This window comes from Synechococcus sp. WH 8101 (genome assembly GCF_004209775.1).
In the GTDB taxonomy this organism is placed as follows: domain Bacteria; phylum Cyanobacteriota; class Cyanobacteriia; order PCC-6307; family Cyanobiaceae; genus Synechococcus_C.
Window position 1 is genome coordinate 770,695 of the sequence record NZ_CP035914.1, and the last position, 109,085, is coordinate 879,779.

The 109,085-nt window shown below is 62.3% G+C and carries 114 protein-coding genes and 2 pseudogenes (2 of these 116 only partly in view); 49 read left to right on the forward strand and 67 right to left on the reverse strand.

What is annotated here, in order from left to right; genetic code table 11:
• Together SynWH8101_RS03865 and SynWH8101_RS03870 are read right to left on the reverse strand one after the other, a co-directional pair.
• Nucleotides 1-136 carry the 5' portion of a hypothetical protein gene (locus tag SynWH8101_RS03865; RefSeq protein ID WP_130128638.1) on the reverse strand. Its footprint begins 233 nt before the window's first position, so the window shows 136 of its 369 coding nt (coding positions 1-136); it begins with the start codon at nt 134-136; the stop codon falls past the left edge of the window.
• Complete coding sequence (locus tag SynWH8101_RS03870) at nt 133-537, reverse strand: hypothetical protein (protein ID WP_130128639.1); 405 nt, start codon at nt 535-537, stop codon at nt 133-135. Before SynWH8101_RS03870 ends, SynWH8101_RS03865 begins: the two co-directional genes overlap by 4 nt.
• A 283-nt stretch (nt 538-820) precedes the next feature.
• Here SynWH8101_RS03870 and SynWH8101_RS14000 point away from each other — a divergent pair, with 283 nt between their 5' ends.
• Complete coding sequence (locus tag SynWH8101_RS14000) at nt 821-961, forward strand: hypothetical protein (RefSeq protein WP_165380913.1); 141 nt, start codon at nt 821-823, stop codon at nt 959-961.
• Nucleotides 962-1,015: 54 nt separating this feature from the next.
• On the opposite strand, the gene SynWH8101_RS14585 is transcribed toward SynWH8101_RS14000, so the two are convergent.
• Nucleotides 1,016-1,216 carry a hypothetical protein gene (locus SynWH8101_RS14585; RefSeq protein ID WP_130128640.1) on the reverse strand — a complete coding sequence of 67 codons (201 nt, stop codon included), beginning with the start codon at nt 1,214-1,216 and terminating at the stop codon, nt 1,016-1,018.
• A gap of 457 nt (nt 1,217-1,673) precedes the next feature.
• Between SynWH8101_RS14585 and SynWH8101_RS03880 the strand changes: the two genes are divergently transcribed.
• The gene (locus SynWH8101_RS03880) at nt 1,674-2,360 is read left to right on the forward strand and encodes a response regulator transcription factor (protein WP_130128641.1); all 687 of its coding nucleotides are present in this window, start codon (nt 1,674-1,676) and stop codon (nt 2,358-2,360) included.
• Nucleotides 2,341-3,654 (forward strand): HAMP domain-containing sensor histidine kinase, encoded by a 1,314-nt coding sequence (locus tag SynWH8101_RS03885; protein WP_130128642.1) that lies wholly within the window; start codon nt 2,341-2,343, stop codon nt 3,652-3,654. The genes SynWH8101_RS03880 and SynWH8101_RS03885 overlap by 20 nt, the downstream gene beginning before the upstream one ends.
• Nucleotides 3,655-3,665: 11 nt before the next feature.
• On the opposite strand, the gene SynWH8101_RS03890 is transcribed toward SynWH8101_RS03885, so the two are convergent.
• Nucleotides 3,666-3,926 (reverse strand): hypothetical protein, encoded by a 261-nt coding sequence (locus tag SynWH8101_RS03890; RefSeq protein WP_130128643.1) that lies wholly within the window; start codon nt 3,924-3,926, stop codon nt 3,666-3,668.
• 145 nt (nt 3,927-4,071) lie between these two features.
• Here SynWH8101_RS03890 and SynWH8101_RS03895 point away from each other — a divergent pair, with 145 nt between their 5' ends.
• Both SynWH8101_RS03895 and SynWH8101_RS03900 read left to right on the forward strand, forming a co-directional pair.
• The gene (locus tag SynWH8101_RS03895; protein ID WP_130128644.1) at nt 4,072-4,929 is read left to right on the forward strand and encodes a hypothetical protein; all 858 of its coding nucleotides are present in this window, start codon (nt 4,072-4,074) and stop codon (nt 4,927-4,929) included.
• Between the two features lie 399 nt (nt 4,930-5,328).
• Nucleotides 5,329-8,055 (forward strand): S8 family serine peptidase, encoded by a 2,727-nt coding sequence (locus tag SynWH8101_RS03900; protein ID WP_130128645.1) that lies wholly within the window; start codon nt 5,329-5,331, stop codon nt 8,053-8,055.
• Between the two features lie 131 nt (nt 8,056-8,186).
• Here the strand turns inward: SynWH8101_RS03900 and SynWH8101_RS03905 are convergent.
• The 10 genes and pseudogenes from SynWH8101_RS03905 to SynWH8101_RS03945 form a co-directional block, all read right to left on the reverse strand.
• Nucleotides 8,187-8,645 (reverse strand): annotated as a pseudogene (locus tag SynWH8101_RS03905) (secondary thiamine-phosphate synthase enzyme YjbQ); the annotation flags it as partial.
• Nucleotides 8,646-8,665: 20 nt separating this feature from the next.
• On the reverse strand, nt 8,666-9,430 hold the full coding sequence (locus tag SynWH8101_RS03910; protein ID WP_130128647.1) for an MBL fold metallo-hydrolase: 765 nt from the start codon (nt 9,428-9,430) through the stop codon (nt 8,666-8,668).
• Entirely contained in the window at nt 9,427-9,555 is a 129-nt protein-coding gene (locus SynWH8101_RS14495; RefSeq protein WP_255423176.1) for a hypothetical protein, read from the reverse strand. The genes SynWH8101_RS03910 and SynWH8101_RS14495 overlap by 4 nt, the downstream gene beginning before the upstream one ends.
• Nucleotides 9,556-9,588: 33 nt before the next feature.
• Nucleotides 9,589-10,461 carry an EamA family transporter gene (locus SynWH8101_RS03915; RefSeq protein WP_130128648.1) on the reverse strand — a complete coding sequence of 291 codons (873 nt, stop codon included), beginning with the start codon at nt 10,459-10,461 and terminating at the stop codon, nt 9,589-9,591.
• Nucleotides 10,461-11,657 carry a chloride channel protein gene (locus SynWH8101_RS03920; protein ID WP_130128649.1) on the reverse strand — a complete coding sequence of 399 codons (1,197 nt, stop codon included), beginning with the start codon at nt 11,655-11,657 and terminating at the stop codon, nt 10,461-10,463. The genes SynWH8101_RS03915 and SynWH8101_RS03920 overlap by 1 nt, the downstream gene beginning before the upstream one ends.
• Complete coding sequence (locus tag SynWH8101_RS03925; RefSeq protein ID WP_130128650.1) at nt 11,654-11,893, reverse strand: 2Fe-2S iron-sulfur cluster-binding protein; 240 nt, start codon at nt 11,891-11,893, stop codon at nt 11,654-11,656. The genes SynWH8101_RS03920 and SynWH8101_RS03925 overlap by 4 nt, the downstream gene beginning before the upstream one ends.
• Nucleotides 11,890-13,395: a cobyric acid synthase gene (locus SynWH8101_RS03930; RefSeq protein WP_130128651.1), complete on the reverse strand. Its 1,506-nt coding sequence runs from the start codon at nt 13,393-13,395 to the stop codon at nt 11,890-11,892. Before SynWH8101_RS03930 ends, SynWH8101_RS03925 begins: the two co-directional genes overlap by 4 nt.
• The gene (locus SynWH8101_RS03935) at nt 13,392-13,793 is read right to left on the reverse strand and encodes a type II toxin-antitoxin system death-on-curing family toxin (protein WP_130128652.1); all 402 of its coding nucleotides are present in this window, start codon (nt 13,791-13,793) and stop codon (nt 13,392-13,394) included. Before SynWH8101_RS03935 ends, SynWH8101_RS03930 begins: the two co-directional genes overlap by 4 nt.
• Nucleotides 13,790-14,017, reverse strand: a complete 228-nt coding sequence (locus SynWH8101_RS03940) for an AbrB/MazE/SpoVT family DNA-binding domain-containing protein (protein ID WP_130128653.1) — start codon at nt 14,015-14,017, stop codon at nt 13,790-13,792. Before SynWH8101_RS03940 ends, SynWH8101_RS03935 begins: the two co-directional genes overlap by 4 nt.
• A gap of 39 nt (nt 14,018-14,056) precedes the next feature.
• Nucleotides 14,057-14,437 (reverse strand): Npun_F0494 family protein, encoded by a 381-nt coding sequence (locus SynWH8101_RS03945; protein WP_130128654.1) that lies wholly within the window; start codon nt 14,435-14,437, stop codon nt 14,057-14,059.
• A 97-nt stretch (nt 14,438-14,534) separates the two neighbouring features.
• Between SynWH8101_RS03945 and SynWH8101_RS03950 the strand changes: the two genes are divergently transcribed.
• Nucleotides 14,535-15,113, forward strand: coding sequence for a nucleoside triphosphate pyrophosphatase (locus tag SynWH8101_RS03950; protein ID WP_130128655.1), 579 nt, complete (start codon nt 14,535-14,537; stop codon nt 15,111-15,113).
• Nucleotides 15,114-15,222: 109 nt separating this feature from the next.
• Here SynWH8101_RS03950 and SynWH8101_RS14590 read toward each other — a convergent pair whose 3' ends face one another.
• Together SynWH8101_RS14590 and SynWH8101_RS03960 are read right to left on the reverse strand one after the other, a co-directional pair.
• Nucleotides 15,223-15,438: a DUF5615 family PIN-like protein gene (locus SynWH8101_RS14590; RefSeq protein ID WP_165380914.1), complete on the reverse strand. Its 216-nt coding sequence runs from the start codon at nt 15,436-15,438 to the stop codon at nt 15,223-15,225.
• Nucleotides 15,439-15,446: 8 nt separating this feature from the next.
• A complete protein-coding gene (locus SynWH8101_RS03960) occupies nt 15,447-15,677 on the reverse strand; it encodes a DUF433 domain-containing protein (protein WP_130128657.1) in 231 nt (76 codons plus the stop codon).
• A gap of 619 nt (nt 15,678-16,296) precedes the next feature.
• On the opposite strand from SynWH8101_RS03960, the gene SynWH8101_RS03970 reads away from it, so the two are divergent.
• Nucleotides 16,297-16,506 (forward strand): hypothetical protein, encoded by a 210-nt coding sequence (locus SynWH8101_RS03970; RefSeq protein WP_130128658.1) that lies wholly within the window; start codon nt 16,297-16,299, stop codon nt 16,504-16,506.
• 74 nt (nt 16,507-16,580) lie between these two features.
• Entirely contained in the window at nt 16,581-18,320 is a 1,740-nt protein-coding gene (locus SynWH8101_RS03975; protein ID WP_130128659.1) for a mechanosensitive ion channel family protein, read from the forward strand.
• On the opposite strand, the gene SynWH8101_RS03980 is transcribed toward SynWH8101_RS03975, so the two are convergent.
• The 4 genes from SynWH8101_RS03980 to SynWH8101_RS03995 are packed head-to-tail and all read right to left on the reverse strand — an operon-like array spanning nt 18,313 to nt 32,861.
• Nucleotides 18,313-19,062, reverse strand: coding sequence for a YcgJ family protein (locus SynWH8101_RS03980; RefSeq protein WP_130128660.1), 750 nt, complete (start codon nt 19,060-19,062; stop codon nt 18,313-18,315). The genes SynWH8101_RS03975 and SynWH8101_RS03980 overlap by 8 nt on opposite strands.
• A gap of 26 nt (nt 19,063-19,088) precedes the next feature.
• Complete coding sequence (locus SynWH8101_RS03985; protein ID WP_130128661.1) at nt 19,089-19,958, reverse strand: MlaD family protein; 870 nt, start codon at nt 19,956-19,958, stop codon at nt 19,089-19,091.
• Between the two features lie 9 nt (nt 19,959-19,967).
• Nucleotides 19,968-20,594 carry a hypothetical protein gene (locus tag SynWH8101_RS03990; protein WP_254428039.1) on the reverse strand — a complete coding sequence of 209 codons (627 nt, stop codon included), beginning with the start codon at nt 20,592-20,594 and terminating at the stop codon, nt 19,968-19,970.
• A gap of 15 nt (nt 20,595-20,609) precedes the next feature.
• The gene (locus SynWH8101_RS03995) at nt 20,610-32,861 is read right to left on the reverse strand and encodes a VCBS domain-containing protein (RefSeq protein ID WP_130128662.1); all 12,252 of its coding nucleotides are present in this window, start codon (nt 32,859-32,861) and stop codon (nt 20,610-20,612) included.
• A gap of 130 nt (nt 32,862-32,991) precedes the next feature.
• On the opposite strand from SynWH8101_RS03995, the gene SynWH8101_RS04000 reads away from it, so the two are divergent.
• The 4 genes from SynWH8101_RS04000 to SynWH8101_RS14595 all read left to right on the forward strand — a co-directional run bounded on the left by SynWH8101_RS04000 (nt 32,992) and on the right by SynWH8101_RS14595 (nt 38,583).
• On the forward strand, nt 32,992-34,623 hold the full coding sequence (locus SynWH8101_RS04000) for an ABC transporter transmembrane domain-containing protein (RefSeq protein WP_165380915.1): 1,632 nt from the start codon (nt 32,992-32,994) through the stop codon (nt 34,621-34,623).
• Complete coding sequence (locus tag SynWH8101_RS04005; protein ID WP_130128664.1) at nt 34,620-36,752, forward strand: ATP-binding cassette domain-containing protein; 2,133 nt, start codon at nt 34,620-34,622, stop codon at nt 36,750-36,752. The genes SynWH8101_RS04000 and SynWH8101_RS04005 overlap by 4 nt, the downstream gene beginning before the upstream one ends.
• 36 nt (nt 36,753-36,788) lie before the next feature.
• Nucleotides 36,789-38,177: an HlyD family type I secretion periplasmic adaptor subunit gene (locus tag SynWH8101_RS04010; protein ID WP_130128665.1), complete on the forward strand. Its 1,389-nt coding sequence runs from the start codon at nt 36,789-36,791 to the stop codon at nt 38,175-38,177.
• 193 nt (nt 38,178-38,370) lie between these two features.
• On the forward strand, nt 38,371-38,583 hold the full coding sequence (locus tag SynWH8101_RS14595) for a DUF3955 domain-containing protein (protein ID WP_130128666.1): 213 nt from the start codon (nt 38,371-38,373) through the stop codon (nt 38,581-38,583).
• Between the two features lie 47 nt (nt 38,584-38,630).
• Here SynWH8101_RS14595 and SynWH8101_RS04020 read toward each other — a convergent pair whose 3' ends face one another.
• From SynWH8101_RS04020 to psbD, 5 genes are all read right to left on the reverse strand, one after another.
• Complete coding sequence (locus SynWH8101_RS04020; RefSeq protein ID WP_130128667.1) at nt 38,631-39,752, reverse strand: AAA family ATPase; 1,122 nt, start codon at nt 39,750-39,752, stop codon at nt 38,631-38,633.
• 39 nt (nt 39,753-39,791) lie between these two features.
• Complete coding sequence (locus SynWH8101_RS04025) at nt 39,792-40,196, reverse strand: HEPN domain-containing protein (RefSeq protein ID WP_130130330.1); 405 nt, start codon at nt 40,194-40,196, stop codon at nt 39,792-39,794.
• Nucleotides 40,193-40,552 carry a nucleotidyltransferase domain-containing protein gene (locus SynWH8101_RS04030; RefSeq protein WP_130128668.1) on the reverse strand — a complete coding sequence of 120 codons (360 nt, stop codon included), beginning with the start codon at nt 40,550-40,552 and terminating at the stop codon, nt 40,193-40,195. The genes SynWH8101_RS04025 and SynWH8101_RS04030 overlap by 4 nt, the downstream gene beginning before the upstream one ends.
• Nucleotides 40,553-40,648: 96 nt before the next feature.
• Nucleotides 40,649-42,037 carry a photosystem II reaction center protein CP43 gene (gene psbC / locus SynWH8101_RS04035; protein ID WP_007100315.1) on the reverse strand — a complete coding sequence of 463 codons (1,389 nt, stop codon included), beginning with the start codon at nt 42,035-42,037 and terminating at the stop codon, nt 40,649-40,651.
• Nucleotides 42,021-43,076: a photosystem II D2 protein (photosystem q(a) protein) gene (gene psbD, locus SynWH8101_RS04040; protein ID WP_007100314.1), complete on the reverse strand. Its 1,056-nt coding sequence runs from the start codon at nt 43,074-43,076 to the stop codon at nt 42,021-42,023. The genes psbC and psbD overlap by 17 nt, the downstream gene beginning before the upstream one ends.
• 160 nt (nt 43,077-43,236) lie before the next feature.
• On the opposite strand from psbD, the gene SynWH8101_RS04045 reads away from it, so the two are divergent.
• Nucleotides 43,237-43,773, forward strand: a complete 537-nt coding sequence (locus SynWH8101_RS04045; RefSeq protein ID WP_130128669.1) for a photosystem I assembly protein Ycf4 — start codon at nt 43,237-43,239, stop codon at nt 43,771-43,773.
• Between the two features lie 3 nt (nt 43,774-43,776).
• Nucleotides 43,777-44,463 carry a peptidylprolyl isomerase gene (locus tag SynWH8101_RS04050; RefSeq protein ID WP_130128670.1) on the forward strand — a complete coding sequence of 229 codons (687 nt, stop codon included), beginning with the start codon at nt 43,777-43,779 and terminating at the stop codon, nt 44,461-44,463.
• 18 nt (nt 44,464-44,481) lie between these two features.
• On the opposite strand, the gene ilvN is transcribed toward SynWH8101_RS04050, so the two are convergent.
• Both ilvN and SynWH8101_RS04060 read right to left on the reverse strand, forming a co-directional pair.
• Complete coding sequence (gene ilvN / locus SynWH8101_RS04055) at nt 44,482-45,012, reverse strand: acetolactate synthase small subunit (protein ID WP_130128671.1); 531 nt, start codon at nt 45,010-45,012, stop codon at nt 44,482-44,484.
• A complete protein-coding gene (locus SynWH8101_RS04060) occupies nt 45,009-46,028 on the reverse strand; it encodes an alpha/beta fold hydrolase (protein WP_130128672.1) in 1,020 nt (339 codons plus the stop codon). Before SynWH8101_RS04060 ends, ilvN begins: the two co-directional genes overlap by 4 nt.
• Here SynWH8101_RS04060 and SynWH8101_RS04065 point away from each other — a divergent pair.
• The 5 genes from SynWH8101_RS04065 (at nt 46,019) to SynWH8101_RS04085 (ending at nt 49,487) form a co-directional block, all read left to right on the forward strand.
• A complete protein-coding gene (locus SynWH8101_RS04065; protein ID WP_254428041.1) occupies nt 46,019-47,221 on the forward strand; it encodes a N2,N2-dimethylguanosine tRNA methyltransferase in 1,203 nt (400 codons plus the stop codon). The two genes, SynWH8101_RS04060 and SynWH8101_RS04065, sit on opposite strands and share 10 nt — an antisense overlap.
• A 26-nt stretch (nt 47,222-47,247) precedes the next feature.
• Entirely contained in the window at nt 47,248-47,346 is a 99-nt protein-coding gene (gene petM / locus SynWH8101_RS04070) for a cytochrome b6-f complex subunit PetM (RefSeq protein ID WP_007100308.1), read from the forward strand.
• 55 nt (nt 47,347-47,401) lie between these two features.
• Nucleotides 47,402-48,364 (forward strand): NAD(P)H-binding protein, encoded by a 963-nt coding sequence (locus SynWH8101_RS04075; protein WP_130128673.1) that lies wholly within the window; start codon nt 47,402-47,404, stop codon nt 48,362-48,364.
• 92 nt (nt 48,365-48,456) lie between these two features.
• Nucleotides 48,457-48,672 carry a hypothetical protein gene (locus tag SynWH8101_RS04080; RefSeq protein WP_007100306.1) on the forward strand — a complete coding sequence of 72 codons (216 nt, stop codon included), beginning with the start codon at nt 48,457-48,459 and terminating at the stop codon, nt 48,670-48,672.
• Nucleotides 48,673-48,683: 11 nt separating this feature from the next.
• Complete coding sequence (locus tag SynWH8101_RS04085) at nt 48,684-49,487, forward strand: methyltransferase domain-containing protein (RefSeq protein ID WP_370587012.1); 804 nt, start codon at nt 48,684-48,686, stop codon at nt 49,485-49,487.
• Here SynWH8101_RS04085 and SynWH8101_RS04090 read toward each other — a convergent pair.
• A complete protein-coding gene (locus SynWH8101_RS04090) occupies nt 49,456-50,094 on the reverse strand; it encodes a pseudouridine synthase (RefSeq protein ID WP_130128674.1) in 639 nt (212 codons plus the stop codon). The genes SynWH8101_RS04085 and SynWH8101_RS04090 overlap by 32 nt on opposite strands.
• Nucleotides 50,081-50,329, reverse strand: coding sequence for a Nif11-like leader peptide family natural product precursor (locus tag SynWH8101_RS04095; RefSeq protein WP_130128675.1), 249 nt, complete (start codon nt 50,327-50,329; stop codon nt 50,081-50,083). The genes SynWH8101_RS04090 and SynWH8101_RS04095 overlap by 14 nt, the downstream gene beginning before the upstream one ends.
• 220 nt (nt 50,330-50,549) lie before the next feature.
• Between SynWH8101_RS04095 and infA the strand changes: the two genes are divergently transcribed.
• Nucleotides 50,550-50,819 carry a translation initiation factor IF-1 gene (gene infA, locus SynWH8101_RS04100; RefSeq protein WP_006041809.1) on the forward strand — a complete coding sequence of 90 codons (270 nt, stop codon included), beginning with the start codon at nt 50,550-50,552 and terminating at the stop codon, nt 50,817-50,819.
• An 8-nt stretch (nt 50,820-50,827) separates the two neighbouring features.
• On the opposite strand, the gene trxB is transcribed toward infA, so the two are convergent.
• From trxB to SynWH8101_RS04115, 3 genes are all read right to left on the reverse strand, one after another.
• Entirely contained in the window at nt 50,828-52,231 is a 1,404-nt protein-coding gene (gene trxB / locus SynWH8101_RS04105) for a thioredoxin-disulfide reductase (RefSeq protein ID WP_130128676.1), read from the reverse strand.
• Nucleotides 52,232-52,356: 125 nt separating this feature from the next.
• Nucleotides 52,357-52,599 (reverse strand): hypothetical protein, encoded by a 243-nt coding sequence (locus tag SynWH8101_RS04110; RefSeq protein WP_130128677.1) that lies wholly within the window; start codon nt 52,597-52,599, stop codon nt 52,357-52,359.
• A gap of 96 nt (nt 52,600-52,695) precedes the next feature.
• The gene (locus tag SynWH8101_RS04115) at nt 52,696-54,162 is read right to left on the reverse strand and encodes a DEAD/DEAH box helicase (protein ID WP_254428042.1); all 1,467 of its coding nucleotides are present in this window, start codon (nt 54,160-54,162) and stop codon (nt 52,696-52,698) included.
• Nucleotides 54,163-54,220: 58 nt separating this feature from the next.
• On the opposite strand from SynWH8101_RS04115, the gene SynWH8101_RS14010 reads away from it, so the two are divergent.
• Nucleotides 54,221-54,397, forward strand: coding sequence for a hypothetical protein (locus SynWH8101_RS14010; RefSeq protein ID WP_165380916.1), 177 nt, complete (start codon nt 54,221-54,223; stop codon nt 54,395-54,397).
• Between the two features lie 15 nt (nt 54,398-54,412).
• Here the strand turns inward: SynWH8101_RS14010 and SynWH8101_RS04120 are convergent, their stop codons facing one another.
• Entirely contained in the window at nt 54,413-54,991 is a 579-nt protein-coding gene (locus tag SynWH8101_RS04120) for an EF-1 guanine nucleotide exchange domain-containing protein (protein ID WP_130128678.1), read from the reverse strand.
• Nucleotides 54,992-55,109: 118 nt separating this feature from the next.
• Between SynWH8101_RS04120 and SynWH8101_RS04125 the strand changes: the two genes are divergently transcribed.
• The 4 genes from SynWH8101_RS04125 to SynWH8101_RS04140 are packed head-to-tail and all read left to right on the forward strand — an operon-like array spanning nt 55,110 to nt 59,180.
• Nucleotides 55,110-56,258: a Re/Si-specific NAD(P)(+) transhydrogenase subunit alpha gene (locus tag SynWH8101_RS04125; RefSeq protein ID WP_130128679.1), complete on the forward strand. Its 1,149-nt coding sequence runs from the start codon at nt 55,110-55,112 to the stop codon at nt 56,256-56,258.
• Entirely contained in the window at nt 56,258-56,566 is a 309-nt protein-coding gene (locus SynWH8101_RS04130) for an NAD(P) transhydrogenase subunit alpha (RefSeq protein WP_007100295.1), read from the forward strand. Before SynWH8101_RS04125 ends, SynWH8101_RS04130 begins: the two co-directional genes overlap by 1 nt.
• Entirely contained in the window at nt 56,566-58,038 is a 1,473-nt protein-coding gene (locus SynWH8101_RS04135; protein ID WP_130128680.1) for an NAD(P)(+) transhydrogenase (Re/Si-specific) subunit beta, read from the forward strand. The genes SynWH8101_RS04130 and SynWH8101_RS04135 overlap by 1 nt, the downstream gene beginning before the upstream one ends.
• Complete coding sequence (locus tag SynWH8101_RS04140) at nt 58,035-59,180, forward strand: alpha/beta fold hydrolase (protein ID WP_130128681.1); 1,146 nt, start codon at nt 58,035-58,037, stop codon at nt 59,178-59,180. The genes SynWH8101_RS04135 and SynWH8101_RS04140 overlap by 4 nt, the downstream gene beginning before the upstream one ends.
• Here the strand turns inward: SynWH8101_RS04140 and SynWH8101_RS04145 are convergent.
• Together SynWH8101_RS04145 and SynWH8101_RS04150 are read right to left on the reverse strand one after the other, a co-directional pair.
• A complete protein-coding gene (locus SynWH8101_RS04145; protein ID WP_130128682.1) occupies nt 59,149-59,481 on the reverse strand; it encodes a ferredoxin in 333 nt (110 codons plus the stop codon). The two genes, SynWH8101_RS04140 and SynWH8101_RS04145, sit on opposite strands and share 32 nt — an antisense overlap.
• Nucleotides 59,478-60,731, reverse strand: coding sequence for a 1-deoxy-D-xylulose-5-phosphate reductoisomerase (locus SynWH8101_RS04150; RefSeq protein ID WP_130128683.1), 1,254 nt, complete (start codon nt 60,729-60,731; stop codon nt 59,478-59,480). Before SynWH8101_RS04150 ends, SynWH8101_RS04145 begins: the two co-directional genes overlap by 4 nt.
• Before the next feature lie 79 nt (nt 60,732-60,810).
• On the opposite strand from SynWH8101_RS04150, the gene SynWH8101_RS04155 reads away from it, so the two are divergent.
• The gene (locus SynWH8101_RS04155; protein WP_130130334.1) at nt 60,811-62,151 is read left to right on the forward strand and encodes a sodium-dependent transporter; all 1,341 of its coding nucleotides are present in this window, start codon (nt 60,811-60,813) and stop codon (nt 62,149-62,151) included.
• A gap of 10 nt (nt 62,152-62,161) precedes the next feature.
• Here the strand turns inward: SynWH8101_RS04155 and SynWH8101_RS04160 are convergent, their stop codons facing one another.
• Nucleotides 62,162-62,575: a DUF2721 domain-containing protein gene (locus SynWH8101_RS04160; RefSeq protein WP_130128684.1), complete on the reverse strand. Its 414-nt coding sequence runs from the start codon at nt 62,573-62,575 to the stop codon at nt 62,162-62,164.
• Between the two features lie 45 nt (nt 62,576-62,620).
• Here SynWH8101_RS04160 and SynWH8101_RS04165 point away from each other — a divergent pair, with 45 nt between their 5' ends.
• Nucleotides 62,621-62,860: a hypothetical protein gene (locus SynWH8101_RS04165; protein ID WP_130128685.1), complete on the forward strand. Its 240-nt coding sequence runs from the start codon at nt 62,621-62,623 to the stop codon at nt 62,858-62,860.
• 25 nt (nt 62,861-62,885) lie between these two features.
• Here SynWH8101_RS04165 and cysS read toward each other — a convergent pair whose 3' ends face one another.
• Genes cysS through SynWH8101_RS04180 form a run of 3 tightly spaced genes read right to left on the reverse strand, consistent with a single transcriptional unit; the run spans nt 62,886 to nt 68,590 of the window.
• A complete protein-coding gene (gene cysS / locus SynWH8101_RS04170) occupies nt 62,886-64,406 on the reverse strand; it encodes a cysteine--tRNA ligase (protein ID WP_130128686.1) in 1,521 nt (506 codons plus the stop codon).
• Between the two features lie 42 nt (nt 64,407-64,448).
• On the reverse strand, nt 64,449-67,376 hold the full coding sequence (gene polA / locus SynWH8101_RS04175; RefSeq protein ID WP_130128687.1) for a DNA polymerase I: 2,928 nt from the start codon (nt 67,374-67,376) through the stop codon (nt 64,449-64,451).
• A 38-nt stretch (nt 67,377-67,414) separates the two neighbouring features.
• Nucleotides 67,415-68,590, reverse strand: coding sequence for an efflux RND transporter periplasmic adaptor subunit (locus SynWH8101_RS04180; RefSeq protein ID WP_130128688.1), 1,176 nt, complete (start codon nt 68,588-68,590; stop codon nt 67,415-67,417).
• Nucleotides 68,591-68,659: 69 nt separating this feature from the next.
• On the opposite strand from SynWH8101_RS04180, the gene ychF reads away from it, so the two are divergent.
• Entirely contained in the window at nt 68,660-69,751 is a 1,092-nt protein-coding gene (gene ychF, locus SynWH8101_RS04185) for a redox-regulated ATPase YchF (protein ID WP_130128689.1), read from the forward strand.
• 4 nt (nt 69,752-69,755) lie between these two features.
• On the opposite strand, the gene SynWH8101_RS04190 is transcribed toward ychF, so the two are convergent.
• Nucleotides 69,756-70,433 carry a Coq4 family protein gene (locus SynWH8101_RS04190; protein ID WP_174719495.1) on the reverse strand — a complete coding sequence of 226 codons (678 nt, stop codon included), beginning with the start codon at nt 70,431-70,433 and terminating at the stop codon, nt 69,756-69,758.
• 68 nt (nt 70,434-70,501) lie between these two features.
• Between SynWH8101_RS04190 and SynWH8101_RS14015 the strand changes: the two genes are divergently transcribed.
• From SynWH8101_RS14015 to SynWH8101_RS04200, 3 genes are all read left to right on the forward strand, one after another.
• On the forward strand, nt 70,502-70,645 hold the full coding sequence (locus SynWH8101_RS14015; protein WP_165380917.1) for a hypothetical protein: 144 nt from the start codon (nt 70,502-70,504) through the stop codon (nt 70,643-70,645).
• Between the two features lie 69 nt (nt 70,646-70,714).
• Nucleotides 70,715-71,143 (forward strand): nucleotidyltransferase substrate binding protein, encoded by a 429-nt coding sequence (locus tag SynWH8101_RS04195; protein WP_130128690.1) that lies wholly within the window; start codon nt 70,715-70,717, stop codon nt 71,141-71,143.
• Between the two features lie 2 nt (nt 71,144-71,145).
• A complete protein-coding gene (locus SynWH8101_RS04200) occupies nt 71,146-71,460 on the forward strand; it encodes a nucleotidyltransferase domain-containing protein (RefSeq protein ID WP_130128691.1) in 315 nt (104 codons plus the stop codon).
• Nucleotides 71,461-71,508: 48 nt separating this feature from the next.
• Here SynWH8101_RS04200 and SynWH8101_RS04205 read toward each other — a convergent pair whose 3' ends face one another.
• Nucleotides 71,509-72,663: an MFS transporter gene (locus tag SynWH8101_RS04205; protein WP_254428105.1), complete on the reverse strand. Its 1,155-nt coding sequence runs from the start codon at nt 72,661-72,663 to the stop codon at nt 71,509-71,511.
• Between the two features lie 149 nt (nt 72,664-72,812).
• On the opposite strand from SynWH8101_RS04205, the gene SynWH8101_RS04210 reads away from it, so the two are divergent.
• Entirely contained in the window at nt 72,813-74,411 is a 1,599-nt protein-coding gene (locus SynWH8101_RS04210; protein WP_130128692.1) for an alpha/beta hydrolase, read from the forward strand.
• Between the two features lie 12 nt (nt 74,412-74,423).
• Here SynWH8101_RS04210 and SynWH8101_RS04215 read toward each other — a convergent pair whose 3' ends face one another.
• The 15 genes from SynWH8101_RS04215 to SynWH8101_RS04285 form a co-directional block, all read right to left on the reverse strand.
• The gene (locus tag SynWH8101_RS04215) at nt 74,424-75,443 is read right to left on the reverse strand and encodes an ABC transporter permease (RefSeq protein WP_130128693.1); all 1,020 of its coding nucleotides are present in this window, start codon (nt 75,441-75,443) and stop codon (nt 74,424-74,426) included.
• Nucleotides 75,443-77,017: an ABC transporter substrate-binding protein gene (locus SynWH8101_RS04220; RefSeq protein ID WP_130128694.1), complete on the reverse strand. Its 1,575-nt coding sequence runs from the start codon at nt 77,015-77,017 to the stop codon at nt 75,443-75,445. The genes SynWH8101_RS04215 and SynWH8101_RS04220 overlap by 1 nt, the downstream gene beginning before the upstream one ends.
• Nucleotides 77,018-77,287 (reverse strand): hypothetical protein, encoded by a 270-nt coding sequence (locus tag SynWH8101_RS04225; protein WP_130128695.1) that lies wholly within the window; start codon nt 77,285-77,287, stop codon nt 77,018-77,020. It lies immediately after the preceding gene.
• A gap of 114 nt (nt 77,288-77,401) precedes the next feature.
• Complete coding sequence (locus tag SynWH8101_RS04230; RefSeq protein ID WP_130128696.1) at nt 77,402-78,724, reverse strand: homoserine dehydrogenase; 1,323 nt, start codon at nt 78,722-78,724, stop codon at nt 77,402-77,404.
• 36 nt (nt 78,725-78,760) lie between these two features.
• Nucleotides 78,761-79,222 carry a SufE family protein gene (locus SynWH8101_RS04235; protein ID WP_130128697.1) on the reverse strand — a complete coding sequence of 154 codons (462 nt, stop codon included), beginning with the start codon at nt 79,220-79,222 and terminating at the stop codon, nt 78,761-78,763.
• Nucleotides 79,223-79,228: 6 nt separating this feature from the next.
• Nucleotides 79,229-79,711, reverse strand: a complete 483-nt coding sequence (locus SynWH8101_RS04240; protein WP_254428043.1) for a hypothetical protein — start codon at nt 79,709-79,711, stop codon at nt 79,229-79,231.
• 78 nt (nt 79,712-79,789) lie between these two features.
• Nucleotides 79,790-79,996, reverse strand: coding sequence for a hypothetical protein (locus SynWH8101_RS04245; RefSeq protein WP_130128699.1), 207 nt, complete (start codon nt 79,994-79,996; stop codon nt 79,790-79,792).
• A 67-nt stretch (nt 79,997-80,063) separates the two neighbouring features.
• Nucleotides 80,064-80,648, reverse strand: a complete 585-nt coding sequence (locus tag SynWH8101_RS04250) for a 5-formyltetrahydrofolate cyclo-ligase (protein WP_130128700.1) — start codon at nt 80,646-80,648, stop codon at nt 80,064-80,066.
• The gene (locus tag SynWH8101_RS04255; RefSeq protein WP_130128701.1) at nt 80,645-81,403 is read right to left on the reverse strand and encodes a class I SAM-dependent methyltransferase; all 759 of its coding nucleotides are present in this window, start codon (nt 81,401-81,403) and stop codon (nt 80,645-80,647) included. The genes SynWH8101_RS04250 and SynWH8101_RS04255 overlap by 4 nt, the downstream gene beginning before the upstream one ends.
• Nucleotides 81,400-81,882 (reverse strand): crossover junction endodeoxyribonuclease RuvC, encoded by a 483-nt coding sequence (gene ruvC, locus SynWH8101_RS04260; protein WP_130128702.1) that lies wholly within the window; start codon nt 81,880-81,882, stop codon nt 81,400-81,402. Before ruvC ends, SynWH8101_RS04255 begins: the two co-directional genes overlap by 4 nt.
• 23 nt (nt 81,883-81,905) lie before the next feature.
• Entirely contained in the window at nt 81,906-82,994 is a 1,089-nt protein-coding gene (bchI, locus tag SynWH8101_RS04265) for a magnesium chelatase ATPase subunit I (protein WP_130128703.1), read from the reverse strand.
• The gene (locus SynWH8101_RS04270) at nt 82,991-84,403 is read right to left on the reverse strand and encodes a DUF3370 domain-containing protein (RefSeq protein ID WP_130128704.1); all 1,413 of its coding nucleotides are present in this window, start codon (nt 84,401-84,403) and stop codon (nt 82,991-82,993) included. Before SynWH8101_RS04270 ends, bchI begins: the two co-directional genes overlap by 4 nt.
• Complete coding sequence (locus tag SynWH8101_RS04275) at nt 84,400-85,557, reverse strand: serine hydrolase (protein ID WP_130128705.1); 1,158 nt, start codon at nt 85,555-85,557, stop codon at nt 84,400-84,402. The genes SynWH8101_RS04270 and SynWH8101_RS04275 overlap by 4 nt, the downstream gene beginning before the upstream one ends.
• A gap of 27 nt (nt 85,558-85,584) precedes the next feature.
• The gene (locus tag SynWH8101_RS04280) at nt 85,585-86,358 is read right to left on the reverse strand and encodes an RNA methyltransferase (RefSeq protein WP_130128706.1); all 774 of its coding nucleotides are present in this window, start codon (nt 86,356-86,358) and stop codon (nt 85,585-85,587) included.
• Entirely contained in the window at nt 86,355-86,741 is a 387-nt protein-coding gene (locus SynWH8101_RS04285; protein WP_130128707.1) for a cytochrome c, read from the reverse strand. Before SynWH8101_RS04285 ends, SynWH8101_RS04280 begins: the two co-directional genes overlap by 4 nt.
• A 59-nt stretch (nt 86,742-86,800) precedes the next feature.
• Here SynWH8101_RS04285 and petG point away from each other — a divergent pair, with 59 nt between their 5' ends.
• Entirely contained in the window at nt 86,801-86,914 is a 114-nt protein-coding gene (petG, locus tag SynWH8101_RS14380; RefSeq protein ID WP_006041770.1) for a cytochrome b6-f complex subunit V, read from the forward strand.
• 22 nt (nt 86,915-86,936) lie between these two features.
• Here petG and SynWH8101_RS14385 read toward each other — a convergent pair.
• The 5 genes and pseudogenes from SynWH8101_RS14385 to SynWH8101_RS04315 form a co-directional block, all read right to left on the reverse strand.
• A pseudogene (locus SynWH8101_RS14385) lies at nt 86,937-87,482 on the reverse strand (RsmD family RNA methyltransferase); the annotation flags it as partial.
• A gap of 4 nt (nt 87,483-87,486) precedes the next feature.
• Nucleotides 87,487-88,131, reverse strand: a complete 645-nt coding sequence (hisH, locus tag SynWH8101_RS04300; RefSeq protein ID WP_130128709.1) for an imidazole glycerol phosphate synthase subunit HisH — start codon at nt 88,129-88,131, stop codon at nt 87,487-87,489.
• A 14-nt stretch (nt 88,132-88,145) separates the two neighbouring features.
• A complete protein-coding gene (trxA, locus tag SynWH8101_RS04305) occupies nt 88,146-88,469 on the reverse strand; it encodes a thioredoxin (RefSeq protein WP_007098263.1) in 324 nt (107 codons plus the stop codon).
• Nucleotides 88,470-88,702: 233 nt separating this feature from the next.
• Nucleotides 88,703-89,866 (reverse strand): GuaB3 family IMP dehydrogenase-related protein, encoded by a 1,164-nt coding sequence (locus SynWH8101_RS04310; RefSeq protein WP_130128710.1) that lies wholly within the window; start codon nt 89,864-89,866, stop codon nt 88,703-88,705.
• A 70-nt stretch (nt 89,867-89,936) separates the two neighbouring features.
• Nucleotides 89,937-90,455 carry a CAAD domain-containing protein gene (locus tag SynWH8101_RS04315; RefSeq protein WP_130128711.1) on the reverse strand — a complete coding sequence of 173 codons (519 nt, stop codon included), beginning with the start codon at nt 90,453-90,455 and terminating at the stop codon, nt 89,937-89,939.
• 97 nt (nt 90,456-90,552) lie between these two features.
• Here SynWH8101_RS04315 and gyrA point away from each other — a divergent pair, with 97 nt between their 5' ends.
• Together gyrA and crtL are read left to right on the forward strand one after the other, a co-directional pair.
• On the forward strand, nt 90,553-93,165 hold the full coding sequence (gene gyrA, locus SynWH8101_RS04320) for a DNA gyrase subunit A (protein ID WP_130128712.1): 2,613 nt from the start codon (nt 90,553-90,555) through the stop codon (nt 93,163-93,165).
• Between the two features lie 5 nt (nt 93,166-93,170).
• Nucleotides 93,171-94,439 (forward strand): lycopene beta cyclase, encoded by a 1,269-nt coding sequence (crtL, locus tag SynWH8101_RS04325; RefSeq protein ID WP_254428044.1) that lies wholly within the window; start codon nt 93,171-93,173, stop codon nt 94,437-94,439.
• Here crtL and SynWH8101_RS04330 read toward each other — a convergent pair.
• Nucleotides 94,406-95,974, reverse strand: coding sequence for a glycoside hydrolase family 57 protein (locus SynWH8101_RS04330; protein ID WP_130128713.1), 1,569 nt, complete (start codon nt 95,972-95,974; stop codon nt 94,406-94,408). The two genes, crtL and SynWH8101_RS04330, sit on opposite strands and share 34 nt — an antisense overlap.
• Nucleotides 95,975-96,084: 110 nt before the next feature.
• On the opposite strand from SynWH8101_RS04330, the gene SynWH8101_RS04335 reads away from it, so the two are divergent.
• Both SynWH8101_RS04335 and SynWH8101_RS04340 read left to right on the forward strand, forming a co-directional pair.
• Nucleotides 96,085-97,707: a 2-isopropylmalate synthase gene (locus SynWH8101_RS04335; RefSeq protein WP_130128714.1), complete on the forward strand. Its 1,623-nt coding sequence runs from the start codon at nt 96,085-96,087 to the stop codon at nt 97,705-97,707.
• Between the two features lie 5 nt (nt 97,708-97,712).
• Nucleotides 97,713-98,549, forward strand: a complete 837-nt coding sequence (locus SynWH8101_RS04340; RefSeq protein WP_130128715.1) for a carbohydrate ABC transporter permease — start codon at nt 97,713-97,715, stop codon at nt 98,547-98,549.
• Here SynWH8101_RS04340 and SynWH8101_RS04345 read toward each other — a convergent pair.
• Nucleotides 98,546-98,920 carry a signal protein gene (locus SynWH8101_RS04345; protein WP_130128716.1) on the reverse strand — a complete coding sequence of 125 codons (375 nt, stop codon included), beginning with the start codon at nt 98,918-98,920 and terminating at the stop codon, nt 98,546-98,548. The two genes, SynWH8101_RS04340 and SynWH8101_RS04345, sit on opposite strands and share 4 nt — an antisense overlap.
• A 16-nt stretch (nt 98,921-98,936) precedes the next feature.
• Entirely contained in the window at nt 98,937-99,470 is a 534-nt protein-coding gene (locus tag SynWH8101_RS04350; RefSeq protein WP_130128717.1) for a hypothetical protein, read from the reverse strand.
• Nucleotides 99,471-99,503: 33 nt separating this feature from the next.
• On the opposite strand from SynWH8101_RS04350, the gene SynWH8101_RS04355 reads away from it, so the two are divergent.
• Both SynWH8101_RS04355 and SynWH8101_RS04360 read left to right on the forward strand, forming a co-directional pair.
• Nucleotides 99,504-99,749, forward strand: coding sequence for a Nif11 family protein (locus SynWH8101_RS04355; RefSeq protein ID WP_130128718.1), 246 nt, complete (start codon nt 99,504-99,506; stop codon nt 99,747-99,749).
• A 401-nt stretch (nt 99,750-100,150) separates the two neighbouring features.
• Nucleotides 100,151-100,432, forward strand: a complete 282-nt coding sequence (locus tag SynWH8101_RS04360) for a 2Fe-2S iron-sulfur cluster-binding protein (RefSeq protein ID WP_007100237.1) — start codon at nt 100,151-100,153, stop codon at nt 100,430-100,432.
• 2 nt (nt 100,433-100,434) lie between these two features.
• Here the strand turns inward: SynWH8101_RS04360 and SynWH8101_RS04365 are convergent, their stop codons facing one another.
• Together SynWH8101_RS04365 and SynWH8101_RS04370 are read right to left on the reverse strand one after the other, a co-directional pair.
• Entirely contained in the window at nt 100,435-100,662 is a 228-nt protein-coding gene (locus SynWH8101_RS04365) for a hypothetical protein (RefSeq protein ID WP_130128719.1), read from the reverse strand.
• Between the two features lie 115 nt (nt 100,663-100,777).
• Nucleotides 100,778-101,209, reverse strand: coding sequence for a hypothetical protein (locus tag SynWH8101_RS04370; protein ID WP_130128720.1), 432 nt, complete (start codon nt 101,207-101,209; stop codon nt 100,778-100,780).
• Between the two features lie 51 nt (nt 101,210-101,260).
• Here SynWH8101_RS04370 and SynWH8101_RS04375 point away from each other — a divergent pair, with 51 nt between their 5' ends.
• From SynWH8101_RS04375 to SynWH8101_RS04400, 6 genes are all read left to right on the forward strand, one after another.
• A complete protein-coding gene (locus SynWH8101_RS04375) occupies nt 101,261-101,518 on the forward strand; it encodes a hypothetical protein (protein WP_130128721.1) in 258 nt (85 codons plus the stop codon).
• Nucleotides 101,519-101,522: 4 nt separating this feature from the next.
• The gene (locus SynWH8101_RS04380; protein ID WP_130130338.1) at nt 101,523-101,828 is read left to right on the forward strand and encodes an MTH1187 family thiamine-binding protein; all 306 of its coding nucleotides are present in this window, start codon (nt 101,523-101,525) and stop codon (nt 101,826-101,828) included.
• 81 nt (nt 101,829-101,909) lie between these two features.
• Nucleotides 101,910-102,407, forward strand: coding sequence for a hypothetical protein (locus SynWH8101_RS04385; protein ID WP_130128722.1), 498 nt, complete (start codon nt 101,910-101,912; stop codon nt 102,405-102,407).
• 49 nt (nt 102,408-102,456) lie between these two features.
• On the forward strand, nt 102,457-102,795 hold the full coding sequence (locus tag SynWH8101_RS04390; RefSeq protein ID WP_130128723.1) for a hypothetical protein: 339 nt from the start codon (nt 102,457-102,459) through the stop codon (nt 102,793-102,795).
• Between the two features lie 44 nt (nt 102,796-102,839).
• Nucleotides 102,840-103,256: a hypothetical protein gene (locus SynWH8101_RS04395; RefSeq protein ID WP_165380918.1), complete on the forward strand. Its 417-nt coding sequence runs from the start codon at nt 102,840-102,842 to the stop codon at nt 103,254-103,256.
• 5 nt (nt 103,257-103,261) lie between these two features.
• Nucleotides 103,262-103,909, forward strand: a complete 648-nt coding sequence (locus SynWH8101_RS04400; protein ID WP_130128724.1) for an RluA family pseudouridine synthase — start codon at nt 103,262-103,264, stop codon at nt 103,907-103,909.
• 18 nt (nt 103,910-103,927) lie between these two features.
• Here the strand turns inward: SynWH8101_RS04400 and SynWH8101_RS04405 are convergent, their stop codons facing one another.
• On the reverse strand, nt 103,928-106,045 hold the full coding sequence (locus tag SynWH8101_RS04405; RefSeq protein WP_174719496.1) for an HDIG domain-containing metalloprotein: 2,118 nt from the start codon (nt 106,043-106,045) through the stop codon (nt 103,928-103,930).
• A 57-nt stretch (nt 106,046-106,102) separates the two neighbouring features.
• On the opposite strand from SynWH8101_RS04405, the gene folD reads away from it, so the two are divergent.
• The 4 genes from folD to SynWH8101_RS04425 form a co-directional block, all read left to right on the forward strand.
• Nucleotides 106,103-107,011 (forward strand): bifunctional methylenetetrahydrofolate dehydrogenase/methenyltetrahydrofolate cyclohydrolase FolD, encoded by a 909-nt coding sequence (folD, locus tag SynWH8101_RS04410; protein WP_130128725.1) that lies wholly within the window; start codon nt 106,103-106,105, stop codon nt 107,009-107,011.
• Between the two features lie 104 nt (nt 107,012-107,115).
• Nucleotides 107,116-108,063 carry a geranylgeranyl diphosphate synthase CrtE gene (gene crtE / locus SynWH8101_RS04415; RefSeq protein WP_130128726.1) on the forward strand — a complete coding sequence of 316 codons (948 nt, stop codon included), beginning with the start codon at nt 107,116-107,118 and terminating at the stop codon, nt 108,061-108,063.
• Nucleotides 108,060-108,569, forward strand: a complete 510-nt coding sequence (locus SynWH8101_RS04420; protein WP_130128727.1) for a divergent PAP2 family protein — start codon at nt 108,060-108,062, stop codon at nt 108,567-108,569. Before crtE ends, SynWH8101_RS04420 begins: the two co-directional genes overlap by 4 nt.
• Nucleotides 108,566-109,085, forward strand: the 5' end (the start) of a protein-coding gene (locus tag SynWH8101_RS04425) for an AAA family ATPase (protein WP_130128728.1). The gene runs 959 nt beyond the window's last position; 520 of the gene's 1,479 nt are visible here — the first part of the coding sequence; its start codon is at nt 108,566-108,568; the stop codon falls past the right edge of the window. Before SynWH8101_RS04420 ends, SynWH8101_RS04425 begins: the two co-directional genes overlap by 4 nt.

Sequence of the window (109,085 nt, forward strand, 5' to 3'; positions counted from 1 at the left end):
CAGGCGCTGGGCCTGAGTTTTCTGGGTTGTCTTCGCGGTCGCGTTCTTCGATGAGTTTGTCGAGCGTGACTTGATAGTCGCGCCCTTCAAGTTTCAGCCAACCGAGCAATGGATGAGAACGGGTGAGGCGCCTCATGACCCAAGCCTCCGACCGTTGACGGGATTGACACCAGCGATGGCGTAACGCTCGCGTTGCTGTTGCGCTGCTGCGTTCTGTTGCTGCAAGCGTTCAACGCGGAGCCGCATGGCTTCGGCTGCCATTTTGCGTGCCTCTGCACGTTCCTCTGCAATGCGAGCACTGCCTGAGTTGATGCCTAAGTAACTCGCCAGAGGTTCATCGTAGGAATTGACCAACCCCCGAGCGGTAAGGTTCCCTTTGATCGCTTCTATGTTGACCGGGCGGCCGTAGTTGCGATTCGGCAGAAGCCGCTCCATACCTGGGATCCTGCGGAGTCTGGCTTCTAGCTTTTTAGCTTCCATCTCGACCGCTTCTAGATCGTGATGAGCCTGAGCAATCTGTTGATCTAGGTCAGGCATGATGGGCAGCGCGACGGGCTTGTGGACTAGAAAGTGGGCACTCGGGGGGGTGGGGCAAGTCGTCATCAATGGAACGACGTTCAGCAGCAGCCTCAGCCTTGAGTTGCTGGAGAATTGCGTGCCCTGCGAGTGTTGTGGGTAATGCAGGAAGGGCCAAAGGGTGGCAGCGGTTACCCAAATTATGGCGAGTTTTTTATTGACAACCACCCCTGACGTGGTATCATGAATCCGTTGGAAGCGATGCGCTTAGCGCACCACCAACTCAAAAGCAATTAAAGCACCAATGACCAACGCCGACCGCTTGGAGGTGCTGTGGCAGTTGTATCAACAGCTCGACGCAGTTATCACCTCCGAAGAAATGGAAGCCTACCCATTTATGACTCACCTCGCAGATCTCATCAGCGACCTTGAGGACGAGGAATAAAAAAGCGGGGTCTCCCCCGCCTTGATTCACAATGTCTGAGTTTTCATTCTAAAGCTATTCAATCAGTGAGCGTTCCAAAAGGAACGCCAGCAATCCCGATAGCGAGCGTCCTTCTTCATCAGCACGACGCTGCAACTTATCTTTCACTGTCCAAGGCACAGTGCAAGTGATGCGTTCAGGTGTGCGCTGCAAAACTGTTGCAGCCGCAGTCAATGTGGGTGACGGCAGGGCGCGCCGTGGATAGACAGAAGTCATCAGTTCAATTCCGGTTGGACTGGTCGCGGGTCAGGCGGTTGCCGCCGCGCTGGCCCACCAAAAGCTTATGACGCAAAAGGGGTGCACCCTGCAGCATGCAGCAGATCTGCTCCACTGGGCCCTGGCCCAGCTAAGCCAGCCCCAACCCTGCGGGCAGAAGCATCCATGGCCAGAACCCAGTTAGGCCAGGCGGTTTTGAATTTGGCGCATGGTTTGGCGCAAAACAAACTGACACAAATTCCCTAAGCAGTTGTGTCGCAATGGATCTCGGTTGATATCTCTTCTACATGGCATGCAGGGGGTCAGGAGTTCGAGTCTCCTTGGCTCCATTCAATTCAAAATAGACCACGTTGTGTGGTCAGATCTCCGAGTCGTTCACGCTTTCTTTACGACCAAGGGTTGATGCTCTGGTCAGAAGGCGATGGCGATTGGGCGATCGTCGGACGTTGCGTGTTCTATGAAGCTTCTTGTCGTCGAAGATGACCCTGTGATCAGGGGTGCGATCTGCGATCTCATTCGCCATTGGGGTCATGCGGCCGATGATGCAGCCGACGGGGCGATGGGGTGGTCGATGCTTCAAGACGCCGTTTACGACTTGGTGATCCTCGATCTCAACCTGCCTCGGATGGATGGACTTGAGGTTTGTCGTCGCTTGCGTCAATCCTCCTTGCATCAGCCTTTGGTGCTGATGCTCACGGCACGGGATACCAGTGCCGACACGGTGGCGGGTCTCGATCATGGAGCTGATGATTACATCGTCAAGCCTTTTGATCCCGAGTTGCTGAGGGCCAGGGTCACAGCGCTATTGCGGAGGGCGAGTCGACCCCTGACCCAGGAGTTGGCCTGGGGCGCCTTGCTGCTCGATCGCGACCAACGCACGGCTTGGTATGCCGGCGCTGATCTTCAACTCACTCCCAAGGAGCACCTGTTGTTGGAGGCGTTGCTTCAGGCGCAAGGCAAAACCTGTTCCAAAGAGCAGTTGTTGAATGCGGCATGGGGCTGGTCGGACACGCCCGGTGAAGAAAGTGTGAAAACCCATGTCAAGAACATTCGCAGCAAGCTTGCTGCGCGAGGAGCCCCGAGCGATTTTGTGGAGACTGTCTATGGCGTGGGCTTTCGCATGAATGGCCTCCATTCAGCCTGATCTGACCCTGATCCGATGGCGTCTCACAGGACGCTTTGGTGTGATTGTGGGCATTGTGCTGCTGGTCTTCGGTGGCGTTGTGTATGCACAAGTCGCTGATGCACGTCGGGGTTTATTGCGCGAACAGCTCAATCAGCTGGCCTCTGCGGCGACCTCACAGATGCCCTTGATCCTCCATGAAACGGAGGAATACACCTCGATGCCGCAACTCCATCATGAATGGGCCAGTCAGGGTGTTCTTGATACGGAGGGGCTCAATCTGCAGCACAAGCGGATTGAGTGGTTGGATGTTGATCTGCAGCCATTAGATACGTATGGCCGTTTTCAACCCAAAGGAGCTGCACTGATTCCCCGCCGTGATCGTCGCCAACAACGCGTGATCCAGCTTGAGAATGGCCTTGCCCTTTGGCAGCCGGTTTTCCTCCGTGTTGGCCAAGACGCCGGTGTGAAACTGCGTGGTTATGTCAGCGTGGCCCTGTCCTCCGCGAGCTCTGATGACGAATTGGCGCGTTTACGTGGTGGTTTGTTGATTGGTGCTCTCGCTGCGGCAGTGATCTCCGCTTTGGCGTCGCAATGGATGGTCGCCACATCGTTGCGCCCGATTCGCGATCAGATTCAACGGCTCACGCAATTCACGGCTGATGCTTCCCACGAATTGCGTCATCCCCTCACCGCAATTCGTGCCACGATCGGCAGTTTGGTTCAAGGTGCTGAATTGCAGGGATGTGCTCCTGTCGTGCAGGAGCGGATTCACACCATTGATCAGGCGACTGAGAGGATGAGTCACCTGGTGCAAGACCTGTTGCTGCTGGCACGGCTGGATCGTGCTGTGCAGAACCGTCACGATTGGCGGGTCTTTGATCTTGCTGATCTACTGGATGACCTTGTGCAGTTGTATGCATCCACTGCGGAACAGGCTGGTCTCACATTGCAGTTGCGTGCAACGTCTCTAAAGATTTTCGGTCAACCGGATCGACTCCACCAGCTGTTCACCAATTTGATCGTCAATGCTCTCCGCTTCACCCCTGAAGGCGGATATGTGGTGCTGTCGATGCAACGCTCTGGCCGTTTGGGGCAAGTGAGCGTGGAGGATTCGGGGCCAGGTATTGCACCAGAGTATCGAGCCCTGGTGTTTGAGCGCTTCTGGCAGGCTGATCCCTCACGAGCCGAGAGTGGCACTGGGCTTGGCTTGGCGATCAGTCTGGGAATCGCTGAAGCCCATGGCGGCACGCTCCGCGCTTGTGCGTCAACGCTTGGGGGGTGTCGGATGGTTGTCGAGCTGCCTCTGGCCTGAGCGTCGTGGCATCAGTCGTCCGTCCAGGTCTGCACAATGCTGCAGTTGGCAGGGTTGACCAAGAGCTTCACCTCCCGCCCATTGCGGTAGGCCTCCACCAGCACTTGTTGGCCCCCCATACCGTCGAGCTCCGCATGGTGATACCCCTGCTGGCTCAGGGTGCCACTGCAGGGTGCGGCACGGTGGGGGGAAGCGATCGCTGCTGGGAGCCCCGCGGTGATCAGAAGAAGGGCAGAGACCAAAGGCGCCGCCAGCACAGGGATTTGGGTCATGATTGAGTGGATGCTTGGACGTCATATCGAATGCTTCTTCTCTAACGAGCTGGTCGTGTGGAAGTCGTGAAGAGTGGCCTGGCGGTCCCTCACGAGTTCTTCACGTTGCTCTGGATAGTTTGAGTGTGTTGATTAAGGAGGCTTCATGTCTCGCAAGGATCGCTACAAATTTCGTCACTCCAAAGGTGTAGTAACGAGGCTATGGGAGTGGGATGATGGCAGATGGGAGCGAGAGTCTATTGATCGGGATGAGAGTTGGACGTATAAAAATGGAAAACTGATCAAGAAAGAAAGAGAGCATGGACGCGTTGAAGTTGAGATTTATTCTGATCCTAACAAGGATGGGGTTTTTGCTTTTGTAAGTAAACGTTTTGAGGGGTCAAGGACTTCGGGCGCGTCTAGAAAATTAGCTGGTTCTCGGCGCCGAGATGATATCGATGGTAGCGATCGAGATGATTCGATTCATGGTTATGATCATGATGATTACCTTTATGGTCGTAGAGGTGATGACATTATTAACGGTGGGCGTGGACGCGATACTGCTCGGTTCTCTGGCAGAAACAATCGAATTAATCTTAATACTACTAAGTGGCAGAATACTGGTGATGGTAGAGACAGGCTGATTTCGATTGAAAATGTTGATGCTGGATCTGGTCGGGACGTCGTCACGGGTAATCGTTTGGCTAATACTTTAAACGGTCAGGCCGGAAACGATCGTCTCTACGGCGGTAGTGGAAATGATGTGCTTATAGGTGGCGGCGGCAAGGACAGGGTTTGGGGGCAAGGTGGTCGAGATACTTTCCGGATTGTTCGAGGTATTGGGTATACTATTATTGAAGACTTTCAAGATGGTAAAGACCGAATTGAACTTGGCTCAGGTGCATCAGGACTCAGGATGCAGAACCGAGGTGATGACGTCTTCCTCTACCAACGTGGTGATCTCATGGCTATTGTTGAAGACGCAGCTGGTGAACTTCAGCGCAGCGGTAACTACCTCGCTTAAATCAAACCACGAAGCAACTGCAAAAGTCTTTTATCAACAATCAATTTTACCCGTTTAGCGCCAATTAAGCATCGGTAAAAATGCTGATATCGGCAAAATGAACTCTTAGGAATTCTGCATCAGGCTTGCTGGTGCAGCTCAGAGCCAACTGCTGAATCGAGTCGAAGGTAGAATTTTTCAATAAAGAAGCGTGAAAAGCTGTTCCCTGTTAGGTATCCCCAGAGTCCTTCGCGGTGAAGGAATGGCGAAGGCTCGCTCTTCAGGGCTATGCTGAATACAGAACAGTGAGGTTTCTCGTCAAGGTCCTCAAGGCCCTTGACCAAGGAGTATAATAATAACGTCAACACGTGATCAGTGTAAATACCTAGTCCGTGTTGATATCGTTGCCGGAGGAGTCTAATGCAAAACCTTCTCGAGTTCCTCAACCAACACGTGCAACGGCACAAAAAACTGCACTTGCTTGATCGGCATCGACCATCAACACCAGAGATTGAACTCAGCCAGCACACAACAAGCGAAGCACCCCAAGCGCATTACGTTTTCTTTGAAGGCCCATCATCCAGCACCAGTCTGACTAGCCGCTCGGCTTCAGCGCTTCAAGCAGCAGGAATAGACGTCTCCCCTTCGGCCTTCTATGGTGCCATCAATGGGTTCAGCATCCGGCTCACCCCACAGCAGGCCGATGCATTAAGGCTAATCCCAGGCATCAGCAGCGTTGAGGTTGACCAACCATTCCCACTAAGCCCACCAGTCGATACAAGGCCTGTTGATCCATTCACACATGTCGAAGCAATCGAGCCGAATCAAGCCATCGGACTCGATCACTTTTGGGTAAACCGCCACATCAACCAACCTGGTCAAAGAATCCGAGGGCTATACGGCATTGTGCTGAGTGCATTGCCCAGCTATGGCGACGGCAAGGCCAGCAGCGGCGAAGTACTGCCCTATGGCGTAAAAGCGGTCTGGGGAGGTGTGGATGTTTCCGCCAAGGGCAACATCGGTACCGGTACCTACGCCTTTGTAATCGATTCTGGTGTGCTCAACACCACCGGTGATCTGAACATCAACGCCGCATGGTCAAAAAGCTGGATCAGCGGTGAAAGCGCACTAACCGATGGCAACGGCCACGGCACTCATGTGGCCGGCACGATTGCGGCGCTGGCGAATGGCAACGGCGTGGTCGGGGTAGCGCCAGGCGCGGAAGTGATCTCCCTGAAAGTCTTCGACAGCAGTGGCGGTGGGGCCAGCTATAGCACGATTATCGATGCTATTAACTACGCAACCCAAGTTATTAACAGCAACGGCTTGGATAAGTCGAAGGTGGTGATCAACATGAGCCTTGGAGGTGGCTACAGCGCTGGCCTCGATAAAGCTGTTAAGAATGCCGCCGACCAGGGCATTAGATTCGCAATCGCGGCTGGCAATAGTGGTGACGATGCAGATTTTTATTCACCGGCAAGCGCTGGGGATCACGCGAACGTTTATACGGTTTCGGCCGTCGACAACGTCTACCAGATGCCCTGGTGGTCGAACTGGGACGACAGCAGCGGTGGCGATGATGTGGATGTGGCCGCGCCCGGAGTAGGGGTCTATTCCTATTACCAAGGTGGCCAAATGGCCTACCTAAGTGGCACCTCAATGGCTGCTCCCCATGTCGCGGGCCTGCTGCTGATGGGATCCGTCGAATATGGAGGCATGGTCAAGGCAGCGAATGGTGGCGTTGCCGATCCATTTGCTCTGATTCAAAGCGATAGCGAGGCACCAACAGAGCCAGATCCCACTCCCGATCCTGAACCCACACCACCTCCAAACGTCGACGGCCATCTCTATCTCGGCGCGGCAACTGGCGGAAGCACGATCAACATCTCCAACCAGTCCGGCTCTATTGAGCAAAGCAGCCTCGAAGCCCAACTCGGGCTGAAAGCAGGTGTACTTGACACCAATCTCAAAGGCACGCAAAAAGCGGTCGATGCCACAGAGGGATCAGCATTTCAGGCCAGCGGAACCGGCAAAGCAGGTGACACCATCACCTTTACCTTTGACTTCAACACAACAGATGCACTGCCGTACGCAGACTATGCCTTTTATGCGATTAATCAAAATGTTTACAGCCTTGCATCCTTAGGTATCGACACGACAGACGGAGGCGGCAAAAAAGGCGGCTTCACTTACACGCTGAGCGGGAAGGATTTTGGCGGAAAAACATCAGGATCCTTCAAGTTCTCTCTTGGTGTTGTCGATGCGGTCGACAATGCGTTCGACTCTCTACTCAGGATCGGAGCATTCGCGATCAACAGCTCAGCGGACAGTAGCAAAGGTCAATCAATCTTTGGAAATGCTGGAAGCGATTTGATGCTCGGCGGCGATCTCGATGACACCTTCTATGGATATTCGGGTAACGACACCATCAACGGCGGCTCAGGGCGCGACACCGCTCAGTTCTCCTCGCGTTCCAATCGCATCAACCTCAACACCACCCGCTGGCAAAACACCGGTGATGGCAGAGATCGACTCATCTCCATCGAGAACGTCAACGCTGGTTCTGGCAATGATGTGATCACTGGCAGTCGTACTCATAACACCCTCAATGGTCAAAGCGGAAACGACTGGCTTTACGGCAACCTCGGTAACGACATCATCAACGGCGGCTCAGGGCGCGACACCGCTCAGTTCTCCTCGCTTTCCAATCGTATCAACCTCAACACCAACCGCTGGCAAAACACCGGTGATGGCAGAGATCGACTCATCTCCATCGAGAATGTCAATGCTGGTTCTGGCAATGATGTGATTACTGGCAACAGAGCCAGAAACACCCTCAATGGTGATGCGGGCAATGACCGCCTCTACGGAGGAGGTGGTAACGATCTCCTCATCGGTGGCGGCGGCAAAGACAGGGTTTGGGGGCAAGGTGGTCGAGATACTTTCCGGATTGTTCGAGGTGTTGGATACACTATTATTGAAGACTTTCAAGACGGGAAAGACCGTATTCAGTTAGGGTCTGGGAGTGCCGGTCTAAGGCTTGCCAATCGTGGAGATGATGTGTTGCTTTATCAACGTAATGACCTAATGGCTGTCGTAGAAGATGCTGCCGGTGATCTGCGGTTGAGGGGCGGTTATCTTGTCTAGTGATAAGGCTTTTGGATTGTGTGGTTCGACTCCTAGGTTGTGCTGCTTGTGCTTTATTTCAGCCTTGGAAGATTAGTTTTTTGCGGTCAATTGCTTCATGCTTTGGGGAGCTGACAGACTCCAGTGGTCTGTCGCTGTTCACCCACAAAATGGCAGGCAATCCGTCGGCGATGGGGCATGGCGCGGTGTTCCCATAGATACACCGCCTGCCAGGTGCCCAGCAGCAGTCGGCCTCCACTCACGCTCAGGCTCATGGCCTGAGTCGTCAGCGCGGTGCGGATGTGGGCCGGCATGTCGTCGTTGCCTTCGTCGTCATGCCGGTAGCGATGGCGCTGGCCGTTCGCTGTCGTTGGGCCATGGCCGTCCTGAGGAACCACGGCCTCCATCCAGGCTGCTAGGTCTTCGAGTACCCGCGGGTCGGCGTTTTCATTGATCGTGAGGCTGCAGCTGGTATGAAGGCAGGTGAGGTGGAGAACGCCGGTGTCGATGCCAGTGGTCGCCAGCCACTGATTCAGTTGTGGATCGAGGCGCGTGAAACCCTGGCCATGGGTCTCAAACGAGAGCTGCTCGAGCACCTGTTGCATGGCCATGGCGGGGGCTTCGTTTCTTTTTACCCCGCCGCTGATGCTTTCGTCGCCGAGTGCGTCAGCGGGATTGCGATGCCTGGATTCGGCACCACCACTTGGCATCCCTCCAACCATGTCGGCATGGCGTCGGTCTTTTCACTCCCTTGCAACAGACCGCTAATCAGGCCACTGAAGCGCACATCGCCGCCGGTGGTGCTGGCGAGTACACGCTGCGGCTGGAATCGCTGCATCAGTGCGGGCAGTACTTTGGCGCCGGTGATGAAGTCACCCAGCAGGGGCAGGCCCAGATCCACCACCGGCGTGATCACCGTGTCGACCGCCCGCTTCGGCAGCGTGGGATCGAGCACGCCATGGGGCTCGAGGTAGAGCGACCCCTGAGGCCAATCGAGCAAGTAGCCGTTTTCCACCATTGGCACCGCAGCACCGGCCGTGGCCTGGATCGAGAGCTCTCCCACGCAGGTGTGCTCGCCCGAGCGCAGGCTGGTGATGGAGCTGAAGCCGAGACGCTGGGCCACCCGCGCTGCCGCTGGTGATGCCACGACAGGGAGGGTCTTCGGCAGCAGCTTCAGCGTGTCGGGATGGGCATGATCTGCCAGGCCCTGGGTGAGTAGCAGCAGATTGAGTGCCTCGGGGATCGGCCGTTCCTGAGGTAGCTCTCCTTTGAGCAGCCAGGGGCCTGGCGGAAACACCAGATCACCGCGCAGCCAGGGATCCACCAGCACCCGCAGGCCGCCGATTTCCAGCAACCAGCCGTTGGCTCCGAAATAGGTTGCTTGATCTGTCGTCACGACTGTTGTTGCGCTGGAGGTTGGAGGGATTCATCGATCCCTAGATCAATTTCGCCGATCCAGGCCACCATCGCGATCAAGGCGCCGATCGCACCGATCAGCAACAGCCAGCGGCGGGCGTTCATGAATGACTCGACGATGGACTGACCGTAAAGGGTTCAGCTGAGAACGGCGAGGGCAACCCCAGAGACAGCCAGCAGGGAGGCGAGCACACCGCCCAGCCTGGGGTGGTCGCCCTCGGCCCCTGCCACCAGCAGGGCCATCACCGGAGCAGTGCTCAAGAGGGTCACCCCAAGGCCCAGCGGCAGCCGTTGCAGCACCACCTGTTGCAGCAGGATGCCTAAGTTGGTGCCCAGCAGCGTCGCCAGCAGCACCCTGGGCCAGCGGGCGCGGCGGGGGCGTGGCCTGGCGAAGGGGGTGTTGAAGCGCAGCCAGGGCAGCAGCAGCACCAATCCACCCAACAGGCGGGTCGCAGCACTCTGCAATGGGGTCAGATCGCTCTGGGTCAGCACGCTGCGTGAGAGGGCGGCGCCGCTGACGCCGCAGAGCACCGCCAGCACAGCGCAGATCAAGCCCAGGCGCTGGCTCGTCGCCGATTGATCGCGCGGCACCGTCGCATCAGGTGGGCCCTGACGCGCCACCACCAGCACTGACACCGTCACCAGGGCGGCGCCGATCCAGGCCTGATGGGGCAGTTGCTCACCCAGGCCCACCACCCCGCCGATGGCGGCAGCGATCGGTGCCAGGGATTCCACCGTGAGGGTGCGGCGGGTGCCGAGACGGCGCAGGGCAGCGAGGTAGAAGCTGTCGCCGAGGGCGATGCCCACCCCGCCGCTAAGCAGCAGCAACACCAAGCCTGCGGGCTGCTGCATCCAGGGCAGGGTCAGCAGCACGGGCAGCAGCAGCAGGCAGGCGATGCCGTTTTTGAGTCCATTCAGCTGCAGGGCGGTGAGGGAGGTGGCCAGGCCGCGCCACAGACTGCTGGCCAAGGTCCAGGCCAGGGCGGCGATCAGCCCCGCGAGCCACCCCATCAGCGCTTGGTCTGCAGCATCGTTCCCACCAGCAGACCGATCACCAGAGCGCCGGCGCCATGACCCTGCAGCAGCGTGAGCCCCAGGATCAATCCCAACAGGGGTGAGGCGAGCAGGCTGCCCAGGCTGCCCCCCACGGCGCCGGAACACCAGCTCTCCAGGCCGCCGATTGCAGGCAGCAGCTGGTGCAGGCCCATGCCGATCGCACTGCTGGCCAGGATCACCGGAAAGAACTGGCCGCCACGCCAACCGGTTTCCAGGCAGCCTCCCACCAGCAGCAGTTTCACCAGGCCGGAGGCCACCAGCAGCGAGGGGCCGAGTTGCCAGTGGCCCAGCACCAGCGGTCGAAGTTGTTCCTCCCCGGAGAAGGGGGCGAGAGGCAGGGCCCACAGACAGACCCCCAGCACCAGCCCGGTGATCACAGGACACCACCAGCAGCGCTCCACAAGATTGAGCCGCTGCAACCAACCGCGCCAGCGCTTCAGGAGCAGGCCGCAGACGCCACCCACCAGCCCGGCGAGCAGCGCGGCGGCCAGGGCGCTGAGCCGTTGCTCCTGATCGGTCGGCCAGTCGTAGGGCACGCCGTGCAGCCCACCGCCCAGATCGCTGAGGCCATCAAACACCACAAAGCCGGCCATCCCGCCGAGGGTGGCGGGAAGCCAGCGCCAGAGCAGCTGCCAGCGGCGCCCGGCCAGGGCGGCCCCACCCAGCAACGGTGAGCGAAACAAGCCAAGACTGCCGGCCATGGCGGCAGCGATCAGATCCCGATCGGCGCCGCGCCAGATGCTATGGCTGGCGACAGCCACGAGACGCGTCATCAACGCCTCCGGTCCGAGGCTGCCACCACCGATCAGGGCGAGGGCGCCGCCAAGCAATTGCCTGCTGCCATGGCGGGTCTGCAGGCCTTCGGGATGGCGCAGTTCGCTGAGAGTTTCATGCATCTCCGGCAGACGGCTACCGGCCCGTCGTCGTTGCAGGAGGGCGATCAGCAGACCGATGCCCCCGCCCCAGAGCAGACACCAGCTCAGGCCCTGCGCACTCGGCAATCCCTGCAAGACGGCACGGCCCCAGATCCAGCCCTGAAGTTGCAGGGTGACCATCACCACCAGGGCCGCGAGGGCGCCGCCGGCGGCCCCGGCGCCCAGGGCGCGCAGGCTGCCCAGCAGCAGGGAATGGGTGGTGGAGGTCTGCGTCACCAGTAGGGATCGGTGGCCAGCTCCACCGTGAGGCGACCTGATGCTGACGCAGGAACGGTGGCGATGCAGGCGCGGATGGTGGTGCCATTCACGTCGAGTTCGCAGGCGCCGCAGCTACCGCCCAGACAGCCCGTGGGGATCGAGACGCCGGCCTCGCGAGCCGCCTGCAGCCAATCCGTTCCGGGCCTGCAGCGGCTCTGCTGCCCATTGGGCCACTGGATCAACACCTCGTTCATGGCTTCAGCAACGGCTCCAGGTTCACGTGTTGCTCGAAGGCATCGGCGAGGCGATCAAGCAGGGCTTCGCGCTGACGGCTGTGGTGGGGTTGCTGTTCGCTCAGCCATGGCAACCCTTTGCGCGTCCGCAGCTGGTTGAGCCAACGCCGGCGCCAGGGGCCGCTCTCAAATACACCGTGCAGATAGGTGCCTGCCACTGAGCCCCGCACCCAGCCCAGCTCCGCTTCAGCGCACAGCGTTTGGCAGGGTTCCAGGGCGGTGGTGCTGCCGCGGTGCAGCTCGAAGCCTTCCAGTTGGATGCCCTCGGCAGCTGAGGTGGTGTCGCTGTGCGTGGGCCAGAGCGCCGTGCTGCTGCGCTGGCGCAGTGCTTTGCTGCCGCCAAACACGGTGCGCAGGGGCAGCAGGTTGAGTCCTGGCGCGCTGCCCGCCCCGTTGTTGCCACCCTCCAGCCCCTGCGGATCGAGGAGCTCCCGGCCGAGCAGCTGCATGCCTCCGCAGATCCCAAACACCGCACCTCCTGCTGCCGCGTAGGTGTGCACATGCTTGCCCAAGCCGCTGCTCCGCAGGGCTTCCAAGTCGCGCAGGGTCTGCTTGCTGCCAGGCACCACCACGGCATCGGGGTTCCCCAGCTCCTCGCCGGGGGCTACCCAGCGCAACTGCACGCTTGGTTCGGCTTCGAGCGGATCGAGATCGGAGAAGTTGCTGAGGGAGGGCAGCTTGAGCACCGCGATCTCCAGTTCGGCGCCGCGTTTGCGGCCCCGGCGCTCCAACAGATCAAGCGAGTCTTCTGGCGGGAACAGCTCATCGAGCCAGGGCATCACCCCCAGCACCGGAATGCCGGTGTTGGCTTCCAGCCAGCGGCGACCTTCATCGAAGAGTTCGCGCCGGCCGCGGAAGCGATTGATCAAAAGGCCCCGGATCAGCGGACGCTCCACCGGCCGCAGCAGCGCCAGGGTGCCCACCAGCTGGGCGAACACACCGCCGCGTTCAATGTCGGCCACCAGGATGCAGCGGGCGCGTAGGTATTGGGCCAGGCGCAGGTTGGTGAGGTCGCGCGGTTGCAGGTTCACCTCAACCGGGCTGCCGGCCCCCTCCAGCACCAGTCGCCCGCCAGGGTGCGCCGCCTGCAGCTCGCTTAAGCCGCTGCGGATCGCCGCCCAGCCGGGACGGAACCAGTCGCGGTAGTAGTGCTCGGCGCGGCAGCTGCCCACCGATTGGCCCAGGTGGATCACCTCGCTGGTGCTGTCGCCCTGGGGCTTGAGCAGCACCGGGTTCATGGCGCACTGGGGTTCCAGCCCCGCCGCCCAGGCCTGCAGGGCCTGGGAGTAGGCCATCTCGCCGCCGGCCTGATCCACCCAGGCGTTGTTGCTCATGTTCTGCCCCTTGAAGGGCAGGGGCGTTTCACCACGGCGCCGCAGCACCCGGCAGAGCGCGGTCGTCATCAACGACTTGCCGGCACCGCTGCTGGTGCCCAGAACCATCAGGGGGGGAGGGACAGTCATGGTGCGACCACGCTGTTGCCTGCAAACCACGCCTCAAGCTCTTCCCAGGGCAGCTCACCAGCTGCCAATCGCTGAATCATCAACACCACGCTCTCATTGCTGGCCTGAAAGCTGAACCCGTTCAGACCGAGAAACACCACGGCGACGAGGAAGCCGCTGCGTTTGTTCCCGTCACTGAACGGGTGTGCCCGCACGATCGCCTCCGCGTAGGCCGCTGCCAGTTGCGGGATGGTGTGCAGTTCCCTGTCGCTCCAGCGCTGCTGCGGTCTGGCGAGTGCGGAATCCAGGGCGGTCTGGTTTCTGAGACCCTGGAGCCCTCCGTGCTCGAGGGTTTGTTGCCGGTGGATGGCCTCAACGGCAACGCTGGGGACCCAGCGAGGTTCCGCTGTGTTGCTCAACGGGCCAGCTCTCGTAGGGCGGGCTGGAATTGTCGTGCTGCTGCGCTGGCGAGTGCTAGGGCCTCCTCCACGGCGGGATCGAAGGGCGACAGCAAAATTCCTTGTTCCGTTTCGATCGCCTGAATCCGGTCACCGGGAGACAGATGAAAGCGGCGCGCCATCTCCGCTGGGATCGTGGCACTTAACGATCCGCCGGCCTGCCGCAAGGTGACTTCTGTTCCCATCACTCTCGACTAGTAGCATAAAGATGCTACTCGCCATCATCACAGCCTCGGTCGATAGCGCCTCAGCCAGTGATGCAGCCGTTGCGGTAGCGACGCCCTGGGGATGGCCCCGGTCCAGCAACTCAGGCACTCGCGCCCCATCGGTGTGAGCCGAACCCGTTCGGTGAGCCCCTGGCCATCCACTTCCCGGCGCAGCACCCCCAGCTGGATCAACCAGATGAAATCGTCCTCGATGCGGCTGGCTGCTAAGGGCTGGCAGCAGAGTTCCCCCCAGTCCGGCCGGGCCACCAGCCCTGTGCTGCTGAGTGCCTCCTCTTCGAGGACCTGATAAAACTCCCGTGTGAAGGGCAAACAGGCCATCGCTTGCCGAGCCCGTTGCAGCGCGCGCTGGCTGAGCAGGGAGGAGGAGGTGGTGATCACGGCCAGGAGTCGCTGAAATCCATTCTCGGATCCCGAGCTCTCTGCAGCGGTCCCGTCAGACTGCCCTCAATCAACGCTTCTCAATCCACGCTGGCCCGTGCTCCTGCTTGCCTCCGCGTCTCCAGCCCGCCGGCGTCTGCTTGAGCAGGCGGCGATCCCCCATCGGGTGCAGGTGAGTGGCGTCGATGAAGACGCGATCCATCACGCCGATCCAGCCCAGCTGGTGCAGTTGCTGGCGAAAGCCAAGGCTGAGGCGGTGCGCGATGCCTGCACCGACGCTTCGATCACGGCGGTGTTGGGCTGTGATTCGGTGCTCGCCTTTGAGGGGGAGGTGTTTGGGAAGCCTGCCGATGCCGACGAGGCGATGGCCCGTTGGCAGCGCATGCGTGGCCGCTGGGGCGACCTCCATACTGGCCATTGCCTGATGGGTGTCTCGCTGGCTGATCAGCTCTCCTGTGTCACCACCCGGGTCTTGTTCGCCAACCTCAGCGATCAGGAGATCGCTGCCTACGTCGCCACCGGTGAACCGCTGCAATGCGCGGGCGGCTTTGCCTTGGAGGGCCGTGGAGGTGCCGTCGTGGAGCGGATCGATGGGTGTTACTCCAACGTGATTGGTCTGAGCCTGCCGTTGCTGCGGTGTTGGCTCCTTGCCATGGTCACGGCTTGCGGTGTGTGAGCAGAGAGGTGACGGGGTCGCTGACGAAGGCTTCGATCGCGGTGGCATGAGCAAGCAGGATCCGCAGGATCTCTGCGGTGCTTGTGTTTCCAACCACCAGCCAGATCACCTAGGGAGGCGCATCCCGCAGCAGGCTCATCCCACGAAAGTCATCGTCTTTGGTAACGATTGTGTAGCCCTTGTTGGCCGCAAACAACCAGATCTGCTGATCGCTCTTGCCCTTCAGCTGTACATCCCGAACATGCACGCTGCCAGGGAATACATCCTCCAGGGCAGAGGCAAGTCGCGGGCTCAGATTTTCATCCAGCAAGAAGCGACTCTTCACAGCATCGCTTAAGCCACGGTGAGCTCGCTGAGATGCTTCTCCCGCTCGGCGGCGTAGCGCAGCACAGCCTGAATGTGCTCCGGTTGCAGATCGGGAAAGTCTGCCAAGATATCCTCCTGGCTCATGCCGCTGGCGAGATACTCGAGTACATCAGAAACGGTGATCCGCGTTTCGGCTATACAGGCTTTTCCGCTGCGCACCCCTGGCGTACAGGTGATCAGTGGAGGGGGAGAGCTCATGGCAGCAGGATTGGGGTGGACGGGGTGATCTGAATGCTATGCAGCTTTGCGGGGCATGGCTTGATCAATGCGGTGTTGAGCTGTGATGCGGTGCTTGCCTGTGCGGGGGGAGTGTCCAGCTCTGGATATCCATGGATATCCGCCGGCGGAACGCCTCGCCACCATCACCACCCGCGTCCAGTTCGCACCGCTCAGCCCCTCCGAGATTGAGCGATTTGTTTCGAATGTGATCGGGATTAGCCTGCCCCTGCTGCAGCGCTGGTTGGTTGGGATCTCTCCGTCATGAGCCAACCTGCGTTGAGTGCCTTTTGTCCCGTCGTTCAAAGCTCCAACTTCGAGCACTGGCGTGACTGTTTGCAGCAGGTGATGGGCGATTGCCGGGTGAGCTGCTCTGGGCACGACCGGCAGCTGTTTCAAGCCAGCATTCAGGTGGCATCGTTGGGGCCTCTCACAGCGGTGCAGGATCGGCAGGTGTGGACGGCCTTACGACGCCAATCTGCGGCATCAACCTTGCCATTTTTTTCTGGCCGTGGCTAATCCGGAGGTAGGCCCTCCTCACACCCTGGCCATGATCCGTTTCTCTCTTGTTTTTGTTGGCGCATCCCTTCTGCTTGCTGCCGTGGCCCCCCAGGCTTTTGCCATGGAGCCGGTAGTGCTCACCGCCAGCAGTGAAGTGTCTCTCGACCCCAGCATCGAAGCGGAGCAGGCCTACTTCAGCAACAGTCGTGCCCATCTGGGCAGCGGTGTCGTCTCTCCCGCTGATCCCGGCCTGCAGCAGGGGCAACCTCGCGCCCCACGTGGCTACAGCGTGCTCGACCTGAGCTTCTGAATTGAGACCCAGCGTTCATGGGCTGACGCTCGAGGCGATTGCCAGCAAAGTGCGATCGTCTCCCTTTGTCTGCGGTGTCGCTGTTGCTGAGAAGACTGCTGCTCCTCCTGGCTGCGGTTGCTCTGGTCATCCTCACCTCACCGCATCGCGCGAGGGCTAACACCGGCTTCCCCTTGATCGATGCCGGCCGCATCACTGAACCGGCTGCGGCGTCGCCTCGCTCCCGCTCCGAAGTGCTGGAAGCGGGCAGCTACGAATTGGCCAAGGTGCGCATCTTGGGCGTGCCCGCCCTCACGGTCGCCAGCCCGGTGTTGCGGGATGGTGACGCCCTTGGTGCCAAGCGGCGCGCCTCGGTGATTGAAGGCAACCTTCGCCTGCTATACGACCCCAATCGCCTCTGCAGCCAGAGCGAGCGGCTGAGCGAATGGATGCTGGAGAGCCTGCTGGGGCAGCAGGCCAAGGTCTGCACGTCAGGGCCTGGGGATGGTGTGACGCTCAGCCATGACCCGCTCACGATCAGCATTCAGACCGATGCCGCTGGCAATCAGATCCTCGAGGCCCAGCTTCCTGATCGACAGCGCCAGATTCCCCTGATGACGGTGACCCGGGCCGATGCCGAAATCAACGGCGTCAGCAGCGAGGAACTGGCCCGGCGCTGGAAAATCCTGTTGGAACGACGGATCAACCATGCCCGTCGCATCCTCACGCCGGAACGTCTCCTGCAGCGTTGGCGTCTCACCCTGGTGGTGGAGCTGCTCCTGTTTGGCGTTCTGGCCGGGCTGATCTGGTGCTGGGCCTGGATCCGGCGGCGCCGTTGTCTGCTCCAGCATCAGCGTCAGCAGGGGGTTCGCAATCGCCGGCTCGAACTGCGCCTGCATCTGCTGCACACGATCACCCGGGTGCTGATGGTGCTGGTGCTCTTTCTCCTGGTGGTGATGGTGGGCTTAGGCGTGATGGCGCTGCCCGGGCGCGTGCCCCTGGGAATCGAGCTGCTGCTGCAGCCCAGCTTCGCGATCCTCAAGGTGGGCGTGGTGACGGTGTTGGGCCTGCTCGGCCGGGCGCTCTGCACCTTCCTGCTGCACCAATGGGCCGACAATGTCGACGTGATGGAGCAGGAGCGGGCCCGGCGCGACCAGCGCTACCGCAGCCTGCTGCGGGTGAGCCATCGCCTGGTGGATGTGGCCTGTGTGTTGGTGGTGGGGGTCTGGGTCGTGGTCGACATTCCTGGTGTGCGCTCCGCCTCCACCTCGATCCTGGTGGCTGGGGGCGCTCTGCTCGGTGCCCTGGCCTTTGTGTTTCAGAGCCTGCTGCGCGATTTCGTCGCCGGCATGTTGGTGTTGCTGGAGGATCGCTACGCCATCGGCGACTGGGTGGAGATCGATGGCGTGGAGGGGGAGGTGATCGACGTGGGTTTGTTCAGCACCGACATGCGCTGCCTCGATCAGCGGGTTGACACTCTGGAGAACAGCGCCATCCGCCAATTGCGGAACCACACCAAACTGCGGTCTGGCAGCTTGATCAAGCTGTTGATCTCCCATCGCCAGAGTTCGATCGATCAGGCGATCGGCCTGATCGGCAACGAGATCGAGCGTTTTGTCGCTGATCCAAACTGGGGAGAGCGCTTGCTCTCCCAGCCGATCCTGCGCGGTGTGCGCCGGATCACCCCGCTCGGCACCCAGCTGGAGGTGTTGTTGATCACCCGTGCGGGTGAACAGTGGGTGACCGAACGGGAATTTCAGCTGCGCGTGCTGCGCAGTTTTGAGCAGCACGGCGTGGTGATGGCCGATGGCCTGGAGCTCAACGCACTTACTTGAACAGGTTGTTGAGCAGGTTGTTCACGGCTGCCCCCAGGGCTTCGTTGCTGTTGCTGCTGCTGGGTTCGCTGGTGTTGCCGCTCTGGGTGGCGATCAGTTTGTAATCGGCGAAACGGAACACTCCTTTGGGGCCGTGGTCCTCAAAGCGCACCGGCCATGACCCACCAAAAGAATCGCTGATCGTGTAGTTGTTGCCATCGCTGCTGCGGAACACATACTTGTTGCCATTGCCCAGCGTGATCACGAAACGGTTGCGCTCACCACGGCTCACCTGCTTGAGGTCACAGCTGCCGTCGTAGAGGGTTTTGTTGCCCTGCTTGAGCTTGCACTGGCCGTCATCGGTGCTCACCTGGCGGGAGTTGTTGTTGCTGTTGCTTGTCCCGAAGAGTTGCTTGGTGAGACCTCGCGCCACATTCTTTTCGCTCCAGCCGTCATCCCAGCAGGTGCGCTTTTGGATGCTGCAGGCTTGCCCTGAGCTGAGGCGGAAGTCGTTGTTGGTGGAACCACGGCGGTTCTGTCTGAGACGATCCGCCGCGAACTGACCGAAGTAAATCTTGGTGATCGCGATTGATGGGCCGTCACTGTCGTAGCAGGTTTGACCCACCTGGTCGCACACCACCCCGGCTTTGGGATACGTGATGCCCTTGTTCTGGGCGGAGACCGGGAGGCCTGCCAGGGTTGTGCTGATCACTGCCGTGGCGGCGAGCAGGCCGGTGCTGGTGCGAGGCAAGAAGCTGCGCATTCACAAAGGATCGTCTCCATTTGATCCTAGGGATGCTGAGCGTTGCTGTCTGCTGCGGGGGTGGCGCTGTTGCGACCGTCGGCGGGTTCCAGCCACGGACCAAGCACCCCCAGCACGCTGTTGAGCAGTTGGCGGCTGGTTTTGGCCAACTCACGCACGTCATTGAGGGTGCTGTTGATCAGGGGGCGCGACTCTTTCAGCAATCTCTGAGCTTCCTTTTCTGCCACACGCGCCTCCTGGCTCACCTGGCTGATCTCGGTGCTCACGTTGTCGAGGGAGTCACGCACCACCGGTGCAGTGGCAGCAGCCTCACGTTCGATCGTGGCGGTGAGTGTGTTGGTGTTTTTCAGGGTGTTGCGCAGATCAGCGAGCGTGGTGTTGATATCGCCGTTCTTGGCAGTCAGCGATGTGGTGTTGCGCAAGGTGGCCTGGAGTTGCTGCTGCGTGACCGCGAGGTCTTCGAGGGCATCGGTGAGGTTGAGGGGCTCGGTGTAGGCGATGGTTTTGCCATCAAGAGCCTGCGCATCGATAACGCGTTGAGGATCGGGGCTGATGTCGATGAAGCGATCTCCAACGAGGCCCTCTTGGGCGAGCCTTGCGTTGCTGTTGGGGCCGATCAGTCGGGCTTTGCTCTGCTCAATCCGTAATTGCACCCGCACGCGCGCATCAGGCTTGAGCTCTAATCCACCCACTTGACCCACGGGAAAACCGGAGATGCGCACCTCTTCACCGGAGTGCAGACCACTGATGTCGCTCGCCAGGAGATAGACGTTGACGAAACGGGTGCCCCAGCGCTGCTCACGGGCGAGCCCGAAGATCACGGCAACCAGTAACAAGGCACCGGATCCCAGAAACAGCCAGCGTTCGCGGGGGTGGGAGGGTTCGATCGAGTTCATCCTCAAGCGTCATTGGGCCAGGGTGTTGAACACCAACACCCAAACCAGTTTGAGAGCGAGGGCCAGCATCAGCCCTTCCACCAGGAGATTGCTGACAATCAGTGCCTCGCTGCGACCGCTTCTGAGCGCGGTCAACGCCCGCCACTGACACCAGGCGCAGATGCAGCTCAGGAATACACCGCTGCGCACCAGGGTGCGCAGCAGATCACGAAACCTGATCCCAGAGAGTAACTCCGTTGTCTCGCGGAGCAGATCAGCTCGCGGTGTGACGAGCACGCCGCCAACGATGGCAGCCACGAAAAACAGCAGCATCAGCAAGAGTCCCACCAACCCTGCTGCTGGCACGGATTGACGCCAGGCCTTCTGCCCCTGCTGAACCACGCGCTCCAGCCAGCGGGGCAGCAACAGGGCCATGGCCAGCACGCTCACAAGAATGGGCCCGATCAGCTGAAAAACCAGAAGAACCAGCAACTCCAAACTGAAGCGGCTGGTTTGGCTGAGCACATTGGTGGAGAGTTCGATCACCCCAAAGCCCACCACAAACCCGGCCATCAGCACCGGACCGGCGCAGCGTTCACCATCCCGCTCGGTGATGAGCAGGATGGCCTGAGCTGAAAGACTGAAGGAAGCAAGCATCAACTTTGCATTCGATCAAGAGCCCAGCAGGCTGTGATCGAGCACTGGATCATGATGCTCCGGAGTGGGGATCAGCGAATCTCCTGCGCTGCCATCCTCTGCAGATGGAGGGGAGAGGGGGGCGTCTCCTTGACCATCGTGATCCTTGCCCTCCATGTCGAGGGGGTCATGGTGATCAGATGCTGTGGATGGTCCGTGGCTGTTGCCATTGGCATGGCTGTTGCCATTCTCCTGGGGATCGAGGAAGACATCGACTGCTTCCACAACAGGCACCTCTTGCGGATCCCCAGAAGAGGAATGGTCTGGGTTGGCGCCGTGCAGAGGCTCGATGCCTTGATCAGGATCGCCGATCGCTCCACTCTGAAATGCCATGACAGCAGCGTAAAGATCGTCACCGCTTACAGGCTCGTCATGCAGAACGCTGCCCGGCACTGGTGGCGCCGGAGGAGGTGCTGGATTGCCAGTTGATAAAGCACTCGATGTCAGGTTGACCCCTGTCACATCCAGTGGAATGAATCCTCCTTGGCTGCCATCGTGATCCTCAAAACCCAGTTGAATCTGGGGTGGGTGTTGTGGGTCATAGGCAGGACCTTCCTGGAAAGACCAGCTGCCCTTTCCAGTCTGGGGATCGATCGAGGCTTCCAGGGTGCCCCATGGGGTGGATTCCTGGAATTGATCAAGGAGTCCATCCCCATTGGTGTCAGTTCCGATGAAGGCGTTGTGTTGGGCGTGGCCGTCGATCGAGAGCAGCAAGGAACCGCCCATCACATCAGCGCCGTCCACTTCGAAGGCTCCTTGATGCATTCCCGGTGCCGGATTGGCCTGTCCGGCAAAGAGCGGAACGCCTGTGATGCTGGCAGTTCCATCGGCAACGTTGAATCCGAACGTCGTGGCAACCTGATGGCCTTGACCATCACCGGCCTGAACTTCAAACCCTTGAAGGTCAAGATTGCCCTGGTGATTGAGATCATGCAGCAGGTTGATCTGCACTTGAACCACACCGCTGCTGTGGGCCTGAATGGCACCGTGGGGCATGAGATGGAGCCGAACGGCATCCACCGACGTGCCATTCTCGTCGAAACTGCCAATGAGATCTCCCGTTCCCTGATCAACCCGCCAGTGGGGGATTCCCGCGATCGGTTGGTTCCCAAACTGAGCAGGCAGGGCAAGGGCCAGATCCGTGATTGGTAGATCTCCCGCTTGAAGATTCAGATTCTGAACACTGCTGCTCTGATAACCGCTTCCTTGTTCACCGACGATCACGGCAGGGGGTTGAGCACCAACGCTGGGTCCATCGGTGTGGCCATGTACGGTCACATTCAATGCATGCGGTTGACTCTTGGCCTGGCCATCACTTACTTCAATCATGGCGCTAATTGGAAGTAAGTCTCCATCTTTAAGAGTCGACACCTTGGGATTGGCATTGTTTAATTCGAACGACCATTCGCCGGTGTTGCGATTCAGATGAAAGATGCCTTCGGCGAGAACAAGTTCGCTTATACCGCCACCAAGATCATGACCGTTGACGAGATTAAAACTGAGCGTATCTTGATCAACATCAGTTGCAGTGACCAGGCCTTGGGTTGTTAGGGTGCTGGCCGTGCCATCTTCATCGACACTTCCCGCGAACGCGTTGCTCCCACTGCTGAAGACCGGAGCATCATTGTCTGGAGTGACGAGCATTGAGGCGGTTTGTTGCACGCTGCCGCCATGGCCATCCTCCACGGTGTAATGGAACTGAACAGAGCCGTTGAAATCTGCAGCTGGCTTGAAGAGATACTGCCCAGGGTGCTGTGGATCGGCGCTTATGGATCCAGCCTGGGAAGGGTCAACACTGATGGAGGTGATAGAGAGACTGTCTCCATCAGGATCGGTGATCCCAGCCAGTAGTTCTTGAGATGTAATTATACGAGTTTGATCTTCATGGCCTGGAAGTACTGGGAAACCGCTGATGTGTGCTTGGTCAATCACTGGCCCGTCGTTTTGGCCAACAATTGTTACCGTGATCGTGCGTTGAGCACTGCCGTCAACGGAATGAAGCACGAAGCTGTCAGTTACAGTTTTGCCGTCTGGTAAGGCAGCGATCCGCGGGTCACCTGGGATGAGCTGGTAACTCCAATTTCCGTCGCCATCCACGCTGAACATGCCATAGCCCTTGGCTGAAGATCCAGCCTCCGTTTGGGTATGGCCTGCTTCACTCTTGTCGCGATCTTGAACGGAAACGGTTCCGCTCGTTTGTAATCTGGTTTGGGTATCGAGTGTTGCGCTCGCAGCTCCGATGATATTTGCTTGATCATTGGAACCCAGGATTTGAATATGCAGGTCATAGCCGGTGCCATCTTTGCTCTTGACGGTGATGGTTTCTGTGAGCTGCTCGTTCTGGGCAAGACCTTGCACTGTACTTTGGCCATTTTTCTGGAGGACATAGGTCCAATCTCCATCTCGCGTGAGAGTTAGATAGCCGTATTTCCCTTGGATGTTGTTGCTGGCTTGGAAGTGCTCCTCGCTTGCTCCATCATCGTCGTGAATGTTTAGATGCCCCTGCAAGCTTGGCGTTGATCCATCGTCTTCCGTGACGTGTGGATTGGTGGGGCGATCCAGCGTAATCACAGCCTTATCTGGAGCCGCAGTCACTTTGATGAAGGTGCTTCCTGATACCTGCGCACCTTGAGAGTCTGAAACTGTGAACTTGATATGAGCCTGCCCATTGAAGTTTGCTGCTGGTATGAAAAGATAAGTTCCGCTGTTCGGTGGTTGCTCAGTAATGCTTCCTTCAGTGGGATCAACAGTTGGTGTGCCCACAACGGACAGTTGGTCGTGATTGGTGGCGATATCTACATCGCTACACATCTTCAGGAGGTCTGAAGCGGTAAATGTTTTATTGATCTCTTCCTTTGTTTCTCCTAGCCCACCAGTTTGAGCATTGATAATCGGATTGTCATTGACTGCATCGAGCCTGGCGGTGACTGTGACTAGATCTGATTTTTCTTGTCCATCGGTCACGCGGTAACTGAAGCTGAATGTGCCTCCGTCTGTATTGACATTTGCATTAGGATGAAAGGTGATGTGCCCTTTCCCGTCATCTGTAAAGTGGCCCAGATTGGTATTATTGAGTTTCAGTTCTACGATTCCAAGCTTGTCGTTGTCTAGATCTGTGGCGCCAGCTCGATTCAGTAAGTCAGTTACATTTAGCACGACATCTTTGTCCTCTGTGAAGAGATTTTGAGGGATGAGATTGACTTGTGTGACGCTGACTGTGGGTGGGTGATTCTGTGTGTTCCCGGTGAGTTGAATCTGGATATGACCCGTTGTAGACCCTCCATGTTGGTCGCTGACCACGATCGGGATTTGGAGTGTTTGTGATTGACCAGGCGGCAGAGGCGGCAGTTGGCATTGACTGGGGTCAAAGCTCCATTGGCCAGTCTGATCAATCTGGAAGCCTGCCAAGCCATGCGGAAAAAGACTGGGATCCAGGGCTCCTAGTGCATAACTCAGTTGATCCTGAGCGTCAGGATCAAAGGCATTTACATTGCCATTGGCGAGGGGATGACTCTGGCTCATGTCAACGGTGGCAGAGCTCACACCGGTGATGACTGGTGCGTCGTTGGTGCCAGTGACATTGATGACTAGCTTTTGTTGAATAACACTGCCATCGCGTTCGTGCAAAGTAAATGTCTCTTGAACAACTTGGCCTTGGTCAAGTGCATCAAGCTTCTGATTGTGCGTGAATAGTTCATACTGATAGTGGCCATCTGGCTGCAATTTAAGCACGCCATATTGCCCCATCAACCCATTTTCTCCGTTAAAGCTATGCTGCCCGTCATCCACGTCCTGAAGGATTACCTGGCCACTGCACTGGCGATGTGTCGCATCAGGATCATCTTCCGTCACGTTCTTCACGGCCCCGAGTTGTAGTTGACCTGGATCATCCAGGCCATGGATCGTGAGTTTTTGCTGAAAACGAGTGCCATCAGTGGTTTCTAACGTGATCCAATGATGCTCGCTGCTCCCTGCATTGAGATGTTGTAACTTTGCGTAGTCTGGCGTGAAAGTCCAGTGGCCATTGGAGTCAATCTTGAAGTCACCCACATTTGGAATGGTGGTCGTCCCTGCTTTGAATCCAATCATTTGATGTGTGTTTGCATCCAAGGCCTGCAGTTGACCACTTCCCTCTCCTGAAGCAGGAAGATTCGGGTTGATCTGGCTTGGATCAAGGTCTTCGTAGGCATCCTGATGCTGAAGATCTTGAATCAGCGCTGCTGGGCTGAGTCCGCTCGGTAAGCTTGGATCAAAGTGGAACGAAGCGATGGCCGTGTTGCCTGCATCTTGACCATCCGTCAGTTGATAGTGGATATTGATATGGCCAATAGTCTGATAGTTTGGATTCGGTTCGAAATGGTAATGACCATTGCCTAGGTCTTTGATCGAGCCTTGATTTGTTGGCACTGTGGGCATTCCAACCAACGCTATCAAGGAGTTTGGGCTATCCACATCGTTACTGCCTGCGATCAGATCCTTGGCCGTAAAGTCAAATCCGCCTTTGCCTGTGCTTCCTAGCCAATGATTAATCGCATGGGGGGCATCGTTGACGGGGTCAACCTGAAGATTGACTGTGCTGGCCACCTTCTCTTTGCCATCCGTAACTAAAAATTGGATCTGAATTGTTCCACTGAAGTTATGTGCGGGTACAAACTCGTAGTTGCCCTTCCCGTCCTGGATTAGATGCCCAGCATGTTGAAGATCTGCGGCGGTGTGGCCAGGCCAGTTGAGCTTTGCATCGATCACATGCAAATTTGATTGATCAGCTGTGTCGGGATCTTGAGCCTGGATGTGGCTCAGTAAATCTTGATTGCTGAAGTGAAGACTTCCGCTTCCCGTACCACTGCCGTGAATCCAGGTGTTGGGGTCATGACTTCCTCCATCCTCTTGCCCGATGACCAAGGGTTTGGTCACGGTTTGCACGGTAGGTGCATCGTTGCGACCCTCAACCTGGATGTGGTATTCAACCTTGACTGGGTTGTGATTGCCATCGCTCACTAGCAGAATCACTTTCTGATCGACGGTTTCTCCTGTGTCAAGGTAACCATATTGCGATGGATCAAAACTCCAGCTCCCATCAGGTTGAACTGTTAGGCCTGGAATCGGAGGATTATTCGGATCGAGGCTGAATGTTGGGTTTTCACCTAGATCGACGTCAGTTGCGAGGAAATGACCGGATTGGGGGCCCCCATCTTCATTCGTGATCAGATCTGCGATGGGATCAACGACAGGAAGATCGTCGGTTCCCCTGATTTGGATGGTCACTGTGTGGGTGGTGCCATCTGCCGAGTGCACCTCGAAGGTGTCAGTCAGTTGTTGCCCGGCCGCTAACTGATTGACAGCTGGATTCGCACTATCGAGCTCATAAACCCACTTGCCAGTGCCGTCAATGTGTGCAATGCCATAATGATTAGCCGACAATATCGTTGACTGGCCCCTGAAGTGATCTTCGCCCTTGTCAACATCCGACACCTGCAGTTGGCCGCTGCAGCTGCTGGCAGTTCCTTGATTGACTTCAGTAACCGTGTGGTCTTTTGCTTTGTCTGTAATAGTCGCTACGTCTTGTACACTCTTCACTTCTACTGACGCCGTCTTGGTCACTGTCTCCCCAGAGGGGTCCTGCACTTTGAATTGAATCTGAACTTTTTGGCCGGCATGGTCTTGACTGTTCCAATTTGCTGCAGGTTGGAATATCCAGGCTTGAGTTGCCTGGTCAAAACCCAGGCTCCCTAATGCTGGGTCGGTCAGCATCACGCTGCCTGGCACGATGCTCAAATGCCCAAGATCTGGTTGGTCGACGTCGTGAGCTCTGCTATTGCTAAGTAAATCGTTCTCGGTGAACTTCAGTGATTTGTCTTCGTAGATTGCATTGAAGCTGAAACTCGAGGCTGTCGGTCTGTCGTTGACCGCGTTCACATGCATTGAGGCCTGGAATGGTGTTGTCTTGGTTCCATCATCCACATTGAGTGCTAAGGCAATGCCATTACCTTGATGCTCGTCGCTGTTCCAGTTGCGTGGCAGATGAATTTGGTATTGACCGTTGCCAAGTGGGGTGATCCGGCATCCCGTTGTTGAACTGGTCAGATCCGTGATGTGGAGGCGAGTACGCTGGTCGACGTCTGTGATCCCCAACTGTTTGAGAAGTTCGGTTTCGGAAATCGTTACTCTCTGATCCTCATTAACCGCTTGAAGATCCCTATTCTGGGCCGTTGGGATGTCGTTCTCCCCTGTCACGCGCAGGCTCAGATGTTGGATGGGCGATGTGGCCTGGCGCTCATCCACTGCCATCACGTAGATGTTGAGATCCTTGTGCTCTCCGTGGTTCAGGCTCTGGTAGGTGGAATCCGTTGGGACAAAGCTCCAATCGCCGGTCTGACTGTTGAAGTGGAAGCCAACTGGTGCAGCGCAGGGATGACCATTCTGGTCAACCAGCTCGTAATGGAGCACAGCTTGATGGTCAACATCCTGGCCTTGGATATGGCCACTCAGGCCATTGTTGCTGTCTTCGCTGACTGTTTGAATTGCTGGTGAAACATGCAGTGTCGGTGCATCATTGCTGCCCTGAATGAGGACCGTGAACTGATGGCTGGTTCCATCCTTGCTGTGCACAGTGATCTGCTCTGCAAGCTTGTCCGTAGGGTTCAAAGCATTGACTTGAGGATCACTGCTTCCACTCTTCAGTTGATAGGTCCAAGTTCCGTCGGGCCTTATTACCAGAGTGCCGTGGTTGCCTTGAATCGTTTCGTCGACGAATAGGCTTTCGTTCTTATCGGCATCCACAACATTCAGTTTTCCGCTGACACTCCTGCTGAGATCCTCGATTGCAGTTTGTTGGGGCCCATCGGTAAAGACAGGTTTGTCCGCCCCACCATTGAGATTAATGAGCCAATCGTGGTGGGTCACAGAGTGCCGATGCCCGTCAGTGACGGTCATTCGGAAGTTGTCATGCTGATGCTCGCCGTGATGGAGTGATTCCACCTTTGCATGCTCGGGTACGTACTCATAGGCACCCGTTTTGCTGTTGAGATAGGCGGTTCCGTAGCTCCCCGTCTTCATCAGGTCAAAGTGGGCACCATTGTGGTCGTAGCTGCCGCTCTGGCTCCCTTGGATTCCGTAGACGAGTGCTGACTGCTCGTTGTCATCGATGTCTTGGCCTTGCAGATTTCCACTTAAGCCGCTTGTTTGTTCTTGATTCTCCTGGCCTTGTCCTTCCAGTTCTTTGATCACCCCTCTTGTGATTGCATTCAGCGTGGGCCCATCGTTGGTGCCAGTGAGATGGATGGTGAGCTGCTGTTGCGAGGAGCTGCCGTGTGGATCGGTTACCTGGAGGTTGACGAGGATGTCTTGATTTTTGCCTTCTTGGAGATGGTTGTAAGCGGAGTTGCTTGGATCGAAGGACCAGGAGCCGTCGGTATTGATGACAAAGCCTGCCGGAAGCGATTGCCCGCTGGCGAGAGAGAAGGCGAGTTGATCGCCAGTATCAGGATCTGTTGCGGTTAGTTGACCTTGGACTTGGGGACCATCTTCTTTTGCTTTGGCATCGGTGATGGATTGAAGCGTGGGCCCATCGTTGGTGCCAGTGAGATGGATGGTGAGCTGCTGTTGAGAGGAGCTGCCGTGTGGATCGGTGACCTGGAGGTTGACGAGGATGTCTTGATTTTTGCCTTCTTGGAGATGGTTGTAAGCGGAGTTGCTTGGATCGAAGGACCAGGAGCCGTCGGGATTGATGACAAAGCCTGCTGGAAGCGATTGTCCGCTGGCGAGAGAGAAGGCGAGTTGATCGCCAGTATCAGGATCTGTTGCGGTTAGTTGACCTTGGACTTGGGGACCATCTTCTTTTGCTTTGGCATCGGTGATGGATTGAAGCGTGGGCCCATCGTTGGTGCCAGTGAGATGGATGGTGAGCTGCTGTTGAGAGGAGCTGCCGTGTGGATCGGTGACCTGGAGGTTGACGAGGATGTCTTGATTTTTGCCTTCTTGGAGATGGTTGTAAGCGGAGTTGCTTGGATCGAAGGACCAGGAGCCGTCGGGATTGATGACAAAGCCTGCTGGAAGCGATTGTCCGCTGGCGAGAGAGAAGGCGAGTTGATCGCCAGTATCAGGATCTGTTGCGGTTAGTTGACCTTGGACTTGGGGACCATCTTCTTTTGCTTTGGCATCGGTGATGGATTGAAGCGTGGGCCCATCGTTGGTGCCAGTGAGATGGATGGTGAGCTGCTGTTGAGAGGAGCTGCCGTGTGGATCGGTGACCTGGAGGTTGACGAGGATGTCTTGATTTTTGCCTTCTTGGAGATGGTTGTAAGCGGAGTTGCTTGGATCGAAGGACCAGGAGCCGTCGGTATTGATGACAAAGCCTGCCGGAAGCGATTGCCCGCTGGCGAGAGAGAAGGCGAGTTGATCGCCAGTATCAGGATCTGTTGCGGTTAGTTGACCTTGGACTTGGGGACCATCTTCTTTTGCTTTGGCATCGGTGATGGATTGAAGCGTGGGCCCATCGTTGGTGCCAGTGAGATGGATGGTGAGCTGCTGTTGAGAGGAGCTGCCGTGTGGATCGGTGACCTGGAGGTTGACGAGGATGTCTTGATTTTTGCCTTCTTGGAGATGGTTGTAAGCGGAGTTGCTTGGATCGAAGGACCAGGAGCCGTCGGGATTGATGACAAAGCCTGCTGGAAGCGATTGTCCGCTGGCGAGAGAGAAGGCGAGTTGATCGCCAGTATCAGGATCTGTTGCGGTTAGTTGACCTTGGACTTGGGGACCATCTTCTTTTGCTTTGGCATCGGTGATGGATTGAAGCGTGGGCCCATCGTTGGTGCCAGTGAGATGGATGGTGAGCTGCTGTTGAGAGGAGCTGCCGTGTGGATCGGTGACCTGGAGGTTGACGAGGATGTCTTGATTTTTGCCTTCTTGGAGATGGTTGTAAGCGGAGTTGCTTGGATCGAAGGACCAGGAGCCGTCGGGATGGATGACAAAGCCTGCTGGAAGCGATTGTCCGCTGGCGAGAGAGAAGGCGAGTTGATCGCCAGTATCAGGATCTGTTGCGGTTAGTTGTCCTTTGATTTGAGGATCCCCTTCATTGACGCTTTGGGCGTTGATTGAATTCAGCGTGGGTCCATCGTTGGTGCCAGTGAGATGGATGGTGAGCTGCTGTTGCGAGGAGCTGCCGTGTGGATCGGTGACCTGGAGGTTGACGAGGATGTCTTGGTTTTGGCCTTGCTGGAGATGGTTGTAAGCGGAGTTGCTTGGATCGAAGGACCAGGAGCCGTCGGTATTGATGACAAAGCCTGCCGGAAGCGATTGCCCGCTGGCGAGAGAGAAGGCGAGTTGATCGCCAGTATCAGGATCTGTTGCGGTTAGTTGACCTTGGACTTGGGGACCATCTTCTTTTGCTTTGGCATCGGTGATGGATTGAAGCGTGGGCCCATCGTTGGTGCCAGTGAGATGGATGGTGAGCTGCTGTTGAGAGGAGCTGCCGTGTGGATCGGTGACCTGGAGGTTGACGAGGATGTCTTGATTTTTGCCTTCTTGGAGATGGTTGTAAGCGGAGTTGCTTGGATCGAAGGACCAGGAGCCGTCGGGATTGATGACAAAGCCTGCTGGAAGCGATTGTCCGCTGGCGAGAGAGAAGGCGAGTTGATCGCCAGTATCAGGATCTGTTGCGGTTAGTTGACCTTGGACTTGGGGACCATCTTCTTTTGCTTTGGCATCGGTGATGGATTGAAGCGTGGGCCCATCGTTGGTGCCAGTGAGATGGATGGTGAGCTGCTGTTGAGAGGAGCTGCCGTGTGGATCGGTGACCTGGAGGTTGACGAGGATGTCTTGATTTTTGCCTTCTTGGAGATGGTTGTAAGCGGAGTTGCTTGGATCGAAGGACCAGGAGCCGTCGGGATGGATGACAAAGCCTGCTGGAAGCGATTGTCCGCTGGCGAGAGAGAAGGCGAGTTGATCGCCAGTATCAGGATCTGTTGCGGTTAGTTGACCTTGGACTTGGGGACCATCTTCTTTTGCTTTGGCATCGGTGATGGATTGAAGCGTGGGCCCATCGTTGGTGCCAGTGAGATGGATGGTGAGCTGCTGTTGAGAGGAGCTGCCGTGTGGATCGGTGACCTGGAGGTTGACGAGGATGTCTTGATTTTTGCCTTCTTGGAGATGGTTGTAAGCGGAGTTGCTTGGATCGAAGGACCAGGAGCCGTCGGGATTGATGACAAAGCCTGCTGGAAGCGATTGTCCGCTGGCGAGAGAGAAGGCGAGTTGATCGCCAGTATCAGGATCTGTTGCGGTTAGTTGTCCTTTGATTTGAGGATCCCCTTCATTGACGCTTTGGGCGTTGATTGAATTCAGCGTGGGTCCATCGTTGGTGCCAGTGAGATGGATGGTGAGCTGCTGTTGCGAGGAGCTGCCGTGTGGATCGGTGACCTGGAGGTTGACGAGGATGTCTTGGTTTTGGCCTTGCTGGAGATGGTTGTAAGCGGAGTTGCTTGGATCGAAGGACCAGGAGCCGTCGGGATTGATGACAAAGCCTGCTGGAAGCGATTGTCCGCTGGCGAGAGAGAAGGCGAGTTGATCGCCAGTATCAGGATCTGTTGCGGTTAGTTGACCTTGGATTTGGGGACCATCTTCTTTTGCTTTGGCATCGGTGATGGATTGAAGCGTGGGCCCATCGTTGGTGCCAGTGAGATGGATGGTGAGCTGCTGTTGAGAGGAGCTGCCGTGTGGATCGGTGACCTGGAGGTTGACGAGGATGTCTTGATTTTTGCCTTCTTGGAGATGGTTGTAAGCGGAGTTGCTTGGATCGAAGGACCAGGAGCCGTCGGGATTGATGACAAAGCCTGCCGGGAGATTATGAGGTGATATGGCTGAAATGATCAGAGATGCTTGAGGATCATCTGGATCAGTGACCGTTAGTTGACCACTGCGAATCGCGCCACCTTCGATTGCTGGATAGACCAGTGTGGAGCTGAATACTGGTTTGTCGTTAATCGATGCGACGTTGAGCGAGAGTGTGGATTGATCGGTGGAAGAGCCGTCAGTGACGGTGTAGTGAATGGGAGGAACTGCACCGTTCCAGTTCTGATCTGGAGTGAAGGAGTAAGCGCCTTGGGCATCGAGCGAGAAGGATCCGATGCCTGGGATATTGACGGTTTGCCCTGGCGTGAACGTTCCAGGGAGGCCATCGATGGAGAAGTCTTGGATGGAGACAGGCCCATCAGGTGAGGAGGTGCCAGTGAGGAGCTGTCCAGCGATGGAGGAATCTTCTTTCAGAGATGCGCATTCATCTGCATCCGAGAAAGGATCATCAACGGGATTGACGTTGAGGGAGAGTGTGGATTGATCAGTGGAAGAGCCGTCGGTGACGGTGTAATGAATGGGAGGGACTGCACCATTCCAGTTCTGAACTGGAGTGAAGGAGTAAGCGCCTTGTGCATCGAGCGAAAAGGATCCGACGCCTGGGATGTTGACGGTTTGGCCTGGCGTGAACGTCCCAGGAAGGCCATCGATGGAGAAGTCTTGGATGGAGACAGGCCCATCAGGCGAGGAGGTGCCTGTGAGGAGCTGTCCAGCTTTGGAGGAATCTTCTTTCAGAGATGCGGATTCATCTGCATCAGAAATGGGCTGAGAAGAACCTGAGTTTGTCGGTGCAACTCCGTCAGAGTGATCTTGCTTTATCGCGCTAGCGTGATCTGTGACATGCTCCTGGTTGGGGCTTGTGAGCTGATGAGCTTCTGGCGTGCTATCCGTGACTGGTCGCACGTCCGATTCGTGATCTGCGGCTATTTGTTCAGACGTCTCTCTCTCGTCATCAAAGGTTGCTGCGACTAAATTTTGTCGTGTATTGCCGGATTGCTCTGGTTCAGGGGGGGGCGTGCTGTTTTCAAGCACGCTGTCGTTGTTGCCGGTTCGGGTAGGCATGGTTGCGTCTCCATGCAAAGGAACCAGGCTCTCGCCTGCAATGGAGGTCTGCCTTGCTGACTGGCTCTTGCTTGGCTCCTCGACTGCCTCATAGGTCTCCCCTGATCCGTGATGAAGATTCTCGAGCCCCAGCAGGCGTTTGATCCGCCCCTTCAGGGTTTGGCCGCTTGAGTTCTTGGGCGTTGCTATGTCGCTTGGTGCATGGCTGCCCGTTTCCCCCTGCGCCTCGCTGGAAGCAGTGCTGCCATGGGCCTCAGCGGCGGCAGAACTGGCCGTTTCGCCTCCTCCCTGAGCACCCTGCGCTTCGTTGAGGGGATCCATACCGATCGGTGAGCTGTCCTGGACCTCAGCCTAAGAAGGCCTACAGGTGTTGCCATCACCCAATCAGGTGATAGCAGCGTGTCAGAACCCTGTTTTCTCAGTAAATTTTGGGCATTGAGGAATCGTCCAAGTGTCTGTGACCCCAAAAGGAGTGGTCAGACCAGCGACCGAGGCTCGGATACGGGCTCTGAGCTCTGGATTTCAAGGCAAGGACTACACAGTATTGATTGCGTCCACCATCGCGATCAATTTGATCGTTCTAGCCATTCCGCTTTATATCAATCGGATTTACACCTCAGTGGTGCCGGAGCAGGCCGGCGACAGCCTCGCTGGCATCACCATTCTTCTGGCGGCCGTACTTGTGCTGGATGTGGTGTTGAAGGCTCTGCGTAGCTGGGTGCTGACCTGGCTCGGCGCATCCACTGAGCACCGTCTTCGAATGGAGGCGGTGCGTTCTGTGTTGGGGGCGTCTGCAGAGGACGTCGCGCAGCAACCCCTCCAGGCTCGAATGACCCAGCTGCGCAGCCCAACCACCCTTCGCAATCGTCTCGAGCAGCAGTGGTTGGTGCGCCGAGTGGATCTTCCCTTTTCTCTGGTGTATCTGATCGTTCTCGGCCTGATCGGTGGTTGGTTGATTCTGCCTCCAATCCTTCTGGCTCCCGTCTTTGTGTTGATGGCAAAGAGGGCAGCTAATGAAGCCGTGCAAAGTACCCGTCATCATCATGATCTTGAGGTGAATCGCAATCAGCTTGTTGTCAATGGATTGGCCCTGGCTTCTACGATCAAAACGCTCAATCTTGAAGGCTTTCTGATCAGGCGTTTGGAGCCGCTGCAGGAGCGACTGAGCCGTCGTTCTTTTGAGCAGGAATCTGCCACGGCCAAACTACAGAATCTATCGGCCTTGTTTTCTCAACTTAATCAGCTATTGATTGTGAGCATTGGTGGCTGGTTGGTGATTCAGCAGGATCTCACCACCGGAGCTCTTGCTGCTTGCACTCTTCTCAGTGGTCAGGTGTCGGCACCATTGGGCAAGCTCTTTTCAGCGGATGGTCAGCGTGCCAATCAACAGCAAGCGACATTCGATTATCAACAAGTGTTGGACTTATCCCAGGAAACTAACCTGTTGGCTGGTTGTGATCAGCGAACCAATGACGCTACTCTGCATCTTGCCGGTCAGGTGTTAAGGCCTGGCGAGACCGTCCTGTTACTTGGAGGATACCCTGGCCAATCCACATCGCTTCTCGATTCTATTCTGGCAGCGAACGATAATAATCCCTTTGAACTGAGTTTTGCTGACAGATCTTTGACTGCCTATCGTAAAACCTGGTTGCGTCGCCAGCTGGTGCGTCTCAAGTCTGAGCCCAAGCCTTTCCGTGGCACCTTGTTGGAGTCGATGACTGGTTTTGAAGTGAACACCCGGGCGTCCGATGCTCTTGCTCTATGTGAACGCCACGGTGTTGCCTCACTGATCAAAACATTGCCCAGGGGCTATGATACTACGATTGGTGAGATGCAGGATTACCCGCTTGCTGTGGGCTTGCGTTTTCGCATGAGTGTGATTCAGGCACTTCTAGACTCGCCATTTGCTTTGATTCTGGATGGCGCTTTCCCGCAGGTTGGCACTGATGCATTGCAATGGTTGCTAGGTCTTCAGATCGATTGCGCGCGCTTGATTGCATTGCAGAATCCTCCCACGCGCCTGCCTGAGTCATTCCGTCGACTGTCCTGGGAGGGTGATCGTCTTGTGGAGGTGTCGTCGTGATCACACGAGAGGAGTTGTTTCATCTATTCGCCAATAGTGAATCGTCAGCAGCCCGCATCTTGCCTGACCTTCTTGATGGTCTTGCCTGGATCGGTGAGCCTGTGCAATTGCGCAATGCGCTCAGCGGTAGCCCCTTGCATATGGATGGTGTCGACCTTCTGAACACCCTGGCGAATCTCGGCTATCGATGGGATGTCAGTCGTTTCCGCGGTTTATTGACACCCAGTCAACTGCCTCCATTGGATTTTCCTGTGTTGATCCGTGGGCAACGCTCGCAAGATTTCCTCCTGATCAAAGACGATCAACAGCTTCGCAATGCTCTGCCGCGTTTCCGCCGTCTGTTTGTTTATAGCTTTCGGTTTGAACCGCAAACCATCTCTGAGCAAAGACAATGGTTTCAGGCACAGGTCCTTCGTTTTCGCGGGAGTATTGCCGAGCTTTATGTGATGACATTGTTCATTACTCTCCTGGCATTGGTTCTTCCGTTTTATATCCGTGCTGTTTACAATCTGGAGATACCTGGCGGTCAGGTTCGCGATCTCTTTGGTTTGTTGCCATTTGCGGCCCTGGGGGTGACGTTGCAGATGTGGCTTACGCAGCGTCGCCAGGCCCGCCTGGCTGATCTCGGCGCAGAACTGGATATCACCATTTGTATTCGTGTGCTGGAGAAATTGATGCTTTTGCGTCTTCCTCAGCTCGAGCGCTACACCCCGCTCTCTTTGGCCAGTCGCCTCCGGGGATTTCAAGGTCTTCGCACCTACGTAACAGGCCCCCTAGCTCAGGCCTCGTTGGATTTACCTTTTATTGTCGTTTATCTGATTGCAATTGGTGTCATGAGTGTCCCCTTGATGGTGCTCACTCTTGTGATGGTGTTGGTCTGTTTTGGCGGTGTCTATGTTGTCGGGAAGGCTGCACGCGCTGTTCAGCAGCCCCTCAGTCGTAACCCATCCAATCTGGAACCATTGCTCCTCGATCTTCTGGATCATCACGGTCGCATTAAGCGGACTGGGATGGAGCGAATCTGGTATTCCAGAATTGAGCAGGCATCCAGTGAGGCGGCGATTCAAGGTCTTGCTCCTTTACGTCTGCAACAACTGTTATCGATTCTGACCGGCGAATTTGCACAACTTACAGGGGCACTTGTTCTGGCCACAGGAGCTGGACTGGCAATTGCAGGGGGCAGTGGAATTGAACTGGGCACCATGATTGCTGCCATGTTTTTTGTGTGGCGGGTCTTTCGTCCGATTCAAATGGGCTATCAGGCTTTGAGTCGTTGGACGCAGATTAAGCCAAGTTTGGATCAGCTCAATCGTTTGATGGCTGCAACCGATGTGGAGCCGAGCTCCTCCCTTACAGCGCGCTGGGTGCTGCCCATGCCTAGTGGTGCTGTGGAGCTCAGCAATGTCACCCTCCGTTTGAACTCTTTGCAGGATCCTGCGCTCACTCAGGTGAATCTCAGCATTGAGGCTGGCAAGTTGGTTGTGTTGAGTGGACCAGAAGGCTCTGGCACATCCACGCTGCTTCGGGTGATCGATTCTCAAATTCAGCCTGGTAGTGGTGTTGTTCGCTTTGACGGTGCTGATTCCCGGCAGTTTCCTCTGACACAGCTTCGTGAAGCGATCGACTTCTTACCTGAGCAGCCAGGACTTTTCAGTGCCACACTGCGAGAAAATATGCTGATCGTCGACCCCTTCATCGCCGACTCTGCAATTGAAGAAGCCCTCCTGGCAATGGGCCTGAGTGAACTGCTTGAGGCTCGCGGTTTGGATCGACTTGTTAGTGGACAGGGTGCGCATGCCCTGCCGTCTCATCAGGCACAGGCGATTGCAATCGCACGTTTGTTCCTGAGCCCTCAGGCGATCCTCTTAATGGATCATCCATTCCGGCATTTAGATATCAATGGAAGTCGTTCATTGCTGAATCTACTCAAGCAACGGAAAGGCAAGGGAACCACTCTTGTTGTCTCGGATGAACCTCAGCTTCTTGAGATTGCCGATCAGTTGGTTTTGATGAAGGCTGGCACTGTCAGCTTCTCTGGTACCCCTCAGGAGCTATTGGAAGCCCAGAAGAAAGCAGCGATGCAACAAGCTGCGTTGGCCGCGTTGGGAGGTTCTCCACCGTCCGAATAAATAGTCGCTTTCAAATCCCACATTCCCCTTTTTGTAATGTCTCTTTCCTCACCCAATTCCACCAGTTCTGGCAAGTTGAATCCGCCTGATCCACCTGATGCCCAGGAGCTTTCGCTTTGGCAGATGCGGGCCGACGAGGCTGACAGAGCTTTCGGTCACGGTCGCCGAGCCGAGGCTTTATCCCTCGAGGCCGGCCAGGTTCCCCCTAACCTCAGCCGTTGGCTTCTCGGTAGCACGGCCATCCTGGCGGGTTCCATCGTCGTGTCTGCCCTTGTTCCGATTCAGGATTATGTGATTGCATCCGGAGAAATTGAACCTGCAGGTGATATTCAGAAGGTGCAGCATCTTGAGGGTGGCATAATTCGTGCCCAGCTTGTTGAGGAGGGGGAGCGGGTTCGCAGGGGTGAAGTCCTTCTTCAGCTCAATGAGGGGGAAATCGGTTCACAAGAGCAACAGACAGCGACTCGAATTACCAACCTCACGCTAGAACAGCGTGAACTGCGTAAGGCTCTCGGGGAGGAGGCGATCAACAGCACGCAACGGACACCCGCGAAGCCGTCTGCTGAAGTGGAGAAGGCTTTTGCAGATCTTCTGAATCAAAAGTCACAGGATATTCAGCGTCAGATCAAGATTGCTGACCAGCGTCTCGCCACACTCAAGGCCAAGCGTAAGGAGTATCTCGACGAAGTTGCTTTGCTTAAGCAACAAACTAAGGCTTATGAGGCTTTAGATAAGGCCGGTGCTATTGCTCATAATGATGTTTTGGAGGCGGAACGTCGTATTGCATCCACAGAAACGCTTCTGGCAGAGCTTGATGGCACGATTCAGGAGACTGAAACTCAGCGCTTTGAGCTGCGAGCAAAGCTACGCACAGACATTCTTGAGCAGTTGGCCGATGTCACCAGTGAAAAAGCCGAACTACAGAGTGTTCTTGGCCAGCAGTTGGATGAATTAGAGCGATTACAGGTTCGATCACCCGTTGATGGGATTGTGAAAAGCTATGTCGTCAAGACAGTTGGCGGAGTGATTGCGCCTGGCTCTGTTGTCGCTGAGGTGGTTCCCGTGGGCGACGATCTGGAGGGTTTCTTGAGAGTTAAACCAGCTGACATCGGTAATGTGTCGGTTGGTCAGCGGGTGGAGCTGAAGGTTCAGGCCTATGACTACAGCCGCTATGGAACGATCTCCGGGAAGGTGAAGTCGATTTCGGCTGGAACATTCCAGGATGAAAAAACTGGCCAACCCTATTATAAAGTAAGAGCTGTTCTTGATCGCGATTACGCTGGCAAGGTAAAGGGCAAGAACCTTCTAGTTCCTGGTATGACTCTGACGGCAGATATCCTGACGGATCGTACGAATCTATTGATGTACCTCTTGGGGCCGATTAGGCGCGGCTTTGGTGATGCGTTCCGGGAAGAGGGTGGCTAATTGCCGCTATCGCTAGTCGTCGTCGTTGTAGTTGGCTCAGCAGTCAACTTCTGCGGTGTTGCTCCGGCACTTTCTTCATGATGGCTCCAATTCCGGAAGCATCTTGTCCTTGGTGAGATTGTCACTATCCACCAGTGTGCCTGTTTTCATGTTCCGGGTTGACCACCTGTCTTCCTCTCCAAAGGAGAACTGAATGCTCAAGATCCTGGTTGCGTTCTCATGCGGCTTCGCAGTGGCCTGCTTTATCGGCTTACAAGCCTGCCCCTCGTTCCTTGATGGGGGTGGCATCCTCAGGGAGCCCTTTGCTTTGATCCCGCTGGGTGCCCTGAGCACTCTCATCACCCTTTCAGGTGGCGGAGTGCTCGTGTTCAAAAGGATTCGGCGCCAAACCTCTCATCAACCATGAGCCATTGCAGCGCCCTGGTCGCAGCCGTATCGCGTCTCCTTAGGCATTCACACGTTGAGTGATCCCGGCCAACGCCAGCTACAGCGCTCCAGGGTTGTTTGTGCTTGCACCTGGGTGGCCCCCATCTCCCGTTCCAGGTGCAGATGACGGCAGTGGGGCTGTTCGGCCAGGGCATTGATCAGCGCCGAAGCATGGGCGATCACCCACACCTGCGTGCGTTCGGCTGCTGCCTGAATCAGCCGAGCCAAGGGTGCCAGGAGCTCTGGGTGCAGGCTGCTTTCCGGTTCGTTCAACACCAATAGGGGTGGCAGCCGCGGGCTGAAGAGTGCCACGGTCAGGAGGAGATAGCGCAGGGTTCCATCGGAGAGTTCTGCTGCCTCCAGCGGTCGCAGTAGTCCTGGCTGATGCACATTCAGTCGAAACAGTCCACCATCGTTCTGCACGCTGAGGTGGCATCCCGGAAAGGCATCATTCATTGCCTGTTGCAGGCCGTTGCCATCCCCATTTTCAAGGATGGTCTGCACCGCGGCCGGTAAATCACTGCCATCGCCGCTGAGGGCAAAGCAACGGGTTCCCACCCGCGGCTGCCGGTCCGGTGCACCGGGATCGGTGCGGAAGCTGTCGTAAAAGCGCCAACTGAGGATCTGCTCACGCAGCAGCATCACCTCCGGTTGCGGCTCTGGATCAAATCCGCGCTGAAAGATCGATTGGTCGGGATCAGGCTGGGCGCCTGAACTGCTGAGCACCGCCCGGGGGTGAAAGCTCTCGCCCGCCCAGATCCATTCCCCTTTGAGCTGGGGGTCAAGGGCAAAGGCGCTCTGGCGTTCCTGTGGGTAGCCCAGTTCCACGGCATAGGAAAAGGGCTCGGCCGCAAACCCCAGGCGTAGCCGCACCGCCTGCTGGCGCGGCCCTCCTTGAACAGGCTGCGCGCCTTCGCGCATTGCCCGGCTGAGGCGCTCCGGACCGGCCCACATCACTGCTGGCAGGCCTCCCTCCTGGGCCAACGCTCCCACCATCGTTCCTCGCGCTGCGGCTGTGAGTAAGCGCAGGGCTCGGTAGAGGTTCGATTTGCCACTGCCGTTGGCGCCGGTCACCAGCGTGAGCTGGCCGAAGGGCACCACGACGTTCTGCAGGGAGCGATAGCCGCTCACGGCGAGGCGGTGAATCATCGCGTTGGTTCGGCCTGCACTCTCATCTTTCCCTTCTGCTCACACGTTGTCCTCTGGCTTGAGGATCGATTTCACAAATATCAGAATGCTTTCGGCGATTGTTCGCGCCTGGCCGGAATCTTTGGCGTCAAACCGATCGACTGGAGCTTCGTCGTCTTGGGGATACCGGGTTTCGCTGCTCATTCTGCTGAGAGACTTGACATGCAGTTCTTTCAGAGCGTTGCTGTTGACTCCCTGTTGCTCCAGTGCGTTGATGAGTCGATCGAGAGAATGACTGTATGGCGGTAAGACGCCAAGAGAAATCAGGGCGCCTTTGAGTGCCTTCTCTGCGGCCTGGCTGTAGTGATAACAGGCCTGGCTGTGAAATCCTTTCGCCTCAGTGAGCTGGCCCACGGCGAGATCGCTGTTTGCTTGTCGCAGCCAGGCTTGAACGCGTGTCGTCATCCCTTCGCTAAGCACAGGGCATCTCGGCTGATTGCTTGCCAATAGGGATCCTGGCTGCAGCGAAGCCGCTCCCATTCCGTTGTTGACAGGGCCAGAACATCGTCGGCTACTTGATGGCTGAACACCGCATCAGCCAGGGTCTCGGCATCTTCGGAGGTGGCGGCAATGGCGAGCATGTCGACATCGGAGTAAGCATCCCAATCTCCTCTTGCCAGTGAGCCAAACAGCCAGAGGCTGCCCCCGGGACAACCAACGACCAGTCGTTCAGCTGAGTCCCGCAGATCCGCAAGACGCCGTTGAAGTTTGCGCTCGCGGATCTCCGCCACAGTGTTGGAGTTGCTTGGAGGGGATGCCATGGCCAAAGCTTAAGCAGCTTGTTGCGCTCCAGCTGAAGCAACAAAAAACCCCCGCCTTGCGGCGAGGGTTGGGGCAATCTCGACTGATCGAGCTGATCAGTCGAGGTCGGGCATGGCCAGGGTGGGCTCGGCCTGACGGTCGATGCCTTTTTCAAAGCCAGCAGCAGCAGCGCGGGCGCGGCCGGCATGCCAGAGGTGACCCACCAGGAAGAAGAAGGCGAGCACGAACTGGGTCGCAGCCAGCCACTGGCGGATGTTCACGAAGTTCACCGAGTTGGGTTCGGTGATGATGCCGCCCACGGAGTTGATCGACGCGTTGGGCGCGTGGGTCATGTACTCAGCAGCGCGACGCACCTGCCAGGGCTGGATGTCGTTCTGAAGCTTGTCGAGGCTCAGACCGTTGGGCCCACGCAGGGGCTCCAGCCAAGGACCACGGAAGTCCCAGAAGCGCATGGTTTCACCACCGAAGATGATCTCGCCGGTGGGGGAGCGCATCAGGTACTTACCCAGACCGGTGGGACCCATGGCGGAACCAATGTTGGCGCCGAGGCGTTGGTCACGCACCAGGAAAGTGAAGCTCTGGGCCTGGGAGGCTTCGGCGTTGGTGGGGCCGTAGAACTCCGAGGGGTAGGCGGTGTTGTTGAACCAGATGTAAGCCGAGGCGATGAAGCTCATGAAGCTCAGGGCGCCGAGGCTGTAGCTCAGGTAGGCCTCACCGTTCCAGATGAAGGCGCGTCGCACCCAGCCGAAGGGCTTGGTGATCACGTGCCAGATGCCACCGAAGATCAGGGTCAGACCCAGCCAGATATGGCCACCGATGATGTCTTCCATCGAGTTCACACCGATGATCCAGCCCTCGCCACCGAAGGGGGCGCGGAACAGATAACCGAAGATCACACCGGGATCCAGGGTGGGGTTGGTGATTAGACGCACGTCACCACCGCCGGGGGCCCAGGTGTCGTAGACGCCACCGAAGAACATCGCTTTGAACACCAGCAGCAGCGCACCGACCCCAAGCAGGATCAGGTGGTAGCCAATGATGTTGGTCATCTGGTTCTTATCGCGCCAGTCCTGGGAGAAGAAGGTGGAGTAGTTCTCCAGAATTTCAGGACCGCGCAGGGCGTGGTAAAGACCGCCTAGGCCGAGCACGGCGGAACTGATCAGGTGCAGCACACCCACCACGAAGAAGGGGTAGAGATCGGTGACCTCACCGCCGGGGCCTACGCCATAACCCAGGGTGGCGACGTGGGGGAACAGGATCAGACCCTGTTCATACATGGGCTTGTCGAAGGTGAAGTGGCTCACCTCGAACAGCATCATGGCGCCGGCCCAGAACACCATCAGGCCTGCGTGAGCCACGTGGGCACCGAGCAGACGGCCGGACAGGTTGATCAGACGGGCATTGCCAGCCCACCAGGCATAGCCGGTGGAGTCGAGGTCTTTGCCGCCAGTGGCGACAAGACCAGCATCAAAGGGCGTTTCCACGGGGCAGAACCTCTTCAGGGAAGACGAAGTTTTCGTGCGGCTGGTCAGCCGGTGCCATCCAGGCACGCAGACCTTCATTCAGAAGGATGTTCTTGGTGTAGAAGGTCTCGAATTCGGGATCTTCTGCAGCGCGGATTTCCTGTGACACGAAGTCGTAGGCGCGCAGGTTGAGGGCCAGGCCGATGATGCCGATGGAGCTGGTCCACAGGCCCATCACAGGCACGAACAGCATGAAGAAGTGCAGCCAGCGCTTGTTGGAAAAGGCGATCCCGAAGATCTGGCTCCAGAAGCGGTTGGCGGTGACCATCGAATAGGTCTCTTCTTCCTGGGTGGGCTCGAACGCCTTGAAGGTGTTCGACTGTTCACCGTCCTCAAACAAGGTGTTTTCCACGGTGGCGCCGTGGATAGCGCAGAGCAGAGCACCGCCAAGGATGCCGGCCACGCCCATCATGTGGAAGGGGTTCAGGGTCCAGTTGTGGAAGCCCTGCAGGAAGAGCAGGAAGCGGAAGATCGCTGCCACACCGAAGCTGGGCGCGAAGAACCAGCTGCTCTGGCCGAGGGGGTACATCAGGAAGACGCTGACGAACACCGCAATCGGACCGGAGAAGGCGATGGCGTTGTAAGGACGGATGCCAACGAGACGGGCGATCTCGAACTGACGCAGCATGAAGCCGATCAGGGCGAAGGCACCGTGCAGAGCCACGAAGGCCCAGAGGCCGCCGAGCTGACACCAGCGCACGAAGTCACCCTGGGCCTCAGGGCCCCAGAGCAGCAACAGGCTGTGGCCCATCGCATCAGCGGGGGTGGACACCGCAGCGGTGAGGAAGTTGCAACCTTCCAGGTACGAGGAGGCGATGCCGTGGGTGTACCAGGAGGTGACGAAGGTGGTGCCGGTGAGCCAACCACCGATGGCCAGATAGGCCGTGGGGAAGAGGAGAATGCCGGACCAGCCGACAAAAACGAAGCGGTCGCGCTTGAGCCAGTCATCGAGGACGTCGAACCATCCCCGCTGTGGCGCGCGTCCTACAGCGATCGTCATGAGGGTGAACGGTGCGGAAATCCGCAGGCTGTGGGATACCCGGCGACCTTAACAATCTCAACGCAGTGTGTGAGGCCGAGATCCAGCAGCTGAAATCCGTTGTATTGAAACGCTTCTCCGGCCGCTCGGAGGTCACAATGGTCGCTTCCTCAGGGCTCCAATGGCGGCCGATCTGCTCGAACAACCGGTGGTGGGATCCCGCCGCCTCTCCAATGTGCTGGTGGCGCTGATGGTCAGCATCGGCGGTATCGGCTTTCTGTTTGCCTCGCTCTCCAGCTACCTGGGTCGCGATCTTCTGCCCCTGGGCCACCCCGCCGGCCTGGTGTTCGTACCTCAGGGCCTTGTGATGGGCCTCTACAGCATCGCTGCGGCCCTGCTGGCCACCTACCTCTGGGCGGTGATTGCCATTGACGTGGGCGCCGGCACCAACCGTTTCGATAAAGCCGCCGGTGTGGTCACGATCTCCCGGCGTGGCTTCCGCAGGCCGATCAGCGTGGAGATTCCCCTCAAAGATGTGAAGGCGGTGAAGGTGGAGGTGCGCGATGGCTTCAATACGCGCCGGCGGGTGTCCTTACGTGTACAGGGGCGTCGCGACATGCCGCTGACCCGTGTGGGCGAGCCCCTGCCCCTGGCCCAGCTGGAACAGGATGGGGCTGAACTGGCCCGTTTCCTCGGCGTCAATCTCGAAGGTCTCTGAGCGATGAAGCGTCCCTCCTGGATCACCTCGGCCCTGAGCCTGTTGCTGTGTCTGCCGTTGCTGGTGAGCTGTGCCCGCTCCACCACCGCTTCGGTTCCAGCCGGTTGCGCCCAGGCGAGCAGCCCCTGCCTCACCGGAAAGGCCACGGTGCAGATGACCACCAATCGCGGTGCCATCACGCTGGAGATCAACGGCGATGCCGCCCCGGTCACCGCTGGCAACTTCGTGGATCTGGTGAAGCGCGGCGTTTACAACGGCACCGTGTTTCACCGGGTGGTGCGCGAGCCCGTTCCCTTCGTGGTGCAGGGCGGCGATCCCGCTTCTAGCGATCCCAAGACCCCCAAAAACAGCTACGGCACCGGCAGCTTTGTGGATCCCGCTACGGGGCAGGCCCGCTTCATTCCGCTGGAGGTGAAATTCCGTGGTGAGGATCAACCCCGCTACAGTCGCGTCAGCACCAATCCCAGCGATCTGCTGCAGATCGAGCTCGCCCATGAGCGGGGCTCTCTGGCGATGGCACGCTCCCAGGCACCCGATTCCGCCAGCGCCCAGTTCTATATCGCCCTCCGGCCCTTGCCGGAGCTCGATGGCCGCTACGCCGTGTTCGGGCGAGTGACCAAGGGCATGGAAGTCGTGGATGCAATCCAGCAAGACGACAAAATCATCAAAGCCGAACTGCTCAAGCCCTGATCGGTCCAGGCGATCACGTCAGGCGGGCACCCGGTTGCCGCTGATGGCTGCCTTCAAGAGTTCCGTGTTCACACCGGAAGCCCGCTCCAGGGCCACCTTCCCCGTGCGGGCGATCTCGAGAATGCCGTAGGGGGCCATCAGCCGTTCCAAGGCCACCAGTTTGCCCGGATCGCCCACCACTTCCAGGGTGAGGGCTTCATCGGCCACGTCCACCACCTTGGCGCGAAACACCTGCACCAGATCGAAGATGGCGCTGCGCTGCTCCGCCGGCGCGGCCACCTTCAGCAGCATCAGTTCCCTCTCCACTGCGGGAATCTGCGAGAGATCGAGCACCTGCAGCACGTTCACCAGCTTGTCGAGCTGATGGGTCATCTGTTGCAGGGTGTGGTCATCGCCGTCCACCACCATCGTCAGCCGGGATCGCCCATCGGATTCCGCCGGCCCCACGGCCAGGCTGTCGATGTTGAAGCCCCGGCGGGCGAACAGGCCGGCGATGCGGCTGAGGGCGCCGGATTCGTCTTCCACCAGCACGGACAGGGTGTGCTTCATGCCCCTCGAACAGGTCCCATAGGAGTGTTGATGGCATCCAAACTACGGTCCAGCCAGGCCAGCACCGTGGCGTGGAACGCCTCGGGCCGTTCATCGTGGGGGCAGTGGCCGCTCTCTTCCACCACCGCCAGCTCGAGCCAGGGATGCTGGCGTTGCAAACGTTCTCCAATCATGTAGGGAACGAAGCGATCCTGCCGGCCCCAGAGCAGCAGCAGGGGCGTTGCCTGATCCTGAACGGCGAGTTGTTCCAGCAGGGCCGGTGCGGTGGCGCCGCGCGGGCGCAAGGCCATGCCGATGCTCATCGCCCTCAGGGCGCGGGCGGCACTCCTGCGTCGCGCCGGTCGGGCGATCAGGTGCTGCAGCTCCCGGTCGTGACGGATCGAACGTCGGTAGGCACCCTGCAGGCCTAGCCGCAACAGCCCGGTGCGGCTGATCACGGGCAGGAGCAGTTCCAGGGGCAAGAGACGCATCGCCAGCACCACCAGCGGCCGGCGAAGCCGCCGCCAGCGCCTGGGGCGCCGCAGGGGCAGCGGTTGGATCAGGGCTGGATCGGGGAGCGGCGCCGCCGCCACCGCCGCCACCAGGTCGGGCCGAAGCACGGCAGCGGTAAGGGCGGTGAGCCCACCGAGTGAATGCCCCACCAACACCGCCGGCTCCCTCGCCGGCACGTCCACCACCTGCTCGAGGAAGGCGTTCACCTGGCGGCCCCAGAGACGGTTGTCGAGCGGGCGCTGCCGCCGATGCCCGGGTTGGTCGGAGCGGCCGAACCCGATCAGATCGAGGCTGTAGACCCGAAAGCCGGCGGCGGCGAGGGGAGCGGCGTTGTGGCGCCAGTGGTCGCTGCTCGCTCCGAAACCGTGCAACAGCACCAGCGGTCGCCCCTGCTCCGGGCCAAGGGCGCGCCAGTGGCATCGCAAACCCTGCCAGTGCCAATCGCCGCCGTCGCCCCAGTCCGCCCCTGTCTTGAGACCGGCGGATGCAGCCGTCGGAGCAATCTGGTGAATGGTTGCCTCCACAGCCCCTGGGCCAGGTTCCCTCTCACTATCGCGAAGGCGCTGCGGACCTGAGCCTTGGGCCGGGGTTCTTTCGGCCCGAGTCGCGCCCTGCCCGTGATTGTTCGGTGTTGCTCGCGGCCTGGCAGCGGCGACAGGCCCCCGAGCGCTCCCTCCGCTGGCTCGATCTGATGGCCGGCTGTGGCATCCGTGCCCTGCGTTGGGGGTTGGAGGCCGCGTCTACCAGTCCAGGGCCTCTCGAACTCTGGGTCAATGACGCCGATGACGCTCGCAGGGCGCTTCTGCGCGCCAACCTCGCCCGCCTGCACGGCGGCGAAGGGAGCCCGGAGTCGTTGCTTGTGGAGCAACGCTCGCTGCCGGCGGAGGTGTTGTTGCGCCAGGCCTATCTCGAGCAGCGTTATTTCGATCTGATCGATCTTGATGCCTTCGGCTGCCCCAACGGCTTGTTGCAGGCCACCCTCCAGGTGCTGGCCTTCGAGGGGATCCTGTTGCTGGCCAGCACCGATGGCCGCTCCCCCACGGGCCACGACCGATCGGCGGCGGTGCGGCGATTCGGCGCAGCGGCCCGCGCCCATCCCGCCAGCTGGGAGATCGCCCTGCGGTTGCAGCTGGCGGCCCTGGCCCGGGAGGCTTGGTTGATGGGTCGTGGTCTCGAGCCGCTCTTGTCCTTCAGCGACGGTCGCACCTTCCGGTTGGCGGTGCGCTTGCGCCAGCGTCTCGCTGCCGGGGAGGAGTGTCAGCTCGGTCTGCTCGCCCGCTGCGAGGCCTGCGGTGCCCAGGCGAGTCAGTCGATGCTCCGCTTGCAGGGCTGGCCGGCCTGTGCCTGCCCAGCCGGTGCTGGGCGCTGGGCGGTGAGTGGTCCGCTCTGGCTGGGACCGCTCCAGCAGCCCGCCTTGCTGTTGGCGTTGCCGCAGCTGGGTGCGGGGATGCAGGGCGGCGTGGCGCCGGCCAGCGCGCGGCTGCTGGCGCGCCTGGCCGCTGATCCAGGCTCGCCTTTGCTCTGTTGGTCGACGGCGGAACTGGCTCGCCGCTTGCGGCTGAACGGCCCTCCGGCGGTGGCGGCCGTGGTGGAGGCGTTGCGCGCGCAGGGCCATCAAGCCCTGGCCAGTGGGGTGATGGCGGGCCAGCTGCGCACGGATGCCCCCTACGCCCTGTTGTTGCAAACCTGCCGCCATTTGGGGCGTGAGGATCGTTAAATGGTGGCTGTCATCACTGCCCCACCATGGCCTCGGAGATTTTTGGGACTGCTGCAATCTTCTGGGTGCTGATCCCCGTGGGCCTGGCCGGCGGCGCCCTGCTCCTCAAGCTGCAGAAAGACTGAGTGCCGCGCGGGGGAGGTGGCCGCTTTAGGCTCCTGCCTTGCAATGACGGACCCAATGCAGGTTCTGGTGGTTGGAGGAACCGGCACGCTCGGTCGGCAGATTGCCAGCCGAGCCCTTGAGGCTGGCCATCAGGTGCGCTGCATGGTGCGGACACCCCGAAAGGCTGCGTTTCTGCAGGAGTGGGGTTGCGAACTCACCCGGGGTGATCTTCTCGAACCCGCAAGTCTCGATTACGCCCTGGATGGGGTCGACGCGGTCATTGATGCTGCCACCAGTCGTCCGAATGATCCCCGCAGCGTCTACGAGACCGACTGGGACGGCAAGCTGAACCTGTTTCGCGCCTGCGAAACGGCCGGAGTGAAACGGATCGTGTTTCTCTCGCTGCTCCTGGCGGATCAGTACCGCCAGGTGCCGCTGATGGAGATCAAATCCTGCACGGAGCAGTTGCTACGGGACTCGGATTTCGACTACACGATCCTTCAGGGTGCGGCCTTCATGCAGGGGGTGATCGGCCAGTTCGCCATTCCGGTGCTTGAGAGCCAGACCGTGTGGGTGAGTGGCAGCCCCACGGCGATCGCCTACATGAATACGCAGGACATGGCGCGGTTTGCAGTGGCGGCCCTGGAGCGTGACGAGACCATACGGGGCAGCTATCCGGTGGTGGGTCCGAAGGCCTGGAACACCGGCGAGGTGGTGCAGCTCTGCGAGCAGGCCTGCGGCAAATCAGCGCGGGTGTTCCGCGTGCCGCCGGCTCTGCTGGAGCTGATGCGTGGCATTTGCAATTTCTTTGAGCCCGCCGTCAACGTGGCGGAACGCCTCGCCTTCGCGGAAGTCACCGGCGGTGGGGCCCGCCTCGATGCGCCGATGGAAGCCAGCTACGAGGCGTTCGGTCTCGATCCCGCGGAGACCACCACGCTCGAGTCGTATCTCAACGAGTACTACACCACGATTCTCAAGCGTCTGCGCGACATGGAGAAAGACCTCGATAAGGATGCCAAGAAGAAACTGCCCTTCTGAACGCCGCAGACTCGGTGTCGCGCCCTCACACAAGGTAATAGTCGGTTTGTACTAGCGATGCGATAAGGTTGCGTCGGTCTGCCCTTGAGTCCATGTCTGTCGCGCAAGTCAAGAATCTCCAGCGTCGGCTCGACAATCTCGCTGCTGAAGCGGAGCGTGAACTCAGCCGCGCCTGCGGTCATGAGCTCTGGCGCAGCCTTGGCTTCGACGCGTTCGACGGTCTTGAGGATGGCGACCGACGCGCCACCGCGAACTACTACTACGGCCAATGGCAGACCGTTCAGGAGCTGCAGCAAGCTCTGGGCTGACGATCGCCAGAATGGTCGGATTCACTGAACTCACCATGGCGTCCTGCTGCGGCCCTGCGGGCCTTGATCAGACCGATGCGGTGCAGCAGCGGTATGGCGCTGCTGCAGCTGAGCGGGAAGCCTGTCTCTGCACCCCTGTGGCCTTTGATGCCGCCCTGCTCGAGGTGATCCCGGCTGAGGTGGTGGAGCGCGATTATGGCTGTGGTGATCCCACCCGCTGGGTGCAGTCGGGTGACACCGTGCTTGATCTGGGCAGCGGCAGCGGCAAGAACGCCTTCATCTGTGCTCAGGTGGTGGGGGCCGGCGGCCGGGTGCTCGGGGTGGATCGCAACGCCGAGATGCTCGCCCTCTCCCGTGCGGCAGCTCCCGTGGTGGCCCAGCGGATCGGTGTGGCCAATGTGGAGTTTCTGGAGGGTGCGATCGAGGCTCTCGACGCCTCCACAGCGAACGGGCAGCCCCTGGTGGCGGATGCCAGCGTTGATCTGGTGCTCAGCAACTGCGTGCTCAACCTGGTGAACCCCTCCGCCCGTGAGCGGTTGCTGGCCAACATCCGGCGTGTGTTGCGCCCCGGCGGTCGGGTGGCGATCAGCGACATCGTCTGCGATCGGCCCGTGCCCCTCGCCCTGCAGCAGGACCCAGATCTGTGGAGTGGCTGCATCAGCGGCGCCTGGCAGGAGCAGGCCTTCCTCGCTGATTTCGAGGCGCTCGGTTTTGAGGACGTGCACTACGCCGATCGCTCCAGCGAGCCCTGGCGCGTGGTGGAGGGCATCGAGTTCCGCGCTGTCACGCTCGTCGGCGTTGTGCCGGCCGGCTGAGCAGGGCCTGGAGGCGGAGCCGTTCCTCAGTGCTCACGGGCCGCCAGGCGCCGGGCGCCAAGCCGTTCAGGTTCAAGGGCAGCCCCCCATCCATCAGATCAATGGCGCTTCGGATCAGGCGCAGGGTGGGCAGCCCAACGGCGGCAGTCATGCGACGCACCTGGCGGTTACGCCCCTCCCGCAGGCTCAATTCGAGCCAGTCGGTGGGGATGGAGCGCCGTTCACGGATCGGTGGCACTCGATCCGGCCAATGCTGGATCTGGTCGTGGCGGAGGCGTTGTGCCCGAGCCGGCAGGGTCTGGCGCCCCTGCACCAGCACGCCGTCGCGCAGCTGCTGCAGTTGCTTGTCGGTCGCGGTGCCCTCCACCTGCACCCAGTAGGTGCGCCAGTGGCCGAAGCGGGGATCGGTGAGGCGCTGCTGGAGCCGCCCTTCAGCGGTGAGCAGCAGCAATCCCTCACTGTCTGCATCGAGGCGCCCGGCGGCATACACCTGGGTTACGGGCACCAGATCTGCCAGGCAGCGCCAACGGCTGCCCGGTTCAGGGGTGAACTGGCTGAGCACGCCGTAGGGCTTGTGCAGCAGCAGGGTCGACTCAGCCGTGGCCACCGAAGCAGAGCAGCAGCGCCTCACCCCAGCTGGAGGCACCGTTGAGGTGGTCGTCGTGCACGTGCTTCATTTTTTCGGCCTGCATTTTCATCAGCGTGGCCTGGGTGAACTCATGGCCCTTTTCGCTGGCCAGATCCACCACGTGCTTGGGGCTTTGGGCTTGGCGCACCTGTTCGCGGACCTGCGAATCGGATTGCACCAGGGAAGCGAAGGCGACCAGAGCGGATTCAGACACGATGACGAAAACTCGTTGCGCCGAGATTAGGTGGAGCTCTGACGTGCCCGCCAGAGATTCACCACCCCGATCGAAATCAGCAACAAGCCGAGGTCGAGGCTGAGGGGAGGAAGAATCATGGCGACGTCGATCGGGGCGTTGACCCTAAGCGCAATCCGGCGGCGAAGGGCTGCAGGCGGCCTTCTAAACTGACTCCAACCTTGCGTTGTGGCACTGCCGGATGATCGAGACTTCGGGTGTGATTGAAAAAGAACAGGGCAACGGGTTTTACCTCGTCACCCTCGAGCAGCCCGCCGGTCACCAGTGCCTCTGCCGTGCCGCCGGCAAGCTCACCAAGTTCCGCATCAAACTCCTCGCCGGCGACAAGGTGCTGGTGGAGATCAGTCCTTACGACCTCACCCGCGGCCGCATCACCTACCGCGAGCGCAATGCCGGTGCTCCGGGAGGTCGCCCCGGTGGCAACCGACCCGGGGGTCCGCGTCGTCGCTGAGGCGGGCCTCAGACAGGCGCCCCCAGCAGAGCTTCGATCGCAGAGCGGAACTCGCTGCGCTGCTTCACGCCGCGCCACTGTTGCTTCAGTTCCTTCCCGAAGAACAGTTGCACGGTGGGGGTGCCATTCACCCCAGCCTGCTGGGCGATCTCCTGATCGGCTTCGATGTCGATCTCCACGCCCTGAGCCCGGCCGTCCAGCTCATCCAGCACACGCTTCAATTGCGGTTTGAGCACGTGGCAGGGGCCACAGCTGGGGGAGGTGTACACCACGAGCAGGGGTTTGCTGCTGTCGTGATAGAGCTTGCGCAGGGCATAACTGCCCTTCTGCCAGAGCGCGTCCGAGTCGTAGGTCATTTCGGTGGTGGTTTCGCTGGCCTGGGGCGTGGCGGCCTGGGCCGGCTCCACGCTGTCGCGGCTCACCAGGCTCGCCAGGTTGTGATGGCTGAGCCAGCGTTCCGCCGCTAGGGCTGCCTGGCAGCCGCTGCCGGCCGCGGTGATGCCCTGGCGCCATTCCGCATCGGCCACATCGCCGGCGGCATACACGCCCTCCACCGAGGTTTCCGGTCGGCCCGGCTGGGTCACCAGATAGCCCTTGGCATCGCAGCTGAGCTGGCCTTGCACCAACTCGGTGTTCGGCGTGTGGCCAATGGCATAGAAGAGGCCGCGCACCGGCAGTTGTCGCTCGTCGCCGCTTTCCCGGTGGCGCAGCCGCAGTGAGGCCAGCCAGTCATCGCCTTCAGCGTCAGCCACCTCGGTGTGCCAGTGCACGGTGATCTGAGGGTTGGCCTGCACCCGATCGGCCATCGCCGCACTGGCACGCAACTGGCCGGAGCGCACGAGCAGATGCACGTGGCTGCCGTATTTGGTGAGATACACCGCTTCTTCGCAGGCGGAATCACCACCGCCCACCACCGCCAGCTCCTCGTTGCGGAACTGGGGAGTGGCGCCATCGCAGATGGCGCAGGCACTGATGCCCTTGCTCCAGAAGCGCTCCTCCTGGGGCAGACCGAGACGGTTAGCGCTGGCGCCGGTGGCGAGAATCACGGCCTGGGCCTGGATGCTGCGGCCGTCGGCTTTGATGCGGAAGGGTCTGCTGCTCAGATCGATCGCATCGGCATCGGCCTCGAGCAGGCGGGTGCCCCAGCGTTCAGCCTGGGCCTTCATCAAATCCATCAGGTCGGGGCCTAGCACCCCGTCGGGGAATCCCGGGAAGTTCTCCACATGGGTGGTGGTCATCAGCTGACCGCCAGGGATACCGCCCCGTTGAAACCCAGTGATCAGCAGGGGGCTGAGATTGGCGCGAGCGGCATAGATCGCCGCGGTGTAGCCGGCGGGCCCCGAACCGATGATCACCAGATTTTCGATGTCGGGAGCGGTGGTGCCGGAGGTGGGGCCAATCTCAGCAGCCATGGCTAAAGCGGAGCGGTTATGAGTTAACTCTAAACCTGGCCTTTGTTCCTTGGCGAGTCAGCCTCAGTGCCAGAGCGATCGCGAGGACGGGGTGACACGACGAGGTGGTGGGCTTAATCTTCTCTTCAGATTTGCAGAGGGTCTTCGGAGTCTTCGCTGAGGCGCGGACGTTTGCTCGGGCCGCGACTCACCATCAACACCGCCTCCTCCAGGAGCTCGGGATGGTCGCCGATGCAGGTGATCCATTCCCGGAATTCTTGGGTGATCGCATAGCTGTCTTCATAGCGCTCAGCGCTGTCGAGAACAGCGATCCGGGTCGTGGCCCAGCATGTGGCGACGCTGACGCGGCGTTCCATTGCTGCATCCATGATCTGCTCCCAGATGGTGACCAGGCTGATGGTTGAAGGGGACCGAACAGGCCTGCATTCGCAGAACGTCGCATTTTTCTCTGCAGAAAGGTGTCGTCAACGCTGCAAAAAGCTGGGAAGTTCGGGAGTGCGCATGCGGATCACGGCCCCGGCTCCATCGTTCACAGCTTCGAGAGGGAGGCTCGGACCGCGCCAGCTGGTGCCTACCCCTTCGTCTGCCGCTCGATCCGGGGCCTGGGTGCGGATCCGGTAAGGCTCGGAGCAGGCCCAGCTGCGGGCGTAGCCCATCAGCAGCGGGTCCGCTGGAGCAAAGATGAAGGAGGGATCCCTGGGGATCGCTTCCGTCGCCGCCCGCTCGCCGCTCATGCGCACGGCCCGGGTGATCCCCTGAATGAAGCGGCTTCGCGTCACCACGGTGGTGAGATACGCCACAACCCGCAGGCGGGGCGCGTCGAACCCTTCGGCGCACATGTCGATGCTGACGAGCCAATCGGCCGTGCCCTTCTCAAACGCGCTCAGGCGCTGCGAGGCCTCCGGATCCTGGGAATGCACCAGATCGACCCGATCGCCCTCCTCGACCAGCAAACGGCTGATGCTGCTGGCGTGGTCGATGTCGCGGGCGATCACCAGCCCAGCCGCCCGGGGGTGGTGTTCGCGCACTTTCGCCAGTTGCCGCCTGGCCCGCAGCAGCAGTTGCAGAGCGATGCTGCTGGAGTCGGAGAGGCGGATGGCCCGCCGCAGGTTGCGGGCCCGCCAGCTCTCCCGTTGTTCGGCGGAGAGCGGCGAAACATCACGATCAGGGAGGCCCTCGCGGCTGTGTTCCACCCAGCCATCCTGAAAACGGAACTCGAGGGGACGCACATCTCCGGCGGCGATCAGCTCTCGTGGCTCCACGCAGAGATCGGGGCTGATCTGGTCCACCAGTTCGCCACCGTTGTCCACGCGCACGCGTCGCGCGGCGCAGAAGGCGAGGTTGTCGGCACGGAACGGGGTGCCGGTGAGGCCGAGCCTCAGGCGACAGTGTTGGCTGAGATCGAGAAAGGTGCGTCCCCAGATCGGCCCATCCGCTTCCTCCGGATCCACCCCCAGATGGTGGGCTTCATCGGCGATCGCCAGCAGTCCCTCCGGGCACCAGTGCGCCAGCGCCTCAAATAAGCTCAGCCGTTGCCGCCCGGCTCCCTGGTAAGTCACCAGCCAGCCATCGGCCTGGCGATGGTCTCCATCCGGAGTCCACTCCACCAGCTCCAGACCCACCCGACTGGCGGAACTGCGCCACTGCTGCAGGATCGAGGTGCGATGGCAAAACACCATGAAGTGCTGCAGTCGCCCTTCGGCCTGCATGCTGCGGAAGCTCAACAGCGCCCCCAGGGTCTTGCCGGCTCCCGGCCCGGCATGCACGAGCACATCGCGGCCGGCCGTGCTGGCGGGATCAAGGCGCCGCCGCAGCAACTGAATCAGCTGTTGCTGCCAGAGCCGCGGCCGGATGTCCGCACCACCGCTGAGCTGAAACGAGGTTGAGGTGATCGGCCCGCCCCGGAAGATAGGTCTTTCTAACCATTCCATTCCCCTCGGGCATCCTTACCGTCCGGCCAACAGCGATCGGGTTTCGCCCGCCCCAGTTATGGCCAGCCGTCGTTCCTCCTCGCATTCCAGCCACAACCAGCGTCAGTGCCTCGACCGCTGCTGGAGCCAGGAGTGCGATATCGACCCGCTGATCCTGAGGGCCCGCCTGCTCCGCCACCAGGGACTGCAGAGCCAGGCCCGGGCGGTGGAGCAGGAAGTACGCCCCCTGTTCTGATCCGATCGCTGCTGATCAGATCGCTTCGGTGTGGTTGGTGAGCAGCCGTTCCACCTCCTGCAGCCCTTCGTAGGCCGCCAGGTGGGCTTGCTGGGCATTGCCCTGGGCTTCACCGAGTAAGCGGCTGGTCAGGCGTTCCAGCAGCTCCTCCTGGCGTTCCTCCAGCATCACCAGCAGTTCGGTTTCGATCAGATCACGCACAGCGGAGCGGCGCAGGTGCTGATCGCTGGCCTCATCAAAGGTGCCCTGCACCAGTTCCTGAATGAACAGGCGATGCACTTCACTGCTGCGTAGGAAGCTCTCGGTGGCATTGATGATGCCGTCCACCAGGGTGCGATCCGGTTCTGATTCCTGATCAGCGAGTTTGAACTCCCAGTCGAGGTGGCGCCGCTGCCAGCCTGCGGCATGAAGGCTGGGCATCACCGTTTGGGAGAAGGTGTCCACCGACATCTCATAGATGCGCTCCGCCAGGCGCTCACACCACTCCCGGCCGTGCTCCTGCAGCACCTCCTGCATGGCGTGGCGTTCCACGGCGTGGCCGCCGTGGTGGCTGTGGCAAACGCCGTCAGGACATTCAATCGCCGTGAGGCCCATGGGGAGATCGTGACTGGAACCTCTGCCTAGCCAGTGGGGCTCAGGCCTTTTCGGATCTTCAGGAAAGTTCCCGGAATCGTGATCACGACCCCGTAATCTCACCGGGGTCGACGGCGTCATGATTTTGCCCAGACTTTTCATACCTGTTGAATCAGCGACTGGGGAAACCCGTGTTGCGGCTTCACCTGAAACCGTCAAGAAATTCATCAGCCTGGGCTGTTCGGTGACGATCGAGCGCGGCGCTGGTGCTAGCGCCGGTTTTGTGGATACCGCCTACAGCGAGGCTGGCGCCGAGCTGGTGGCTCCCGGCGACTCCCAGGCCTGGGGCGCTGCCGATGTCTTGCTCTGCGTGCAACAACCCAGCGTTAGTGCTCTTGCTCGCCTGCGCCGCGGAGCGTTGGTGGTGGGATTGCTCGCTCCATACAGCAATGCCGAGCTGGCCACGGTGCTTCAGGGGGGTGGCCTTTCCGCCATGGCCCTGGAGTTGTTGCCTCGGATCAGTCGCGCCCAGGCGGCCGACGCCCTCTCCTCCCAGGCCAATATTGCCGGCTACAAGGCCGTGCTGCTCGGGGCCGGTGCTCTCGACCGCTATTTCCCCATGTTGATGACGGCGGCTGGCACCGTCCAGCCTGCCCGTGTGGTGGTGCTGGGGGCTGGTGTGGCCGGGTTGCAGGCGGTGGCCACCGCCCGTCGCCTCGGCGCTGTGGTGTACGTGAGTGATATCCGCCCGGCGGTGAAGGAACAGGTGGAATCGCTCGGGGCCCGCTTCATCGATCCCCCCGACATGGATGACAAACCGGCTGAATCCGGTGGCTATGCCAAGCAGGCGTCCGATGCCTTCCTCGCGGCTCAGCGCCAGCAGCTTTCCGACCAGCTGGCTCAAGCTGATGTGGCAATCTGCACCGCCCAGGTGCCGGGGCGGCGCGCCCCTCGGCTGATCAGCGAAGACATGCTCGATCGCATGCGTCCTGGCTCGGTGGTGGTGGATCTGGCCGTGGCCCAGGGCGGAAACTGCGCCGACACCGAACCCTCTCGCACCGTCGACCGCAAGGGCGTGAAGCTGATCGGCGCCAACGATCTGCCCTGCAGCGTGTCCAATCACGCCAGTGCCCTCTACGCGCGCAATCTGCTGTCGCTGCTCGAGCCCACGCTCCAAGACGGCCAGCTCAAGCTCGACACCGACGATGAATTGATCGCCGGTTGCCTCGTGGCCCAAGACGGCACCATCCGTCGTGGCGACGTTCTTACCCCCGGAGGATCGAACTGATGTCTTTTCTGAGTGAAGCCCTCTGGGTGCTGCTGCTGGGCAGCCTCCTGGGTCTGGAACTGATCGGCAAGGTGCCCCCCACCCTGCACACACCGCTGATGAGCGGCGCCAATGCCATCTCCGGCATCACGGTGCTGGCGGCCCTCACCCTGATCATCAAGGCCGGTCACAGCGGTAATACGCCCCTGCTGCTGCTCGGGTCTGTGTCGCTGGGGTTTGCCCTCTTCAACGTGATCGGCGGCTTTCTCGTCACCGATCGGATGCTGGCCATGTTCGGCCGTAAGCCCGCCCGCAAGGAGTCCCGCTGATGAGCTCTGCTGTGATTGTCAAATTTGTGATCGACCTGGTCGCCGTTCTGCTGCTGGCGCTGGGGATCAAGGGGCTCTCGAAGGTGCGATCCGCTCGTTCTGCCAACCAGCTCGCTGCCGTGGCGATGGCACTGGCGGTGATTGGAGTGCTGGTGGAAGCCCTCAGTTCCAGTGGTGATCTGACCATGGGCCTGGCCGGAGGCATCACCGCCGCCTCCTGGACCTGGATCATCCTCGGCACCCTGGTGGGGGGTGTGCTCGGTGCGATCACCGCCCAGCGCGTGCCGATGACCTCCATGCCCGAAACCGTGGCGCTCTTCAACGGCTGCGGCGGCATGTCGTCGCTGTTGGTGGCCCTCGGCGTCGCCCTCTATCCCGCCATCGGTGGCAGCAGTGAGGGTGAGTCCGGTCTGGTGGAAACCATCTCGATCGTGATCTCCGTGTTCGTGGGCTCGATCACCTTCACCGGTTCGATCGTGGCCATGGCCAAGCTTCAGGGCTGGCTGTCCACACCCGCCTGGATGCAGAGCAAGCTGCGTCATGTTGTGAACATCGCACTGGCGGTTGCGGCCCTGGTGGGTGCGGTGGAGATGGTTCGCCTCAGCGGCAGCACCCATGGGCTCTGGTTGGTGGTGGTGGCCTCCGGTCTGCTTGGCATCGGCGTCACCCTGCCGATCGGCGGTGCCGACATGCCCGTGGTGATTTCCCTGCTCAACAGCTACTCCGGTGTGGCGGCCGCCGCCGCCGGTTTCGTGGTGGGCAGCCAGCTGCTGATCGTGGCGGGGGCCATGGTTGGCGCTGCCGGCCTGATCCTCACCCAGGTGATGTGCAATGGCATGAACCGCTCGCTGGTGTCGGTGCTCTTCGGCGGAGCGCTCGGCGCCACGTCCAGTGCCGGTGCCGGTGGCGGTGGCGGTGAATACACCAACATCACCAGCTGCAGTGTGGAGGAATGTGCCCTCACCCTGGAGGCGGCGGAGCGCGTTGTGATCGTGCCCGGTTACGGCCTTGCCGTGGCTCAGGCTCAGCACACTCTGCGCGAAGTCACCCGTTCTCTGGAAGCGGCTGGTATCCAGGTGGATTACGCCATTCACCCGGTGGCTGGCCGCATGCCTGGCCATATGAATGTGCTGCTCGCTGAGGCCGATGTGCCCTATGAGCAACTCAAAGAGATGGATGTGATCAATCCCGAGTTCCCGGCCACCGATGTGGTGCTGGTGCTCGGTGCCAATGATGTGGTCAATCCCCAGGCCAAAAACGACCCGAACTCGCCGCTTTACGGCATGCCGGTGCTGGATGTGCAACAGGCCCGCACCGTGTTTGTGGTGAAGCGGGGCATGAGTGCTGGCTATTCCGGCATCAAAAACGATCTGTTCGAGCTGGCCAACACCTCGATGGTGTTCGGCGATGCTAAGAAGGTGCTCAGTGATCTGCTCGGGGAGCTCAAGGAGCTGGGCGTCGGCAAGAAGTGAGCGGCCCGCTGCTCCAGCAGCTGGGAGTTGCGCCTTACCGCCAACGCTTCCCCTGGCTGGGGGGTGACCTGCAGACCCTGCGGGACACCCTTCGGCCGATGGCTTTACCGCCGGATCAGGGGCAGCCGCTCCAGATCGCTGTGCCGGCTTTGGCCAGTGGTGCGGCAGCGGCCGGACAGCTGCTGGCCTTTCTCGATCGTCCAACCCCCTTCGCCAGCTCTCAGCCGCCCAAGGGGCTGGTGCTGCTGCTGCATGGACTGGGTGGATCCAGCCGGCGCGAGGGGTTGCGCCGGCTGGGCCTCGCCCTACAGGCCAGCGGCTTTGCCGTGTTGCGGCTCAACCTGCGCGGCGCCGATCCCGGTCGCCATCTCGCCGGCGGCACCTACGCCGCCGCCTGCAACAGCGACCTCCTCCCCGCCTTGATCCGAGCCCGGGAGCTCGCCTCGGATCTGGCTGCCGCAGCCGGGTCACAACGGCCCCTGCCGCTTTTCGGTGCTGGCCTCTCCCTGGGCGGCACCATGCTTCTGAATGCAGCTCTGGCGATTCCCGGGCTACTCGATGGTCTGTTCTGCGCCAGCAGCCCCCTCGACCTGGCCGCCTGCAGCGCTTCGATCGAGCGTCCCCGCAACCGCGTCTACCAGCGTTGGTTGCTGCAGCGGCTTGTACGCCAGACCCTGGCTGATCCCTTCGGTGTGCGTGAGCAGGAGCGGCAGCAGCTGGAGGCGATGGCGCGGGGAGAGCAGGCCGCCACGATCCGGGCCTTTGATGCCGCGATCACTGCTCCACGCTGGAATTTTGCCTCCGTGCAGGCCTATTACAGAGGCGCTTCACCGCTGCCCAGATTGCTCGAGCCCAGCCGGCGGAGCCTGCTGCCACCGACCCTGCTGCTGCAGGCCCTGGATGACCCCTGGGTGCCAGCGGCCGCGGCCCAACAGCTGCAGTCAGCTCTGCAGGTCAGCGATGGCGCCGTTGCTACGGAGGGACCAGTGTCAGTGGTGCTCACGCGCCAGGGCGGCCACAACGGCTTTCACGGCCGCGGCGATGGTCGTTGCAACGGCCTGGAACCGGGTTGCTGGTCGGATCGCCTGGCGCTGGCCTGGTTTGGCCAGCTCAGAGTGAATGCAGGGGTGTGCGGCGGATGATCCAGTCGTGGCAGGGTTCACCCCTCACCACATGGCGTTCGAGGATCTGCTGCACCCGTTCCGGGGTCACGCCGCCATACCAGATGCCGTCGGGCCAGATCAGCAGCACCGGGCCCTGCTCACACACCCGCAGACAATCCGCCTTGCTCCGCAGCACGATGCCTTCGCGTCGTTGAGGGTTCTCCAGATCGAGGGCGCGGACGCCGCTCTTGAGCGCCTCCCAGCTGGCGGCGCCGACGCTGGGATCACAGCACTTCGCTTTGGCAGGCGTGGCACAGAGCAGCAGGTGATGGCTGATCACGCCGCAATCGGAGTCATTCCCAGGCGCCGGTTGCCGCGGTTCACCTGCTCGCGCACCGTGTCCCGCGCCCATTGATCTACCTCCAGCACATCCTCGAGGCGGGGGTGATCCATCCGATCGGCCTTATGACGTTCGCAGGCGGCATCGATTAGGTCGGGAATGTCGAGGAAATGAATCCGTTCCTGCAGGAACTGGGCCACGGCTTCCTCGTTGGCGGCATTCAACACAGCCGGCATGGTGCCGCCGGCCCGTCCGGCGGCGTAAGCCAGCTCCATGCAGGGGTATTTGGCGGGATCGGGGCTGCGGAAGGTCAGTTGCCCCACCTCGGTGAGATTGAGACGACGCCAGGGGGTGTCGAGCCGGGAAGGCCAGCTCAGGCAGTAGAGGATCGGCAGTTTCATGTCGGGCCAGCCCAGCTGGGCGAGCACAGAAGAATCCGCCAGTTCGATCATCGAATGGATGATGCTCTGGGGGTGAATCACGATCTCGATGTGGTCGTAATCGAGGCCGAACAGATAGTGGGCTTCGATCACTTCCAGCCCCTTGTTCATCAGTGAGGCGGAATCCACGGTGATCTTGCGGCCCATGCTCCAGTTGGGATGGGAGGTGGCATCGGCCACGGTTGCCTTCTCTAGATCAGCGGCTTTCCAGTCGCGGAAGGCGCCACCGGAAGCGGTGAGTTGAATGCGGTGCAGGCCGGGAGTGGGAATGCCGGTGGAGAGCCGAGCGTTTTCGGCCCAGGGGGTGCCCTGCAGGCACTGGAAGATGGCGGAGTGCTCCGAGTCGGCCGGCAACAGGCGACTGCCACTCTTTTTCAGCTCGGGCAGCACCACCGGCCCGGCAGCGATCAGGGTTTCCTTGTTCGCCAGGGCTAGATCTTTGCCGGCGCGCACGGCCGCCAGGGTGGGCAGCAGGCCGGCGCAACCGACGATGCCGGTCACCACAAGATCGGCCGACTCCCAGGCGGCGGCCTCATTTAAGCCTTCACGGCCGCCCACGAGCTGGGGCAGAACCTTCGGTGTCTGGTTCGCCTCTAAGGCTTCCAGCCTTGCGCGCAGCTCAGGCAGCAGATCGGCGTCGGCGAGCGCCACCACCTCCGGCTGATGTTCCACGATCTGCTCCACCAGCAGGGGCAGGTTGCGCCCGGCGGTGAGGGCCACAACCCGAAACTGGTCGGGGAACTCCCTGGCGATCTCCAGGGTCTGGGTGCCGATCGAGCCCGTGGAGCCCAGCACGCTGATGGCTTTCACGTCGATCCGGCAATTGGCAACAGTTTCCCATGCCGAACCCTGGCAAACTGCCGCCCATGGCCAGGCAGAGGACGGGCGGATGGCGGTGAAGGAACACTGGCGTTCAGGCCTGGGCTTTGTGTTGGCGGCCGCCGGCAGTGCGGTGGGGCTGGGCAACCTCTGGGGCTTTGCCTATCGGGCGTCCCAGGGTGGTGGTGGTGCCTTCCTGTTGCTGTATGTGCTGATTGTGCTGGTGGTGTGTCTGCCGGTGCTGGTGGCCGAGATGGTGCTGGGCCGCAGCACGGGTCATAGCCCCCTGCTGGCCCCGGTCACGGCGGCGGGCCGGCGCTGGCAGCCGATGGGCTGGCTGTTCATCGCCGCAGCGAGCGGCATCCTGGCCTTCTACGCCGTGCTGATGGGCTGGACCGGCCACACCCTGTGGCATGCGCTGGTGGTGGGTCTGCCGGCCGACATGGCCGAGGCGGAACGCTTCTTCGGGGCCATCAGCGGAGGCAATAGCGCCCTGCTGGGGCAGTCGGTGAGCCTGGTGCTCACGGCCCTGGTCGTGGTGGCTGGAGTGCAGGCCGGCATCGAGCGGCTGTCGCGCTGGGCTCTGCCACTGCTGTTTGTGTTGCTGATCGGACTGGCGCTGTGGGCCTCCGGTCTGGAGGGCGCTGCAGCGGGTCGGGAGACCTTTCTGCTCAATTTCGATCCCAGCGAACTCACCGACTTCACCACCATTCGCAACGCCTTCACCCAGGCGTTCTTTTCAATAGGGGCAGGAATCGGCTGCATCTTGGCTTATGCAGCCTATCTCGACCGCCGGAATCATCTGCCCAGGGAAGCGATTGCTGTTGTGGGGATGGACACCGCCGTCGGACTGCTCGCCGGGCTTGTCACCTTCCCGGTGGTGATGAGTTTCGGGCTGAAGGATGTGGTGAGTGGCTCCACCGTGGGCACCCTGTTTATCGCTCTGCCCACCGGACTCGCCTCTCTTGGGCTCACGGGACGGGTGGTGGCGGTGCTGTTTTTCTTCCTTGCTTACATCGCCGCGATCACCTCGTCGGTGTCGTTGTTGGAGGTGCCGGTGGCGTCGCTGATGGATCGGCTCGGTTGGAGTCGGCGTCGGGCGGTGTGGTTCAGTGCGGCGTTGATTTTTGTGGCTGGTCTTCCTGCGGCCACGTCGATCCCTGTGTTGGAGGTGATGGATTCGATCTTCGGGGGGGTGATGCTGATTCTTGGCGGTCTGCTGATCGCCCTCCTGTTGGGTTGGGCGGCGCCGCAACGCTTTGAGGCTGATCTCAAGGGGAGTGCCACACCGGCTGGCTTACGCCGCTGGTTGCTGTTTGTGCTGCGCTGGATTTCCCCGCCCGTGATCGCCGTAGGCCTGGTGATCAGCCTGGTGGATCTGCTCAGAGGGTGGGGGTGGTTGCCGGGTTGAACTAGCTGAATCAGATCAACTCGCGCAGATGTCGCGAGGCCATCTGCACTTCCCGCAGGAAGCAAAGCGAGGCGAGCATCAACAGGCTCATCGCTGCGATGAACAGGGGCACCACCACCAGGGTGAGGTTCACTCTGGAAATCACGCTGAAGAAGGTCACCGCCACCACGGCGGAAATCAGCAGCGTGGCTGCGGTGAGCAGTTCGATCGCTCGAATCGTGAGTTGCATGCGCCTGCGGTAGCTGCGGCGTTGTTGCTCGTCGAGCGGTTCGCCCGCTCGTGCCGCATCGCGCGCCTGCCTGGCTGCATCCACAATCCGGGCCAGACGGGCGGAGATCACGTTCATCAAGGCGCCGATGCCAGCGAGCAGGAACACCGGGGCCACCGAGAGCTGAATCGCTTTGGAGAGGCTTTCCGGTTGCATCAGCCTGGCGGTCTGTCAGCCTGCATCATCGTCGCCATCCGCAGCATGCTCTGGCTCAAGCGCTGGAATTTCATTGAGCGGGCTCGGCTGGAGCGGGAGCTGTGGGACGCGTTTGAAGCCAAGCAGGATCCCGAAGCCAAGCTGGCGGAGCTTCAGGCCTGGATCGATTCGGCCAACCCCGCCGATCCCAAGCTGGCGGATCAGCGTTTCCGGCTCGAGGTGTGGATCACCACGCTGGCGCGGATCCGCAAGATCGAGGCGTTGATGACGGGACAGCAGCGCTGACCTGCGCCCGTTGCATCAGCTCAGCTCAGCTGTGTCGCCATTCGGTGATGCCGCCGGGCTTGTCGATCAGTTCGATGCCTTGAGCCGTGAGTTCACTGCGGATGAGATCGGCTTCGGCGTAATTTTTGGCCTGCTTGGCAGCTTGACGGGCTGCGATCGCCGCCTCGATCGCCGTGGTGTCGACCGCGCTGTTGCTGGCTTCATCTTCTGGTGTGGCCTCCGCCCGCAGGCCCAGCACCGCCGCCAGTTCGCGCAACAGGAGCCAGCGTGACCTCAACAATGCCGATTCGGATGCCGTGATCCCTGCGTTATCGCCTCGATCGAGTCGGTTGGCCAGGCCGCGCAGGGGCCGAGCCAACTCGAACAACACTGCCAAGGCCCCTGAACTGTTGAGGTCATCGTCCATCGCTTCGATGAAGCGTTGCCGCAAGCCCAGCAACGGGTCGGGGTCGGTTGAGCCTCCTTGACCCAACGGCTCGATGCTGCTTTCCACCACTGCGCCGTAGGGCAGGGGTGTGGTGTGCGGCCAACCCAGAGCGTTGTCATGGCATGTGCCGAGGTTGAGGGCGGCATTCAAGCCTTTCCAGCCGCTGCTGGCCGCCTCCAGGGCTTCCGTCGTGAAATCCAGCGGTTTGCGGTAGTGCGCCTGCAGCACGAACAGACGCAGAGTCATGGCGGAGAGGCCGCTCTCCAGGAGGGCCCGGATCGTGGTGAAGTTGCCCAGCGACTTGCTCATCTTTTCGCCGCCCACGTTCACCATGCCGTTGTGCAGCCACAACCGCGCCAGCTCCTGGCCGCTGGCCGCTTCCGACTGGGCGATTTCGTTCTCGTGGTGCGGGAACACCAGGTCGGCACCGCCGAGATGGATGTCGATCGTGTCGCCCAGCTCCTCGCGCACCATCGCCGAGCATTCGATGTGCCAGCCGGGTCGACCGGCGCCCCAGGGGGAGGGGAAGGAGGGCTCGCCGGGCTTGGCCCCTTTCCAGAGAGCGAAATCGAAGGGGTGTTGTTTGCGTGCTTCTTCGGCATCGGCGACGCGGCCCTCGGCGTTCGTTTGCTGCTCGTTCAGATCACGGCCGCTGAGTTTGCCGTAGCCGGCATGCTTCATCACAGCGAAATACACATCGCCATCCGCGGAATAGGCGGCTCCCTTGGCCTCCAGTTCGCCGATCAGGTCGCGGATCGCGTCGAGGCAGCGGGTGGCGCGCGGCATGCGATCGGGCCTGAGGATTCCCAGGGCATCCATATCGGCATGGAAGGCGGCGATGTTGCGCTCGCTCACCCCCTCCATGCTCGAGCCCTCGTCGGCAGCGCGGTTGAGAATTTTGTCGTCGATGTCGGTGAAGTTCTGCACGAAGGTCACCGCGTAGCCGCGCCAGATCAGATAGCGACGCAGCACATCCCAGTTGATGTAGCTGCGGGCATGGCCCAGGTGGCAGAGGTCATAGACCGTCACCCCACAGCAATAGATGCTCACCTGGCCCTCTTTCAGAGGCCTGAACGGCTCCATGCGTCGGCTGAGCGTGTTGGTGAAGCGCAGGGCCAAGAGCGTGGTGGCGTGGCTGGCGGCGAGGCTAAGGTCTGGGGCCTATTTCGCCTCCATCCAGTTCGCTCCCACGCCCGTTTCCACCACCAGGGGCACGCTGAGCTGCACCGCCTGCTGCATGGTGGTCACCACCAGCTGCCGCACCCTCTCCAGCGCGCTCGGATCCACCTCCAGCACCAGTTCATCGTGCACTTGCAGGAGCAGCCGCGCCGGTAGGGCCTGCTGGTCGAGGGCCGCCTGCAACTGGATCATCGCCAGCTTGATGATGTCGGCGCTGGAGCCCTGGATCGGCGCGTTGGCCGCAGCGCGCAGCTGCTGGGCCTCCATCCCGCCTCGCCGTGCCACCTCAAGATCGATCTCGAGGGGGTCTTTGCCAAGCAGGCGTCCGAGGCCGTTGCGATCGAAGTGGAACGGGCGCCGGCGCCCCAGGATCGTTTCCACGTAGCCGCGACTGAGCGCCAGCCGCTCCTGCAGCTCGAGAAAGGCAAACACCTTGGGATAGCGCTGCCGGTATTTGCTCAGGAACTCCTTGGCCTCCGCCTGGCTGACGCCGGTTTCCCGCGCGAAGCGCTGAGCACCCATGCCGTAAATCACCCCGAAATTGATCGTTTTGCCGAGGCGGCGCTCATCGGCAGTCACCTCGTCTTTCTCCAGCAGCAACCGGGCGGTGAGGGCATGCACGTCGTCGCCGTCGCGGTAAGCCTGTTGCAATACCCCCTCGCCCGACAGGTGGGTGAGGATGCGCAGTTCGATCTGGGAGTAATCGGCACTGAGCAGCTGCCAGCCCTCCTGGGGCAGAAAGGCCTTGCGGATCCGCCGCGAGAACTCCGTGCGCACGGGGATGTTCTGCAGGTTGGGGTTGCTGCTGCTCAGCCTTCCTGTGGCGGTCACCGCCTGGTTGAAGTCGGTGTGCACCCGGCCGGTCTCCGCTTCCACCAGCTGGGGCAGGGCATCCACGTAGGTGCTCTTCAGCTTGCTGAGCGTGCGGTGTTCCAGCACCAGGGGCACCACCGGGTGATCCTGTTCCAGCTTCTCCAGCACGGTGGCATCGGTGCTGTAGCCCGTTTTGGTGCGACGCGACTTCTTGCGATCGAGCCCGAGGGTGTCGAACAGGAGCTCACCAAGTTGTTTGGGTGAGGCGAGGTTGAACTCGACGCCGGCGGCCTGCTTCGCCGCGGCCTCCAGCCGTTCCAGGGTCTGGGCCATCTCGCTGGAGAGCTCGGCAAGGTAAGGCTGGTCGATGCGAATCCCCGTGGCCTCCATCAGCGCCAGCACCGGCTCCAGGGGGAGTTCCACCCGCTCGAGCAGCTCGGTGAGCTGGGAGCCCATCGCCTCCAGCTGCTGGCGCAGATCAAGGGCCAGGCGACGGGTGAGATGCACATCCATGCCGCAGTAGAGGGCAGCCTGGGCGACGGGCACCTCGGCGAAGCTGCTGGCCTTGCCGTCTTTGGCTTTGCCCACCAGGTCGCTGAAAAGGGTGGGTTTGAGGCCGTAATCGCGCTCGGCCATCGCATCAAGGCCGTGTTTGGCTGCCGCATCACGGAGGTAATCGGCCAGCAGGGTGTCCATCACCACCCCGCCGAGGGGAAGGCCGTGGCGCAGCAGGATCAGACGGTCGTATTTGGCGTTCTGCAGCGCCTTGGGGTGGTCATCGCTGGCCAGCCAGGGGGCCAGCTGTTCGAGCACGGTCTCCAGCGGCAACTGGGCAACCGAGGTGTGGCCCACAGGGATGTAGGCGAGATCGCCGCACTCTGCTCCCCAGCACACCCCCAGGCCCACCAGCTGGGCTTGGAAGGGGTTGAGGTCACTGGTTTCGGTGTCCAGGGCCACCGGTCGTGCCCGGTCGGTGCAGCCCATCAGCCGTTGCACCAGCTCACCCAGCTGCTCCGGCGTGGTGACCAGCGTGGGCGTCAGTGCCGGCAGAGCGGAGTCTGACGCTGGAGGATCGTCGGAGCGGGACGGGGGCTCGCTGCTCTCCAGCAGGTGGCCGTTGGCCGCCAGGCCGCCGCTGGAGAAGGTCGCCACAAACGCAGGGATCTGGCGCACCAGACTGTTCAGTTCCAGCTCCTGCAACCGCGCGCTGAGCCCGTCGGCATCCACCGTGCCCAGGTCGAGATCCGGCTCCTGGGGGAGCGGAACATCCACCAGAATTTCAGCCAGCTTGCGGGAGAGAAAGGCGTTGTCGCGATCGGCGCTGAGTTTGCCCTTGAGAGCGCCCTTGATCGCGCCGCGGCTCGCCTTCGGGCCTTCGGCCTCCACCTCGGCCAGGGCCGCATACACCCCATCGAGGTCGCCGTTCTCCTTGAGCAGGTTGATGGCGGTTTTGGGACCGACACCTTTCACGCCTGGGATGTTGTCGGAGCTGTCGCCGGTGAGGGCCTTGAGGTCCACCACCGACGCCGGCGTCACCCCGAGCTTCGCTTCCACGCCGGCTGCGTCGATCAGGCTCGGGCCGCTGCTTTTGGCGTAGGGCCCGCCGCCCATGTAGAGCACGGCAATGTCTCGCTGGTCATCCACCAGTTGGAACAGGTCGCGGTCACCGCTGAGGATCCGCACCCGCCAGCCATCGCTGGCCGCCCGTTGCGCCAGGGTGCCGAGCACGTCATCCGCTTCGTAGCCGGGTGCCAGGCACAGGGGCAGCTGCAGCTGCTCGCGCAGGATCTGCTGGAGCTGCTCCAGGTCTTGAAAGAACACCTCGGGGGCCACGTCACGGTGCGCCTTGTAGTTGGCATCGGCCTCGTGGCGGAAGGTGGGTTCGGCCGTGTCGAAGGCGATCGCCACACCCTGCGGACGCAGCCCCTTGCAGTTGTCAAGCAGGGCCTTGAGGAAGCCGTAGGTCACGCTCGTGGGACGCCCATCCTTGGTGCTGAGGCCCCCTTCGCCACCCTTGCTGAAGGCATAAAAGCTGCGAAAAGCCAGGGAGTGGCCGTCAACAAGCAACAGCAGGGGCTTCTCTGGGCTGGCGGGCATGGGGGTGAGGGTCGTTGGGTTGGATCCGTCTCTCTGGATCAGTCGCGCTTCTTCGCCCAGGGGGGCAGATCGATGAACACCTTCGTGCCGGGCTGAATCCCCTTGAGAATGGCGGTCTGACTGCCGCTGCTCGCCCCGAGTTCCACCGCCTGGAAGCGGGGTTGGTCGTTCTTGCCCACCAGCAGCACACCGGGCTTGCCGTTTTCCGTCACGATCGCCACGGTGGGCACCAGGGTGCTGGGGGCGGTGGATCCGGTCTGGAAGTCCACATCGGCGGTCATGCCGATGCGCAGCTTCGGCGGCGGGTTAATTAGCGACAGCTCCACTTCGAAGGAAATCACGTTGTCGACCTTCTCGGCGCGGGGGGCGATGTCGCGCACACGTGCTGCGAAACGTTGATCCGGGAACGCATCCACCCGCACCGTGGCGTCCTGACCGATGCGAATGCGGCCGATGTCGCTTTCCGGCACCTTGGCGGCCACCTCCAGGCCTTCGGAGAGTTCCACGATCGAGGAGCTGGTGGCGCCGGCGGTGGCTGAGGCGGTGGTGGTGGGGGTCACGAAAGCGCCCGGTTCGGCAAAGCGCTCGGTGATCACACCGCTGAAGGGAGCGCGGATCAGCAGCTCTTCCCCTTCCACCTGGCGTTGCTGGATGCGCTCGCGGGCGGCTGCCAGGGCGGCTTTGCTGCTGTGGTACCTGTAGCGGAACCCATCGAGATCGGAGGTGCTGAGGGCACCGCTGTTTTCCAACCTCTGGTTGCGCAGGAAGTCGGCACGTTTTTCTTCGAAATCGGCCCGGGCCTGCCGTTCCAGCGCCCTCAGTTCATCGAGACGGTCGCGGAAATCGCCGCTGTCCATGCGCGCGAGCACCTGACCCTTCTGCACCGTGTCGCCTTCGTCGACATCCAGGGTCTCCAGCCGCCCCTGCCGTTTCGGGCTCACATTGACGCGCCGGATCGCCTCCAGTTCGCCGCTGGCTGTGATCACTCCGGGCAGGGAGCCCCGCTCCGCTTGCACGGTGTAAGCGCTCAGGTCGCGGCTGCGATTGCGGCCCGGACCGACGCTCCAGAACGCCAATCCACCGCCCACCAGCACCAGACCGGCGATCAGGCCGAGGCTGCGCCGACGCCGTCGTTTGAGGCCGCTGAGTTTGGTGAGGGGAGCCAAGCCCTGCTCCTGGGATGAAGGGAGGGGCTGGCGGTTGGTGGTGGCCATGACCCCACGTGCAATTGCTCACCAGTCTCGCTGGGGGCGACGCCGACTGGCGCAGGTAGATTGCCGCCCATGCTCAAAGCCGGAATCGTCGGACTGCCCAACGTTGGTAAGTCCACCCTGTTCAACGCCCTGGTGGCCAACGCACAGGCGCAGGCTGCCAATTTTCCGTTTTGCACGATTGAGCCGAATGTGGGCACCGTGGCGGTTCCCGATCCCCGGCTGCAGCAGCTCTCGGATCTGAGCGGCAGCAAGGAGCTGATCCCCGCCCGAATGGAATTTGTTGACATCGCCGGTCTGGTCAAGGGGGCCAGCCAGGGGGAGGGCCTCGGCAACAAATTTCTGGCCAACATCCGCGAGGTGGACGCGATCGTTCATGTGGTGCGCTGTTTTGAAGACGACGATGTGATTCATGTGTCCGGCTCCGTGGGGCCGGCGCGGGATGCGGAGGTGATCAATTTGGAGCTGGGATTGGCCGATCTGTCCCAGGTGGAAAAGCGCCGCGAACGGTTGAAGAAACAGATGCGCACCAGCAAGGAGGCCCAGGCGGAGGACGCGGCCCTGGAGCGGATCGAGGCGGTGCTCGAGCAAGGAGGCGCAGCGCGCAGCGTGGCCTTGAGCGAGGAGGAAGCCGCCATGGTCAAACCCCTCGGTCTGCTCACGGCCAAGCCGATCATCTACGCCACCAATGTGAGCGAAGACGATCTGGCTCCTGGCAATCGCTTCTGTGAGGAGGTGGTGGCCCTTGCGGCCAGCGAAGGCGCCGAAACCGTGCGGATTTCTGCCCAGGTGGAGGCGGAACTGATTGAGCTCGGGGATGGGGAGCGCGCCGATTACCTCGAGGGTTTGGGGGTGAGTGAAGGGGGGCTGCAGAGCCTGATCCGCGCCACTTACAACCTGCTCGGTCTGCGCACTTATTTCACAACGGGCGAGAAGGAAACGCGTGCTTGGACCTTCAAGGCCGGCATGACAGCCCCCCAGGCCGCCGGTGTGATCCACACCGATTTCGAGCGGGGCTTCATTCGCGCCCAGACGATCGGCTGGCAGAAGCTGTTGGAGGCCGGCTCCCTCGCCGAGGCCCGCAACAAGGGATGGCTGCGAAGTGAAGGCAAGGAGTATGTGGTGGAAGAGGGGGATGTGATGGAGTTTCTGTTCAACGTCTGAAGCGTCAGTAGGTGGCGCTGAAGGGTTCGGCTTCAGCGACCTGAACACCGAGTTCGCTGCGCCATTGCGACAGGGGTTTCTCCCAGCCCTCCTCCCATTTCTGGGCCACCAGAGGGGCTGCCTGCAGGCCGATTCTGTTGCCGTGGGCGATCGCCCGGCTCATCAGCTCCAGCTCCTTGGGCTGCAAGCGGAAGGAGCGGAACCCGGCGAGCAGGTTGAGCAGCACGAAGGCGGGAAAGCCGATCTGGGTGGCAGTGATCGCCAGCACGCCCGATTCACCGGCTGGTTCGGTGCTGAAGCCCGCCACCACATGGTGCAGGTCATGGGTGGTGGCAATGCGTTGGGTGAGCCACAGCGCTTCGGTGCTCGTGTCGCGTGGGCGGAAGAAGTCGGCGTCGTAGTTGAGCCGGCGGATCATGCCGGCATAGGCATGGCCGAGGCTGCCCTGCGGCAAGCGCTCCAACGCCTCCACATCCGGCTGGAAGGGGGGATAGCGCTGCTCGAGCATCTCGGCACCACCGGGAAGCCGGCGGAAGCGTTCGATGCACAGGGCCATCGCTTCACTGTCGAGGAAGTTGTCAACCAGATCGGCGATGCTGTCGAGCCCACCGCCTGTTTTGGCCAGGTCGCGAAGGATGGTGAGGTTGCGCACGGAGCGCAGCAATTCACGGGCTTGGCTCATGACGCTCCATTGGCGATGGGAAAGTGCCGCTGTGATTCTGAAGGCTCAGTTGCACCACGGATAAATCGATGCCATCACCGTCATCGATCGCATGCATCTGTCGGTGCACACCGCCGAAAACCCACTGCCGCAACCTCAGCGGCAAGCTCGGCTTCAAGGGCGCCGAACTGGTCCGTTACGCCACGCTCCAAAGCCTGCAGGCTCACGCCTGATTGCTGGGGCCGGTTCGCCTCCATGCCTCCCAGACGGCGTACTGTTCCGATGCATGGCTTCATTCCGTGATGGCCGAGGCCGATGTGCGCTGGTTGCAGCGTCTCGACAACTATGGGCGGGCCTTGGCCACCCTCAGCAGAGCTCTGGCCATCGCCGAGCAACGCCCGCTGAGCGAACTGGAGGAGCAGGGGCTTATCCAAGCGTTTGAATTCACCCACGAGCTCAGTTGGTTGCTGCTCAAGGATTTCCTGGTGCATCAAGGGGTGAGTGGCATCAGCGGATCCCGCGATGCGGTGCGGGAGGCGGTGCTGCGAGAGCTGTTGCCGGCGGGGTCGGAGGTCACCTGGATGGCGATGATTCGCAGTCGCAATCTCACCAGCCACACCTACAACCCTGCGCTCGCTCATGAGATCGCCGCGTTGATTCAGGAGCGGTATGCGGCAGCCCTGTTCAATCTGCAGCAGTGCATGCTGGAGCGCGCCGGATCCCAGCGCTGACCATGGCGTCCATCCCTGGCTTACCCGAGAGCGACAGCGACATAGTGCTGCGCTGCATCGAGGCCCACCCGGCGGTGCAGCGCGTCGTCCTGTATGGCTCGCGCGCTCTGGGGCGTCAACGCTCTGGGTCTGATGTGGATCTTTGCCTGGTGGCACCCACCATGACGCTGGCGGAACTGCTGGAACTCGGCGGTGAACTCGATGATCTGCTGTTGCCCTGGCGGATCGATCTGCAACTCCTGCATTTGATTCACCATCCCCCGCTGCTTGATCACCTTCAGCGCGCCGGCCGTGTGATCTGGCAGCGGCAGGGTTAACCCCTCAGAACACCTCAGTCGATGTCGCCGTAGTCCTCAGCCAGCCCATCACGGTTGTTCTGGGCTGACGCGATAGCGCGGGCGCACCGCTTGCAGCAGCGGCAACACCAGCAGACACACCATCGCCATCAGCAGCCACAACAGCAGACCGTGCCCCTGGTGGTCGAGCAGGGCACCGGCCAGCAGCGGTGCGCCCGTGGCACTGATGGCGAAGCACTGGGAAAACAGGGCCATCGCCAGGCCCCGATGTTGAAGGGGCGTTTCTTCCACCATCGCTTCCGCCGCTGTGGGCAGAAACGCGGCTTCGGCGAAGGCCATCGGCAGCACCGCCAGCACGATCAAGCCAACGCCGCCAGTCCAGAGAGCGGAGCCGGCTAGCAGCACACAGCCGCCGCTGAAACTCACCAGCCCCACCCCCAGCCCAAACCGCAGACTGTGTTGGGCGACCCAGTTGCCCACCGGCCATTGCAGCAGCACCAGCAACCCCAGCTGCAGCGCAATCAGCCCCCCACTCCAGGCTTCGCTGAGCGCTGGCCGATCCAGACCGCCGCGCACCAGGTCGAGGGGGAGGGCGCTCTGCAGCAGGGCAATCATGCCGGTGGCCACGATGCTCACCGCCAGCACGGGCAACAGGGGAAGCAGCCAGCTGCCGTGGCCGCTTGCCCCATCCCGGTCAGTCAAGCCTCCCGGCCTCGTTCCCTGCCTCGGATTCAGCAGCGCCTCCCGACCATCCGGCAGGGGTCGCCAGATCAGCACCAGCAGCATGCTCAGCACGGCCGTGGCCTCCACCAGAAACACGCCACGAATCAGGCCCAGGCCGGCGAGCACCGCACCGATCAGGGCTCCCATCGCGACGCCGAGGGCATCGGCGCTACGGGCTAAGGCGTAGCCGCGGCTGGAAGGAAAGGAGCCGGTGCTCAGGGGCACGGCCAGTTCGATCGCGGGGAAGTACAGGCCAGCGGCGATGCCGATCAACAGCTGGCCGATCACATAGCCCTGGAAGGTCTGGGCCTGCAGCAGCACCAGATCAGCCGCCAGGGCCAGGAGCGCCGCCGCCCGTACGGGCCAGGAGCAGCGGAGGCCCCGATCGAGCAGGAGTCCGCAAAGCAACCGCGCCACCGTGCCGATCAGGGCCGATGCCGCCAACCCCTGCCCCACCTGACTGGCGGACAGGTTCACCTGGTGAAAAATGATCGGGGTCATGTAGATCACCCCACCGGCTCCAAGCGAGGCAAGCCAGCGGATGACGGCCAACTCCTGCAGGGCTGCGGGAAACTGGTGCCACCAGTGCAGTGGTCTGGGCCTTGCGACGACAACGCTCAACAGGACGGCCCCCGTCGTGGCGGGTGGGAATGGGTCTGGTCGTCAGTCTGCTGGTCGCCGCCAGCCCACTGCGGCCGCTGCGGGCGGCCGAACAGCTGCAGGTGCAGCTCGATGGCATGGTTATCCCTCTGCAGATCGATGAGCTGGTGGCCTGGGGACGCTCCGGCGGCGTCAGCAACTCCGAACTGGGCATTTGGCTGAATCTGCTCGAGCCCGACAGCCGTGAAGGGGTGCTGGAGCTGTTGCGCGCCCCACTGATCAACGATCGGAGCATGGCGCGGCAATTGCTCGGCAGCTGGGCCGGACGTCGCCTGCTCGATGAGGTGGCCGACATTGTGCGCGTCGATGACGACAGCGCCGGCGACACCCTGCTGAACACCTTGGAGAGTCTGCTCAATCGCCAGGAGCAGGTGTCGAGCTTGGATCTCTTGGAGGCCCTGCCGGCCAGTCATGTGCGGCTGGACCTGGATGCCCTGTTGCAGGCGGCCGGTCATTGGCGTCAGCAGCTGCAACGCCAGCAGCAGCTTGTGCGCCGCCTCGCTGGAGAGGCGCGTGACCAGGCGGCGGCGTCGCCAGCGCTGGCTGCTTCCAGTGCGGATTCCAGTGCGGCGCTCGTAGCCCGTGAGCCCGAGATCCAGTTGCTGCCGGTGAACCACCGCGAGCGTCCTCTGCGTCTGCAGCTTTGGCGGCCCCAGCCGGGAGCGCCCGCCCACAGCACCTGGCTGGTGTGGATGCCGGGGTTGGGGGGCAGTCCGGATCACTTCCGCTGGTTGGGTCGGGCACTGAGTCGCCGCGGTTGGTCGGTGCTTGTGCTCGAGCATCCGGGTAGTGATGCCGAAGCGGTGAAGGCCCTGCTCGATGGCCGTCGGCCGCCGCCGGGTGCTGAGGTGATCCCCGACCGTCTGCGCGATCTGGAGGCCGTGCTGGCGGCCCGCCGCAGCGGCACGATTGCCCTGCCCGGTGAGCAGCTTGTGCTCGGTGGCCATTCCCTCGGCGCACTGACGGCGTTGCTGGGGGCGGGAGCCCGGCCCCGGAGCGGCCTGGACCGGCGCTGTGCCACCGCTCTCGATGACCTCCCCCTCAGCAACCTGTCTCGCCTGCTGCAGTGCCAGCTCACTGAGGTGGCGTTGCCGTCGCCCCCTGCCGAGACGACGCCACCAGCGGATCTGGTGGGTCTGATCGGCATGAACAGCTTCGGCAGCTTGCTCTGGCCCCGGAACCGGCCTCTGCAGCTGCCCGTTCCCGTGCTCTTCAGTGGTGGCAGCCTGGATCTGATCACCCCGCCCCAGAGTGAACAGCTGGGCCTGATGCTGGCGCTGGCGCCCCATCCGGCCAGCCGTGCCGTGGTTGTTGACGGTGCCAGCCACTTCTCGCCGGTGCGGGTGGAAGGACAGGCGGGTGAGGGCCAGGGGGAGGATCTGTTCCGGCTTGGCAAGGAGCTGGTGGGCGTCCAGCCCCTGCAGGTGCAGGCCCTTTTGGAAGACGAAATCGTGGTGTTTCTTGAGCAGCTCGAGGGCTCCCGCCCAGAGGCGGCGGCAGCACAGACCAGCACCCTGCATCGCCGGATCGGCGATCTGCAGCTGCACCGACTCAACCCGGAGGCTGCCTCGCGCCTGCTGGTTGAGTAGGCCCGTTGGGTCTCAGTAGCGCACCCTGGGATCGAGCAGGGCTACCAGCAGATCCACGAGCACGCTCACCATCACCACCAGCGCCGCCACCACCACCACAATTCCCTGCACCACCGGGTAATCGCGCTGGTTGATGCTTTCCTGCAGCCGCAGGGCGATTCCAGGCCAGGAAAAGGTCACCTCGATCAGCAAGGCGCCGCCGATCAGGGACGCCACCGTGATCCCGGCGATGGTGAGCACAGGCAGCAGGGCATTGGGGAGGGCGTGACGCAGCACCACCTGGGTTTCGCTCAGGCCGCGGCTCCTGGCTGCCTCCACATAATCCGATCGCAACGCCCGGCGCAGGTTGAGGCGCAGAGCGTTAGTGAAAATGCCGCTGAGCAGCAAGCCGAGGGTGCAGGCGGGCAGCACCAGGTGTCGTAAGGCCCCCTGCAGGGCGGGCCAGTCGCCGCTGCGCAGGCTGTCGAGAATCAGGAAGCCGCTGCCATCGGGGGGCACCAGGCTGGGGGGGAAACGCCCGCCCACCGGCAGCCAGCCGAGGATCACCGCAAACAGCAGTTGCACCAGCATCGCCACCCAGAAGGGCGGCAGGGCGTAGGTGCCGATGCCGTAGAAGCGACCGGCCAGGTCGAGCTTGCCCTCGGGGCGGGCGATGCCGCTGAAGCCCACCGCCAGGCCGCTCAGCGCTGCCACCAGCAGGGCCGTGAGGCTCAGCTCCAGGCTGGCGGGCAGAGCATGGCGGATGATCTCCCCCACCGGCTCCTGGTTGATCAGGGCCCGGCCCAGGTCGCCGTGGAGCAGGCCGTTGAGAAAGTCGAGATATTGATGCGAGAGGGGTTGGTCGAGGCCGAGACGCTCGCGCAGCAGCGCCTTGGCCGCCGCCGGTGCCCGGCTGCCGAGCACCGCATCCACCGGATCCCCCGGAGCGACCCGCAACAGCAGAAACACCAGACTGGCGATCAGCCAGAGCATCACCGGCGCCAGGGCGAGGCGGGTGGCGCTGTAACGCAGCAGCTCACGAGCCCGCGCCATCAGTGCTGGCTCCGCAGGCGGGCCAGATCCAATAAGCCGCTGCCATCAAAGCGCGGAGATGCCATGTGGGTCTGGGCCCAGGCCTTCGGGGTCACCAGCCACACCGGCAGATAGGCGGCGCCTGCGGCCGCCATCGCATCAACGCGGTTCAGTTGCCGGAGCCGCGCCTGGCCCTGCAGGCTGTCGCTGTGACGCAGGGCGGGCTCAAGTCCGGGCGTGGTCCAGAAACTGCCGCTGCTCACCGCTTCCCCGGCTTCGCAGACATCACCACGGGAGCGGCTGCAGCTGAGCATCGGCACCAGAAATGCCTCCGGATCGGGATAGGTGGCTCCCCAGTCGAGCATCACCGCTTTGAACGCCCCCTCGCCGAGCTGACGGTAAACGGTGGTGGATTCCACGCCCTCCAGCTTGAGGTGCACGCAGTCGGGCAGATCCCGGGCCAGTTGGGCCTGCCAGGTGAGGGCCATCAGGCGGTCGGAGGGCACATTGGTGCGGTAAGTGAAAGGCAGCGTCAGCCGCGTGCCTTCGCAGTAGCCCGCCTGACGGAACAACTGGCGGGCTTGGGTGGGGGCGTAGCGCGGCCAGGGCTCGCTGGCGCCGCCGCGCAGGTTGGGCGGGATCAGGGAGCGCAGGGGGCGGCGTTGATCGTGGCTGACACGCCGACTGATCAGCGGACGATTGAGGCTGTGGGCCAGGGCCAGGCGCACGAGCCGGTTCTGCAGCGGTGGTGCATTGCTGAGCAGGGTGATGTATCCGATGTTGAGGGCGGGGCCGCTGCTCTGCAGCAGCAGACCCTTGGCAGCGCGGCGATCAAGGGCCAGGCGCTGGTCTTCGTCGATGGAATCCGACAGCAGCACATCCACTTCGCCGCTGCGCAGGGCGCCGAACAGGGCAGTGGAATTGCTGAGGTTGATCAGATCGAGGCCCTGATTGCTCGGTGCTTCACCCCAGTAGTCGGCAAAGGGGCTGAGCCGTTGCTGCGTGGAGCTGAATCGCACCAGGCGATAGGGGCCGGTGCCCACGAAGCGATCGTTGAGGAAACGGTCCCGGTAGCTGGCATAGGCCTTCGGCGAGACCGGGGTGAGATAGGGGGAGGTGAGCAGGCTCTCCAGGGAGCTGGAGGGTCTGCTGAGCCGCAGGCGCAGCAGGAAAGGCTCCGGGGTCTCGATCGCATCGATCCGATCGCCCACGACGTAGCTCTGGGTGCCGATGCGCAGGAAGCGCCGCAGGCTGAAGGCCATGGCGGCGGCATCAAAGCGGCTGCCGTCGTGAAAACGCACATCGCGACGCAAGGGGATCGTCACCGTGCGGCCCCCATCGCTGAGTTGGGGCTGGCTGGCCGCCAGTTGGGGCGTCAGCCGGCCGGCCGCGTCGCGTTGGTAGAGGGTGTCGCCCAGGGCGCTGAGCAGTTGCAGGGTGCCGGTGGTGCTGGCCTGGGCAGGATCCAGCGACACGATCCGTCCTGCACTGGCCACTGTGAGGCGCTGGCGATCGCGAGGCGGCTGACAGGCCAGTTGCGTGACGCAGAGGGCGGCCAGCAATGCCGCAGCTCGCCAGCCTGAACGCCTGACCATTCAGCGGTGCGGGGCCGGGCCGGACAGCGTCGTCGACTGCTCCCGGGGAATCTGTTGCAGGGGCACTTCAAACACGCGGGAGCCACCCTTGGGCTGCAGGGGCCAGCGGCGCACCCAGCAGCGGTTGTGGGCGTTGTCGACGCCGATCACCTGGAACAGGTCGGTGCTGCTGTCGATCCGGATGCAGTCACCCTGGTGCAAATCCATGGAGGGGTGCGACACGGTTGCGCTGCAGCGTTGCCCCGGGGCTGTGATCAGTTCGTTCGGCATGAACCGCAGGGAGCACAGATCGGCAAATGCAGACCTGGCTTGTGATGGTTCTTACGACTTTGCCCCATGCCGGGGTGGGTGTGCCAGTGGAGGAACGCCACGGTCAGGGGTTCCTCAGAGACAGCCCAGGTGGGCGGCGATGCCACGCACTTCCGCCTGGGCGGTGATGGCAGCAAGGGCCTGCTCGAGGTTGCCGTTGCTCACTTCATGGGTGATCACAACGATTTCGGCCCCTGCATCACTGGCGTCGAACTGCACGATCGACTGGATGGAGACACCGTGCTGGCCGAAACAGGTGCCGATCTGGCCGATCACGCCGGGTGCATCCTCTGTCTGGAAACGCAGATAGTTGCGTTGGCGGATCGCGCCGCTGTCCACCAGGTGGCAGGCGCGCCAGCTGCTAGCCGCCAGCAGGGGATCGAGGTTGCCGTCCGCATCGTCGAGTTGGCGGATGCCGGCGATGTTGAGAATGTCAGCCACCACCGCGGAAGCGGTGGGTCCGGCCCCGGCTCCCGGTCCGTAGAACATCACCCGACCGATCGGATCCCCTTCCACCAGGATCGCGTTGTTCACCCCATGCACACCGGCGAGGGGGTGGTCGTGGGGCACGAGCGTGGGTTGCACGCGCACGGCCAGCGGCAGGGCATTGCTGCTGGCGTCACGGCCAGCGCCATCCATCCGCTCGGCCACGGCCAGTAGCTTGACGCTGTAATCCAGTTGGGTGGCGTAATCCACATCCCGGCCCTGCAGGCTGCTGATGCCGGCGGTGGGAATGCCGCTGCGGGGAATCGGCCCACCGAAGGCAAGACCAGCGAGGATCGCGATCTTGTCGGCCGCATCGAGCCCATCCACATCGGCGGCCGGGTCGGCTTCCGCATAGCCCAGCTCCTGGGCCTGACGCAGCACCTCGGCGTAGTCGGCGCCCTCCTGGGCCATGCGGCTCAGGATGTAGTTAGTGGTGCCATTGATGATGCCGCTGACCCGCTCGATCCGGTTGCCGCCGAGCGACTGCTTGAGCGGCTCAATGATCGGGATGCCGCCACCCACCGCCGCTTCAATCAGCACATACACACCGGCAGCGGCGGCAGCGGCAGCGATTTCTTCGCCATGGCGGGCGATCACCGCCTTGTTGGCGGTCACCACCGATTTGCCCGCGGCGATGGCGCGCATGATCAGGGTGCGGGCCGGCTCGAGCCCTCCCATCACCTCCACTACAACCTGCACGGCGGGATCGTCCACCACCGCCTCCGGGTCGGTGGTGAGAACGGCGGGATCCAGCTGCACCGGTCGGGGCCGATCGAGATCGCGCACCGCCACCCGCACGAGGTCCAGGTCGGCCACCAGGGGATGACGGCCATCCGGCGTTTGAAGAATCTCGGCGACGCCGCCACCGACGGTGCCCAGGCCCAGCAGGCCGATGCCGATCCTCGTCGTCATGGCGTCGTGTCCGATCCAGTCGTCAATCCAACGACTTTATGCAGCGGTGGGATCGCTGGAACGGCTGAGTTGCGCGGCCTGGGCCTGCATCATGCGCAGGATGTTGAGAAAGCCGTTGGCCCGGGACGGTGTGAGGCTCGCTTGGAGGCCGGTGGCGGCGATGAAGCTGGGATCAACGGCTTGCACTTGGTCAGGGCTGAGATCACTCAGGCCCTGGATCAACAGAGCGAGCAGTCCCTTGGTGATCAGGGCGTCTGAGGCGCCCTTCCACTGCACGCTGCCATCCACCAGCTTGGCGTCCACGAACACCTGCGAGACGCAGCCCTGCACCTTGCGCTCCTCGGTCTGCAACTCCTGGGGCATCTCCGGCAGTTTTTTGGCCAGCCAGAGCACGTATTCGTAACGCTTGCGTGGATCGCTGGTGCTGCTGAGCCGCTCCACCAGCTTGTCCAGGTTCGGGCTGCCGTAGCGGCTGACTGCGCTGTCCCGTTCCTGCATCGCGTCTCAACCCTGGCGTGAGCGCCGAACCCTAACCAGCCAGCCGGCGCTGCCGATCAGGGCGACACCGCCGAGCAGCCCTGCCGATGGCCAGAGCTCCCGGGGGTGGTGGGGCCCTTCGCTCACCTGGTCGAGTTGCACCCGGCCCTGGCGAACCGGCAGTTCCAGATAGTCGCGATGCCCGGGGCCTCCATCCACCTGCAGTTCCACGCTGCCGTTCTGAAGCTCAGCCGGCAGGGTCACCTGGAGGCGGCCCTCGCCGTCCATGCGGCCCAGTTCGGCACCGGGGCTGCCATCGGCCTTGAGAATCCGCACCACCGCATCCTTGGTGGGTTCACCGGATGAAAACGTGCTGCTCAACTCCAGCGTGCCGTTCAGGTAGGTAAGGGTGCTCTCAATGGCGTGGGCCGAGGCCGGGCGAGGCATCAGGGTCAGCAGGCTGCCAAAGCCCAGGAGCAGCAGCAGGCCGAAACGGGAGGCGGCAGGCATGGCATGGGGATCAGAGGACTTCATCCTGAGGGATCCGCCGCTGTTGCGCCAGATGTCCTTGAGAGTCAGGCCTGAGTGTCAGCGGGCGGCTGACCAGCGGCGTGCACTGGTGGAGCGGGGCGCTTGCACCATCGTGCCCATGGCCTGCAGCATCATTTCCAGGGCCTGACTTCCTTCACGACGACCGGCCAGTTCCCGGGCGATCACCTGTTGGGCCAGGGTGGGCGCATCCTGGCTGTGCTGTTCCAGTCGCTGGGCGGGACTGATCGGATGGGCCTCAGACACGACATCGCAATGCACTGTCGCCATCCTGTCAAAAGACCCCGGTGTTGATGGCTGTGGTGCGTGTTGCTCAACAGCCTGTAAGGCGTGTGCAGCCGCGTTCGCTGATCCAGCCATGAAACGGTTGATCCCAGGGGTCCCTGGGCAGCGGTTTCTGGCTGACGCAGGCGTCGGGCAGCACCACCAGGGCCGGCACGGCTCGCCAGGCCGGTTGGGCGCGCAGACGGTCGTAGTAGCCACCGCCGTAACCCAGCCGGAGGCCCGTGCGATCGATCGCCAGGGCCGGCACCAGCAGCAGCTGGAGTTGATGGGGCTTCATTGGGGGGCGGTTGATGGGTGCAGGAATTCCGCAGCCGTCGCGTTCGTTCAGTGCGTTGCCATCCCAGGGGCGATAGCTCATGGCCCCCTGGCTATCGCTGCAGGGCAACGCCAATGACCAACCCTGCAGCTCCGGTAAGAGCGGCAACAGATCGGGTTCGCCGGGCAGCGGCCAATAGAGCCCGATGTAGCCATGATCCGGGCTAAAGGGTTTGGGGCCGCTGGATGGCGACACCACCTGCAGCAGCGCTGAGCGAATCGCCTGGTCATCCCGCTGCTGGCGCAGGGCACGGAACTGACGCCGCAGGATTGGTTTGGTTGGAGCAGTTGGGGTCATGGCAGCAGGCCCCAGCGCCCCATGAGTGGTAACTGCAGAGCTAAGTGCTTCTGATCGGATGGCCAAAGCACCAGGAGCTCCTGCTGCAGTTCCCCCATCAGGGCCGGGGACTCATCTTCACGGCGCCGCAAGGCCGACCAGGTGCTGATGAATCCCAACAGTTGATCGACCGTCCAATTCAGTTCAATGCGCAGGTTGGGAGGAACGGGGCGGCTTGACACCGGGAAGGGCAGATCGGCGTACCGCTGATTCACATGGACGCGTTCGGGTGGCCACAACCCTTGAAGTCGCTCGTGATAAAGCTCATCGAGCCAGCGCTGCAAGGGCTCGGGGGCTCCCTGCAGCGGGTCGTAGCCCAGCCAGACCAGCAATCCCCCTGGCTTCAGCACTCGACGAGCTTCCTGGTTGAATCGGGGCACATCAAGCCAGTGGATGGCCTGAGCAACCACCACAGCATCCACGCTCGAGCTCTCCAGACCACTGGCTTCAGCGGACGCCACTCGGTAACGGATGCGGGGATGGGCAGGGGCTGCGGCGATCTGCGCTGGGCTGAGGTCGCTGGCTTCAACCCGGTCAAATTCAGCAGCCAGGCCAACACTGGCTTGACCACTGCCGCAGGCCACATCCCAGCAGCAGTGATGAGCGGGAGCTTGTTGTGCCAGCCAATGGAACAGGGCCTTGGGGTAGCAAGGACGGGAGCTTCGATAGGCCTCGGCCACCGCATCGAACCAGCCGTGGTCAAGGCTGCTGCTCATCGCTGGAACCAGCCGGTGAGCGCCACCGCCAGGGCATCAGCGGCATCATCGGGCCGCGGCGGCTCGCTCAGATCGAGTTCGCGCATCACCGCCTCCAGCACCTCATCCTTGTCTGCATGGCCATGACCGGTGAGCGCCTGCTTGATCTGCATCGGCGGAAACTCCACGGCCGGAATGCGGAAGCGAGCCAGGGTCATCATCAGCACGCCGCGGGCTTGCACCACCGCAATCGTGGTGCTGGAGCGGTAAAAGAAAAACTTTTCCACCGCCGCCAGATCAGGTTTCCAGCTGCGGATCAGCAGGCGCAGATCGTGGGCGATCTCCACCATTCGCTCACCCTCGCTTCGGCCGGGGTCGGTGCGAATCATGCCGCAGTCGAGCATGCGCTGCTGGCCCGGCACCTTGGCTGAGCGAGCCGTCACCTCGATCAGGCCGTAGCCCACGCGGGCGAGGCCTGGGTCAAGACCGAGGATCCGCATGGGGCCTGACGGTGACGGGTGCGTCAGGCGGCCAGCGCCAACTCGAAGGCGCCGCGATCGTTGCTTTCACCCCGCTCGAACACCTTGCAGAACACTTTGACGACGCGGTCGCCGGAATCCACCTGCTCAAGCGGATCCTTGCGGAGGCGGTGGCGGAGGCAGCAAGAGGCGACGCGGGCCACATCCTCTTCACTGACCTCGGTGCGGCCCTCAAAGGCTGCCAGGGCGCGGGCGGCCCGATTGGTGACGATGTCGCCGCGCAGGCCATCCACGTCCAGCTCACCGCAGATCGCCGAGATGCGCAGGCGCAGGTCATCATCGATCTGCACCTGGGACAGGCGGCCCTGGGCCTCCACCACCCGCTGTTGCAGCGCCTGCTGATTGGCTTCCACTGCTGCACTGAAGCCATCCGGATCATTGTCGAAGGCGGTGCGCTGATCCACCACCTGCACGCGCAGCTCGGGATCACGCACCGTGCGCACCTCCACGCTCATGCCAAAGCGGTCGAGCAGTTGCGGGCGGAGTTCGCCCTCCTCAGGGTTGCCAGAACCGATCAACACGAAGCGGGCGGGGTGGCGCACCGACACGCCCTCCCGTTCCACAGTGTTCCAACCCGAGGCGGCGGAATCGAGCAGCACATCCACCAGGTGATCATCGAGCAGATTCACCTCATCCACATAGAGCAGGCCGCGGTTGGCCTTGGCCAGCAGCCCGGGTTCAAACGCACGAACCCCCTCGCTCAGCGCTTTCTCGATGTCGATCGTGCCGCAGAGACGGTCTTCGGTGGCGCCCAGGGGCAGGTCCACCATGGGCACCTGGCGGGTTTCGGTGGTCAGGGTCTCGCCATGCTCCAGGCGCTGGCGCACCTCACTGCTCTGGAGATCGGGGTCGGTCGCCGAGCTGTTGTAGGGATCGCCGGCCACCACCTCGATTCCTGGAAGCAGGTCGGCGAGGGCGCGAATCGTGGTGGATTTCCCGGTGCCACGGTCGCCCATGATCATCACGCCGCCGATGCGGGGGTCGATCACATTGAGCAGCAGGGCCAGCTTCATCTCCTCCTGGCCGATCACGGCGGTGAAGGGGAAGACCCTGCGCTTCCGGGTTGAACTCACGGGCTGACGCTCGGCACAGGGTTGGATTGTTTCACAGGCAGGATGGAGAGCACCTGGGGTGGCGTCGCATCAGCGGGATAGATCAGACGCACCCGCACCCGGCGGCTTTCACCCGGTGCGAGCGTCACCGTTCCCAGCGCCGGACCCTCCTCCCCTTGGCGCAGCACCAGATGGAAGCGGCGCGCTCCGGCCGGCCGGCCCTGGCTGCCGTCCAGGCCGCTCACCTCGATCGGCCCGCGGAACATCACCGGGCCTGTGGCCGGCGATTGGAAGCGCAGGCTGCGGTTGGTGCTGCCGTTCTTGAAGGGAGATTCCAGCGCCACCACGACCCGGCGCCGCCCCGGCCCGGGATTGCGCAGGGGGAGGGTGAGGTCATATTCCACGCCGTAATTCCCGTGGGCGGCCCAGGCCGTGCCCTCGGAGAACACCTTCAGCTCGGCGGTCTGCACCTGTCCGGTGCCGAGATCGCCCCGATCCAGGCTGCTGATCGGCCAGGAGATCGGCGCCTCCTGCACATTCAGGCTGTTGGCGCCGGGATCGGTGAGGGTGGCTTGCCAGAGGCTGCCAACCTGCACGCCGCTGACGCGGGAATACACGATCTTGCCGGTGCTGCCCCTGGGCGTGGGCTTGTGTTCTTTCGGACTGAGCGTTCCGGAGGCCAGCAGCTTCTGCCAGCGAGCGAGGGTGGGGGCGCGTTTGCCGCTGCCGTAGGCCGCCAGGGTGGCGAGATGGATCGGGCCGGAACTGCGCAGGCGCATCTGCAGATTGCGACCATTGAGCAGCGGATCCAGGCCGGCCACCGGAATCGGCAGCATCACCAAAGCACTGGCTTCGCCGGGAGCAATCTCCCAACGGCTGGACAGCTCCGGAGCCCGTTCGCGGCGCAGGAGATCGCCGGCTACCCGGCTGCCGGGCCCGGCAGCGATCGGCGTGCTGGTTTCCGCCATCAGGTTGGGAAGCGGCAGGAACGGTGCTGCGGTCTGCCCCTTGCGGGTGGCCTGGGAGAGGGAGGTGCTGCCGCCGAGAAGCTCCAGCGTCACCGGTTGGTCACCCACCGGCTGCACCAGCACCGCCAGCCAGAGCTTTGAGTTCAGCTCTCCCGGCTTGCCGGCATACACGTGATGGCTGAACAGATCAAAGCGACCGTTGAGGGCGAGGTTGAGGCCTGGAGCCTCGGGGAAGGTGGAGAGCAGGATGCCCTCGCCCGTGATCAGCTCGGGATTGTTGTCGTTCACCATCAGCACGCCATCGAGCTGACCCGGCAGGGGGCGCACCTGCTGCTGGCGCTGCTGGAAGCTCACCGCTGGTGGGGAGGCTGCAGGGCCGCGGCCGTTCGCCCTGGCTGCAGGCAGGGGAGCCAGCACCAGGGGAAGGGCGGCGAGGGTGCGAAGCAGGCGCGGGGCCGTCATGGCTGCGGTGGAGCTGGCGCCACTGTTTTAGGTGACTTGCGCGGGAGCGGCGGTTTGGGCTTGAGCACCGGAGCCATGGCGGCAGCCATCGAGCGGATCAGTTCGGTGGAGCGGGGGTCATTGAAGGGGCCCTTCACCAGAAAGGCCGCGACGGCCCGACTCCCATCGGGCAATTCGATCAGGCCCGCATCGGCGTAGGCGATGCCGATGTCTCCAGTTTTGTTGAGCACCCGGTAGCCCTTTACCATCAAGCTGTCATCCGGTTCTCCCTGTTCACCGCCCAGGCCCTTGAGCAGGCCTCCCGGCAGCAGGCGGTTGGTGCGCGAGGTGCCCATCACCTCCCGAAACAGATCGCGGCTGCGGGTGCTCAAGACCTCGCCGGTGTCCACCAGGGCGATCGAACGGGCGAGATCGCGGGCGCTGGTGGTGTTGGTGCCCTCCAGATCGGGCAGCCAGTTGTTCACCACCGTGGCGCTGAGGCCCAGGGCGTTGAAGCGTTGATTGAGCAACTCCTTGCCCCCGACCCGCTCGATCAACAGATTGGTGGCGGTGTTGTCGCTGACCCGGATCATTTCCGTGGCCACTTCGTGGGTGGGAAAGCGACTGCCCAGAGGTTTCGAGGCCATCCAGCCCGCGCCACCACCCACCGTGGTTTTGCTGAGGGTGAGTGGTTCGTTCCAGCTGAGGTCGCCGGCATCGAGCAGCTCAAGCGCCACCAGCAGGATCGGGGTTTTGATCGAGCTGGCGGCGGGCAAGGCCGTGTCAGGGCTCAGTTCCGCGTAACGCCCATCATCGAGCTTCAGCAGAAAGGCGCTGGCCTGCAGATCTTTCTCAGCGGCTGCCAGCGCTCGCCAGCGTTGGCTCAACGCGGTGATTTCCTCCTTGGTCTCGAAGCGACCCAGGCTGGTGGCCATGGTGCTGGCGTTGTTGGTGGTCTGGGGCTGGCGTCCCGGGGTGAGGGCCGCCCCCTGAAGCAGATCGAGATTGAGCCAGGCGGGGAGTGTCACGTTGCCCTGCTGCACCTGGGGCGCCAGCATCTTCAAGGCGGATCCGCTGATCACACCCAGCCCCACGCCCATCAGCAGCAGGCGCAGCAGCAGCAGGAGGGGGCGGCGCCAGCCAGGATCTTGGCGTCTGGAACGGCTGCTGCTCACCGGGGGGTTGCGTTGGGTCGCCCGAGGTTAAGAGCGTTGTTGCTTGAGTGCCCAGCGCAATTGACGCACCATGCCGCGGAGCATGGCCACCTCATCGCTGCGGATCAGGGCCCGTTGCAACAGCGCCCGCACTTTGGCCATGCGGGCATGGGCGGTGTGCTCCAGCAGGAACCCCGTTTCCAGGAGCAGGCTGCGGGCCGCCTCAAGGCAATCCTCCAGTTGTTGCGGCGCGGCCGGATCCAGATCTAGATCCAGCGCAGGGGCGGCAACCGGTTGGCGCCGGCAACGTTCGAGCTCGTGCAGCACCACGGCCACGGCGTGCGAGAGGTTGAGGGAGGGGTAGTGGGGATCGCTGTAGAGAGCGATCACCCGCTGGCTGAGTAGTAATTCGTCATTGCTCAAGCCGCGGTCCTCGCGCCCGAACACGAGGGCAGCGGCGGCCTGGCTGTTGGCTTCCGTTGCACCATGGTCAGCTAGAAGCCAGGGCAGCACCTGTTCCGGTGGGTGCAATGGGATCGTGCCGTGATCGATGCGACCGCAGGTGGCAACCACGCGGCGGCAACCGTGGAGAGCGCTGATCAGGTCGGGATAGTGCGTCGCGGATTCCAGAACGGTCTGGCCATGCACGGCCATGCGGCGGGCCTCCGGGTCGGCGGGGTTGCAGCGGGGCGCCACCAGGCGCAGATCGGTGATGGCGTAGTTGGCACAGAGGCGGGCGACGCTGCCCAGGTTGATCGGTCCAGCTGGCTCCACCAGCACCACACAGAGTCGCGGTGAGCCAGGGGCGTTGACCTGGCTCATTCCAAAGTTTTCAGGTAAGCGAGCAGATCGGCCATCGTCTGAGGCTCCACCTCAAAACGGGGCATGGGAGGGGTGGCGCCGCTGACGACCTGATGAATCAGCGACGGATCACTGCGACGGTCCGCCACGCCGTGAAGGTTGGGGCCCACAAGCCCCTGGGCGGCAATGCCATGGCAGCCGGCGCAGTTGATGCGGAACACCTGCCCGCCGTGGTCCGCATCGCCGTTAAGCATGCGAGTCGCCTGCACATAGGGATCGCGGCTGGCATTGCCCATCACCCAGAGCACCAGCACGATGCAGGCAACAGCCGCCAGGATCACCAGCCCGGCGATCAGACCCCGATTGCGACCGGCGGGCGCTGCAGCGGTTGATGACGGTGTCATCGCGAAGGCGTCCTGGCCATGGAACAATTGTGCTCAATCTTTTCATCGGGCGCGACTCCATGATCGAACCCCTGCTCTGCGGCATCGTTCTCGGTCTGATCCCGGTCACCCTGCTCGGCCTGTTTGTGGCGGCCTGGAATCAGTACCGCCGGGGCAGTGCTCTGGGAGGCTGAGCACCAGCACGCCACAGCTGCCGTAGCGCCTTCGATCGATCAGATCCCAGCACCCATCAAGGCTGGGTGGTTCGCGGCTGGCGTGCTCGCAGATCACCAGAGCCCCCGGCCGCAGCCATGCGCCGCAGCGGAGCGCTTCCAGCCCTGGGCCATAGAGCTTGGCGGCGTAGGGAGGGTCGAAATAGACCAGATCGAAGCCAGGATCTTCGCTGGGGCGACCGCGGCTCAGCCAACGGACCAGATCGGCGCTCACCACCTGCACTTTGGGGGTTGGTTCCACGCCTGAGGCGGTGCTGTCTAGGTTGACGCGGCAGATCGCGGCCGTGCCGCGGTGGTGTTCGATCGCCACCACGCGAGAAGCCCCACGTTCGATCGCTTCGCAAGCCATCACGCCGCTGCCGCTGCACAGATCCAGCCAATGGCATCCCTGCAGGCGCGGGGCAAGCCTGTTCATCACGGCGGCGCGCACCATCCCTGTGGTCGGACGGGTCTCGGGCCCGCGTGGGCTCTGCAGCCGTCGACCGCTGCTCAGTCGGAGCTGCCCCTTCGCGCCGCCCTTCCGGCTCACACCTTCACGCTGAAGTGCCGGCCGGGGGAGCGCCGTGTTGCAGCCAGCTGAGCCAATGCTGGAGCAGGCGTTGGCCGGCGCGACCCGATTTCTCCGGGTGGAACTGGCAGGCGCCGATGCGGCCTTGCCACACAATCGCGGTGGCGTCGCTGCCGCCAAAGGGGGCGGTGGCGGCGCGCACTGAGGCGTAGTTGGGATAGGCCGCATAGGAATGCACGAAATACATCCATGCCTCAGGATCGTCGGGATGCAGCACCGGGCAGGGATGGAGCCGCTGCAGACGGGCCCAGCCCATATGGGGGATCCTCTCGCCAGCATCGTCGGGCAGTCGGGTGACGCGCCCGCTCAACAGGCCGAGCCCTTCGCGCTGGCCTTCTTCGCTGCTGTCAAACAGCAACTGCAAACCCAGGCAGATGCCCAGCAATGGTCGGTCCTGCTTGCCCCAGAGCTTCAGCTGGGGCACCAACCCAGTGGCCTCAAGCTGCTCCATGGCGGGGTCAAACGCCCCCACGCCAGGAAGAATCAGCGCATCGCAGCGCTGCAGATGGTCTGGAGTCTGAACAGTGTTCAGGCTCACATCCAAACGTTGGAAGGAGGTCTGCACAGAGTGCAGGTTCCCCATGCCGTAATCGATCAGGCCGATCCGCAAGGGTGACGGCGCGTTCAGAGATATTTGGAGATGGTGCCCGAGAGGGTGGCTTTGGGCACAGCGCCCACCACGGTGTCCACCTTCTGGCCGCCTTTGAAGACCATCAAGGTCGGAATGCTGCGGATGCCGTACTGACTGGCAACGTTGGGATTTTCGTCGGTGTTGAGCTTGAAGACCTTGATCTTGCCTTCAAATTCCTTGGAGATCTCATCCACGATCGGAGCCACCATGCGGCAGGGGCCACACCAGGGAGCCCAGAAATCCACCAGCACGGGCACGTCGCTTTGGAGGACGTCCTGTTCGAAGGATGCGTCGGTGACGGCAGCTGCGCTGGACATTCGATCTGACCGTTGGTTGAGCGAAATTTAGCAACCGGGATCGGGATTTTTTCAGAACAGCACCCGTGCTGGTGTGAACTGTGATCCACCGTTGCCGGGAAGACAAAAAGCCCGAACGCGTCGGGCCGGGGGGTGTGAGGAGTGTGTGGGCCGAAGCCCCCACGCCAGAAGATTAACGCTTGTCTTGCGCCTCTCTGGTGAGACGCAAGGTGAATGCTGGTGTGTGGGTGGGCTTACTTGCCCATGCCCAGTTGCTGCGCTTTCTGATAAACCTTGCCCTCGGTGAGCAAGGACGGAGCGACGACCACCTCCACTTGCTGCATGTCGCGGAGCGTCTGGGCGCCGAGCGTGCCCATCGAGGTTTTGAGGCAGCCGAGGAGGTTGTGGGTGCCGTCATCGAGTTTGGCGGGGCCGCGCAGGATCCGCTCCAGGCTGCCCGTGCTGCCCACGTTGATTCGGGTGCCCCGTGGCAGCACGGGGCTGGGGGTGGCCATGCCCCAGTGGAAGCCCCGACCCGGGGCTTCTTCCGCTCGGGCAATCGGCGATCCGATCATCACCGCGTCGGCACCGCAGGCGATGCATTTGCAAATGTCACCACCGGTCACGATGCCGCCGTCGGCAATGATCGGCACGTAGCGGCCCGATTCCTGCTCATAGTCCGCCCGAGCGGCAGCGCAGTCGGCGACCGCGGTGGCCTGGGGGATGCCTACACCTAAAACGCCGCGCGAGGTGCAGGCTGCGCCGGGGCCGATGCCCACCATCACACCGGCAGCGCCAGCGCGCATCAGTTGCAGGGCCACGTCATAGGTGACGCAATTGCCGATCACCACCGGCACCCCCATGTCGCGACAGAGGGCTTCCAGGTCGAGGGTGTCCTGCCCTTCCGGGCCGATGTGATTGGTGGAGACCACCGTGGCCTGCACGAAGAAAAGGTCGGCCCCGGCTTCGGCGATTGCCTTGCCGAAGCGCAGAGCTGCCACAGGCGTGCCGCTCACGGCGGCAATGCCTCCTTGGGCCTTGATCGCTTCGATTCGCTGGCGGATCAGCTTCTCCTGCACGGGTTGGCTGTAGATCTCCTGCATCAAGGGCACGAAGGCGTCTTTGCCCACAGCGGCAATCCGATCCAGCACGCTGTTGGGATCCTCGTAGCGGGTCTGGACCCCTTCGAGATTCAGAACGCCGAGAGCACCCAGTTCAGAGAGGCGCACGGCCATATCCACATCCACGACGCCATCCATGGCGCTGGCGATGATTGGGATCTCCCGTTCGATGCCCCCCAGGCTCCAGCGGGTGTCTGTGACCTCCGGATCGACGGTGCGACCGCCTGGAACCAGGGCGATTTCATCGATGCCATAGGCCCGGCGAACAACCTTGGAGCGACCGAGCTGAATGTTCACCGCGAGCCAATGAAGAATCGAGACAAACTACCAAGCGGCGCCCTGATCACCTGGTGATCGCCGCATCAGCTCATTGTGTCGATGGGCCGCCGTCGCCACGGAAGGCCTGCCAGCGCTGGCTCAGTCCGGAGATCACTTTGCGGCGCTCGTCGCTGCGGATCAGCCTTGTGACGCTGAACCAGGCAAGCCAGGACACGCCAACCAGTTCGAACAGGCGTGGCGCCAGGGGCACGCTGGCAATGGCCGCCAGCACGGCGCTGTAGATGCGCAGCACCAGAATCAGTCCCACCAGGCCACCGGCGAGCAGCAACGGCTTGCGCAGGCGTTGCCAATGCTCTCCCAGATTTTGCTCCTGCCACCAATCGCCAATCTTGGCGCTCAGCAGCTCCCATTCCCCACCAGATTCTGTCGCGTTGCCGTTGTCGTCCTGGTCCTTGGTAAGGGCGGGAATCGTGACCTGACTGGCGATCGCCGGGTCGAGCGCAGGTGCTGCCTCGACGGGTTCCGCTTGAACTGGTTCCGCCTGAACGGGCTCAGGCGTGGCGGGCTCTGCCTGGGCGGGGGTGCTGCTGGTGGGGTCGGTCGTCATGGCAGGCCGCGCGGATCAGGGCTCGGAGCATAGGGGGAGTGGCCCCTGCGGGACTGTGCCGGTCGCGATAAACTGAGTAGCGGCAATCAGGTCTTTTATGGCGGATCCAGTGGGGCCCGGCAGCGGCGGTCCCGGCGAGTCCGACGACCGGATCATTCAGACCGATCTACGCAATGAGATGTCGCGCTCCTACTTGGAGTACGCGATGAGCGTGATCGTTGGGCGGGCTCTGCCCGACGCCCGCGATGGCCTCAAGCCGGTGCATCGGCGCATCCTTTATGCCATGTATGAGCTGGGGCTCACCAGCGACCGGCCTTACCGCAAATGCGCCCGTGTGGTGGGTGAGGTGTTGGGTAAGTACCACCCCCATGGCGACACCGCTGTCTACGACGCTCTGGTGCGCATGGCCCAGAGCTTCTCGATGTCGATGCCCTTGATCGATGGGCACGGCAATTTCGGCTCGGTCGACAACGATCCGCCGGCGGCGATGCGATACACCGAATCGCGCCTGCAGGCTCTTACCACCGACAGCCTGCTGGAAGACATCGAGGCGGAAACGGTTGATTTCGCCGACAACTTCGACGGTTCCCAGCAGGAGCCGACCGTGTTGCCCGCCCGGATCCCCCAGCTGTTGCTCAATGGCTCTGCCGGCATCGCCGTGGGCATGGCCACCAACATCCCGCCGCACAACCTGGGCGAGTTGATCAATGGGTTGCTGGCCCTGATCGAGAACCCGGAGCTCGATGACAACGCCCTGATGCGCATCATTCCGGGGCCCGACTTTCCCACCGGCGGTCAGATCCTCGGGCGCAGCGGCATCAAGGAGACCTACCTCACGGGCCGTGGCTCGGTGACGATGCGGGGGGTGGCGGCGATCGAGACGATCGAGGCCCCGGGGCGTCCTGATCGCGATGCGGTGATCATCACCGAGTTGCCGTATCAGACGAACAAGGCGGCGCTGATCGAGCGCATCGCCGAGATGGTCAACGACAAGAAACTCGAAGGCATCTCCGACATCCGCGATGAGAGCGATCGCGATGGCATGCGCATCGTGGTGGAGCTGCGTCGGGACGCCTACCCCCAGGTGGTGCTGAACAACCTGTTCAAGCTCACGCCTCTGCAGAGCAACTTCAGCGCCCACATGCTGGCGCTGGTGAATGGCGAGCCGATCCTGCTCACCCTGCGCAAGATGCTCGAGGTGTTCCTCGAGTTCCGGGTCGAGACGATCGAGCGGCGCACCCGCTACCTGCTGCGCAAGGCCGAAGAACGCGACCACATTCTTCTGGGCTTGCTGCTCGCCCTTGATCAGCTCGATCCGATCATTGCCCTGATCCGGGCAGCCCCCGACACCGCAACGGCCCGCCAGCAGCTGCAGGAGCGCCATGGCCTCAGCGAGATTCAGGCCGATGCCATCCTGCAGATGCAGTTGCGACGGCTCACGGCTCTGGAGGCCGACAAGATTCGCCTCGAACACGAAGATCTCGTTACCAAGATCGCCGACTACAAAGACATTCTCGGCCGGCGGGAGCGGGTGTTCGGGCTCATCCAGGAGGAGCTCACTCAATTGCGCGATCGCTATCCGATCGAGCGGCGGACGGAAATCCTCGACCTTGCCGGCGGGCTGGACGATATCGATCTGATCGCGAACGAGCGCTCGGTGGTGTTGCTCACCGAAACCGGGTATCTCAAACGGATGCCGGTGAGCGAGTTTGAGGCCACCAGTCGCGGCACCCGCGGCAGGGCCGGCACCCGCAGTCAGGGTGAGGAGGCCGTGAAGTTGTTCATCGGCTGCAACGATCACGACACGCTGCTGTTGTTCAGCGACCGGGGCGTGGCCTATGCCCTGCCGGCCTACCGGGTGCCCCAATGCAGCCGGACCGCTAAGGGCACGCCGGTGGTGCAGCTGCTGCCGATTCCACGCGAAGAGTTGATCACCTCGCTGCTGGCGGTGTCGGAATTCAACGACGACACCGATCTGTTGATGCTCACCCAAGGGGGCTACATCAAGCGCACGCGCCTGTCGGCGTTCAGCAACATCCGCTCCAACGGCTTGATTGCGATCGGGCTTGAGGACGGTGATGCCCTCACCTGGGTGCGGCTGGCGGTGCCCGGCGACAGCGTGCTGATTGGATCGCGGGCGGGCATGACCATTCACTTCCGTCTCAGCGATGATGAGTTGCGTCCGCTTGGGCGGACGGCTCGCGGTGTGCGCTCGATGAATCTGCGCGAGGGCGATGCGCTGGTGAGCATGGATGTGTTGCCCGTGGAGCTCGCCGATCGGGTGGCCCAGAGTTCCGACGACGGCGGTGAGGCGGATGCGGAGGACGGACCCACGGCCTCCGAGGGCCCCTGGGTGCTGGTGGCCTCGGCTTCCGGCCTGGGCAAGCGGGTGCCGGTAACCCAGTTCCGCCTGCAGAAGCGGGCTGGGATGGGGCTGCGGGCGATCAAGTTCCGCACCGACAGCGATGTTCTGGTGGGATTGCGCGTGCTTGGTGCGGGCGAGGAAGTGCTGCTGGTGAGCGAGAAGGGCGTGATCGTGCGCACCAGTGCCGATGCGATTCCGCAGCAGTCGCGCGCCGCCACCGGTGTGCGCCTGCAGCGACTCGACAAGGGCGATCGCCTCTCGGAGGTGGTCTTGGTGCCGCCTGAGGCGGAGTCCGACGACTCGGAGTCCGATGCCGCGGAGTCTGACGAGCCGCAGGACAGCTGACCTTGGTGACTGGCCAGGTTGCTTCCGGCTGTGTGGATGTGCTGGTGCTGGGGGGCGGTCCTGCCGCCCTCTGCATCGCCTCAGAATTGACGCAACGGGGCGTTGTGGTGGCTGGTCTCGCCCCGGACCCCGTCGAGGCTCCCTGGCCCAACACCTATGGCATCTGGGCTGATGAGCTCAAGCCCCTGGGTCTGGAGTCTCTGCTCGGGCACCGATGGAGTGACACGGTCAGTTATTTCGGTGCGGGTGGATCCCCGGCCCAGAACCAGAGCACACCCCATCGCCTCGACTACGGCCTCTTGGATCGGGCCGCTCTGCAGCGCCACTGGCTGGATCGGGCGGTGGGGGTGACCTGGCATCAGGACCGTGCTGAACGGGTGTTGGCTGGGCCTGCAACCACCACAGTGCGTTGCGCCTCGGGCCAATCGCTCACGGCCCGGCTGGTGATCGACGCCTCCGGCGCGCGCACGCCGCACATCCAGAGGCCGGATCAGGGCCCGGTGGCGGGGCAAGCGGCCTATGGCGTGGTGGGCCGGTTCTCCAGCAACCCCATCGAAGCGGGCAGGTTTGTGCTGATGGACTACCGCTGCGATCACCTCAGCGCAGCGCAGCGCCGCGAACCGCCCACCTTTCTCTATGCGATGGATCTGGGCGATGGGGTGTTCTTTGTGGAGGAGACCTCCCTCGCCCTGGCGCCGGGGGTTCCTTACGACGTGCTCAAGCAACGGCTGCAGCAACGGCTCGATCAGCGCGGTGTGGCCATCACCGAGGTGCTGCATGAGGAGTTCTGCCTGTTTCCGATGAATCTTCCGCTTCCCGATCGCAGTCAGCCGCTGCTGGCCTTCGGTGGGGCGGCGAGCATGGTGCATCCCGCCTCGGGCTACATGCTGGGGGCGTTACTGCGACGCGGACCCGATCTCGCTCAAGCCCTGGCGGCGGCGCTGGCGAATCCAGGCCTGGGGTCAGCCGCTTTGGCACAGCGCGGCTGGCAGGCGCTCTGGCCTGCCGAACTGGTCTGGCGTCATCGCCTCTATCAGTTCGGTTTGGAGCGGTTGATGGGCTTCCCTGAGGGTTTGCTGCGCCGTCACTTCGCCACTTTCTTTGCCTTGCCCACGGAGGATTGGTTTGGCTTCCTCACCAACACCCTGCCCTTGCCGCGGCTGATGGCCGTGATGCTCAAGCTGTTTGCCCTTGCGCCCTGGGAGCTGCGGCGCGGCCTGGTGCTGGGGGCCGGGACCGCTCAAGCACCCAGCTTTCGCCAGTCAGCCGGTTGAATCAGGGGGAAGAGGGCATCCTCCTCTTCCACGTGCTCCAGCCAGTGCTCCGGTAAGTCGTCGCGCCGATCGATGGCGGCCATCAGGCGCCAGAAGCGTTCGAGGTGGCGTTCGATCCTCTCTCTGGCGAGTTCGGTGGTGGTGCCGGCCCGCAGGATGAAGCTCCAGTCGGAGGACTGGGCCAGCAGCAGCTCCCGGCCCGCCTGGTGCAGCAAGCGCAGGTCCGCTTCGCTGGCCACGCCGCGGCTGCAACGCTCCACCATTGCGCGTCCGGCCCGGCTCCATTCCGGCACGATCCAGGCGTTGCTGTCGTTGAGCCAGTAGTCATGGAAGCCCCCCTGCCCCCAGCTCGACGGGCAGGGTTCACAGAGCTGGAGCTGGGGCTGATCCGCCAGCACCCCGCGCAGGGTGGTGAAGCGCACGTCCTCCCTGGCCGCTTGGCGAAACAGCTCGGCAAGAAAACGGGGCCCCTCAAACCACCAGTGGCCGAAGAGCTCCGCATCGAAGGGCGCCACCAGCAGGGGCGGTATGGCCATGCCGGCCTGGAGGCGCTCCAGCTGGGTTCGACGACCCTGCAGATAATCGCGAGCGTGCACCTGGCAGCGCTGGTTCGCGGCCTGCGGCTCGTAGGGCAGTTTCTGATCGAGGGGGGCGTTGAGGTCGCTGACGCGGTGGAGTTTGAGGCCGAGGGGGCGCTGGCCGGGCAATCCGAGGCTGGTCAGGTCGTCCTGGGGGAGATCCCAGCCGAGATCGCGATGAAATTCGCGGTAGGCGGGATCGCCGGGATAGCCGTCCCGGGCCGACCACACCGGCAGGGTGGCGTCGCTGTCGCGCCCGAAGAAGGCCACACCCTGGCGGCTCACGATCGGGGCGTAGACCCCGTAGCGCGGACGCGGTGTGGCATGGAGCAGGCCATGGCCATCGAGCACGGCGTAGCGCAGCCCCGCATCGCGCATCCAGTGATCCAGGCCTTCGTAGTAGGCGCATTCCGGCAGCCAGATGCCCAGGGGGCGTTCCCCGATCAGGCGGTGGTGTTCGCGCACCGCCGTGCGCAGCTGGGCCCGAACGGCCTCCGGGTGTTCGCGCAGCAGTGGCAGGTAGCCGTGGGTGGCCCCGCAGGTGAGCAGGTCGAGCACCCCTTGCTGCTGCAGGGCGGCGAAGCGGCGGATCAGGTCGCCGTCGCAGGCGTTCCAGCTCTCGAGATGGCGTTGGAAGCCGGCGGCCAGGTGTTCAGCGGCCTCGCGCTGGTCGTCCGGGGCTTTCTCGAGCAACTGCAGGCGGATGGCGATCCAGCCCGGGAAGCGCTTGCGCAGGGTGGAATCGGCCAGCAGCGAGAGCAGGGTGGGCGAGAGCCCCATGGTGAGTCGGGGCTGCTGATCCGCTGCAGCAGCAGCCTGTTCGAGCACCTCCAGTAGGGGCAAATAGCACTCGATCAGCGCCTGAAAGAACCAGTCCTCCTCCAGCGAGTCGGGCTCCGTGGCGCGCACGTAGGGCAGGTGGGCGTGGAGAACCAGGGCCAGGGATCCTTCGGCCACGATCCATCCATACCGGGGCATTGAATCTACTGGCACCTCCTGCTCAGGCTGGTCACCTAGAGTGGGCTAACTCATAGTCATTCCGACTAACAACCGTCGAGGCTGCTGCCATGGCCAAGGACCCCGGCCGCGTTCTGATCTTCGACACCACCCTGCGGGATGGTGAACAGTCGCCTGGCGCCAGCCTCAACCTCGAGGAGAAGCTGGCCATCGCGCAGCAGCTGGCCCGGCTCGGTGTCGACATCATCGAAGCCGGATTTCCCTTTGCCAGTGCCGGCGATTTCGAGGCGGTGCAGCGCATCGCCCAACAGGTGGGTGGTGCGCAGGGGCCAATCATCTGCGGTCTCGCCCGCGCCTCCCGTGGCGATATCAAGGCCTGTGCCGATGCGGTGGCTCCAGCCCCGCGCCGCCGCATCCACACCTTCATCGCCACCAGCGACATTCATCTCGAGCACAAACTGCGCAAGAGCCGCAAGGAGGTGCTGGCAATCGTTCCCGAGATGGTGGCGTATGCCCGCTCCCTGGTCGATGACGTCGAGTTTTCCTGTGAGGACGCCGGCCGCAGTGATCCGGAGTTTCTCTACGAGGTGATCGAGGCAGCGATCGCGGCTGGTGCGGGCACGATCAATATTCCCGACACCGTCGGTTACACCACCCCGGCGGAGTTCGGTGCCCTGATCGCCGGCATCGATCAGCACGTGCCCAACATCCAGGAGGCGGTCCTGTCGGTGCATGGCCACAACGATCTGGGTCTGGCCGTGGCCAATTTCCTTGAGGCGGTCAAGAACGGCGCCCGTCAACTCGAGTGCACCATCAATGGCATCGGCGAACGGGCCGGTAATGCGGCCCTGGAGGAGTTGGTGATGGCGCTGCATGTGCGCCGCCGCTACTTCAATCCTTTCTTTGGTCGCGACGAGGAGTCCCCCACGCCGCTCACGGCCGTTCGCACCGAGGAGATCACCAAGACCTCCCGCTTGGTGTCGAATCTCACCGGCATGGTGGTGCAACCCAATAAGGCGATCGTGGGTGCCAACGCCTTCGCCCACGAGTCGGGCATTCACCAGGACGGCGTGCTCAAGAACCGCCTCACCTATGAAATTGTCGATGCCCGCACCGTCGGCCTGAGCGATAACCGCATCTCTCTGGGCAAGTTGAGTGGTCGCAGTGCCGTGCGCGCTCGCCTGGAGGAGCTGGGCTACGACCTCAGCCGTGAGGATCTCGATGAGGCCTTTGCTCGCTTCAAGGATCTGGCCGATCGCAAGCGTGAGATCACCGATCGCGATCTGGAAGCGATCGTGAGCGAGCAGGTGCAGCAGCCCGAGGCCCGCTACCAGCTCAAGTTGGTGCAGGTGAGTTGTGGCAGCAGCCTGCGGCCCACGGCCACCGTCACCCTGGCCAACGAAGAGGGACGGGAGCAGACCACGGCCGCGATCGGCACCGGGCCAGTCGATGCGGTGTGTCGGGCGCTCAACGCCCTGGCGGAGGAGCCCAACGAGCTGGTGGAGTTCTCGGTGAAATCGGTCACTGAGGGCATCGACGCCATGGGGGAGGTCACGATTCGGCTCCGGCGTGAAGGGCAGCTGTTCTCGGGGCACTCCGCCGACACCGATGTGGTGGTGGCGGCGGCTCAGGCGTTCGTCAATGCCCTCAACCGCCTGGTGGCTGGTGCGTCCCGCTCCGCCATTCATCCCCAGCGCGATCATGCGGTCCTGGAGACCCGCCCGAGTCTCTGAACACCATGACCACCCGCGTGCGCGCCCGTTTCGCTCCGGTCCTGCAGCTGTTGGTGCTGATTCTGTTGGCGCTTGTGGTGCTGGTGCCCCTGCTCTGGTTGGTGAGCACCTCCCTCAAAGGTCCTTCGGAAGACATCTTCACCAGTCCCCCGGCGCTGTTGCCTTCAGCACCGAGCCTTGAGGCCTATAGCCGCCTCTTCCGCGACAACCCACTGGGGCTCTATCTGATCAACAGCACGATCGTCAGCGTGTTGGCGGTGGTGGCCAATTTGCTGTTTTGCTCCCTGGCCGCCTACCCCCTGGCGCGCATGCGCTTTGCAGGCCGTGGCTTGGTGCTAGCCCTGGTGGTCGCCACCATCCTGATTCCCTTTCAGGTGGTGATGATTCCCCTCTATTTGTTGATGGTGCAGCTCGGCCTGCGGAACACCTTGCTGGCCCTGGTGATCCCCCAGGCCGCCACCGCGTTTGGCCTCTACCTGCTGCGTCAGAGTTTTCTCGCCGTGCCCGTGGAGCTGGAGGAGGCGGCTCGCATCGATGGGTGCAGCAAACTTGGTGAGTGGTGGAACGTGATGATCCCCGCGGCTCGGGCTGATCTGATCACCCTGGCGATGTTTGTGTTCATCGGCACCTGGAGTGATTTCCTTTGGCCGCTGGTGATCCTGGATGACCCCCAGCTCTATACCCTTCCCCTTGGACTGCAGCAGCTGGCGAGCAGTTTTTCGCTCGACTGGCGCATCGTCGCTGCCGGCTCGGTGGTATCGATTTTGCCGGTGCTTGTGCTGTTTGTGTTGCTGCAGCGCTACATCCTTCCAAGTGCCAGCAGCGATGCGGTGAAGGGTTAATCCTGGCTTGGCGGACCACTGCCAGCAGGGGGTTGGGGTGGCAGCAGGAAGGGTTGGCGGTTGAGCTCGGCCTGGCGTTTCGCCTGCTGCCGTTCCCGTTCTCGGGCTGCCGCCTGTTCCGTTTCCAGTGCTTGCAGCAGATCGCTGAATTGCGTGTCCAGCGCCTGTTGCCGTTGCCTCAGGTTGCCCATCTGCTCCTCCAACAGCTGACGGTTGTTCACCTGTTCTCGCTGCTCGATCGCCTCGACCCGTTCCCTGAGGCGGCGCAGGGCGCTGCTCTGCTGCCCCAGCGCCTGCCAGAGCACAACAAACAACACCGTCAGCAGGGCAGTGAGAGCGGCGGGAAGAAGACTCCAGCGGGGTCCAGGCATGTCAGCTGAGCCTGCTTCAGTTGCAGCCTTGTACGGAGATGCGGTAGCTGAAACCGGTGGAATTGGGATCGCTACCGGTGCCAATCTTGAAGTTGATTTGGCTCACGGTCTTGCCCTGGGGAGCGGTGAACGGGCCGAACATGCGCCCTTTGCCGATCGGCGGCGTCATTGATTCCTGCACAACGCGCAGATTGCTGCCGTCGGTGAATTTGAGAAAGGCCTCCACCGGATAGGTGCCACTGGCGGTGGAGTCAGCGGTGAAGAAGAGCTTGTAGCTGCGGTAGGGGCCGTTCACCGCGAAGTCGGTGTTCCAGTTGGTGCGGCCGATCAGCTTCGGCTTGCCCACCCGTTTGGTCACGATGTTGCTACTGCCGTTCCCCCCCACCGGTGGCAGGAAGGTGCAGGCTGCCTTCGCAGCGGGGGCAAGACCGACGACGACGGCGAGGGCCATCGCTGCCCCGAAACCGCTGACCTGATGGGGAGTGCGGCGGATCATCGCTCCAGCAATCAACTGCTTGCTCTCTAGCAGTGCACCGTTGGGATGGCCCATGCCCTAGACCATGAACGTGGGTGAGGACAAACCATGGCCTTGGCGGATCTGGATCGGTTGCTCGAGCTGCGCGGCCAGGACCCGGAATTGGCGCAGGTGATGGCCGAACCTCTGGCGATGGACCAGTTGATCGCTCTGGCGGCGGCTAGGGGCCTGGCGGTGACGGAGGCGGATGTGCTCGCGGCTCAGGAGCGCGCAGACGCGGCGATGGCGCCGCAACAGTTGCAAGAACGTGTCGCACAGGAGGCCCGGCGCTTACGCCATTTCATTCAGGGGTGACCGTCGGGCCACGCTCCAGGGGGTGATCACTTGGGGTGGTCTTGATGACGTGAGACGGTGTCGCTCGACACGGCACGCTGATGCACGTCCCGCCGAATCTTGGTCGGGATTGCGAAGGATGAGACGTGACGTTCTGGAAAGATTGGGCTCCTGCGGAGCAGGCAGTGCGGGCAACCGTTGAATGGTTCCGTGAAGATGACAACTTCACCCTGATCTGCCACCGCGATCCCGCCGATCCTGTTGATCAGGACTCTTTTCTGTCTTGGGATGATCTGATCGGTCAGCGCTGACCAGGCATCAGCCCAGTTGATCGGCTCGTGTTGAGCCTGTCAGCACTCGCTGACCGATGGTCACCGCTTCGCTGCCGCTACCTAGGACTACGGTGACCTCTCCGGTTCGTCATGGCTTCGTTCACCATCTCCATCGACGGTGGCTCCAGCTTCAGTTGCGCCGATGACCAATACATCCTCGATGCAGCTGAAGAGCAGGGCATCGATCTTCCTTATTCCTGCCGCGCAGGCGCCTGCAGCACCTGTGCCGGCAAGATCCTCAGCGGCAGTGTGGATCAATCCGATCAGAGCTTTCTGGATGATGATCAGATCGCCAAGGGATATGCCCTCCTCTGTGTGAGCTATCCCCTGAGCGATTGCAGTGTGAAAACCGACGTCGAAGACGAGCTCTGATCTCAGCGCAGCATCACGACATCGGGGGTTTCATCCATGACCTGCCCCATCCAGCGGGCATGGGTGACAGCCCCCTCGTGGCTATGGAAGGCCCAGGCTGAATCGGGCGAGGTGACGTTTTCAATCCGTTGGTCCTTTTCATTGACGCGGAAGTAGGTGCCGGCTTTGGGGCTGCGGAGCACATAACGCTCAAGATGGGTGGCCGTCATGCCGTTCTCGATGAGACTCATCCCATGCCTAGCGGTGCCGCTGCAGGCGTTCGGCTGTCTTCGTAATTCCTCCATTTTTCTGCCCGCGAATGTTTTCCTGCGCACCTCAAGGGCTGCTCCCCCCGGGCTGACCTGCTCAGCCAGGCAGTGGTGAGCGGCGGCTCCAGCAAAGGTCCTGCGGCGCCTCCAGCCAGCTCTGGTGGCCACCATTGCGGAACCAGGGCTCGGCCTGCGGCGTCAGGGGAGGCAGCTCCAGGTCCCATTGGGCAGCGAAATAGGCCGCAGCTTCTGTGGCGGTCGCCGCGTGGGGTTGCTGCCAGTGCACGAGGGCGAGCCGGGTGGCGCGGATCGTGAGGATGGCCATGCGGTCCCCTTCCGTTGCCTCAGTCCGGGGTTCGATGCGCTCGTTCACGTCTTCGTTCAGCACGAACAGTCGAAGCGGAGAGGGGCTGTCGCGTCCGTCCAGGTCGTATTTGTTGAGGTAGAGGCTGCGGGCTCGCTGAAACAGGGGGGAGGGTGCCGTGTGCATCAGCCGCTCGAAGGCGGCCTGAAGGGAGCGGCTGCTCATGACAAGGGGTGAGGGGCGTGGGATGATGGTGACAGTTCCCAGGGTGGACCAATGGAGGATCCAGGACGCTCCGTTTATCGGCTCGCGTCCCTCGATGGAGCTCCCCATCCGGTCTTGGATGCCCCCTACGACTCCCTGGAAGCGGCTGAGTTGGCCGCGCAGAGCTGGTGCGCCGGCCAGGGGCGGCTGTCGGGGCTGGCGGAGCGGGGGATTGCGGTGGAGGTGCAGACCCGGGCCGGGGTCTGGCGCACCGTGGACTACCCGCTGAGCTGCCTGAGAAGCGCTAGACATGAATCAGCGTGGCGCTGATGACGTGCAGGTGAGCGTGGATCTCTGTGTGGTGCCCCTGGGTGTTGGCGTGTCGTTGGCGCCCTATGTGGCCGCCTGTCAGGAGGTGATCGAGGCGGCCGGCCTCGACCATGAACTCGGTCCGAACGGCACAGCGATCGAGGGTGAGTGGGAGGCGGTGTTCGCCTGCGTGCGGGACTGTCATGACGCCGTGCATCGGCTCGGTGCGCCGCGGATCTACACCACGCTCAAGGTGAACACCCGCGCAGATCGTGAGCAATCGTTCCGCGAGAAGGTGCCCAGCGTGGAAGCCAGTCGGGGCCAGCGTTAGGGCTAATCGGTAGAACTTCGGAGCAAACGCACCACCTCACTCCCGGCGTGGGTCTACTAAGACCAGGATTGAGAGGTTGTGATGGGGCGCTGGTGGGCTTTGCTCTGGTGTGCGGCGGCTGGGGCGGTCTTGCCAGGCTTGGCGCCCCCCGTGGCTGCTGAAAGCTGGGATCGCATCGGTCGTTATGCCGAGCTGATCCGACAGGCGGGCACCCAGACCCTGGTGGCGAACGATTGCCCGCCAGCGCTGATGGGGGCCTTTCATGAGGGCCGTAATGCTCTTCTGCTCTGCGCCAACAACCTGGCCAATGATCCGGTGCAGATCTGGACCGTGCTCGCCCATGAATCGGCCCATGTGATGCAGCACTGTCACAACGGGCCATTGCTGGCGGTGGAGCAGCTTGGTGAGGCCCGGGAGACGATCCGCAAGCAATCCTCCCAGGCTCTGCGGGAGCTGCGGCTCTATCACCCCAGCCAGCAACGGGAGGAGCTGGAGGCCCGTCTGGTGCAGGGCCTGCCAGCGGCTGAGGTGGAGGCCCTCTTTCGGCGCTTCTGTGCCGAACGCCTGATCCGGCGCTAACCCATGGAGCAGGTGCAGCCCGGAGGTGCCCGTGATCGGGAGGGGAGCGATGGATGACAGCGACCATCCGGTCACCCCGCTCACAGGCCCCACCCTCGATGCGGAGGGGCGGCTCACCTACATCGGCGAGGACGGACGTCGCTATGTGGTGGTGGAAGGGGTGGAACTCGATGCCGAAGGCTCGGCCCGGGTGATGGAGGCCCTGCAGGCCGCCGGGCCTCTGTTTCAGGAGATCGAAGCGCTCTGCCACGGCTGGTTGGAGCGGGTGAGTCGGGCGCCGCTGCAGCGGCAGGAGGCGATTGCCCTCTTGTTGGCGACGCTCGAGACCGTGCTGGAGGTGGCTGACGACGACGACATTGCAGATGGGAACGGTGCTGGCGATCCCTGAGCGGCTGTGCGTACGGTGTGGAGGTTTTTGAAAGGTCGGCTTCGATGGCTTCCGCAGTTCGCGGCTTCTGGCTGATGACCTGGTGCGGGTTGGTGGGCAATGTGCTCGCCCTGCCCCTGATCGGCTGGTTTGCTTTCACCTCCACCGCCCTGCGGGCCGCCAACATCAGCGTGGCCTTCAGCCTGGCCTGGCCTGCGGCGATCGTGGGGATCGTTGCCAGTGCGGGGTTGCTGGCGCGCCGTCGCTGGGGGGTGATCGTGGCCATCGTTGCCCTTTCCATGGCTCTGGCCGCCTCCCTCCCCTACGGGATCGTGCGCCTGGCCCTGATCTCCGTGGGAGCGGATCCCGAAGCCCTTCCCCTGGGAGGCTTGTCGTTGCTCTTGGCGCTGGTCAACCTGCTGGCGCTCCTGTATTGGTGCCGTCCCGAGCATCGACAGTTTCTGCGCGGCAGCCTGCTCTGAATGCTTTGTCCCTGGCAGGGATCGAGTGCGTTCATGCCGATCCCTGGCTCTGCATCGTGAACAAGCCCGCCGGTTGGCTCTGCCAGCCCGGTCTGGGCCCTGGCCAGGCCGACGCCTTGATCGGTCGTCTGCAACGGGATCAGCCCGAGCTGCGGCTGGTGCATCGGCTGGATCGGGACACGTCAGGGTTGTTGCTCCTGGCCCGCTCGCCTCAGGCCTTGCGCTCGTTGAGCCAGCTGTTTGAGCATCGGCTGGTGCAGAAGCTCTATGTCGCCGATGTGTTGGGGCGACCTGCCGGCGTTTCCGGCCGACTCAGCTGGCCTCTGGCCCGTTTGGAGCGCTCACCACCTCGCTATGGCCCCCATCCCCAGGGGCGCGCCAGCCTCACCTGCTGGCGTTTGGCCGAGGCCTGCGGGTCCTGCAGCCGTCTATGGCTGCGGCCCCGCACCGGTCGTTCCCATCAGTTGCGCGCCCATTGCGCCAGCTTTGGTCTGCCGATCCTGGGGGATCCGATCTATGGCGCTGACAGCGCAGCCCTGACTGCGGCGCAACGGCTCCATCTGCATGCCGCAGCATTGGCCTTCCGCCATCCCTTTACCGGTCAACGTCTGCGGGTGCGTTCAGCCGTGCCGTTCCCATGCCCGCCCGACTGATGCACAAGTCGGGCCCCCTCAGGCGGGATAGCCCTTGTAGGCGGGAATCGGATAGGGGATGCGGCGGTGGCGCATGCGGCGCCAGACCCGCACAAATGCCCGCACCAACAACTCCACTTCGGCCCGACTGAGGCTGCTCAGCCGCAACTGGCCATCGCGCAGGCGCGATTCCACGATTCGGCGCACCGTGTCGCGCGCCTGGGCGTCGCTGGTGTCGGGGGGGAGGGAGCGCAGGGCTGCTTCGCAGCCATCGGCCAGCATCAGAATGCCCGTTTCCCTTGAGCGGGGGGTGGGGCCGCGGTAGCGGAACCGTTGTTCAGCCACGTTGGGATCGTTTTGCCGGGCCCGATGTAGGAAGTAGCCCATCTTCAGGGTTCCCTGGTGTTCGGGGATGAAATCGGCGACGGCGCGGGGCAGGCGATAGCGGCGGGCAAGGCGCAGGCCTTCATCCACATGCGCCTGCAGCACACCAGCGCTGGCAAAGGGATCGTTCAGCCGGTCGTGGGGATTGTTGTCCGGTTGGGTCTGGTTCTCGATGAACCACTCCGGTGCATGCAATTTGCCCACGTCGTGATAAAGCGCCCCGGTGCGAATCAGATCCACGTCGGCCCCGATCGCGCGGGCTCCTTCTTCCGCCAGGCTGCAGATCATCAGAGTGTGTTCAAACGTGCCGGGTGCCTCCGAGGACAGCCGTCGCAGCAGGGGCCGCTCCTGGTCGGCCAGTTCCATCAGGCGGGCGCGGGTGAGCAGCCCGAAGGAGCTTTCCAGCAAGGGGATCATCAGGATCGTGCCCATCAGCAGAATCCCCATCAGCAGGGCTTCGGAGGCCAGTTCTCCCGCATTGGGGGCCAGCCGGGTCCAGGCGCTTGCGCCGGCATTGATCTGACTGCGCAGCAGCAGCCATTCGATCGCCAGGGCGGCGAGGGGGAGCAGTACTGCTAGCTGCAACAGCTGGGCGCGACTGCGCAGCCGGCCCGCCTGCAGGGCCGCCACCGCCGCGATCGCCGCGGCGATCATCAATCGCCCCTCCCCCAAGCCATTCACCGGCAAGGGCCAGATCAGGCTCGCGATCGCCATCCAGGCCAGGCCGCAGGTGGTGCCCAATCCCTGGGCCAGCAGCAACGTGGGTGGCACCACCACCGCCAGCGGGCTCACGGCAGCCCCGAACCAGAGCTTGCAGCCCTGGGTGATCAACAGGAGGGCCAGGGCCAGCAGGCCGTGGGAGGCCTCCAGGCAGGGGCGCTCGCGCCGCATGATCAGCAGCAGAACGCCGCAGCCCGCCAGGGCCTCCGTGAAGCGGGCCAACCAGGTGCCCAGACGCGGACTGCGGCTCACCAATCCGAAGTAATCGAGCACGTCGTAGGCCTGGGGACTGATCGGTTCCCCTTTGCGGGTGATCAGGTCACCGCGGTTCACCTCGATTGTGGGGATCCCCTGTTTGGTGATCAGTTCTTCGATCAGACGTTGGCTGCGGCCAGGGTCGGTGCGCAGGTTGCTGGCGCCTTGGAAGCTGCTGGCGAGCAATTTGCTGCCCAGGGTGCGTTGTGGGGTTTCCGCAGGCCCGAGGTCAGCGAGCTGGAGCGAGGCCGCCTGCCGGAGCTGTTCGATCGCCAGGGTGTTGACGATCCCCTGGCTGAGCATGCGGTTGGCGGCCCGCCGCAGCGCCATGTCCCAGCGCTTGCGCTCGAGCTGGCTGCGGGCGGTGAGCCATTGCTGCTCCGTGTCGTTCAGATTGACCGGACCGATCCGTTCGGCGTCATCGCTGCGGGCCACCCGCTCCAGTTCGGCGAGCTGGCGTTCGAGCCGCTGGCGCAGCCGTTTGGTTTCCTCCAGATCCAGCACCTGCACGAAGGTGCGTGGCACCAGGCTGGAGCGTCGTTGCTCCAGAGCCTCGCTGTCGACCACCCGGGCATCCTTCGGGGCCACGGCATCGAAGGGCGCTGGCAACCCGGGGCGCAGGTTGGGCTCCACCAGCCAGGGCCAGCTCGAGACCAACGCCACGAGCAGGCAACTCAGCAGTAGCCCGCTTTTCTGAAGACGCCGCCATCGCAGCACAGGGCGGCGCGGCGACTCGCTGCGCAACCAGCTCCGCCAGAGCCGACTGAGGCGATCGAACCGAAACACAGCAGCGGGCATTCTTGGAAACGCTAGCTCTCCTGGCCGGGCATGCTGGGTTCAGGTTCCAACGTGGTGATGGCCCTGAAGCTGGATGGTCGAACGCTGGCCGCCTCAATCGAGCAGCGACTGCTGCAGGTGGTGCGTCAACACAGCGAGCGGGCCGGTCGCCCCCCGGGCCTGGCCGTGCTTCGGGTCGGCGATGACCCGGCCAGCGGGGTGTATGTGGCCAATAAAGAAAAAGCCTGCGCCCGGATCGGCATCGCCAGTTTCGGTTCCCATCTCCCGGCCGACACCAGCCAGGCGGAGGTACTGGCCACGATCGAGGCGCTCAACCGTGATGAACGCGTTGATGGCATCCTGCTCCAGCTGCCCCTGCCCCCGGGCCTGGAGGAGCGTCCGCTGATCGCCGCGATTGACCCCGACAAGGACGCCGATGGTTTGCACACCCTCAACCTCGGCCGGCTCCTCAAGGGTGAGCCGGGGCCGCGCAGTTGCACCCCCGCCGGGGTGATGGCCCTGCTTCGCAGCCATCACATCCCTCTCGAGGGCCGCCGGGCTGTGGTGGTGGGGCGCAGCATCCTGGTGGGGCAGCCCATGGCCCTGATGCTTCAGGCGGCCAATGCCACCGTCACCGTGGCCCACTCCCGCACCCGCGACCTCGCTGCTGTGACGCGGCAGGCGGAGGTGTTGGTGGTCGCCGCCGGCCAACCAAGGATGATCGGTGCCGATCATGTCGCTCCGGGTGCTGCGTTGGTGGATGTGGGCATTCATCGGTTGCCGCCGCCTGAAGGGTCGCCGGAGGGCACGAAGGCCAAGCTTTGCGGCGATGTGCGCGCCGAAGAGCTGGAGACCGTGGCTGGGGCGCTCTCGCCCGTTCCCGGCGGGGTCGGGCCGATGACCGTCACCATGTTGTTGGTCAACACGGTGGTGGCCTGGTCGCGTCGCCATGGCGTCGACCATGGCCTTGATGATCTGGTGGTGTAACCGGGGCGGTTCCAGCGGCAGATAGCGGCAGGCTCGCGTTCTGTGTCGCTGGGCCCTGGCAGACGCCTGCGGCCTGAGAGAATCCCGCCAGCGATCGATGCTCCATGACCGCCGCGGCGACCAGTTCCGACAGTGCTCCGCCGGCGGGAGCGGCTCAGGGCTTCGACTTCAACGCCTACCTGGCGGCACGAAAAGCCGAGGTGGAGACGGCTCTGGAGGCCTCTTTGCCGCCGGAAGAGCCGGAATCGCTGCGTGAGGCGATGCGCTATTCCCTGCTGGCGGGTGGCAAGCGTCTGCGGCCGATTCTCTGCCTCGCGGCTTGCGAGCTGGCCGGTGGTGATCCGGCTCTGGCCATGCCGACGGCGGTGGCGCTGGAGATGATCCACACGATGTCGCTGATCCATGACGATCTGCCCGCCATGGACGATGACGACTTGCGACGTGGTCGCCCCACCAACCACAAGGTGTATGGCGAGGCGGTGGCGATTCTCGCCGGTGATGCCCTGCTCACCAGGGCCTTTGAAATGGTGGCGCTGCGCAGCCCTGGGGTGCCAGCCGAGCGGCTGTTGAAGGTCGTGGCTGAGCTCTCCCTTGTGTCCGGTGCGCCCGGCCTGGTCGGGGGCCAGGTGGTGGATCTGGAGTGCGAGGGCAAGCAGGTCGACCTCGAGACCCTGGAATACATCCATCTCCACAAGACCGGGGCCCTGCTGCGCGCCTGTGTGATCACCGGCGCCCTGATCGCCGGAGCTGATGCCACCCGGATCGACTCCCTGCGCACCTATGCCCGTGGCATCGGCCTGGCCTTTCAGATCGTCGACGACATTCTTGATGTCACCGCCAGCAGCGATGTGCTCGGCAAAACGGCTGGCAAGGATCTGATCGCCGACAAAACCACCTACCCGAAGCTGCTCGGCCTGGAGGAATCCCGGCAACGGGCCAAGGCGCTGGTGGAGGAGGCGAAGGCGTCGCTCGCGGCGTTCAAACCGACGGAGCCGGCCAAGGCCTCGCCTCTGCTGGCTCTGGCGGATTACGTGATCGGTCGCGATCGATGACGGTGGCCCCATCCCCCGACGCCAGCCTGGCCCTGCTCGATAACGCCGTGCTCGCTTGGGGCCTGGCCGCCTGTGGTCTGGCCCAGCTCTCGAAGCTGTTCATCGAATTGGCGTGGCATCGGCGCTGGCGCCCGGCCGTGTTGATCGAGACCGGTGGCATGCCTTCAAGCCATTCCGCTCTGGTGACCGGGACAGCCGCCGGAGTGGGCTGGCAGCTCGGTTTCGCCGATCCCGTGTTTGCGCTGGCCGCCACGCTGGCTTTCGTGGTGATGTACGACGCCAGCGGCATCCGCCGTGCCGCCGGGTCCACCGCTGCGCGCGTCAATGCCCTGCCGGAGACCAGCTGGCCTGAGCCACCAGCCAAACCGCTCAAGGAGAGCCTGGGGCATTCCAGGCTTGAAGTGTTGGTGGGCAGCCTGATCGGCCCGGCGATTGCTCTGCCGGGGCTGGCTCTGGTGGGCTCCCCCTGGCAGCTGGGCACCCAGATCGCCCAGGCCCTGGGGTGAGCCAGTTCCCCCGGGCCGCAATCGAGCTCACCGGAGATCAAGACAGGGCGCTGGCAGCGTTCACCGACTGGTTGACGGGCGAGCAGGCGGATGTGCCCTTTGTGCTGAGCGGTTACGCCGGCAGCGGTAAGACCTTTCTGTCGATGCGCTTGCTGCGGCAGGTGGAGGCCACCGGGCTGTGCTGGACCGTGGTCGCCCCGACGCACAAAGCGGTGGGGGTGTTGCGCCAGGCCCTGAGCCTTGAGGGCCTGCAACCCACCTGGTATCCCTCCACCATTCATCGTCTGCTGCGGTTGAAGTTGCGCCGGCAGGGAGATCGAGAGCTCTGTGAATCGACGGAGCAGACGGCCATGGCCCTCGAGCACCTCGGCCTGGTGCTCATCGATGAGGCTTCGATGGTCGACAGCTCGCTGTTGTCTATCGCCCTTCAGTGCGCCCATCCTTTCCGCACGCGCCTGGTGTTCGTTGGCGACCCGGCCCAGCTCCCTCCCGTGGGAGAAGCGGAAAGCCCGGTGT

Excerpts from the sequence above, each read along its gene's own strand:
- SynWH8101_RS03870 (WP_130128639.1), bottom strand. The coding sequence starts at position 537 with ATGCCTGACCTAGATCAACAGATTGCTCAGGCTCATCACGATCTAGAA.
- SynWH8101_RS14000 (WP_165380913.1), top strand. The coding sequence starts at position 821 with ATGACCAACGCCGACCGCTTGGAGGTGCTGTGGCAGTTGTATCAACAG.
- SynWH8101_RS14585 (WP_130128640.1), bottom strand. The coding sequence starts at position 1,216 with ATGACTTCTGTCTATCCACGGCGCGCCCTGCCGTCACCCACATTGACT.
- SynWH8101_RS03880 (WP_130128641.1), top strand. The coding sequence starts at position 1,674 with ATGAAGCTTCTTGTCGTCGAAGATGACCCTGTGATCAGGGGTGCGATC.
- SynWH8101_RS03885 (WP_130128642.1), top strand. The coding sequence starts at position 2,341 with ATGGCCTCCATTCAGCCTGATCTGACCCTGATCCGATGGCGTCTCACA.
- SynWH8101_RS03890 (WP_130128643.1), bottom strand. The coding sequence starts at position 3,926 with ATGACCCAAATCCCTGTGCTGGCGGCGCCTTTGGTCTCTGCCCTTCTT.
- SynWH8101_RS03895 (WP_130128644.1), top strand. The coding sequence starts at position 4,072 with ATGTCTCGCAAGGATCGCTACAAATTTCGTCACTCCAAAGGTGTAGTA.
- SynWH8101_RS03900 (WP_130128645.1), top strand. The coding sequence starts at position 5,329 with ATGCAAAACCTTCTCGAGTTCCTCAACCAACACGTGCAACGGCACAAA.
- SynWH8101_RS14495 (WP_255423176.1), bottom strand. The coding sequence starts at position 9,555 with ATGAACGCCCGCCGCTGGCTGTTGCTGATCGGTGCGATCGGCGCCTTG.
- SynWH8101_RS03915 (WP_130128648.1), bottom strand. The coding sequence starts at position 10,461 with ATGGGGTGGCTCGCGGGGCTGATCGCCGCCCTGGCCTGGACCTTGGCC.
- SynWH8101_RS03925 (WP_130128650.1), bottom strand. The coding sequence starts at position 11,893 with ATGAACGAGGTGTTGATCCAGTGGCCCAATGGGCAGCAGAGCCGCTGC.
- SynWH8101_RS03930 (WP_130128651.1), bottom strand. The coding sequence starts at position 13,395 with ATGACTGTCCCTCCCCCCCTGATGGTTCTGGGCACCAGCAGCGGTGCC.
- SynWH8101_RS03940 (WP_130128653.1), bottom strand. The coding sequence starts at position 14,017 with ATGGGAACAGAAGTCACCTTGCGGCAGGCCGGCGGATCGTTAAGTGCC.
- SynWH8101_RS03960 (WP_130128657.1), bottom strand. The coding sequence starts at position 15,677 with ATGAGCTCTCCCCCTCCACTGATCACCTGTACGCCAGGGGTGCGCAGC.
- SynWH8101_RS03980 (WP_130128660.1), bottom strand. The coding sequence starts at position 19,062 with ATGCGCAGCTTCTTGCCTCGCACCAGCACCGGCCTGCTCGCCGCCACG.
- SynWH8101_RS03985 (WP_130128661.1), bottom strand. The coding sequence starts at position 19,958 with ATGAACTCGATCGAACCCTCCCACCCCCGCGAACGCTGGCTGTTTCTG.
- SynWH8101_RS03990 (WP_254428039.1), bottom strand. The coding sequence starts at position 20,594 with ATGCTTGCTTCCTTCAGTCTTTCAGCTCAGGCCATCCTGCTCATCACC.
- SynWH8101_RS03995 (WP_130128662.1), bottom strand. The coding sequence starts at position 32,861 with ATGGATCCCCTCAACGAAGCGCAGGGTGCTCAGGGAGGAGGCGAAACG.
- SynWH8101_RS04010 (WP_130128665.1), top strand. The coding sequence starts at position 36,789 with ATGTCTCTTTCCTCACCCAATTCCACCAGTTCTGGCAAGTTGAATCCG.
- SynWH8101_RS14595 (WP_130128666.1), top strand. The coding sequence starts at position 38,371 with ATGCTCAAGATCCTGGTTGCGTTCTCATGCGGCTTCGCAGTGGCCTGC.
- SynWH8101_RS04020 (WP_130128667.1), bottom strand. The coding sequence starts at position 39,752 with ATGATTCACCGCCTCGCCGTGAGCGGCTATCGCTCCCTGCAGAACGTC.
- SynWH8101_RS04025 (WP_130130330.1), bottom strand. The coding sequence starts at position 40,196 with ATGACGACACGCGTTCAAGCCTGGCTGCGACAAGCAAACAGCGATCTC.
- SynWH8101_RS04030 (WP_130128668.1), bottom strand. The coding sequence starts at position 40,552 with ATGGCATCCCCTCCAAGCAACTCCAACACTGTGGCGGAGATCCGCGAG.
- psbD (WP_007100314.1), bottom strand. The coding sequence starts at position 43,076 with ATGACGATCGCTGTAGGACGCGCGCCACAGCGGGGATGGTTCGACGTC.
- SynWH8101_RS04045 (WP_130128669.1), top strand. The coding sequence starts at position 43,237 with ATGGCGGCCGATCTGCTCGAACAACCGGTGGTGGGATCCCGCCGCCTC.
- SynWH8101_RS04050 (WP_130128670.1), top strand. The coding sequence starts at position 43,777 with ATGAAGCGTCCCTCCTGGATCACCTCGGCCCTGAGCCTGTTGCTGTGT.
- ilvN (WP_130128671.1), bottom strand. The coding sequence starts at position 45,012 with ATGAAGCACACCCTGTCCGTGCTGGTGGAAGACGAATCCGGCGCCCTC.
- petM (WP_007100308.1), top strand. The coding sequence starts at position 47,248 with ATGGCCTCGGAGATTTTTGGGACTGCTGCAATCTTCTGGGTGCTGATC.
- SynWH8101_RS04075 (WP_130128673.1), top strand. The coding sequence starts at position 47,402 with ATGCAGGTTCTGGTGGTTGGAGGAACCGGCACGCTCGGTCGGCAGATT.
- SynWH8101_RS04080 (WP_007100306.1), top strand. The coding sequence starts at position 48,457 with ATGTCTGTCGCGCAAGTCAAGAATCTCCAGCGTCGGCTCGACAATCTC.
- SynWH8101_RS04085 (WP_370587012.1), top strand. The coding sequence starts at position 48,684 with ATGGTCGGATTCACTGAACTCACCATGGCGTCCTGCTGCGGCCCTGCG.
- infA (WP_006041809.1), top strand. The coding sequence starts at position 50,550 with ATGATCGAGACTTCGGGTGTGATTGAAAAAGAACAGGGCAACGGGTTT.
- trxB (WP_130128676.1), bottom strand. The coding sequence starts at position 52,231 with ATGGCTGCTGAGATTGGCCCCACCTCCGGCACCACCGCTCCCGACATC.
- SynWH8101_RS04110 (WP_130128677.1), bottom strand. The coding sequence starts at position 52,599 with ATGGATGCAGCAATGGAACGCCGCGTCAGCGTCGCCACATGCTGGGCC.
- SynWH8101_RS04115 (WP_254428042.1), bottom strand. The coding sequence starts at position 54,162 with ATGGAATGGTTAGAAAGACCTATCTTCCGGGGCGGGCCGATCACCTCA.
- SynWH8101_RS14010 (WP_165380916.1), top strand. The coding sequence starts at position 54,221 with ATGGCCAGCCGTCGTTCCTCCTCGCATTCCAGCCACAACCAGCGTCAG.
- SynWH8101_RS04120 (WP_130128678.1), bottom strand. The coding sequence starts at position 54,991 with ATGGGCCTCACGGCGATTGAATGTCCTGACGGCGTTTGCCACAGCCAC.
- SynWH8101_RS04125 (WP_130128679.1), top strand. The coding sequence starts at position 55,110 with ATGATTTTGCCCAGACTTTTCATACCTGTTGAATCAGCGACTGGGGAA.
- SynWH8101_RS04130 (WP_007100295.1), top strand. The coding sequence starts at position 56,258 with ATGTCTTTTCTGAGTGAAGCCCTCTGGGTGCTGCTGCTGGGCAGCCTC.
- SynWH8101_RS04135 (WP_130128680.1), top strand. The coding sequence starts at position 56,566 with ATGAGCTCTGCTGTGATTGTCAAATTTGTGATCGACCTGGTCGCCGTT.
- SynWH8101_RS04155 (WP_130130334.1), top strand. The coding sequence starts at position 60,811 with ATGGCGGTGAAGGAACACTGGCGTTCAGGCCTGGGCTTTGTGTTGGCG.
- SynWH8101_RS04160 (WP_130128684.1), bottom strand. The coding sequence starts at position 62,575 with ATGCAACCGGAAAGCCTCTCCAAAGCGATTCAGCTCTCGGTGGCCCCG.
- SynWH8101_RS04165 (WP_130128685.1), top strand. The coding sequence starts at position 62,621 with ATGCTCTGGCTCAAGCGCTGGAATTTCATTGAGCGGGCTCGGCTGGAG.
- polA (WP_130128687.1), bottom strand. The coding sequence starts at position 67,376 with ATGCCCGCCAGCCCAGAGAAGCCCCTGCTGTTGCTTGTTGACGGCCAC.
- SynWH8101_RS04180 (WP_130128688.1), bottom strand. The coding sequence starts at position 68,590 with ATGGCCACCACCAACCGCCAGCCCCTCCCTTCATCCCAGGAGCAGGGC.
- ychF (WP_130128689.1), top strand. The coding sequence starts at position 68,660 with ATGCTCAAAGCCGGAATCGTCGGACTGCCCAACGTTGGTAAGTCCACC.
- SynWH8101_RS04190 (WP_174719495.1), bottom strand. The coding sequence starts at position 70,433 with ATGAGCCAAGCCCGTGAATTGCTGCGCTCCGTGCGCAACCTCACCATC.
- SynWH8101_RS14015 (WP_165380917.1), top strand. The coding sequence starts at position 70,502 with ATGCCATCACCGTCATCGATCGCATGCATCTGTCGGTGCACACCGCCG.
- SynWH8101_RS04195 (WP_130128690.1), top strand. The coding sequence starts at position 70,715 with ATGGCCGAGGCCGATGTGCGCTGGTTGCAGCGTCTCGACAACTATGGG.
- SynWH8101_RS04200 (WP_130128691.1), top strand. The coding sequence starts at position 71,146 with ATGGCGTCCATCCCTGGCTTACCCGAGAGCGACAGCGACATAGTGCTG.
- SynWH8101_RS04205 (WP_254428105.1), bottom strand. The coding sequence starts at position 72,663 with ATGACCCCGATCATTTTTCACCAGGTGAACCTGTCCGCCAGTCAGGTG.
- SynWH8101_RS04210 (WP_130128692.1), top strand. The coding sequence starts at position 72,813 with ATGGGTCTGGTCGTCAGTCTGCTGGTCGCCGCCAGCCCACTGCGGCCG.
- SynWH8101_RS04215 (WP_130128693.1), bottom strand. The coding sequence starts at position 75,443 with ATGGCGCGGGCTCGTGAGCTGCTGCGTTACAGCGCCACCCGCCTCGCC.
- SynWH8101_RS04220 (WP_130128694.1), bottom strand. The coding sequence starts at position 77,017 with ATGGTCAGGCGTTCAGGCTGGCGAGCTGCGGCATTGCTGGCCGCCCTC.
- SynWH8101_RS04225 (WP_130128695.1), bottom strand. The coding sequence starts at position 77,287 with ATGCCGAACGAACTGATCACAGCCCCGGGGCAACGCTGCAGCGCAACC.
- SynWH8101_RS04230 (WP_130128696.1), bottom strand. The coding sequence starts at position 78,724 with ATGACGACGAGGATCGGCATCGGCCTGCTGGGCCTGGGCACCGTCGGT.
- SynWH8101_RS04235 (WP_130128697.1), bottom strand. The coding sequence starts at position 79,222 with ATGCAGGAACGGGACAGCGCAGTCAGCCGCTACGGCAGCCCGAACCTG.
- SynWH8101_RS04240 (WP_254428043.1), bottom strand. The coding sequence starts at position 79,711 with ATGCCTGCCGCCTCCCGTTTCGGCCTGCTGCTGCTCCTGGGCTTTGGC.
- SynWH8101_RS04250 (WP_130128700.1), bottom strand. The coding sequence starts at position 80,648 with ATGACCCCAACTGCTCCAACCAAACCAATCCTGCGGCGTCAGTTCCGT.
- SynWH8101_RS04255 (WP_130128701.1), bottom strand. The coding sequence starts at position 81,403 with ATGAGCAGCAGCCTTGACCACGGCTGGTTCGATGCGGTGGCCGAGGCC.
- ruvC (WP_130128702.1), bottom strand. The coding sequence starts at position 81,882 with ATGCGGATCCTCGGTCTTGACCCAGGCCTCGCCCGCGTGGGCTACGGC.
- SynWH8101_RS04270 (WP_130128704.1), bottom strand. The coding sequence starts at position 84,403 with ATGACGGCCCCGCGCCTGCTTCGCACCCTCGCCGCCCTTCCCCTGGTG.
- SynWH8101_RS04280 (WP_130128706.1), bottom strand. The coding sequence starts at position 86,358 with ATGAGCCAGGTCAACGCCCCTGGCTCACCGCGACTCTGTGTGGTGCTG.
- SynWH8101_RS04285 (WP_130128707.1), bottom strand. The coding sequence starts at position 86,741 with ATGACACCGTCATCAACCGCTGCAGCGCCCGCCGGTCGCAATCGGGGT.
- petG (WP_006041770.1), top strand. The coding sequence starts at position 86,801 with ATGATCGAACCCCTGCTCTGCGGCATCGTTCTCGGTCTGATCCCGGTC.
- trxA (WP_007098263.1), bottom strand. The coding sequence starts at position 88,469 with ATGTCCAGCGCAGCTGCCGTCACCGACGCATCCTTCGAACAGGACGTC.
- SynWH8101_RS04315 (WP_130128711.1), bottom strand. The coding sequence starts at position 90,455 with ATGACGACCGACCCCACCAGCAGCACCCCCGCCCAGGCAGAGCCCGCC.
- gyrA (WP_130128712.1), top strand. The coding sequence starts at position 90,553 with ATGGCGGATCCAGTGGGGCCCGGCAGCGGCGGTCCCGGCGAGTCCGAC.
- SynWH8101_RS04335 (WP_130128714.1), top strand. The coding sequence starts at position 96,085 with ATGGCCAAGGACCCCGGCCGCGTTCTGATCTTCGACACCACCCTGCGG.
- SynWH8101_RS04340 (WP_130128715.1), top strand. The coding sequence starts at position 97,713 with ATGACCACCCGCGTGCGCGCCCGTTTCGCTCCGGTCCTGCAGCTGTTG.
- SynWH8101_RS04345 (WP_130128716.1), bottom strand. The coding sequence starts at position 98,920 with ATGCCTGGACCCCGCTGGAGTCTTCTTCCCGCCGCTCTCACTGCCCTG.
- SynWH8101_RS04350 (WP_130128717.1), bottom strand. The coding sequence starts at position 99,470 with ATGGGCCATCCCAACGGTGCACTGCTAGAGAGCAAGCAGTTGATTGCT.
- SynWH8101_RS04355 (WP_130128718.1), top strand. The coding sequence starts at position 99,504 with ATGGCCTTGGCGGATCTGGATCGGTTGCTCGAGCTGCGCGGCCAGGAC.
- SynWH8101_RS04360 (WP_007100237.1), top strand. The coding sequence starts at position 100,151 with ATGGCTTCGTTCACCATCTCCATCGACGGTGGCTCCAGCTTCAGTTGC.
- SynWH8101_RS04365 (WP_130128719.1), bottom strand. The coding sequence starts at position 100,662 with ATGAGTCTCATCGAGAACGGCATGACGGCCACCCATCTTGAGCGTTAT.
- SynWH8101_RS04370 (WP_130128720.1), bottom strand. The coding sequence starts at position 101,209 with ATGAGCAGCCGCTCCCTTCAGGCCGCCTTCGAGCGGCTGATGCACACG.
- SynWH8101_RS04375 (WP_130128721.1), top strand. The coding sequence starts at position 101,261 with ATGGAGGATCCAGGACGCTCCGTTTATCGGCTCGCGTCCCTCGATGGA.
- SynWH8101_RS04385 (WP_130128722.1), top strand. The coding sequence starts at position 101,910 with ATGGGGCGCTGGTGGGCTTTGCTCTGGTGTGCGGCGGCTGGGGCGGTC.
- SynWH8101_RS04390 (WP_130128723.1), top strand. The coding sequence starts at position 102,457 with ATGGATGACAGCGACCATCCGGTCACCCCGCTCACAGGCCCCACCCTC.
- SynWH8101_RS04395 (WP_165380918.1), top strand. The coding sequence starts at position 102,840 with ATGGCTTCCGCAGTTCGCGGCTTCTGGCTGATGACCTGGTGCGGGTTG.
- SynWH8101_RS04405 (WP_174719496.1), bottom strand. The coding sequence starts at position 106,045 with ATGCCCGCTGCTGTGTTTCGGTTCGATCGCCTCAGTCGGCTCTGGCGG.
- folD (WP_130128725.1), top strand. The coding sequence starts at position 106,103 with ATGGCCCTGAAGCTGGATGGTCGAACGCTGGCCGCCTCAATCGAGCAG.
- crtE (WP_130128726.1), top strand. The coding sequence starts at position 107,116 with ATGACCGCCGCGGCGACCAGTTCCGACAGTGCTCCGCCGGCGGGAGCG.
- SynWH8101_RS04420 (WP_130128727.1), top strand. The coding sequence starts at position 108,060 with ATGACGGTGGCCCCATCCCCCGACGCCAGCCTGGCCCTGCTCGATAAC.